This is a genomic window from Commensalibacter communis (genome assembly GCF_947179105.1).
In the GTDB taxonomy this organism is placed as follows: Bacteria; Pseudomonadota; Alphaproteobacteria; order Acetobacterales; family Acetobacteraceae; genus Commensalibacter; species Commensalibacter communis.
In genome coordinates, this window is sequence record NZ_CAMXCK010000002.1 from 288357 (window position 1) to 403699 (window position 115343).

109 protein-coding genes and 1 pseudogene (2 of these 110 cut by a window edge) are annotated in these 115343 nt (G+C 37.8%); 56 read left to right on the forward strand and 54 right to left on the reverse strand.

All coding sequences use genetic code 11. The features are described from left to right. From PQG52_RS05975 to PQG52_RS05990, 4 genes are all read left to right on the forward strand, one after another. On the forward strand, positions 1-64 hold the end of the coding sequence (locus PQG52_RS05975) for a TonB-dependent receptor plug domain-containing protein (RefSeq protein ID WP_271828470.1). It extends 2060 nt beyond the left edge of the window; the window shows 64 of its 2124 coding nt (coding positions 2061-2124); its start codon lies beyond the left edge, outside the window; its stop codon occupies positions 62-64. A 312-nt stretch (positions 65-376) separates the two neighbouring features. Continuing rightward, entirely contained in the window at positions 377-1327 is a 951-nt protein-coding gene (rapZ, locus tag PQG52_RS05980; RefSeq protein ID WP_271828622.1) for an RNase adapter RapZ, read from the forward strand. A 38-nt stretch (positions 1328-1365) separates the two neighbouring features. Further along, entirely contained in the window at positions 1366-2940 is a 1575-nt protein-coding gene (gene purH, locus PQG52_RS05985; RefSeq protein WP_271828471.1) for a bifunctional phosphoribosylaminoimidazolecarboxamide formyltransferase/IMP cyclohydrolase, read from the forward strand. 18 nt (positions 2941-2958) lie between these two features. Then, a complete protein-coding gene (locus tag PQG52_RS05990) occupies positions 2959-3504 on the forward strand; it encodes a hypothetical protein (protein ID WP_271828473.1) in 546 nt (181 codons plus the stop codon). 52 nt (positions 3505-3556) lie between these two features. Here the strand turns inward: PQG52_RS05990 and PQG52_RS05995 are convergent, their stop codons facing one another. Together PQG52_RS05995 and PQG52_RS06000 are read right to left on the reverse strand one after the other, a co-directional pair. Beyond that, positions 3557-4114 (reverse strand): DUF4385 domain-containing protein, encoded by a 558-nt coding sequence (locus PQG52_RS05995; protein WP_271828475.1) that lies wholly within the window; start codon positions 4112-4114, stop codon positions 3557-3559. A 110-nt stretch (positions 4115-4224) separates the two neighbouring features. Beyond that, on the reverse strand, positions 4225-4860 hold the full coding sequence (locus tag PQG52_RS06000) for an FMN-dependent NADH-azoreductase (protein WP_271828476.1): 636 nt from the start codon (positions 4858-4860) through the stop codon (positions 4225-4227). A gap of 89 nt (positions 4861-4949) precedes the next feature. On the opposite strand from PQG52_RS06000, the gene PQG52_RS06005 reads away from it, so the two are divergent. Together PQG52_RS06005 and PQG52_RS06010 are read left to right on the forward strand one after the other, a co-directional pair. Beyond that, entirely contained in the window at positions 4950-5294 is a 345-nt protein-coding gene (locus tag PQG52_RS06005; RefSeq protein WP_271828477.1) for an SMI1/KNR4 family protein, read from the forward strand. 12 nt (positions 5295-5306) lie between these two features. Beyond that, the gene (locus tag PQG52_RS06010) at positions 5307-5603 is read left to right on the forward strand and encodes a hypothetical protein (RefSeq protein WP_271828479.1); all 297 of its coding nucleotides are present in this window, start codon (positions 5307-5309) and stop codon (positions 5601-5603) included. A 7-nt stretch (positions 5604-5610) separates the two neighbouring features. Here PQG52_RS06010 and PQG52_RS06015 read toward each other — a convergent pair whose 3' ends face one another. The 7 genes from PQG52_RS06015 to PQG52_RS06045 form a co-directional block, all read right to left on the reverse strand. Beyond that, the gene (locus PQG52_RS06015) at positions 5611-5928 is read right to left on the reverse strand and encodes a hypothetical protein (protein WP_271828481.1); all 318 of its coding nucleotides are present in this window, start codon (positions 5926-5928) and stop codon (positions 5611-5613) included. A 22-nt stretch (positions 5929-5950) separates the two neighbouring features. Beyond that, positions 5951-7456, reverse strand: coding sequence for a replicative DNA helicase (locus PQG52_RS06020; protein WP_271828483.1), 1506 nt, complete (start codon positions 7454-7456; stop codon positions 5951-5953). A gap of 69 nt (positions 7457-7525) precedes the next feature. Next, on the reverse strand, positions 7526-8671 hold the full coding sequence (locus tag PQG52_RS06025; RefSeq protein ID WP_271828484.1) for an AGE family epimerase/isomerase: 1146 nt from the start codon (positions 8669-8671) through the stop codon (positions 7526-7528). Between the two features lie 30 nt (positions 8672-8701). After that, a complete protein-coding gene (gene rfaE1, locus PQG52_RS06030) occupies positions 8702-10147 on the reverse strand; it encodes a D-glycero-beta-D-manno-heptose-7-phosphate kinase (protein WP_271828486.1) in 1446 nt (481 codons plus the stop codon). Between the two features lie 18 nt (positions 10148-10165). Further along, positions 10166-10816: a guanylate kinase gene (gmk, locus tag PQG52_RS06035; protein ID WP_271789820.1), complete on the reverse strand. Its 651-nt coding sequence runs from the start codon at positions 10814-10816 to the stop codon at positions 10166-10168. Positions 10817-11004: 188 nt separating this feature from the next. Then, positions 11005-12114 carry an S-(hydroxymethyl)glutathione dehydrogenase/class III alcohol dehydrogenase gene (locus PQG52_RS06040; RefSeq protein WP_271828623.1) on the reverse strand — a complete coding sequence of 370 codons (1110 nt, stop codon included), beginning with the start codon at positions 12112-12114 and terminating at the stop codon, positions 11005-11007. A 33-nt stretch (positions 12115-12147) separates the two neighbouring features. Next, complete coding sequence (locus PQG52_RS06045) at positions 12148-13353, reverse strand: MFS transporter (RefSeq protein ID WP_271828487.1); 1206 nt, start codon at positions 13351-13353, stop codon at positions 12148-12150. A 291-nt stretch (positions 13354-13644) separates the two neighbouring features. Here PQG52_RS06045 and PQG52_RS06050 point away from each other — a divergent pair, with 291 nt between their 5' ends. After that, positions 13645-14448 (forward strand): SDR family NAD(P)-dependent oxidoreductase, encoded by an 804-nt coding sequence (locus tag PQG52_RS06050; protein WP_271828488.1) that lies wholly within the window; start codon positions 13645-13647, stop codon positions 14446-14448. 545 nt (positions 14449-14993) lie between these two features. Continuing rightward, entirely contained in the window at positions 14994-16349 is a 1356-nt protein-coding gene (locus PQG52_RS06055; RefSeq protein WP_271828489.1) for an MATE family efflux transporter, read from the forward strand. A gap of 27 nt (positions 16350-16376) precedes the next feature. On the opposite strand, the gene PQG52_RS06060 is transcribed toward PQG52_RS06055, so the two are convergent. Then, positions 16377-17861 carry a peptide MFS transporter gene (locus tag PQG52_RS06060; protein WP_271828490.1) on the reverse strand — a complete coding sequence of 495 codons (1485 nt, stop codon included), beginning with the start codon at positions 17859-17861 and terminating at the stop codon, positions 16377-16379. 226 nt (positions 17862-18087) lie between these two features. On the opposite strand from PQG52_RS06060, the gene PQG52_RS06065 reads away from it, so the two are divergent. Beyond that, complete coding sequence (locus PQG52_RS06065; protein ID WP_271828491.1) at positions 18088-18858, forward strand: hypothetical protein; 771 nt, start codon at positions 18088-18090, stop codon at positions 18856-18858. A gap of 104 nt (positions 18859-18962) precedes the next feature. Here the strand turns inward: PQG52_RS06065 and PQG52_RS06070 are convergent, their stop codons facing one another. Further along, positions 18963-19112, reverse strand: coding sequence for a hypothetical protein (locus PQG52_RS06070; protein ID WP_271789826.1), 150 nt, complete (start codon positions 19110-19112; stop codon positions 18963-18965). A gap of 148 nt (positions 19113-19260) precedes the next feature. On the opposite strand from PQG52_RS06070, the gene PQG52_RS06075 reads away from it, so the two are divergent. From PQG52_RS06075 to PQG52_RS06105, 7 genes are read left to right on the forward strand one after another with little or no spacing between them, the layout of a single operon-like run. After that, a complete protein-coding gene (locus PQG52_RS06075; protein WP_271789827.1) occupies positions 19261-19608 on the forward strand; it encodes an AtpZ/AtpI family protein in 348 nt (115 codons plus the stop codon). A gap of 43 nt (positions 19609-19651) precedes the next feature. Then, the gene (locus tag PQG52_RS06080) at positions 19652-20401 is read left to right on the forward strand and encodes a F0F1 ATP synthase subunit A (protein WP_271789927.1); all 750 of its coding nucleotides are present in this window, start codon (positions 19652-19654) and stop codon (positions 20399-20401) included. Positions 20402-20455: 54 nt separating this feature from the next. After that, positions 20456-20689, forward strand: coding sequence for an ATP synthase subunit C family protein (locus PQG52_RS06085; RefSeq protein WP_034339894.1), 234 nt, complete (start codon positions 20456-20458; stop codon positions 20687-20689). Between the two features lie 13 nt (positions 20690-20702). Then, positions 20703-21311: a F0F1 ATP synthase subunit B family protein gene (locus PQG52_RS06090; RefSeq protein WP_271789828.1), complete on the forward strand. Its 609-nt coding sequence runs from the start codon at positions 20703-20705 to the stop codon at positions 21309-21311. A gap of 14 nt (positions 21312-21325) precedes the next feature. Next, positions 21326-21832, forward strand: coding sequence for a F0F1 ATP synthase subunit B (atpF, locus tag PQG52_RS06095; RefSeq protein ID WP_271828492.1), 507 nt, complete (start codon positions 21326-21328; stop codon positions 21830-21832). 24 nt (positions 21833-21856) lie between these two features. Continuing rightward, positions 21857-22582: a glycosyltransferase family 2 protein gene (locus PQG52_RS06100; protein ID WP_271801496.1), complete on the forward strand. Its 726-nt coding sequence runs from the start codon at positions 21857-21859 to the stop codon at positions 22580-22582. Positions 22583-22600: 18 nt separating this feature from the next. Further along, entirely contained in the window at positions 22601-24292 is a 1692-nt protein-coding gene (locus PQG52_RS06105) for an ArnT family glycosyltransferase (RefSeq protein ID WP_271828493.1), read from the forward strand. 48 nt (positions 24293-24340) lie between these two features. On the opposite strand, the gene PQG52_RS06110 is transcribed toward PQG52_RS06105, so the two are convergent. Then, entirely contained in the window at positions 24341-24628 is a 288-nt protein-coding gene (locus PQG52_RS06110) for a YggT family protein (protein ID WP_271828495.1), read from the reverse strand. A gap of 434 nt (positions 24629-25062) precedes the next feature. Here PQG52_RS06110 and PQG52_RS06115 point away from each other — a divergent pair, with 434 nt between their 5' ends. The 4 genes from PQG52_RS06115 (at position 25063) to PQG52_RS06130 (ending at position 32769) form a co-directional block, all read left to right on the forward strand. Beyond that, positions 25063-26232, forward strand: coding sequence for an efflux RND transporter periplasmic adaptor subunit (locus PQG52_RS06115; protein ID WP_271828497.1), 1170 nt, complete (start codon positions 25063-25065; stop codon positions 26230-26232). A gap of 23 nt (positions 26233-26255) precedes the next feature. Continuing rightward, positions 26256-29432 (forward strand): efflux RND transporter permease subunit, encoded by a 3177-nt coding sequence (locus PQG52_RS06120; RefSeq protein ID WP_271828498.1) that lies wholly within the window; start codon positions 26256-26258, stop codon positions 29430-29432. Positions 29433-29436: 4 nt separating this feature from the next. Further along, positions 29437-30969, forward strand: a complete 1533-nt coding sequence (locus PQG52_RS06125) for an efflux transporter outer membrane subunit (RefSeq protein ID WP_271828499.1) — start codon at positions 29437-29439, stop codon at positions 30967-30969. Positions 30970-31290: 321 nt separating this feature from the next. Continuing rightward, a complete protein-coding gene (locus PQG52_RS06130; RefSeq protein WP_271828500.1) occupies positions 31291-32769 on the forward strand; it encodes a SulP family inorganic anion transporter in 1479 nt (492 codons plus the stop codon). 252 nt (positions 32770-33021) lie between these two features. Here PQG52_RS06130 and PQG52_RS06135 read toward each other — a convergent pair whose 3' ends face one another. Continuing rightward, complete coding sequence (locus PQG52_RS06135) at positions 33022-33603, reverse strand: hypothetical protein (RefSeq protein ID WP_271828501.1); 582 nt, start codon at positions 33601-33603, stop codon at positions 33022-33024. Between the two features lie 160 nt (positions 33604-33763). Between PQG52_RS06135 and metX the strand changes: the two genes are divergently transcribed. Beyond that, positions 33764-34951 carry a homoserine O-acetyltransferase MetX gene (gene metX / locus PQG52_RS06140; protein ID WP_271828502.1) on the forward strand — a complete coding sequence of 396 codons (1188 nt, stop codon included), beginning with the start codon at positions 33764-33766 and terminating at the stop codon, positions 34949-34951. Further along, complete coding sequence (gene metW, locus PQG52_RS06145; RefSeq protein ID WP_271789840.1) at positions 34941-35537, forward strand: methionine biosynthesis protein MetW; 597 nt, start codon at positions 34941-34943, stop codon at positions 35535-35537. Before metX ends, metW begins: the two co-directional genes overlap by 11 nt. Here the strand turns inward: metW and PQG52_RS06150 are convergent. Further along, on the reverse strand, positions 35526-35981 hold the full coding sequence (locus tag PQG52_RS06150) for a hypothetical protein (protein ID WP_271828503.1): 456 nt from the start codon (positions 35979-35981) through the stop codon (positions 35526-35528). The two genes, metW and PQG52_RS06150, sit on opposite strands and share 12 nt — an antisense overlap. Continuing rightward, the gene (locus PQG52_RS06155) at positions 35962-37092 is read right to left on the reverse strand and encodes a type III PLP-dependent enzyme (protein ID WP_271828504.1); all 1131 of its coding nucleotides are present in this window, start codon (positions 37090-37092) and stop codon (positions 35962-35964) included. Before PQG52_RS06155 ends, PQG52_RS06150 begins: the two co-directional genes overlap by 20 nt. A 362-nt stretch (positions 37093-37454) precedes the next feature. Between PQG52_RS06155 and PQG52_RS06160 the strand changes: the two genes are divergently transcribed. Further along, positions 37455-38417, forward strand: coding sequence for a YihY/virulence factor BrkB family protein (locus tag PQG52_RS06160; protein WP_271828505.1), 963 nt, complete (start codon positions 37455-37457; stop codon positions 38415-38417). A gap of 37 nt (positions 38418-38454) precedes the next feature. Here PQG52_RS06160 and PQG52_RS06165 read toward each other — a convergent pair whose 3' ends face one another. Beyond that, complete coding sequence (locus PQG52_RS06165) at positions 38455-39009, reverse strand: septal ring lytic transglycosylase RlpA family protein (RefSeq protein ID WP_271828506.1); 555 nt, start codon at positions 39007-39009, stop codon at positions 38455-38457. Positions 39010-39338: 329 nt separating this feature from the next. Between PQG52_RS06165 and aroQ the strand changes: the two genes are divergently transcribed. The 3 genes from aroQ to accC are packed head-to-tail and all read left to right on the forward strand — an operon-like array spanning position 39339 to position 41594. Then, on the forward strand, positions 39339-39791 hold the full coding sequence (aroQ, locus tag PQG52_RS06170) for a type II 3-dehydroquinate dehydratase (RefSeq protein ID WP_271789845.1): 453 nt from the start codon (positions 39339-39341) through the stop codon (positions 39789-39791). After that, positions 39791-40240 carry an acetyl-CoA carboxylase biotin carboxyl carrier protein gene (locus PQG52_RS06175; RefSeq protein WP_271789846.1) on the forward strand — a complete coding sequence of 150 codons (450 nt, stop codon included), beginning with the start codon at positions 39791-39793 and terminating at the stop codon, positions 40238-40240. Before aroQ ends, PQG52_RS06175 begins: the two co-directional genes overlap by 1 nt. 4 nt (positions 40241-40244) lie before the next feature. Further along, on the forward strand, positions 40245-41594 hold the full coding sequence (gene accC / locus PQG52_RS06180) for an acetyl-CoA carboxylase biotin carboxylase subunit (RefSeq protein WP_271828507.1): 1350 nt from the start codon (positions 40245-40247) through the stop codon (positions 41592-41594). 23 nt (positions 41595-41617) lie between these two features. Here the strand turns inward: accC and PQG52_RS06185 are convergent, their stop codons facing one another. Both PQG52_RS06185 and PQG52_RS06190 read right to left on the reverse strand, forming a co-directional pair. After that, a complete protein-coding gene (locus tag PQG52_RS06185; protein WP_271828508.1) occupies positions 41618-42169 on the reverse strand; it encodes an adenine phosphoribosyltransferase in 552 nt (183 codons plus the stop codon). A gap of 97 nt (positions 42170-42266) precedes the next feature. After that, positions 42267-43103, reverse strand: coding sequence for an SDR family NAD(P)-dependent oxidoreductase (locus PQG52_RS06190; protein WP_271828509.1), 837 nt, complete (start codon positions 43101-43103; stop codon positions 42267-42269). A gap of 133 nt (positions 43104-43236) precedes the next feature. Here PQG52_RS06190 and PQG52_RS06195 point away from each other — a divergent pair, with 133 nt between their 5' ends. From PQG52_RS06195 to PQG52_RS06205, 3 genes are all read left to right on the forward strand, one after another. Beyond that, the gene (locus PQG52_RS06195; protein ID WP_271828510.1) at positions 43237-43950 is read left to right on the forward strand and encodes an NAD-dependent deacylase; all 714 of its coding nucleotides are present in this window, start codon (positions 43237-43239) and stop codon (positions 43948-43950) included. A gap of 113 nt (positions 43951-44063) precedes the next feature. Continuing rightward, complete coding sequence (locus tag PQG52_RS06200) at positions 44064-44681, forward strand: hypothetical protein (RefSeq protein ID WP_271828512.1); 618 nt, start codon at positions 44064-44066, stop codon at positions 44679-44681. Positions 44682-44880: 199 nt separating this feature from the next. Then, the gene (locus PQG52_RS06205) at positions 44881-45456 is read left to right on the forward strand and encodes a uracil-DNA glycosylase family protein (protein WP_271801487.1); all 576 of its coding nucleotides are present in this window, start codon (positions 44881-44883) and stop codon (positions 45454-45456) included. A gap of 60 nt (positions 45457-45516) precedes the next feature. Here the strand turns inward: PQG52_RS06205 and PQG52_RS06210 are convergent, their stop codons facing one another. Then, positions 45517-46233: a MarC family protein gene (locus PQG52_RS06210; protein WP_271789853.1), complete on the reverse strand. Its 717-nt coding sequence runs from the start codon at positions 46231-46233 to the stop codon at positions 45517-45519. 82 nt (positions 46234-46315) lie between these two features. Further along, positions 46316-48790: a mechanosensitive ion channel domain-containing protein gene (locus PQG52_RS06215; protein ID WP_271828513.1), complete on the reverse strand. Its 2475-nt coding sequence runs from the start codon at positions 48788-48790 to the stop codon at positions 46316-46318. A 946-nt stretch (positions 48791-49736) separates the two neighbouring features. Here PQG52_RS06215 and PQG52_RS06220 point away from each other — a divergent pair. After that, complete coding sequence (locus PQG52_RS06220) at positions 49737-50336, forward strand: IMPACT family protein (protein ID WP_271789855.1); 600 nt, start codon at positions 49737-49739, stop codon at positions 50334-50336. An 18-nt stretch (positions 50337-50354) separates the two neighbouring features. Here the strand turns inward: PQG52_RS06220 and PQG52_RS06225 are convergent, their stop codons facing one another. The 3 genes from PQG52_RS06225 to PQG52_RS06235 are packed head-to-tail and all read right to left on the reverse strand — an operon-like array spanning position 50355 to position 52847. Then, positions 50355-51473 carry a glycosyltransferase family 61 protein gene (locus tag PQG52_RS06225; protein WP_271828514.1) on the reverse strand — a complete coding sequence of 373 codons (1119 nt, stop codon included), beginning with the start codon at positions 51471-51473 and terminating at the stop codon, positions 50355-50357. Between the two features lie 21 nt (positions 51474-51494). Then, the gene (locus PQG52_RS06230; RefSeq protein WP_271828516.1) at positions 51495-52106 is read right to left on the reverse strand and encodes a glutathione S-transferase family protein; all 612 of its coding nucleotides are present in this window, start codon (positions 52104-52106) and stop codon (positions 51495-51497) included. A 48-nt stretch (positions 52107-52154) separates the two neighbouring features. After that, positions 52155-52847: a TVP38/TMEM64 family protein gene (locus tag PQG52_RS06235; protein WP_271828517.1), complete on the reverse strand. Its 693-nt coding sequence runs from the start codon at positions 52845-52847 to the stop codon at positions 52155-52157. Positions 52848-52977: 130 nt separating this feature from the next. On the opposite strand from PQG52_RS06235, the gene PQG52_RS06240 reads away from it, so the two are divergent. Further along, positions 52978-54021, forward strand: a complete 1044-nt coding sequence (locus PQG52_RS06240) for a COX15/CtaA family protein (protein WP_271828518.1) — start codon at positions 52978-52980, stop codon at positions 54019-54021. Between the two features lie 39 nt (positions 54022-54060). Next, positions 54061-55512 (forward strand): metalloprotease TldD, encoded by a 1452-nt coding sequence (gene tldD / locus PQG52_RS06245; RefSeq protein ID WP_271828519.1) that lies wholly within the window; start codon positions 54061-54063, stop codon positions 55510-55512. A gap of 187 nt (positions 55513-55699) precedes the next feature. On the opposite strand, the gene PQG52_RS06250 is transcribed toward tldD, so the two are convergent. The 3 genes from PQG52_RS06250 to thiM are packed head-to-tail and all read right to left on the reverse strand — an operon-like array spanning position 55700 to position 58948. Next, positions 55700-56740 carry a hypothetical protein gene (locus PQG52_RS06250; RefSeq protein WP_271828520.1) on the reverse strand — a complete coding sequence of 347 codons (1041 nt, stop codon included), beginning with the start codon at positions 56738-56740 and terminating at the stop codon, positions 55700-55702. After that, entirely contained in the window at positions 56715-58094 is a 1380-nt protein-coding gene (locus PQG52_RS06255) for an MBOAT family O-acyltransferase (RefSeq protein WP_271828521.1), read from the reverse strand. The genes PQG52_RS06250 and PQG52_RS06255 overlap by 26 nt, the downstream gene beginning before the upstream one ends. 35 nt (positions 58095-58129) lie before the next feature. After that, entirely contained in the window at positions 58130-58948 is an 819-nt protein-coding gene (gene thiM / locus PQG52_RS06260) for a hydroxyethylthiazole kinase (protein ID WP_271828522.1), read from the reverse strand. A 107-nt stretch (positions 58949-59055) separates the two neighbouring features. On the opposite strand from thiM, the gene PQG52_RS06265 reads away from it, so the two are divergent. The 3 genes from PQG52_RS06265 (at position 59056) to PQG52_RS06275 (ending at position 60888) form a co-directional block, all read left to right on the forward strand. Continuing rightward, complete coding sequence (locus tag PQG52_RS06265; RefSeq protein WP_271828523.1) at positions 59056-59805, forward strand: SDR family NAD(P)-dependent oxidoreductase; 750 nt, start codon at positions 59056-59058, stop codon at positions 59803-59805. 150 nt (positions 59806-59955) lie between these two features. Continuing rightward, positions 59956-60504 carry a hypothetical protein gene (locus tag PQG52_RS06270; RefSeq protein WP_271828525.1) on the forward strand — a complete coding sequence of 183 codons (549 nt, stop codon included), beginning with the start codon at positions 59956-59958 and terminating at the stop codon, positions 60502-60504. A gap of 69 nt (positions 60505-60573) precedes the next feature. Continuing rightward, entirely contained in the window at positions 60574-60888 is a 315-nt protein-coding gene (locus tag PQG52_RS06275) for a hypothetical protein (protein ID WP_271828526.1), read from the forward strand. 17 nt (positions 60889-60905) lie between these two features. On the opposite strand, the gene PQG52_RS06280 is transcribed toward PQG52_RS06275, so the two are convergent. The 3 genes from PQG52_RS06280 to PQG52_RS06290 form a co-directional block, all read right to left on the reverse strand. After that, the gene (locus PQG52_RS06280; protein ID WP_271828527.1) at positions 60906-61700 is read right to left on the reverse strand and encodes a universal stress protein; all 795 of its coding nucleotides are present in this window, start codon (positions 61698-61700) and stop codon (positions 60906-60908) included. Positions 61701-61871: 171 nt separating this feature from the next. Continuing rightward, on the reverse strand, positions 61872-63158 hold the full coding sequence (locus PQG52_RS06285; RefSeq protein ID WP_271789867.1) for an MFS transporter: 1287 nt from the start codon (positions 63156-63158) through the stop codon (positions 61872-61874). A gap of 98 nt (positions 63159-63256) precedes the next feature. Next, the gene (locus tag PQG52_RS06290) at positions 63257-64300 is read right to left on the reverse strand and encodes an NAD(P)-dependent alcohol dehydrogenase (RefSeq protein WP_271828528.1); all 1044 of its coding nucleotides are present in this window, start codon (positions 64298-64300) and stop codon (positions 63257-63259) included. A gap of 496 nt (positions 64301-64796) precedes the next feature. Here PQG52_RS06290 and PQG52_RS06295 point away from each other — a divergent pair, with 496 nt between their 5' ends. Then, the gene (locus tag PQG52_RS06295) at positions 64797-65105 is read left to right on the forward strand and encodes a DUF1971 domain-containing protein (protein ID WP_271828530.1); all 309 of its coding nucleotides are present in this window, start codon (positions 64797-64799) and stop codon (positions 65103-65105) included. 60 nt (positions 65106-65165) lie between these two features. Here the strand turns inward: PQG52_RS06295 and rpiB are convergent, their stop codons facing one another. Continuing rightward, on the reverse strand, positions 65166-65624 hold the full coding sequence (gene rpiB, locus PQG52_RS06300) for a ribose 5-phosphate isomerase B (protein WP_271801479.1): 459 nt from the start codon (positions 65622-65624) through the stop codon (positions 65166-65168). A 257-nt stretch (positions 65625-65881) separates the two neighbouring features. On the opposite strand from rpiB, the gene PQG52_RS06305 reads away from it, so the two are divergent. The 6 genes from PQG52_RS06305 to PQG52_RS06330 all read left to right on the forward strand — a co-directional run bounded on the left by PQG52_RS06305 (position 65882) and on the right by PQG52_RS06330 (position 71318). Beyond that, the gene (locus PQG52_RS06305) at positions 65882-66997 is read left to right on the forward strand and encodes an MDR/zinc-dependent alcohol dehydrogenase-like family protein (RefSeq protein ID WP_271828532.1); all 1116 of its coding nucleotides are present in this window, start codon (positions 65882-65884) and stop codon (positions 66995-66997) included. 65 nt (positions 66998-67062) lie between these two features. Then, positions 67063-68337, forward strand: coding sequence for an MFS transporter (locus PQG52_RS06310; protein ID WP_271828533.1), 1275 nt, complete (start codon positions 67063-67065; stop codon positions 68335-68337). Between the two features lie 33 nt (positions 68338-68370). Beyond that, entirely contained in the window at positions 68371-69126 is a 756-nt protein-coding gene (locus PQG52_RS06315; protein WP_271828534.1) for an SDR family oxidoreductase, read from the forward strand. Between the two features lie 38 nt (positions 69127-69164). Then, the gene (locus PQG52_RS06320) at positions 69165-70169 is read left to right on the forward strand and encodes a dihydroxyacetone kinase subunit DhaK (protein WP_271828535.1); all 1005 of its coding nucleotides are present in this window, start codon (positions 69165-69167) and stop codon (positions 70167-70169) included. Between the two features lie 4 nt (positions 70170-70173). Then, on the forward strand, positions 70174-70818 hold the full coding sequence (gene dhaL / locus PQG52_RS06325) for a dihydroxyacetone kinase subunit DhaL (RefSeq protein ID WP_271828536.1): 645 nt from the start codon (positions 70174-70176) through the stop codon (positions 70816-70818). A gap of 92 nt (positions 70819-70910) precedes the next feature. Beyond that, the gene (locus PQG52_RS06330; RefSeq protein WP_271828538.1) at positions 70911-71318 is read left to right on the forward strand and encodes a hypothetical protein; all 408 of its coding nucleotides are present in this window, start codon (positions 70911-70913) and stop codon (positions 71316-71318) included. A gap of 100 nt (positions 71319-71418) precedes the next feature. Here the strand turns inward: PQG52_RS06330 and PQG52_RS06335 are convergent, their stop codons facing one another. From PQG52_RS06335 to PQG52_RS06345, 3 genes are all read right to left on the reverse strand, one after another. Beyond that, positions 71419-72969 (reverse strand): carbohydrate porin, encoded by a 1551-nt coding sequence (locus tag PQG52_RS06335; protein WP_271828539.1) that lies wholly within the window; start codon positions 72967-72969, stop codon positions 71419-71421. A gap of 335 nt (positions 72970-73304) precedes the next feature. After that, positions 73305-74378 carry a histidinol-phosphate transaminase gene (hisC, locus tag PQG52_RS06340; RefSeq protein WP_271828624.1) on the reverse strand — a complete coding sequence of 358 codons (1074 nt, stop codon included), beginning with the start codon at positions 74376-74378 and terminating at the stop codon, positions 73305-73307. A 23-nt stretch (positions 74379-74401) separates the two neighbouring features. Continuing rightward, positions 74402-74929 carry an ankyrin repeat domain-containing protein gene (locus PQG52_RS06345; protein WP_340222230.1) on the reverse strand — a complete coding sequence of 176 codons (528 nt, stop codon included), beginning with the start codon at positions 74927-74929 and terminating at the stop codon, positions 74402-74404. Positions 74930-75958: 1029 nt separating this feature from the next. Here PQG52_RS06345 and PQG52_RS06350 point away from each other — a divergent pair. The 10 genes and pseudogenes from PQG52_RS06350 (at position 75959) to PQG52_RS06395 (ending at position 91394) form a co-directional block, all read left to right on the forward strand. Further along, the gene (locus tag PQG52_RS06350; RefSeq protein WP_271828540.1) at positions 75959-76129 is read left to right on the forward strand and encodes a hypothetical protein; all 171 of its coding nucleotides are present in this window, start codon (positions 75959-75961) and stop codon (positions 76127-76129) included. Between the two features lie 294 nt (positions 76130-76423). Then, positions 76424-78496, forward strand: a complete 2073-nt coding sequence (gene tkt / locus PQG52_RS06355) for a transketolase (RefSeq protein ID WP_271828541.1) — start codon at positions 76424-76426, stop codon at positions 78494-78496. Positions 78497-78618: 122 nt separating this feature from the next. Beyond that, positions 78619-81481 (forward strand): annotated as a pseudogene (locus PQG52_RS06360) (bifunctional transaldolase/phosoglucose isomerase). 76 nt (positions 81482-81557) lie between these two features. Further along, a complete protein-coding gene (gnd, locus tag PQG52_RS06365; RefSeq protein WP_271789880.1) occupies positions 81558-82541 on the forward strand; it encodes a phosphogluconate dehydrogenase (NAD(+)-dependent, decarboxylating) in 984 nt (327 codons plus the stop codon). Between the two features lie 358 nt (positions 82542-82899). Next, on the forward strand, positions 82900-84564 hold the full coding sequence (locus tag PQG52_RS06370; protein ID WP_271828543.1) for an NAD(P)-binding protein: 1665 nt from the start codon (positions 82900-82902) through the stop codon (positions 84562-84564). A gap of 17 nt (positions 84565-84581) precedes the next feature. Then, positions 84582-88160, forward strand: coding sequence for a pyruvate:ferredoxin (flavodoxin) oxidoreductase (nifJ, locus tag PQG52_RS06375; protein WP_271828545.1), 3579 nt, complete (start codon positions 84582-84584; stop codon positions 88158-88160). A 176-nt stretch (positions 88161-88336) separates the two neighbouring features. Then, positions 88337-89191: an HAD family hydrolase gene (locus PQG52_RS06380; RefSeq protein ID WP_271828547.1), complete on the forward strand. Its 855-nt coding sequence runs from the start codon at positions 88337-88339 to the stop codon at positions 89189-89191. Between the two features lie 80 nt (positions 89192-89271). Further along, positions 89272-90042, forward strand: a complete 771-nt coding sequence (gene pgl, locus PQG52_RS06385) for a 6-phosphogluconolactonase (RefSeq protein WP_271789884.1) — start codon at positions 89272-89274, stop codon at positions 90040-90042. An 82-nt stretch (positions 90043-90124) separates the two neighbouring features. Next, positions 90125-90820, forward strand: a complete 696-nt coding sequence (rpiA, locus tag PQG52_RS06390) for a ribose-5-phosphate isomerase RpiA (protein WP_271789885.1) — start codon at positions 90125-90127, stop codon at positions 90818-90820. Between the two features lie 16 nt (positions 90821-90836). Further along, positions 90837-91394, forward strand: coding sequence for a gluconokinase (locus PQG52_RS06395; RefSeq protein WP_271828548.1), 558 nt, complete (start codon positions 90837-90839; stop codon positions 91392-91394). Here PQG52_RS06395 and PQG52_RS06400 read toward each other — a convergent pair. Continuing rightward, positions 91384-93588, reverse strand: a complete 2205-nt coding sequence (locus PQG52_RS06400) for a TonB-dependent receptor (protein ID WP_271828550.1) — start codon at positions 93586-93588, stop codon at positions 91384-91386. The genes PQG52_RS06395 and PQG52_RS06400 overlap by 11 nt on opposite strands. Positions 93589-93641: 53 nt before the next feature. Continuing rightward, the gene (locus tag PQG52_RS06405) at positions 93642-94118 is read right to left on the reverse strand and encodes a DUF2946 family protein (RefSeq protein ID WP_271828551.1); all 477 of its coding nucleotides are present in this window, start codon (positions 94116-94118) and stop codon (positions 93642-93644) included. 159 nt (positions 94119-94277) lie between these two features. Between PQG52_RS06405 and PQG52_RS06410 the strand changes: the two genes are divergently transcribed. Beyond that, positions 94278-95081 carry an energy transducer TonB gene (locus PQG52_RS06410; protein ID WP_271828552.1) on the forward strand — a complete coding sequence of 268 codons (804 nt, stop codon included), beginning with the start codon at positions 94278-94280 and terminating at the stop codon, positions 95079-95081. A gap of 156 nt (positions 95082-95237) precedes the next feature. Continuing rightward, complete coding sequence (locus PQG52_RS06415) at positions 95238-95813, forward strand: acyltransferase family protein (protein WP_271828554.1); 576 nt, start codon at positions 95238-95240, stop codon at positions 95811-95813. Between the two features lie 373 nt (positions 95814-96186). Here the strand turns inward: PQG52_RS06415 and PQG52_RS06420 are convergent, their stop codons facing one another. The 11 genes from PQG52_RS06420 to PQG52_RS06470 all read right to left on the reverse strand — a co-directional run bounded on the left by PQG52_RS06420 (position 96187) and on the right by PQG52_RS06470 (position 105731). Next, positions 96187-96795 carry an SCO family protein gene (locus PQG52_RS06420; RefSeq protein ID WP_271828555.1) on the reverse strand — a complete coding sequence of 203 codons (609 nt, stop codon included), beginning with the start codon at positions 96793-96795 and terminating at the stop codon, positions 96187-96189. 206 nt (positions 96796-97001) lie between these two features. Further along, entirely contained in the window at positions 97002-97466 is a 465-nt protein-coding gene (locus PQG52_RS06425) for a hypothetical protein (RefSeq protein ID WP_271828556.1), read from the reverse strand. 246 nt (positions 97467-97712) lie between these two features. Then, complete coding sequence (locus tag PQG52_RS06430; RefSeq protein ID WP_271828558.1) at positions 97713-97958, reverse strand: DUF7660 family protein; 246 nt, start codon at positions 97956-97958, stop codon at positions 97713-97715. 89 nt (positions 97959-98047) lie between these two features. Continuing rightward, a complete protein-coding gene (locus tag PQG52_RS06435) occupies positions 98048-99016 on the reverse strand; it encodes a HesA/MoeB/ThiF family protein (protein WP_271828561.1) in 969 nt (322 codons plus the stop codon). Then, positions 99013-99615, reverse strand: a complete 603-nt coding sequence (locus tag PQG52_RS06440) for a thiamine phosphate synthase (protein ID WP_271828562.1) — start codon at positions 99613-99615, stop codon at positions 99013-99015. Before PQG52_RS06440 ends, PQG52_RS06435 begins: the two co-directional genes overlap by 4 nt. Continuing rightward, positions 99616-100377, reverse strand: coding sequence for a thiazole synthase (locus tag PQG52_RS06445; protein WP_271828563.1), 762 nt, complete (start codon positions 100375-100377; stop codon positions 99616-99618). Next, positions 100377-100574, reverse strand: a complete 198-nt coding sequence (gene thiS, locus PQG52_RS06450) for a sulfur carrier protein ThiS (RefSeq protein WP_271828565.1) — start codon at positions 100572-100574, stop codon at positions 100377-100379. The genes PQG52_RS06445 and thiS overlap by 1 nt, the downstream gene beginning before the upstream one ends. A gap of 13 nt (positions 100575-100587) precedes the next feature. Beyond that, the gene (locus PQG52_RS06455; RefSeq protein ID WP_271828566.1) at positions 100588-101502 is read right to left on the reverse strand and encodes an FAD-dependent oxidoreductase; all 915 of its coding nucleotides are present in this window, start codon (positions 101500-101502) and stop codon (positions 100588-100590) included. Positions 101503-101819: 317 nt separating this feature from the next. Further along, positions 101820-102290 (reverse strand): glycine zipper family protein, encoded by a 471-nt coding sequence (locus tag PQG52_RS06460; protein ID WP_271789899.1) that lies wholly within the window; start codon positions 102288-102290, stop codon positions 101820-101822. Between the two features lie 425 nt (positions 102291-102715). After that, entirely contained in the window at positions 102716-105502 is a 2787-nt protein-coding gene (gene polA / locus PQG52_RS06465) for a DNA polymerase I (RefSeq protein WP_271828568.1), read from the reverse strand. Positions 105503-105542: 40 nt separating this feature from the next. Beyond that, on the reverse strand, positions 105543-105731 hold the full coding sequence (locus PQG52_RS06470; protein ID WP_271828570.1) for a zinc-finger domain-containing protein: 189 nt from the start codon (positions 105729-105731) through the stop codon (positions 105543-105545). A gap of 74 nt (positions 105732-105805) precedes the next feature. Between PQG52_RS06470 and PQG52_RS06475 the strand changes: the two genes are divergently transcribed. After that, positions 105806-106927 (forward strand): alpha/beta fold hydrolase, encoded by a 1122-nt coding sequence (locus PQG52_RS06475; protein WP_271828571.1) that lies wholly within the window; start codon positions 105806-105808, stop codon positions 106925-106927. A 41-nt stretch (positions 106928-106968) separates the two neighbouring features. Here the strand turns inward: PQG52_RS06475 and PQG52_RS06480 are convergent, their stop codons facing one another. Continuing rightward, positions 106969-107847 (reverse strand): ion channel, encoded by an 879-nt coding sequence (locus tag PQG52_RS06480; protein WP_271828572.1) that lies wholly within the window; start codon positions 107845-107847, stop codon positions 106969-106971. A gap of 155 nt (positions 107848-108002) precedes the next feature. Between PQG52_RS06480 and PQG52_RS06485 the strand changes: the two genes are divergently transcribed. After that, a complete protein-coding gene (locus PQG52_RS06485; protein ID WP_271828573.1) occupies positions 108003-108965 on the forward strand; it encodes an AbiTii domain-containing protein in 963 nt (320 codons plus the stop codon). 20 nt (positions 108966-108985) lie between these two features. Here PQG52_RS06485 and PQG52_RS06490 read toward each other — a convergent pair whose 3' ends face one another. From PQG52_RS06490 to cysT, 7 genes are all read right to left on the reverse strand, one after another. Continuing rightward, positions 108986-109438, reverse strand: a complete 453-nt coding sequence (locus PQG52_RS06490; protein WP_271828575.1) for a GNAT family N-acetyltransferase — start codon at positions 109436-109438, stop codon at positions 108986-108988. 24 nt (positions 109439-109462) lie between these two features. Further along, on the reverse strand, positions 109463-110779 hold the full coding sequence (locus PQG52_RS06495) for a sulfate adenylyltransferase subunit 1 (RefSeq protein ID WP_271828577.1): 1317 nt from the start codon (positions 110777-110779) through the stop codon (positions 109463-109465). A 42-nt stretch (positions 110780-110821) separates the two neighbouring features. Continuing rightward, complete coding sequence (gene cysD / locus PQG52_RS06500; RefSeq protein ID WP_271789907.1) at positions 110822-111736, reverse strand: sulfate adenylyltransferase subunit CysD; 915 nt, start codon at positions 111734-111736, stop codon at positions 110822-110824. 30 nt (positions 111737-111766) lie between these two features. Further along, positions 111767-112528 carry a phosphoadenylyl-sulfate reductase gene (locus PQG52_RS06505; RefSeq protein WP_271828580.1) on the reverse strand — a complete coding sequence of 254 codons (762 nt, stop codon included), beginning with the start codon at positions 112526-112528 and terminating at the stop codon, positions 111767-111769. Positions 112529-112787: 259 nt separating this feature from the next. Further along, on the reverse strand, positions 112788-113768 hold the full coding sequence (locus PQG52_RS06510; RefSeq protein WP_271828582.1) for a sulfate/molybdate ABC transporter ATP-binding protein: 981 nt from the start codon (positions 113766-113768) through the stop codon (positions 112788-112790). Position 113769: 1 nt separating this feature from the next. Continuing rightward, entirely contained in the window at positions 113770-114609 is an 840-nt protein-coding gene (cysW, locus tag PQG52_RS06515; protein ID WP_271828583.1) for a sulfate ABC transporter permease subunit CysW, read from the reverse strand. After that, on the reverse strand, positions 114606-115343 hold the 3' portion of the coding sequence (gene cysT / locus PQG52_RS06520) for a sulfate ABC transporter permease subunit CysT (protein WP_271828584.1). It continues 132 nt past the right edge of the window; the window shows 738 of its 870 coding nt (coding positions 133-870); the start codon falls outside the window, past its right edge; the stop codon is at positions 114606-114608. Before cysT ends, cysW begins: the two co-directional genes overlap by 4 nt.

Genomic DNA, 115343 nt, shown 5'->3' on the forward strand with positions numbered 1-115343 from the left:
ATTGGCTATTGGTTACCCAAAAATGGGAAGGAATTTCTTTGTCAAAGTAAGATTTGTCTATTGATAATTTAATATCATATTTATCTTATGAGTTGATGACTGAATCAGAAGTAATTTAAATGAATGAATTAGCGTTTCATTATCGTATCAATTATAACTATATAAGCGTTTCTCTTTTAATATGGTGCAAAGCTTATTATATTACGTTAAGTTTTTCTTCCTTCTTCGAAGATAGAGTTATTTGTAGATATAATTAATAACCTAATATTTTCTTGATAATTATAATGAATTTAATCATTATCCCTATTGTATCAAGGCGTGATGTTGCTTAATATTAAGGCTCGTTAGGTATATTACAAAGATTGATCTTTCTGTGATGCAAGATGATTTGTTAAATAAAGAGACTATAAAACAACCTGTTGTTTTTGTGACGGGTTTATCTGGTGCTGGAAAATCGACCATCCTGCGTGCGCTGGAGGATCTAGGGTATGAGCTAGTTGATAATGCCCCTGTGCAGGTCATTAGTGATATTGTGGGTAAGGTAGAAGGACCTATTGTTATAGGTCTTGACTCCAGAACCAATGGGTTTGAGGCTTCTACCGTTATAGAGTTATTGACCAGATTGCGATTAAACCCCTCTTTGCATATTCAATTAATTTATGCCACTTCTGAAACAGATGTTTTATTACGCCGTTATACCGCCACGCGCAGACGACATCCCATGGCAGCGGGTGGAACGGTCAAAGAGGGAATTGAAGCCGAAATTATATTGATGGAGCCTTTAAGGCAAGTTGCTGATTTAGTAATCGATACATCAGATTTGCCGCCATTTGAGTTAAGGTTATTGGTTGAAACTCGTTATAGTTTAGGAAAAGATAAAAATCAGGGACTTTTAACATTAACCTTGATGTCTTTTGCATTCCCTAGTGGTGTGCCTCGTGAAGCAGATATGGTGTTTGATGCTCGGTTTTTGCATAATCCATATTATATTCCAGAATTATCTAAAAAAACTGGTTTAGATAAAGATGTGCAGGAATATGTAGAAAAAGACCCCGATTATCAAAAATATGTAAATCAGATTGATGAAATGTTAAATTTAATTTTCCCTCGTTTTGTTTTAGAAGGAAAAAAATATGCCACGATTGCTGTGGGTTGTTCGGGTGGGCGGCATCGTTCTGTAACGATTGTCGAGGATTTGGCAGAACGCCTTGCTTATCCTAAAAAGAATCAAGAGGGCTTACCTGTTTTAGTGATGCATCGTGAGTTAGCACGTCAAGGAATTCAAACTTGGCGGTGGGTTGCTCGTCCACAAGAGCAAGCAATATAAGTTTTTTACAATTAATAAAATATTCTAGGAATTGAGTAATGGATCAAAAAGTTATTCCTGTTCGTCGTGCGTTAATTTCTGTTTCTGACAAAACAGGTTTACTTGAGTTGGCTAAGGCACTGGCCGAGCAAAAAGTAGAAATCCTATCAACAGGTGGCACAGCCAAGGCCATTCGTGATGCTGGTATTAGAGTGATAGAAGTTTCTGACTTTACAGGTTTTCCTGAAATTCTGGATGGACGTGTCAAAACATTAGTGCCTCAAATTCACGGTGGTTTATTGGGACGCAGGGATTTACAAGATCATCAAGACCAAATGAAAGCACACGGAATTCTTCCAATTGATCTATTATGCGTTAATTTATATCCGTTTGAAGCAACGGTTGCCTCGGGTGCGGGTGAAGAAGATGTGATTGAAAATATTGATATTGGTGGCCCAGCCCTTATCCGTGCAGCTTCCAAAAATCATAGTCATGTGGCAGTTTTAACCGATGCTGCTCAATATGGATCTTTTATTGAGACTTTGCGTCAAACAGGCGGATCAACATTTGCACAACGCAGAGCATGGGCGCAAGCTGCTTATGCCAGAACAGGTGCTTATGATGCAGCGATTTCTGCTTGGTTTGCTAAAGAAGCCAACGATCAATTTCCAGAACGAGTTGTCTTTAGCGGTCAACGTAAAGAAATCTTACGCTATGGTGAAAATCCTCATCAACAAGCTGCTTTTTATACCAATGATGAAAATCGCCCAGGTGTTGCAACAGCCAAGCAATTACAAGGTAAAGAGCTTTCTTATAATAATTTAAACGACACAGATGCTGCATTTGAAGCGGTGGCAGAATTTGATGAACCTTCTATTGTTATTGTCAAACATGCAAACCCTTGTGGGGTTGCGAGTGCTAAAACACTGTCCGAAGCATGGGACTTAGCGTTACGTTGCGACCCAGTTTCTGCGTTTGGTGGAATCATTGCGATGAATCGACCTTTGGATGCAGAGCTAGCAGCAAAAATTGTGACAATTTTTAGTGAAGTGGTGATTGCACCTAAGGTCAATGCAGACGCATTAGAGATTTTATCTAAAAAGAAAAATGTTCGTGTTTTGGAAACAGGATCAATGCCTGATTCAATGGCACAAGGTGTGATGGTGAAAACATTAGCAGGCGGTTTTTTACTGCAAAATCGTGATAATGGACGTCCTGCTGATTTTAAAGTGGTTACAAAAAGACAACCAACAGCACAAGAAATGGAAGATATGGTTTTTGCTTTCCGTGTAGGCAAACATGTTAAATCGAATGCGATTGTGTATGTCAAAGACAAAGCAACCGTTGGTGTAGGTGCTGGACAAATGAGCCGTGTTGATTCTGCACGTATTGCTGCCCATAAAAGTTCTGAAGCAGCCGAAGCAGCGGGATTATCTGAGCCTTTAAGCAGAGGCAGTGTGGTTGCTTCTGATGCATTCTTTCCATTTGCAGATGGATTACAAGCTGCAATTGCAGCAGGCGCTACGGCAGTGATACAACCTGGTGGATCTATGCGTGATGATGAAGTCATTGCCGCAGCAGATGAAGCTGGGATTGCGATGGTTTTCACTTCTATGCGTCATTTCCGTCATTAAAAGTTGGATTAAACGATTATGAAACGCACTTTTTTCATTGCTTTGTTAGCTTCTGTATGTATTGGCCATTCAGCTTTTGCTAAAGAGTATCAATTTAAAAGCCAGTTCGAGCCTTCAACGGTTCAATGGGCTAAAAATGTTGGTACTGCCAAGGTTGCTGGTATGGGAATATATCGTGAAGCAGATGGGACAATGAAAACTTGTGCGGGACAACAAATCACCTACTATCCTTATGACCCCTATATTGTAGAAGCGTTGCAAGTGAAAATGCGGGATATCAAAAAGGTTAAAAATTTTGATCCTCGCATGAATGAATACGCTTTTACGGTGTCTTGTGATGAAAGTGGGGATTTTAAACTGACAAATTTACCAGAGGGAAAATGGATTTTTGTCATGAATATCCCTGTGGTAAAGAATAAAGAAGATTATTCTTCTTATGACCAGTCTTCTGATTTAACGAATATCGCTGGTCAGGGTAATGGAATATTCTATCGCATTGTTAATATAACTGCTGGAAAAGTGAATTCAGTTCAGTTAGTGCAGGGTGATGTAGAAGAGCATTAATTTTCTAAATAATTATTATAATATTTTGGTTATTTTTTTGATACTGCAAATATTATTCATTATTACGTTCAGTAAAACGGTTTAAAAAAATCTCTTTTAAAGCGAGATAGTCTGAATTTGCCCGCGCATCATCCCATTTTTGTTTGAAAATACGTGCAGCCTCTGCTTTAACTTCGTCTTCGGTCGCTCTTGGAAGTTCTTGACGACCATGAGAACCACTTAGACCTTTTTTATCAATTGGTACAGGACCATCATATTTTTTTCCTCCTTTATGGTTTGCATAACGTCGGGCGCGTGTATAACCCATTTGCAGGAATTTTCTGGCCATATCAGCGCCAATAAAATCTTGATTATTAATGTATTCTACAAACAAATCGTAAATTTTATTGCTGCTTTCCGTTGCTTTTTCAACAGTAGCAAAGCGCCAATAGGGCAGGATTTCTGATTTATAGGGTTCGACAGATAAAACACCCTGTTCCCCTTTACCTATTCGATAGAGTTCAGGGCGTTCTCTAAAATTAATTTTTTTAAAATCCAACGAGTAATCAAAACTCTTACTTTTTACGCGACTTTTTTTTCGAGGAGGCTCAGAACAATTCTCTATGACCATAATCATTCCTTCTTATCTGCTATAAAATTGAGTTTTGATATCTTTATAGTATAGAATTTAATTTCAGAACTGTAAAATAAGATATATTCGCTTTTTTAATAATCTTTGATTCACAATTCTGATGCCCACTGTTTAGCAACGCTTGTCAACTCTTCTTCTGCTCTTGCTAATGCTTGCAAACGAGATTCCTGATCAGAAAATTGCAAGGGCTGAGCATCTACAAATTGTGGGTGGTCGACACCTAAAAATCCAAAAGAGGCTTTTAATACAGGGGTCATCGCATCCATATGTTGAAAGGCACCCGCACGTAAATCAGCCCCACGGGTGGTAATAAATAAGACTTTTTTGTCAATTAATTTTCCCTTTGTCGTGCCATCGGGAAAGAGATCATAAGTAACGCCTGTTCTGATAATTGTATCAATAAATGTTTTAAAAGTAGCAGGAATAGTCCAATTATACATAGGCATGGCACAGACCAAAGCATCAGCATCGAGAACACGTTGACACATTGCATCAGATTCAGCCAGAACTTGTTTCATCTCTGGCGTGCGTTCATTTTCGGGTTTATAAGTTGCCACAACAAATTCTGATGTTAGATGGGGTTGCACGTCTTTAGTAAGGTCTAAATAGTCTATATCAAGATCAACATTTTGTATTTTTAGTTGTTCGATAAAGAATTGACCTAACATGCGGGAATTAGATTTTTCAGCAATTTTTGCGCTTGTATCGATATGCATAATTTTCATGAGTTAATCTCTCTCTAAATGTATAAATTGGTTGATTAGTAGTGTATATTTTTGTCAAAATAACGGCTAGATCATAAAAGAGTTAAAAGATGTTTCAGTCCAAATATAAAGTCTCTCGTATCGTTGATAAGAAAGTTCAAAAATTAGAAAAAGATTTTGGGATGATTCTTGAAAACCCCTACAAAAATTTTCTTAAGAAATATAATGTCGTCGAATGTAATCAAGAATTTGCATTTCCTGTAAAAGAAAATCTGATTGCTGGTGAGGATGACATATCGATTGATATCATTTTAGGGTTCTGTAAGGACGAGCAAGAAGATATATATTCTGTCAATTATGACTATCAAGATCGAATTCCAGAAGATGTTATGGCGATTGCGTTAGTGAATGAGAGTGATTGGCTATGCCTGCATACTAATGGTAAGATTTACTAATGGGATCATGAAGTGCATGATTTGTATTTGGATATGAAGCAACCAAATACTTACTTATCTCAGAATGTTGATTTACCATTTATTGCGAATTCATTTCATGAATTGTTAGTAGGGATCGTTCACAAAGAAAGAGAAAGTGATGAGGGTGACTGCAAAAACGTATCCACACCTATCTCTGAAGCGTTATTAGAGGCTTATTTAATAAATCCAAAAATATTTTCGTATAATTCCTGTACTTTGAAAAAATTGGAACTATCAGAAAAAGGCAAAGAAGTATTGGCATTATTAAAAAAAGAGAAATTAATATAATTTTAATTTATTGAAAGTGAATAAGAGCAGCTGTAACGCTAGGATTATTATATTGTAGCTGCTCTAATTCTTGTTGATCTGTGATAAATTGAATTAAAATATGATTATCTTTATCTATTTCAAAAGTGACGATTTCTTTTTCTTTAGTAAGAAGGATTCCATATTGTTTTCCCTCTTCATCTTCGTCAAATGAAATAAGAGATGTCGTGGATAAATTGATCTTATTTTCTTCTAATAATTTTTTTATATCTAACCATTCATTTTTTAATAAGTGGTTTAGCTCTTGAAATTGTAAGATATACAAATCGAGTTCTTCTTTATTCATAGTTTATTTTCTTGTATTCCTTCTAAAAATCATGCACGTCGTCAAGATCGCTAAAGCGTGTGAATTCCCCTTCGAAGAACAGATCAACTTTACCTGTGGGACCGTGACGTTGTTTTTCCAAGATTAATTCTGCTTTGTTATGGACTTTATTCATATCGGCCTGCCATTTTTCCAAAGCGATTTGGTATTTGTCTTCGCTTTCAAAGGCAATCGGCTTAGGCATACGCTGCTGTAAATAATATTCATCACGATACACAAACATCACGGCATCCGCATCTTGCTCAATAGATCCAGATTCACGAAGATCAGACAGTTGAGGGCGTTTATCCTCTCTATTTTCCACTTGTCGAGAAAGCTGGGATAAAGCAATAACAGGGATTTCAAATTCTTTGGCCAAGGCTTTCAATCCTTGTGTAATTTGAGAGATTTCTAACACACGGCTTTCAGGGCGACTGCCAACGGATGGGCGCATGAGTTGCAAATAATCCACAACAATCAAATTTAATCCTCTGGTTCTGGATAATCTACGGCAACGTGTTCGCATGACAGACAGGCTGATTGCAGGGGTGTCATCAATATATAAAGGCAACTGTGAGAGTTCTCGGCTGACTTGAACGAATTTATCAAACTCTTTTTGTCCAATTTCACCGCGGCGAATACGTTCGCTTGATACTCTGGATTCTTCGGATAAAAGACGAGTGGCTAATTGTTCAGATGACATTTCCAAAGAGAAAATAGCCACTGTGCCAATAGGTTTGTTTAAATTAGTTTGAGTTTCAGCATTTCGTAATAGACTTTTAGCTGCATTAAAGGCAATTTTAGTGGCTAATGCAGTTTTTCCCATAGCAGGACGACCTGCAAGGATAATCAGGTCGGCAGGATGCAAACCACCCGTTCTTTTATCTAAATCTTTCAGACCTGTTGATAGCCCAGCAACCCCACTTGAATTCGAAAAAGCATGATTGGCAATGTTAATCGCTTCAGTCAGGGCATTCTCAAAGGAAACAAATCCACCTTCTTGCCCTTTATGGGTAGCTAATTTAAAAAGCTTTTCTTCTCCAATCGAGATTTGATCTGATCCAGTGATCTGAGTATTGGATTCAAATGCACCATTGACGATATCTTCGCCAATATCAATCAGCTGCCTTCTTATCCATGCATCATGGATGGTTTTACCATAGTCTCTGGCATTAATAATTCCAACCATTGATTGTAAGAGCTGTCCAAGATACGCAATCCCACCAACTTCATCCAAGATCCCAGCATGTTCGAATTCTGCTTTGAGGGTAACAGCATCAGCAATTTGCCCTGCTTCTATACGACGGACAATGGCATCATAGATTTTTCCATTAATTGGATCGACGAAATGCTCACTGATTAAAAATTCAGCAACTTTTTCATAGGCTTTATTATTGGTTAACAAAGCCCCAAGCAAGGATTGTTCCGCCTGAATATTGGCTGGAGGCAAACGTTGAGAAATGCCTAATAATGGCGAGGATGTATCTTTTTTCGATTCTAAACTAGTCACGTTTTATAATATCACTTTAAAGAATTTTTGTCTGGTGTGAATTGTGGGGAAATCTGTGGATAATGTGGATTATTGTAAAGTGTGATGCAGTTGCATATACCCGCTGACGATATGGTAAAAGGAGCTGGTCGGAATTTTGGTATTATTGTAATGATAACAATGTGTTAGTTGATCTTGCCAAGTGCCATTTGGACAGTTCTTAAAATAACGTCGTAATAAATTATCAACGATTTTACTAAGATGTTGATAACTTTTTTCATCTTGCATCAAACTGGTTGCACGAATTGCTTCTGTTTGCACCCATAGACGAGCAGACTTATTCACTAAGGTACCATCTTTTTGCACTTTATCAGCCACCAGACCTGTGAGTTGATCGACGGCATGACGTTCATTAAAATCATACATGCGTTGCATTTCAGTTTTATGGCTTATGCCCGTTAACCGTTCATATTCAGATAATAACCAAATCCATTCATATTGATGACCTGGTTCTACCTCGGTGATAGGCGGAAAAGGGACAGGCATCCAACTTTCAACAAAATATTCCTCTAAAACACCTGCTTGATGGTTAAATAGGTTGGTCTTAAAAAGACGAATCAGCTTGTGCGCCATAACAAGGTCTTGCTCTTCGCCTGTTGTCTCATACAAAGCCAAGATTGCCTCTAACAAATGCATGTGAGGATTTTGTTGTCTATATCCTGGGATGAAAGGTACAATATTTTTATATCCTCTTTGAGGATACGCCATAAAGCGTTCAATCCATTGGACTGTTTGTCGAGCTTGTTGAATCGGTCTCTGATCTTTGCTGAGGCGAGCATACCATGCCAGAGAAAAAATGAGAAAAGCAAGATCATATAAATCAGAAGATGAGTCTAATATATCGCCTTCACGTGTCAAGGTCTTTGCCCAATGCCCTTCACCTAATTCGGCATTTTGCATAAAGTTATAAATTTGCTCGGTGATTGAATTGGCTTGTGTCCAGCCCAACAAAGCTCCTTGGGTGAAACTGTATAATTGGCGCGCTTGGACACGTAGGCGTTTATATCCTGGTAAATCAGGAGAGCCGTCCATTTTCAATTGTTCATGCGCACCCCATTGAAATGGTTTTTGTTCAGAGCCATCCCCACCAATAGTTCCCCAATAAGGAAAGGCAGAATCAAATAACCAACGGGTAAATCGGTCATATTGACTGTGAATATGATGGGGAATGTTCATTTTATTTCCATAATGTATAACGTCAAAACCTCAAGAGCGCGCAATTTTATCAATAATATTGGTTGTCGAGAAGCCTTCTTGTAACTCTGCCAGAATAACTTTTCCACCATTTTGTTCAACAATATCCCGACCAACCACCTCTTTATTCTGATAGTCAGCGCCCTTAACCAATATCTCTGGTTTAAAAAGATGTATCAGATTAAAAGGTGTATCTTCGTCAAAAGCAACCACGGCATCAACATATCGTATTGCAGCCATGACTTGGGATCTGCTGGTCAAATCGTTAATGGGTCTTTGTTCGCCTTTCAGAGCTTTGATGCTGCGATCTGTGTTAAGGGCAACAATGAGCCGATCACATTGCGCCCGTGCATTTTTAAGCAAGGCAATGTGCCCTGGGTGAATAATATCAAAACATCCATTGGTAAATCCAACAACAAGTTTTTGTTTTTTCCATAATTTAACTTGTTCTAATAATTGATCTGGATGAAGTAGAGAAGGGGAAATCGTTTCAGAAAAACTGCGCGGATCTTGCGCTTTAAGTTCGTTTAATACTTCGGCAATTGTTGTGGTCGAGGTTCCCGCCTTGGCAACAACAACCCCAGCGGCAGCATTGGCAATATGCATCGCTTCAGTTAAATCATATCCAGCAGCATACGCCAAGGTCAGGGTTGCAATCACTGTATCCCCAGCACCAGAAACATCGAAGACCTCTCTGGCACGAGAAGGAATGGTTGTGGCTGGTTTGCCACGTTCTATCAAGGTCATGCCTTTTTCTGAACGTGTAATCAAAATAGCTTGTCCTTGCGTTGCATTGAGTAATGCTTCGCCTGCTTGTTCAAAATCCTGATCGTTATTTAAAGGATGTTGAACGGCAGTGCTGGCTTCTTTCGTATTTGGCGTTACACAGGTTGCGTATTGATAGAGTGAAAAATCAGATGATTTCGGATCAACAAAAACAGGAATATGATGTAGCTTGGCTTGTTGCATTGTATGTTTCATCACAATAGGATGACATACGCCTTTGCCATAATCAGAAATGATAATGGCGCTTACTTTGGAGATTGCTTCGTCAATTGATCGCAGTAACTGCGATACTTCTTCGTGATGCAGTGGGATTAAACTTTCTTCATCAGCACGAATAACTTGTTGGTTGGCTGCTATAAATCGAGATTTGCAAATTGTCGGGCGATATTGCGATTTGACCAAATAATGATCCGTAATATTTTGTGCTTGGGTAAGGTTTTTAATATTCACAGCATATTCATCTTGTCCAATAAGCCCGATTAAGATGGCTTTGCCTCCCAAAGATAAAATATTGTTGGTTACGTTTCCCGCACCACCGAGCATTTCTTTTTTATCGTTTAATTGTAAAACTGGTACAGGTGCTTCAGGGGAGATACGTTGCACGCTTCCGTAAATAAAACGATCCAACATAACATCACCAATACATAAAATCGTTACCTTGGAAAAGTCCATGATGATTACTTTCGAACCTTAGAGAGTGAAAGAGTGAGTAAAGCTATGTAAAAAATTCTGACGTTTGGTTTTTAAGCGCTCAGCTGTTAAAATTGCTTCAATTTGCATAATCGCATCATCTAATTTATTGTTGATAACGACGTAATCAAATTCTTCCCAATGTTCAATTTCATTCAAAGCAGCGCGCATACGTTTTTGAATTTCATCGGCGTGATCGGATGCTCTGTTGGTTAAGCGTTTTTCTAATTCTTCTAAAGAGGGGGGGAGGATGAAGATGCTAACCACATCATCGGGTAATGCTGCTTTGATTTGACGTTGACCTTGCCAATCGATATCAAAAATCAGGTCTTTTCCCTCAGCTAATTGTTGCTCAACGGGGGCTTTAGGCGTGCCATAGCCTTTATCAAAAACTGTTGCCCATTCCAAAAGTTCACCACTATCAGCCTGATGATTAAATTGTTCTTTGGTGATAAAATGATAATGAACGCCGTCAATTTCCCCTGGACGAGGCAGGCGTGTGGTTACAGAAATTGAAGGGAATAGATTTTTCTGAGAAGCTCTAAGTGCATTAGCAATGGTTGATTTTCCAGCACCAGAAGGCGCAGAAAGTACAAAACAAATTCCTCTTCTTTGGGTGGGTTCAGCAGGGTTAGAATATAGCTCAGACATAAAATTCCTCCACGACGCATCAGTTTGATGGTTATCTATATCAGAAATTATGTATTTCATAAATAAGTAAGGTGACGATAAATAGACATAATCAACACAAGATGTAAGCAAAAGAATTTTTATTACATATAAATAAAATTATGATTGCTCCCTTGGTTATTCGACCAAGGGATATAAATAATTCTTAGTTAATAACGAATAACCGTTCGAATAGATTTTCCAGCATGCATTAAGTCAAATGCTTGATTAATTTGATCCAAAGGCAACTCGTGCGTAATAAAGTCATCTAGCTGGAATTTACCTTGTAAATAATCGTTAACAATATTGGGAAGCTGCGAGCGTCCTTTGACACCACCAAAAGCAGAACCGCGCCATACCCGACCTGTCACCAGTTGGAAAGGACGGGTCGAGATTTCTTCGCCAGCACCAGCAACACCGATAATAATCGATTCGCCCCATCCTTTGTGACAACATTCCAAAGCAGAGCGCATGACGTTAACATTGCCAATACATTCAAATGAAAAATCGACACCGCCATCGGTTAATTTGACAATAACGTCTTGGATAGACTCTTGATAATCTCTTGGGTTAATACAATCAGTAGCCCCTAGCTTTGTAGCCAGATCAAATTTATCCGTATTAATATCAATTGCAATAATACGACCTGCCTGCGCAGCTTTTGCCCCCATAATGACGGATAGACCAATACCACCCAGACCAAAAACAGCAACCGTGTCGCCTGGTTGGACTTTGGCTGTATTGGTAACTGCACCCATGCCAGTGGTAATGCCACATCCTAATAAACATACTTTTTCCAAAGGAGCATCTTTGCTGATTTTGGCAATAGAAATTTCTGGAACAACTGTATATTCAGAGAAAGTCGATGTACCCATATAATGAAATATAGGCTTACCATCTTTAAAAAATCGTGTCGTTCCGTCAGGCATTAATCCTTTGCCTTGGGTAACACGAATGGCTTGGCATAGATTGGTTTTACCAGACAAGCAATATTCGCATTGTCCACATTCAGGCGTATAAAGTGGAATGACATGATCCCCTACGGTAACACTGGTAACGCCTTCACCAACAGCTTGAACAATGCCTGCCCCCTCATGCCCTAAGATAGCTGGAAAAATCCCTTCTGGATCAGCACCTGATAAGGTATAAGCATCTGTATGACATACCCCTGTTGCAACAACACGGATCAAGACTTCTCCTTTTTGAGGAGGCATTAAATCAACTTCTTCGATTGAAAGTGGCTGCTGGGCTTGCCATGCAACAGCAGCGCGAGTTTTAATAAATTCCAATTTTAATCCTTTAAGTCTATATTTTTATTCTTGAGGCACCAGTTGAGGATGTGTCATTCGGTATCTCATTAAGATCATAATACAAATTGCGGCAAAACCTGCAACGATAGCAAGAGCAATTCCATAATTATTGTTAAAATATTCGGCAATATAAATTTGTATAATTAAATTCGCTGATGCGAACAAGTTCCCCATTTGATAAAAGAATCCAGGTAGGACGGTACGTGTGCTGGCAGGTAATAATTCATTTAAATATACAGGAATAACGCCCCAAGCTCCTTGCACCATAAATTGCATGATAAAGGCACCTACTCCCAGTAAAATCATGTCATTTGAAAACGCCCATAAAGGAATCGCAAATAAAGATAAGCCTGCTGCCAGCGCAATTGTCTTAGAGCGTCCAATCTTTTGAGATAAGCTGCCAAAAAAGATTCCTCCCATAATAGAGGCGATATTATAGGCGATTGCAATTCCACCAACAATATGAGGTGTAAAATGATGCTGTTCTTTGAGGAATAAAGGATAAGAATCCTGAGTACCATGGCTAAATAAATTAAAGCATGTCATCAAAATGATTGCAAATAAACATATTTGCCAATTATTCATAGCAATCGGTAAAATACGGGTTCGTTCTGCTTTTGCTTGGTTTTTGGATGCCAACCATACCGCAGATTCTTGCACAAAAAATTGGATATAAACAACAAGAAAGATTGGAAAAGCACCAATAATAAATAGATTTCTCCACCCAAGAGCATCAAAAAATAATGCATACACAACGGATGCTGTTAAATATCCCAAAGGGTACCCAGCTTGGAATAATCCAGAAATAAATCCTTTTGCTTCTTTAGGAATGGTTTCAAAGGCTAAGGAAGAAGCAACACCCCAAATTCCTCCCATCGCGACACCATAAACGCACCTGATTAATAGAAAGATAATTAAGTTGGGTGCAAAAGCAGATAAAGCACTTAATATCGAAAACAGAGCCACATTTGCCATTAAAACAGGTTTGCGGCCATATTGTTCTGCCAGCCTTCCAATGAAAAAAGCACCGACGGGGCGAAGGGCTAATGTTAAGAAAATAGCAATAGATACGGATTTTTTAGTAACAGAAAAACTGGTCGCAATATCATCAATGACGAAAACAAGTAAAAAGAAATCGAAGGCGTCTAAGCCCCAACTGCTGAGGGCAGCAAAAACAGTGTTGATTTGGTTTGCAGACCATTTTTTCATAGATTTATCCTTTGATTTGATAGGGCTAATTCGAAACGAAATTTCACGTTAGATAGTTTTAAATTTTCCAGCAAATCACAACTATGCTAGTTTGTTATTTCAGTGTTGCGGCATTTCTATTGTAATTATTTTAAACAGATCAATATATATGTAATATTATTGCTTTGTTTGTATGTTACTCATGCCAGAAATTTTTGATAGATAAGCTTATTATCGTCTTATTTTCTATGCTAAAAACTAGAGAATATATTGTATATTCGCATTATATTTAATGTTTTTAAAATGGTCATTATGCGCAATATACAATTGAATTCAATATTGATTACAGGGGCTTCTTCTGGGATAGGTCGTGCGGTGGCAGTAACTCTTGCTGCCCCAAATGTATGTTTATTTTTAGGAGGAAGAAATCATACAGCATTAACAAAAATTGCCGATGAATGTAGATCCTTAGGGGCTGTTGTAGAGATGAAAATCCTGGATGTTTGCGATCAGCAAGGAATGGAAGAATGGATTTATTCTGTCGGTCATTTGGATTTTGTGTTTGCTTGTGCAGGGGTTTCGATTGGAACAGCGGATACAACTTCTCAACATACATTGCCTGAAAGCTCTGATAAAGTTCGTCAAATTATGCGAACGAATATTGATGGCGTTTTAAATACAGTCTTGCCAGCCATTGAAGTCATGCGCCAACAAAACCGTAATTCAGAAAATATTCGTGGCAGGATTGCTGCGGTTGCATCGGTGGCAGGGTTTGTGAATTCCGCTTGGGCGCCTTCTTATTGTGCATCAAAATCGGCAGTAGATCGATTTATGGTTTCAAGCGGTGGGTCTTTGGAAAATTTAGGAATTTATTTATCGAGCGTTTGTTGTGGGTTTATTCGCACCCCAATGACGGTTAATCATAAATTTACCATGCCAGGATTAATGAGTGCAGATCAAGCAGCAAAATTAATTGTGCAAGGCGTGTTGAATAAGAAAAGGCGCATTATATTTCCGATGTGGATGTTCATATTGGCCAGAATGATTGATTTATTACCTGTAACTTGGTTAGAAAAAATTTACTTACCTTACTTAGAGAAAAAACATAAACGCTAATCAAGATAAAAATATAAAGAGGATTGGCTTGATTTCTTTTCTTTTGATGAATTCGTTTTTAATGACTAAATGACTAAATGACTAAATGACTAAATGACTAAATGACTAAATGACTAAATGACTAAATGACTAAATGACTAAATGACTAAATGACTAGGGAATAGAACGGCGTTTTCAAGGTTGCGTGTGTGTTGTTCAAAAGAAGTGCTAACATAAATATTGGTATTACTTGCATCAAAACATATGTTGGGTATTGAGCGGGATAAAGAGACAAGTGTTGCTTATGCCAGATTAAAGCAAAATAGAGATATAACCTCTATACAAAAGGTGCTGTTAATCTATTTATACAAGGATATATATGGAAACAAGATATAACTTTTAAAAGCTATTTGATCCCTAATGAAGATAGCTTGCTATCAATTTTATGATTATCAATGGTTATTATTAAATTACATTTTTAAAAAAAAGATCATCATTGTTCTTAAAAGCTGATACAGTCGTCGCGATTTATTATATATTTTCTTAAATAAGGTTGTTTGATAACGATGAAGATGTCTGCTGGTACAAAAGCGTTTCACAAGCCGCGTTTTTGTGAGGGCTCCATCATGCGACATGTGGTTGTCATGGCTGGAACGGGTACGGTTGGACTAATGGCTGTATTCCTTGTTGATTTTTTAAATCTTTTTTATATTTCTAGGTTAGGTAATTCTCATTATACAGCGGCGATAGGCTTTGCAAATGCGATTGGATTTTTACAAATGGGCATTTGTATTGGTATGTCTATTGGTGCCGTCGTCATTACGGCACGATTAATTGGGTCTGGTCAACTAGAACGTGCCAAGAAAATGGTGACATCTTTTATAATATTCACAACCTTTCTAATGATTATTATTGGGTTATTAGTAGCAATTTTTAATCGTGAAATTTTACATCTTTTAGGTGCTAGAGGTGCCGTTTTAAATCAAGCTAGTCATTTTGTGATGATTGTTTCGCCATTTTTATTTTTAATTGCGCTGGGCATGGTGTTATCAGGTCTCTTAAGGGCTGTGGGGGATGCTAAACGTTCGATGAATGTGACAATCATTGGTGCCTTCATAGCAGGAATTTTAGATCCTATATTCATTCTCGTTTTTAATTTAGGTTTGGAAGGGGCAGCAATCAGCACAATCTGCTCTCGATTAGGTGTGGCTTTGTTGGGGTTTTACAGTTTAAAACGTTATGAATTAATAGAAAAACCACATTGGGATGATATATTTTCTGATTCATTAAAAGTTTTAAAAATCTCTTTCCCTGCAATTTTAACGAATTTAGCAACCCCTGTGGGTGGATTATTTGTCATTCACACGATGTCAAATTTTAATAGTGATGCCATTTCTGGTCAAACAGCTATTGATCGTATGATCCCCGTAGCATTTGCTTTTGTGTTTGCGCTAACGGGATCGGTTGGGCCTATCATTTCACAGAATTTTGGTGCTGGGCTTAGGGAGCGCATGCAGGAAACGCTGGTTGTCTCTTTAAAACTCGTTTGTTTATGTGTTTTTTGCGCTTGGGGGATTTTTTATATCGGTCAAGATCTGTTTGTAAAAATGTTTGCCTTAAAAGCAGAGGGTGAGGCATTAATGCGTTTATTTTGCAATTGGGTTATTATTAATAATTTGTTTCTAGGAATGTTATTTGTTTCGAATACGGCGTTTAATAATCTTGGATATCCTTTGTTTGCTACCTTTTTTAATTGGGGTCGGGCAACTTTGGGAACGATACCTTTCGTGATTTATGGTGCGTCTTATGATCCTCAAGGAGTATTAATTGGACAATCCTTGGGGGTTGTCCCTTTCGGGATTATGGCGGTTTGTTGCACATTCTATCTGATGAAAACGATCCGAATGGATAAACCGATATAATTTAATACATATTTGGTAAAAGTTTTTTTACTGTTTGAACATATCCTGTTTATATTGTTTGTTCCATTTTCGTAATATAGGCAAGAATAACAATAGAATTACCAAAGCAATCCCGGCCAAACACAATAAATTTAAAAATAATCCTTGGTAAATAATTAATGTTTTTTCAGAACTAAGATTATTCATGTCAGGTGGCGCGGCAATATTGGCAATAATTCCACCAATATACATTGCAACCCCTGATGCCATCAGATAAGAGCCCGTCATAAATCCATTAATAGATGCAGGAACATAACGTGCCACAACAGCAAGACCCAAGCCACTAGTTAATAACTCCCCCAAAGATAAAAAGAAATAACCACTTACCATTATCCAAGAGGATACATGTGAGGTTTGATTATAAACACATGCTATCCACCAAATGAAAAAACCAATAGCAACAAAGAAAAAGCCAGCGATAAATTTGGTGGCAATCGAAAAATCTTTTTGTTTACGCCCAAGGGTGGCATAAAGTTTGGCCAAAAGCGGGCTAAGGAGCATGATCCAGATCGGATTTAAGGCCTGAAACTGTCCTGGTGACCAGTCGAATAAATGGTAAGATCCAATCGAAAACGACAAATCTACATTACGTAGTGCAAAAAAGGTCAAAGACGTTGACATTTGTTGATAAAATACATAATAGAGCATGCCTTCAAAGGTCAATAAATAGACAATCCTAAGACCTGAACGATAGGTGGAATCAATTTTAAAGTACATCTGCACCCAAAATGCTAAGATTAAGATTGCAGCGCCAATCACGCACCATTGAGCCACCTCTGGAAACGTGATAATCACGGTGATGAAAGCGATAGAAGCAATGATTCCTAAAAAGATATAGGTTAAGATGGAGGCAGAGATCGGTTGTTGATCTTTCGAAGATACATAAGAAGCAAGTCTTTTTTTGGTCAATGAGTAATTAATAATCCCCAATAATAATCCAACAAAACAGGCGATAAATGCGGCATCCCATCCATAGTGATCTTTTAAATATGGGCATAATAACATCGAAATTGTTGAGCCAACATTCACAGCCATATAATAAAGGGTAAAAGCAACATCCAGTTGACTGTCGTCATCCTCATAAATCCGGCGAACCAGCGTGGCAGCATTGGGTTTAAATAAACCATTCCCGGTGCTGATAATCGCCATGGTAATATAAATGCCGCCTGTATAATGCATGGCAGAAGCCAAAAGCAAATACCCCAAGGCAAGGATAATACTGCCATATAACATGGCTCTTTGGTTGCCTAAGATCTTATCCCCAATCCACCCCCCAAGGGCAGGGGCAGCATAAGTCATCGTACCAAAAGCTGCGATTAAGAGATTGGCATCATAATCACTGAATTTCATATGTTGGCTGAGGAACAATGCCAATATACTTTGCATACCGTAATAGCCAAAGCGTTCCCAAAGCTCGATAAATAAGACAACTGAAAAGGCATTGTTTTTCTGTTTTAATAAAGTCGATGCCATTACTATTGACGCCTAAGATTAAGTGGTAAAGGAATTAATTGAAGTAAGCTGTTGAATAATCGGTTTATTTCAATATTTACTGATTTTTTTGTAAAGTCTATGAATATGTATGTATATAATCTTATAAATAAATATATTTTATAAACAAATTACGAATATATTGTATAAACAGATTGATATATGGCTATTATACTCTTTTGAAGTGTTTGAATTTGAGAAGATAAAGATGTTTTCTAATATAGAAAAAAATAAATGGTTACAAGCTGTGTCCTATCTTTTGATGGGAACAATGTTAATGGTGACACATATTGATAATGCCAAGGCAAAAATACACAAAAAAGAGCCAGTTTCTAATATATCATCTGGCAATACCCAAAATTCCTCGGTCGATATAATGGATTTATCGGTGTTGCCAGCGATTAAAGGAAACGTCAAACAATATTTACCAACACCTTATGGGAATTTAGGAGGGTTGTTATTGAATGATGGTACTCAAATTATGTTTTCCACAATGTTTGGTGAAGCTGTTAAAACATTTGTTCGTCCAGGACAAGAAGTTACTATTCGCGGATTAAAAGCACGACATTTGCCTTTGTTACAAGCCTTTTTGATTGAAAATCAAAAAGGTTTAACAGTCCAAGAAGATAGTCCAGAGGCAGGGTTCTCGCCAGTACCAATTACAGGGCCTGATTTATTTGTACAAGGACAAATCTCGCAATTACTGCATAATTTGCAAGGACAAGTAATGGGTGTTGTGTTGAAGGATGGCACCGTCGTTTATATTCGTCCCTCAGATATTGGAAAGCTAGGGTTTGATTTGCAACCAGGTGTTTCTTTGTTTGTTCGAGGAATGGGTAGCTTCACGTCTATGGGTAAAGCATTGCAAGCTCGCCTCATTGGTCAAACAAAAGATCGTATGGTTGAATTATTACAAATTAACGCACCCCCTTTTGGTGCTCCTGCTGGTAGCCCAGCTTATGATTATATCCCGCAATAGGTTTTTTATTTAATCCGAATCTTTAAATGGTTAAAATTCGGATTAATTTGTGAATAAAAGGCAATATAGAAACGATTATTTGATGCAAGGCAGGAATTAAATTATCAGCATAGGATGATAATGGATAATTCTTCCATCGTAACGATACTTTCATCGTACCAGTAATCAGCAATTTCTTTATTCATCAATGAATGTAAATAAAGGTCTAATAGTTTAAAATTCGTCATTTGGAATTGTACAGGTTTTTCATCCATAAAGAGTAGATTGCTGTGTTAATATTCTTTAAATAATATTCCAAGTAGTTGCCGATTTGCAAATGTGATGAATTAGCTGTGAGAAATATAAAAAAAATATTGCCTTTCTTGCGTAAATAGTCTTTTTTACGAACTGAGTTAACTTGTCATGGATTTGAAGAAAGAGGAGGGGGTATCTTTGGAAGAGGATGCAAAAAAGAAACAGCTCGATTCTTTTGATAAGAAATTACAAGATTTTGAATCACGATTGAATCCTTCGAAAAAGCAGGATCACTCTCAATCTTATGAGGGCGATAATGATTTATGGAAGTTCGTTTTAAGGTCAGGAGTAGAGCTTTTCTCTGCTTTCTTAGTTGGGGTTATGATTGGATATGGATTGGACTATTGGTTATCAACTCGTCCATTATTTATTATCATATTTTCAGTTTTAGGAATGGGTGCGGGGGTGCTTAATGTCTGGCGTATTGTTAAACCTGGTGATATAAAGTCAAAATGATTTTGTTGCTTTGTAAGAGATTCGATTTGGTGTTGGGAGAAAAATAGTGGCCGGTCACAAGATAGACGCACTCGGTCAATTTGAATTGCATGAAGTCTTTGGTGGATTGGGTGTTTATTTTACTCAGTCCGAATTAATGATGGTCATTGCAGCAATTATTGTTCCTGTAGCGATTTATTTCGGAATGCGTCAAAAGGCGGTTGTGCCTGGTCGTTATCAGAGCGCGACCGAGATGTGCTATGAATTTATTCATGGTATGGCTATTGGAACGATGGGCGCCAAAGGGAAAGGATTCTTCCCCTTTATATTTGCACTGTTCTTTTTTATATTAACAGGTAACTATTTGGGACTTTTGCCATTCTCTTTTGCTTTTACTAGTCACATTGTTGTGACTGTAACGTTGGCTTTGATGGTGTTTGTTTTATCAATTCTTGTTTCGTTAAAAAACCAAGGATTGAAGTTTTTTGCTCACTTTATGCCTGCAGGGGCGCCGATTGCAATGGCACCTTTGCTTGTTCCTATTGAAATTTTATCTTATTTGTCTAGACCAATCAGCTTATCAATTCGTTTGTTTGCGAACATGGTTGCTGGACACGTAATGTTAGAAATGTTTGCTGGTTTTACAATTTTGTTAGCCACAGGATTGGGATTGGCATTGGGTGGCCCGTTGGGGATTCTCCCTATTTTGTTGAATGTGGCGTTGATTGCACTTGAATTATTGGTGGGTGCATTACAAGCCTATGTTTTTGCAATTTTGACTTGTATGTATTTACAAGAAGCAATAGAGCATTAACTTCAGTTTCGTATTAACTTTATTTATTTTTTTAGTATCAAGGAAAGAAATCAAATGGATCTTACCCTTATTACAGCCGCAAAACAAATTGGTGCTGGTTTAGCTGTTATCGCATTGTCTGGTGTTGGTATCGGTATTGGTAATATTTTTGCAACCCTCGTCAGCAGTATTGCTCGCAATCCAGCTTCTCGCCCTCACGTATTTGGTTTGGGTATGTTGGGATTTGCTCTCACGGAAGCTGTTGCGCTTTATGCACTACTGATCGCTTTCCTTATTCTCTTTATGTAAGGGGGGTCTTTACGTGAGACGCTTTTCAGCCCGCTTTTCCCGTCTGGTGGCGTCTCTCGTGGCTGGGGGGGCGCTTAGCATATTGTTGGCGCCTGCTTTGTCCACGAATGCCATGGCTGCTGGCATGCCCCAGATGGATTTTAAGAACCCGTTGGTTATGGCTCAGGTTATCTGGGTTTTAATCATCTTTTTTTGTTTATTTCTTGCTGTAAAATACTTTTCTATTCCACAGATTGAACAAGTTATTCATAATCGCCGTTCAAAAATTGATGGGGATATGGATTCTGCTAGGCAAGCAAAAGCTCAGGCAGATAAAGCTGTAGAAGCGTTAAATAAAACACGCAGTGAAGCAGCAGCAGAAGCACAAGCAAAAATCGATTCAATTATCCAAGAAACAAGGGTTTCATCTGCGAAACAAATGCAAGAATTGCAAGCTCGTCTTGACAATGAAACACGTGAAGCAGAAACTCGTATTGTTGAAGCACGTAATGGTGCTTTGAAACAAGTTGATCAAATGGCGAAAGATGTCGCACAAAGTTTGTTGAAACAATTATTAAAAGAGGACGTCCAAGGCGATCTCATTAATAAGACCGTGCAACAAGTTTTGACAGCAAAGTCTTAGTAGGCAGAGAGAAAATGGATTTATTAAACGACCCTCGATTTTGGTCTGCGCTTGCTTTTGTTTTGTTTTTTGTCTTTTTTGGTAAAAAAATATGGCGTCCTTTGGCTGCGGCTATGGATAACAGAACAAACCAAGTCAGACAAGAACTTGAAGAAGCTAGCCGTTTACGTCGTGAGGCTGAAGAGATTTATACAGCTGCTCAGAAAGAGCATGAAGCTGCAAAGCTTGAAGCTGAAAAAATGCTGGCTGCTTCCAAAGAGGCTGCAGAGCGTATTGCTGAGAATGCTAAAAAAGAAGCTGACGCCGCTGCTCACCGCCACGAAGAGCTGGTTCGCCTTCGCTTAGCAGCATCTGAGCAAGAAGCGATTAATACGGTTCGTCGTGAGGCAGCTGATATTGCGGTCAAGGCTGCTTATGAAGTGATTTCTTCTGTATTAACAGAAGAAAAAGATAGTTCTTTGATTGACAATGCAATTGCTGACTTACCAAAAGCTCTTGCTGAAGATCGTCACGTTGCTTAATTTTTTTCGTCTCGTTAGGGTCCAATGGCCAGTGTAATTTCAATAGTCGTTACGGTTTTAAACGAGGCGGAAAATATTTTTCCTGTATGTCGGGAAATAGCGGATGTGCTTCCAAAGCTTCCTGAATGTGAAGTGATTTTTGTTGATGATGGAAGTACAGATCAAACCTTAAATCAACTGACAGAAGTTAAAAATAGTTTTTTACCTTCTTTGGTAATTTTATCTCATAGTCAACGTTGTGGAAAATCTGGTGCTTTACTAACTGCTATTGCTGCGGCACAAGGTCAGTGGATTGCAACAATGGATGGGGATGGGCAAGATGATCCCAAAGAAATAATTTCCATGTGGGAAAAGTCCCAGCAACATAAAGGGCGAGAGCCTTTGGTGGTTGGGGTTCGGTTAAAGAGAAATGATAATATTTCTCGTCGTTTTGCAACGACTTTTGCCAATGGCTTGCGACGTAATTTACTCAAAGATGGTTGTGTAGATACTGGCGCGCCAATGAAGTTATTTCTTAGAAATGATTTTATGAAATTACCACATTTTGAAGGACTACACCGTTTTTTGCCTGCTTTATTGGGACATTACGGGGTACCTTTGGTTTGTCACGAGGTTCATCATCGACAACGATTAAATGGGGTGTCTAAATATACGAATTTTAACAGAGCACTGGTTGGTATTCGTGATCTGCTGGGAGTAATTTGGTTATTGAATCGAATTCGTCTGCCCAAGAAAATTACAAAACATTAATTATATTAAAGGGATAAAATGACCTTTTCTTCTCCTGTAGAAAAGTCTTTTCGTTTGAAGGCAAGTCATTATGTATGGCTTGCCTTGTTTGTTTTTGTGCTGTTTTTGCCTGGACGTGCAACACTGCCTCCGCTTGATCGCGATGAAGCACGCTATATGCAGGCAACCTCGCAGATGATTGAAAGCCATAATTATATTGATGTGCGTTTTCAGGATAAACCACGATATTTGCAACCTGCAGGTATTTATTGGCTAGAGGCAATAGCCGTTAAGGCAGCCAAAGCAACGGGGATGGTAAAAGGTAAAGCAGCTTGGGCGTATCGAATCCCTTCTTTACTAGCTGCCGTTGGCTCCGTTCTACTAACTGTGTGGATCGGTAGTATTTTATTTGATTCGTATATTGGTCTTTTGGCAGGATTATTCTTAGCTGTTTCGGTCTTGCTGACGGGTGAGGGGCGTATGGCAACGATTGATACAGCGTTGTTATTTGTTGTATTACTGGCTCAAAGCAGTTTGGCGCGTGCTTGGATGGCAAGGCTGACAACAGAGAAGCTCTCTGTTTCCGTAGCGATTATTTATTGGGGAGCGATCGGGTGTGGTTTGATGTTAAAAGGCCCAGTTATGCTTATCCCGACATTATTGCCCCCGATTATATTGGCATGGGTTAAAAAAGATAGGTCGTGGTGGAAGCATTTACATCCTAAATGGGGATGGATTTTGATGCTTTTGATCGTTATTCCTTGGTGTGCAGCGATCTGGGTCATTAGTGATGGTAAGTTTTTTACCGACGCTGTAGGAACGAATTTGCTTAGTAAAGTGGCATCAGGCAAGGAGTCTCATGGTGCTCCGCCAGGGTTATATCTAGGGATTTTCTTGATTACCTTTTGGCCTGGATCTATGTTCACTGCATGGGCGTTACCCTATATTTGGCGAGAACGAAAATCAGAATCCGTTTGTTTTTTACTATGCTGGATTATTCCTCATTGGCTCGTATTCGAGTTAGTGAAAACAAAGTTGCCCCATTATGTATTACCCACTTACCCTGCGATTGCGATTTTAACCTCAATGGCACTCTGGAATATTTCCAAAACATGGGATGGTCCAACTTCCAGATGGGGTCGTTGGTTGCTTCATATTTATATGGTGTTATGGGTTGCTGTTGGGCTGTTGCTTGCTGTTGGTGGCATTATTTATGCATACTATATGACGGGAACATGGTTTTGGGCAGCAATGCTTGGTGCAGTTGCAGCATTAATCTTAATAGGGTATGCCGTGGTATGTATTTTAAAATATAATATGCAGCGTGCTTCATTGGTATCGATAGGTGCAGCAATTGTTATTTATCTAGAACTTTTTGTCATTTTAATTCCTGGCCTAAGTTCGGAATGGCTAAGTGGAAAAATTGCTGAAACGGTTAATCTTTTAAAACCTTGTAAAAATAGTATTGTTGCTTCGGCTTCTTATTCCGAGCCAAGCTTAGTATTTTTGGTTGGTAAGGAAACGAAGTTAATTAACGCTGAAAAAACCGCACAATTTTTGAAAGATAACCAATCTTGTGGATTAGGCTTAGTCGATCAACGCGATGAGAAGCCATTCATGAACGCTGCAGAAAAAGAGGGTTTAACTGTTAAAGAAATAGGTCGCATACATGGTTTGAACTATTCGAATGGTAAGCAACTTAGCCTTGGATTATTTGAGGTAATTCAATAAATTAAAAGGCGCAAAAGCGCCTTTTTTAATGCTTATATGATTATTTAATTAATATCCAAGAAGCGTATAGCGTAATAGGGGGCGTATAATAAAATCAATGACAAGGAAAACAACTACTGGACTGATATCAATCGCCCCCAAAGAAGGTAACATCTGTCTGATTGTGTTTAATATAGGGTCACACATCTGGCTCAGGAACATATATATTCCTCTGATAATATTGCTGCTGGGGTTAACGACACCGAAGCTGAACAAAAAGCTGAAAATACAATATGCAAGTAAAATGAGCATATAGCCATTTAATAATATATTTAAGAGGTTATATAACTCAAACATAATGTTTCCTTAGTATTAATCTGTATGGGCATTATTTATATAAGAAAAATATCCTTTTGGACAATTGTTTATTTATACTGATTGCAAATGACATCAATGATCAAGTTAAAATTATAAAAAGACGATTCATTATACGGAATATATATGAATAAAATTCATATCCATATTGAGAGTAAATTATTAATTTTCTACTAAATAATAATATGTTGAGTATTTACTGAGATATTTTCTTGGAAGACGCTAAGGAAATATTGAACGGATTTCAAGAAAAAAAAATTTTCTGTTGCGTATCTGATGTGTATGTATTTATATGATACGTTAATGAAGAGTCTTAATTGTCTCTTTTACAAGATTAAAATTCGTAATTTATTATAGCATTTTTTGTTCTATTAAGCAAAGTTTGTCTATATATTGAAGGAAAATAGGGAAGAGAAGTGACAATAACAGATTCTTTCTTTACTAAATGGCACAAAAAATGTGCCGTGTTGTGTGTTTTATTATTGCCACTTGCTGCATGTAAAGAACAAAAACCAGCTCCAAGACCGTCAGCTAAGGCTAACTTTGTAATAGCTAATCCTCAGGATGTGGAGTTGTTGATTGATTTGACAGGACGTATTACTCCGATGCGTGTGTCAGAAGTACGCCCTCAGGTGAACGGTTATCTTTACAAACGTTTGTTTGAAGAAGGAACGGATGTAACCAAAGATCAACAATTATACCAAGTTGATCCACGTCCTTATCAAGCCTCATTGGATAATGCACAAGGCAAGTTAAACAGTGATCTTGCAACGTTAAGAGCCCAAACATTAAAGCTGAAACGTTATGGACCTTTGAAAAATATGGATGCGGTCAGCCGTCAGGATTATGATGATACTTTGGCAGCACAAGAAGCAACAAAAGCAACCATTGAGAGTGATCGTGCAAGCGTTCGCCAAGCACAATTAGACTTGGAATATACTGGAATTAATGCAACAATTTCAGGTCGCATTAGTCGTTCTATTCAAACGCAAGGTGCCTTAATGGCCACGAATCAAGCGAATCCAGTTGCAATTATTACGCAGCTAGATCCAATGTTTGTTGATATTATACAACCTACAGCTGAACAGTTGCGCTTACGTAGTCGTTTGGCCAATGGCAAGTTAGAAACATTACGTGGTGCTGCTCATGTGCCTGTTGATTTGATTTTGGAAGATAATACACGTTATCCACTGCAGGCTAATCTCTTATTTACAGAAGTGGTCACTAATCAGGAAACAGGCTCGGTTATCCAGCGTGCTATTGTGCGTAATCCTGATAAATTATTACTTTCTGGTATGTATGTTAGAACCGTCATGCACGAAGGTATGGAAAAAGCATTTTTAATTCCTCAAGAAGCCGTCATGCGTGGTTTGGATGAAAAACCCTATTTGTACATTATCAATAAAAATGATGTCGTAGAACGCCGTGATATTGAAACACAACGGATGCAAGAAACCTTTTGGGTTACCACTAAAGGGGTCAATGCAGGTGATAAAATTTTAGTAAGTAATCCAACATCTTATCGACCTGGGCAAAAAGTTCAACCAGAAGAGGGGCGTACTCCTGTTGGTGTTGTGCCTCAATAAGCGAAAGAGTTTGGAATATTAATATGTCTTTATCACGTTTTTTTATTGATAGGCCAATTTTTGCTTGGGTAATAGCAATTCTTATCTCGTTAATGGGAATGATTGCGGTTGTTACGTTACCTATTGCACAATGGCCTAATATTGCCCCGCCACCTATTACATTAAGTTTTACCTATCCTGGGGCGACGGCTGATACTGTACAACGTACTGTTGTTGATCCTGTCAGCCAGAATTTGTATGGTGTTGACCATCTGGAATATATGTCAACGGTTGCCAATGCTGACGGTACGGCGACAATTACTTTGACTTTTGAGCAAGGAACAAACCCAGACGTTGCACAGGTTCAAGTGTTGAACCGTGTAGATGTTGCACGCTCGTTATTACCTTCCTCGGTTGCTTTGCAAGGGATTCGTATTTCAAAATCTAATAAAAGTTATATGATGTTTTTTGCAATCCAAAGTATGGATCATTCATTGAATGAAGGTGCTTTGGGTGATTTGTTAGCTAGTGATATACAAAACCCAATTACACGTCTAAATGGGCTTGGTGATTATACGGCTTTCTCTTCTGAATATGCAATGCGCGTATGGCTTGATCCTGACAAACTACATAACTATCAGTTAAATCCAACTGATGTAATGAATGAAATTTCATCACAGAATTCTGAACAGCCTTTGGGTGAATTTGGTAAGTTGCCAGCACTTCCGGATCAACGATTTGATATTTATACGGGGGGGATTAGGCGTCTTGTGACACCAGAAGAATTTGGTAATATTGTCATAAAAACGCAAACAGACGGCGCACGTATTCGTTTAAAAGATGTAGCAACAGTTGCTCTTGGTCCGATGAGTTATCAACCTGTTGGGACACTCGATAGTCAGCCTGTCGCTGCTTTTGGGGTAAAGTTATCTCCAGGTTTTAATCAATTAGCTTTGTCCAATGCAATTCACAATAAGATTGAGGAACTTTCAAAGTATTTCCCACCAAATACGAGATATTTATACCCGTTAGATACATCAAAATATGTTGTCGAATCAATGGAGGAAGTTGTTCATACTTTGATAGAAGCGATTATCCTAGTGATCGTTGTGATGTATGTATTTCTTCAGAATTTTAGAGCAACTTTTGTTCCGACGATTGCTGTGCCAGTTGTGCTGCTGGGAACTTTCTTTATTTTGGAATTAGCAGGATTCTCGATTAATACCTTAACTATGTTAGCGTTGGTGTTAGCAATTGGATTATTGGTTGACGATGCTATTGTTGTTGTAGAAAATGTAGAACGTGTGATGGAGGAGGAACATTGTGATCCCAAAACAGCGACGCAAAAATCAATGGATCAGATTAGTGGTGCATTGGTGGGTATCGCACTCGTTTTATCTGTTGTGTTCATTCCGATGGCATTTTTCAGCGGCTCTGCTGGTGTGGTTTACAGACAGTTCTCTCTTACCATTGTTTCTGCGATGACATTATCTGTGATTGTTGCGCTGATTTTCACACCTGCCTTATGCGCGACAATCTTAAAACCACATGATAAAAACGCAAAAAAGGGACGTTTTTTTACTTGGTTTAATAGAGCCTTTGAAAGAATGGTTAAAGGATATATCTCTGGCGTTAAAGGTATGATTAATCATACACGCACCACTATGGTTGTGTATTTTGGCTTGACTGTTGGGGCTCTTGCAAGCTTTCATATGTTACCAGAAGGTTTTTTGCCCGATGAAGATCAAGGGGTTGTGTTTTTACAATCTTCTCTTAGTCCTGGATCATCTGCGGCAATGACTGCAGCGGTTAATAAGAGAATAACAGATTATTTTTTAAAGAATGAAAAGAAATATCTTCAATTTGTATACACGGCTATTGGATTTAACTTTGGTGGGCAAGCACAGAGTGCGTCCTTTGGTGTTGCACGTTTAAAAGACTTTGATCAGCGTAGTGGTGGGTATGAATCTTCTGCTCAGGCTGTTGCTGCACGTGCTATGAAAGCATTGGCTGCAATTCCAGGTGCAAACGTGTTTGCTGTTCTTCCGCCACCTGTGATGGACTTAGGAAGTGCAACAGGGTTCGACTTTGAACTTTTAAATCGTGGACATTTAGATGATGCTACTTTCGCAAAAGCCAGAGAAGCGTTATTAAGTAAAGCACGTGCAGATAATCGTTTAGTTGCTGTGCGTCTTAATGGTTTGCCAGAAGCTCCACAATATTACTTTAATATTGATCGGGATAAAGCGCATACTCAAGGGGTCAGTATTGATTCAATCAATCAGACATTATCTATTGCGCTTGGTTCTGGGGATGCTGGTTTATTTAATTTAAGAGGACGTGTAAAACACGTCTTTGTTCAAGGAAACGTTGAATCTCGTACGTCACCAGATGATTTGCGCCGTTGGTTTGTTCGTAACAATAATGGCAATATGGTGCCCTTAACTGCATTTATTAATGGAGAATGGAAAAGGACACCTCAAAAGGTTGAAACTTATAATGGTTATCCTTCTTTTGAAATTATGGGACAAGGGGCTCGTGGGATCAGTAATGGTACCGCTATGCAAATTATGGAGCAATATACCAACGAGGTTGCTAAGGAAATTCCTGGGATTAGTTTCGAATGGACAGGAATGTCTTATGAGCAAGTTCAATCTTCAGGGCAAGCCGGAAAATTATATGCATTATCTATTTTAGCTGTGTTTTTATCTTTGGCTGCTCTTTATGAAAGCTGGGCTATCCCATTCTCAGTATTGTTAGTTGTACCTTTGGGAGTCATCGGAGCGGCACTTGCAACTTACTTCCGTGGATTGGATAATGACATTTATTTCCAAGTTGGATTGCTAACCACCGTTGGCTTGGCAGCAAAGAATGCTATTTTGATTGTTGAATTTGCTAAAGAACATTTTGACGATGGTAAATCCTTGACAGAATCCGCCATATTGGCTGCTCACGAACGTATTCGCCCTATTCTAATGACGTCGTTGGCGTTTGTTTTAGGGGTAATTCCATTGGCAATTGCGACTGGTGCTGGTGCAGCCAGCCACGTTGCGATTGGTGTGGCGGTTGTTGGCGGTGTGATCACTGCAACTGTGCTCGCTTTATACTTTGTGCCTATTTTCTTTATTGTGGTGCTAAAACTATTTAAAGTGAAGCCACATCCAATTAATAAAAATGTGGCAGCGCCTCAGACTGTTAGTCTGAATAAAACAGAGGAATAAAACAATGATCGTACAAAATACAAAAACTTGGAAGCGATCTTTGCAAGGAGCAGTTGCTTCGTTATTTGTGGTATCACTTGCTGCATGTACTTTGAGTCCTGATTATGAACGTCCTGCTCCCTCTGTTGCTCAAGAGTGGCCCATTGGGCCTGCTTATGGCGCGCCCTTGACAGAAGGGGCAAAGTTACCGCAAGCTTATAATGTTGGATGGAAAGTCTTTTTCAGAGATCCTGTGTTAAGTCAGTTAATATCTATGGCTTTGACAAATAACCGTGACTTGCGTGAGGCAATTGAAAATATTACCGCAACGCATGCCAGTTATATCCAACAAAGGGGCGAGCTGTTTCCACAAGTGAATGCAAATGCAGGTGCGTCTTATCAAACCAGCCCTGGTAAAACCTTTGGTGTTGGTGGGGCGACTTCTATTCATGCGAACTCATTATCAACAGGTTTAGGGATTTCAAATTACGAAATTGATTTGTTTGACCGTATTCGCAGTTTAACTCGTGCTGCCAGAGAACAATATTTGGCACAACAAGAAAGTACAATCTCTGTTCAAATTTCTTTGATTGGTGAAGTTGCGAATAATTATATGGCATGGCTTGCAGATATGAATAGTTTGCAAACTGTCCAAGAAAGTGTGCGTAACCGCGAAAAGAATCTTGCATTGGTTCAAGGGATGAATCGTTATGGGCAACAAAATGCCCAAGCGGTTGCTCAAGCTGTGGAATTATTGCAAGAAGCAAAAAGCCAAGAGCAAACTTATTTAAAGTTGGCTGCGAACGATTTGAACAGTCTGACACAACTTGTCGGCCAGCCAATTCCACAATCATTGTTGCAACAAGCAGGTCCGAATCCTTCTTTGGATCATTTTGTTTCAATGCCTGAAGTGGGTTCTGGGATGCCATCTGATTTGTTGGAACGTCGCCCTGATATTCGTTTGGCAGAGCATCAGCTTAAGGAAGCGAATGCGAATGTTGGTTTTGCAAGATCTGCGTTTTTTCCATCTATTCAGTTGACGACTTCAGGAGGCACTGCAGGCTCTACATTTGCTCAAATGTTTGGTCCTTATTCAGCCGCCTGGAGTGTAATGCCAACCATGACGGTGCCTTTGCTTGATTGGGGTAAGAATATTGCTCAACTAAGAGCTGCAAAAGCCAAAGTTCGTGCAGCAGCAGCGCATTATCAATCTGTCGTTCAAGTAGCGTTTAAAGAGGTTGCAGATTCTCTTGCAGCCAGAACTACATTAAAGCAAAAATGGCAAGCTGAATTAGAAGCGGTCAGAGCCAGCCAAAAAGATTATAATATTTCATTGGCACGATATAAAAATGGTATTGATAGCTTTTTACCAACTTTGGTCGCTCAAAGAACATTGTTGACAGCAAAAGTAACCGCAATTCAATCACGCCTGCAATATATGCAAAGTCTTTCCACATTATATAGAACGTTGGGTGGTGGATGGAGTGCTGAAAATGCATTCGAAACACCTACTCAAACTACACAGAATATAACGCAATCTCCTGTTATGAAAAAATAGTATTTTTAAAACAGAGAGATCAGAAAAGGCATCTTATGTAACATAAGGTGCCTTTTTTATTGATAAAAATAAGGATAGATGTTGATTTTTGTTAATGATGGATTTATAAACATGTTAAAGTCATTGTAGATTTACCAGAGGTAACTTAGATTTATATGTGCATTACACCCCCCTGAATATCATAGATTGATATAAAGTTTTGGATGTTTCCAAAGCAAAAACCCTTTTGGATTATCATAAGGGATGGTCGTGTTATGTTTAATTCCCCCCAGAATTGGATAGCCTGTAAAAGGCAAAATTAAAATTATATAGGATTATTGTATGCTATTGTCCTCAACGCGGCAGGACTGGCTAGGTAACATTCGTGCGGATGTTCTGGCTGGGATTGTCGTCGCCCTTGCGCTGATTCCTGAATCAATTGCGTTTTCTATTTTTGCTGGGGTAGATCCCAGTGTCGGATTATATTCGGCCTTTTGCATTCCTGTTGTGCTTGCTCTTTGTGGTGGCAGACCAGCAATGATTTCGTCTTCTACAGGATCAATGGCGTTATTGATGGGTGGGCTAGTTCACAGTCATGGATTAAATTACTTGTTAGTGGCAGGAATGCTGGCAGGTATTTTTCAAATTATTGCTGGCTATTTAAAGCTTGGTAATTTGATGCGCTTTGTATCTCATTCCGTCGTCACTGGCTTTGTGAACGCATTGGCCATTTTGATCTTTATGGCACAAATGAGGGAAATCACTGGTGGAGGATGGCAAGTCTATGTGTTAACTCTTGGTGGATTGGCTATTGTTTATTTATTTCCTTATGTAACAAAAGCGATACCTTCGCCTTTGATTTGTATTTTAATTATTACGGCGATTGCAATTGGGTTGGGGTGGCATGTCCCAACAGTGGGCAGCAAAGGGCATTTGCCTGATGGATTACCAGCTTTATTGATACCCAACGTGCCTCTTAACTTAGAAACATTATGGATTATTTTACCCTATTCTTTTGGATTGGCAGCCGTTGGATTATTGGAAACAATGATGACGGCCACGATTGTAGATGAATTTACCGAGACGGGCAGTGATAAGAACCGTGAATGTAAAGGTCAAGGAATTGCAAATATCGTGACCAGCTTTTTTGGTGGAATGGCTGGATGCGCCATGATTGGTCAATCTGTCATTAATATTAAATCAGGCGGTCGTGGTCGGTTATCAACGATGGTTGCTGGAGTGTTTCTGCTTATTCTTGTGGTGTTTTTAAAAGATTGGGTAGCACGCATTCCTATGGCTGCATTGGTTGCGATCATGATTATGGTTTCTATTAGTACATTTTCTTGGAAATCGATTTTGGAATTACGTACATATCCATTATCAACCAGTTTTATTATGATTTTAACGGTTGTGATTGTCGTGGCTACGGGCAACTTAGCCTATGGTGTTTTTGCGGGTGTGTTGGTTGCTTCTTTAACCTTTGCGAATAAGGTTTCTCATTTCATGATGGTGAAATCTGAGTTATCGGGAACAACGAGAACCTATTTTATCAATGGGCAATTATTTTTTGCTTGTGCCAAACGGTTTACAGATAGTTTTGATTATCAAGAACACATTGAAAAAGTCGTGATTGATGTAAGTCATGCGCATTTATGGGATATTAGTTCGGTTGATGCGTTGGATAAGGTCGTTATTCAATATAGAAAAGTTGGCATTGCTGTTGAGGTCAAAGGCATGAATGAAGCCAGTGCAACGATTGTTGATCGTTTTGGTATTCATGACAAGCCCGAAGAAATTGAAAAAATCATTGGTAAGATTTAAAAATATATAGATATTTAATATTATGGGATTTAATCGTATAAACGATTAGATTTCATAATTATTACCGTAAAATATTAATGTTATTATTAACTTAAATTGTTTTTAACGAAACTAACTGTAGAGCTTAACAATAATCATTTCTGGGTTACTGTTAAAGAATTTAGAAGATTTTGAGATCTAACAGTTCCGTTTCGACATTTATATGTATTTTTATTGACTAAAATAAAAATACACAATGGTTATAGAAGCTTATTACTTATTTATTTTTTGATGTTTTTCAATGGATTGTTTTAATCCTTTCAAAGCGGGCCCTCTTTGAGTTTCCACGTAGGTTTTGCCATTCCATCTCCAAACATCTGCAGCACTGACAGACAAATCATGCATTCCTTTATGGGTTGCTTTTTCAACGGTAATATCACCTGTAACAGCATCTAACACTTTAACCCATTGATTATTTCGTTTGATATATCCTGTCGTGGAGCATCCCCCAGAGCCGCAAAGGCTAGCAGTTTGTATTTGGGTAAATAAGACATTTTTTGGTCTTTTCGTACTAGATAAGTTAAGGCTGCCTATAAGCAATAATGGTTGTTCATTGCGTTGAATGGCAAAATTCATATCGGACTGATTCAGCAAACGTGCTGTATTTTCCAATGCGGTTCCAGGTTGAGAGGTTAAGGTGACTTTGCCGAGAGGCGTTTTTTGCGCATGGCTTTGAGTCCGTTTGTGACGATGTGAAACTGCTTCAGCGGAAGACGAAAAAAGAAATGCGGTGATTAAGAAAAGTGAAAAATACTGGTGTAATTTAGAGTAAGGCGCATATCGATGGTGACTCATGGTATGTTTCTTTCTAAAATATCTGAGGAACAAGGTTTAGACCTTAGTTTATTTTGATAAATTACTTTAATATATATTTTATAAAAAAAGAAAGATATATAGTATGTGTTTAATAAGTCATATATCTTGATTGTTATGAGGGGGATAATCGTTAATATTTATGGTTATATCAGAAAAACAAGATGAAATTTGTGAACCGAATCAAGATCAAATGATTCAAAAACTGGTATTTCCAGAAGGTATACTACTAGAAAGTGGAAAAAAAATAGCCCCTTTGGAAATAGCATATCAAACATATGGCCAGTTATCTGAGGTTAAAGATAATGCTATTTTAATTTGTCATGCGTTGACAGGCGATCAATATGTGGCAGATGTTCATCCAGTTACGAAAAAACCAGGCTGGTGGAGTAAAATGGTAGGTCCTGGTTTACCGATTGATACCAATAAATATTTTGTTATTTGTACGAATGTATTGGGCAGCTGTATGGGAACAACGGGGCCTCGCTCTATTAGAGAAGATATTCCTCAGCCACGATGTTGGGGTTCAGATTTCCCCGCTATTACAATAAAAGATATGGTGAATACGCAAAAGATCCTCGTCGATTTTTTTAAGATTAAGCGTTTATTTGCTGTGATTGGCGGATCTATGGGCGGGATGCAGGCATTGCAATGGGCTGTCAGTTATCCAGAGCAGGTTTATTCCGTGATACCAATTGCAACCTCATCTTTTCACTCCGCACAGAATATTGCGTTTAACGAGGTTGGAAGACAGGCGATTTTTTCAGACCCTGATTGGCGAGACGGTGAATATTGGCGGTATGGGGTGACCCCTTATCGTGGTCTAGCGGTGGCTAGGATGATGGCGCATATTACTTATTTATCCGAAGATGCGTTAAATCGTAAATTTGGACGGAAGTTACAAGAAAGCATAAAAGCCTCTTCTTTACCAATTTTTGGTGAAATGTTTCAGGTTGAAAGTTATCTGCATTATCAAGGCTCTAACTTTGTCAGACGTTTTGATGCAAATTCGTATGTAACGATTACCAGAGCGATGGATTGGTTTGATTTATCACAGACCCATGATGGTGATCTTGTGAACGCATTTGCCCATGTTCAATCGAGATTTTGTGTGATTTCTTTATCATCTGATTGGTTATTCCCAACCTCTAGGTCAAGGGTGATCGTGCAAGCATTAAACCGTGTTGGTGCCAGAGTGTCATTTGTGGAAATTACCACCGATAAAGGGCATGATGCATTTTTATTAGAAGAACCTGATTTGGATTTAACAATTCAAGGGTTTTTAGCAGGAATTGAAGAGCAAAGGCGGTTAGAAAATCATGCGTCTTGATCAACGTTGTATAGTGGATATGATTAAACCACACTCGAAAGTATTGGATATTGGTTGTGGTGATGGTTCTTTGATTGATTATTTGTGTCGAGACCATCAATGCGATGCTAGAGGGATCGAATTGGATATGTCTTATGTGACACAATCTGTCGGTAAGGGATTGCCAGTGATTCAAGGGAATGCGGATTATGATCTACAGCATTATCCAACGAATGGGTTTGATTATGTTGTGTTATCTCGGACATTACAAGCGGTTAATCATCCCAAAGAAGTGCTACAACAAATGTTACGTATTGGCCGCCATGCGATTGTCTCTTTTCCTAATTTTGGACATTGGACATTAAGGGCGCAATTATTATTAAAAGGGCGCATGCCTATGACGACCGTTTGGGGAAAATATTGGTATGAAACACCAAATATTCACCCTTGTACGATGACAGATTTTGTCCATTTATGTGAAGTAGAAGGCCATCGTATTGAACGATGGATGGCGATTGACGAACAAGGCGAGCGTGCGCCTTGGCGTCGCTATGTAAGGCTTGCGAATTTTTTTGGAGAGCAGGCTTTATTTTTATTAACGCGGTAAATTATTCTTCGTTGAGGAAAATTGTAAAGAGGTAAAAGGGCAGCTGATGCCGTGCCATTCGTTGCAATTTTCTTCTTTAACAATCGATATAGTTTGATTGGTTTGAATAAACGTTACCTGACATTGGTGCAGATCATCTTTTCTGGGGTCAGGAATATCCGTCTTAATAACAAATTGATTGCCTTGTCGTTTCGTATATCCTGATACATAAGCACCGCAATGAATATTTTTTATTTCAAGCGTAGAATATAATTGATTCAGTGGTTTTTTTTGTATTCGTAAATATCCTATCGAACCCATGTTACTGGTTCCAATAAATGGGCTGGATTGTGCGCGGATATCTAATGGATATAGGACACATGCTATAATTCCCGCTATCAAAAGATAAGTATTCAATTGATAACGGAAAACAGAACCAATAAATTTAAATATAATGTTCTTCAAGAGGTGTAAAACCGTTAAAGCAAGTTGAGCAATATGTAGAAACATACGCTCCAGTATTTAATAATGCAATACGATCACCAGCGGTTAATTGTAGAGGTAAATGATAGCTTGTTTTTTGATACAACACATCTACTCCGTCACAAGATGGGCCAGCTAAGATAACAGGGCCTGTCGTTGAACCATCATACATTGTAGTAATGGGATAACGAATCGCTTCTCCTTCCGTCTCCGCCAAACCACCAAATCGTCCAATATCGAGATAAACCCAACGAGGCCCGTTCATTTTACCACGCTGGCTGGATTGTATAATTTCAGTTGACACAACACCTGCATTTCCAACAAGGTAACGACCAGGTTCCAATATAATTCTGGGCATGTCATCACCAAAACATTGTATTAAGCTATTTTGTATTGTGGTTGCAAATTGATTAATTTCGGGAACGTCTTTGTGATAATGTATTGGAAAACCACCTCCTAAATTAATCATTTCTAAAAGAATACCGTGATCAGCCAAAGCATTAAATACCAAAGCAGATTTTTCGATTGCATTTACATAAGCATGTGGATCTGTTTGTTGGCTGCCGACATGGAATGATACACCATATGGGCAAAGACCAATTTTTTTTGCCTCTAAAAGCAATTCAATGGCATGTTCAACAGTGGTGCCAAATTTTCCAGATAATGGCCAATCAGCGCCTATATTATCAACAGCAAGACGACAATAGACTTTTGTCGCAGGTGCATGTTTTGCCAGTTTATGCAATTCTTCGGTCGTATCAAATGCATAAAGTTCGATATTGGCTTGATAGGCTGCTTGAATGGCAGAGGTTTTTTTAATGGTATTTCCAAAAGAAATCTGAGATGGCTTTGCCCCTGCATTCAAACAAGATTGGATCTCTTCCCAAGAAGCAGCATCAAAAAATGAATTTAAAGAGATGAGTTTATTAAGAATAGATAATGCAGGATTTGCTTTAACAGCGTAATAGATATCTGCGTTGGGAATGGCGTGATGTAATTGTTGATAATTTTTTTCTATTTGGTCGATATCAACAATCAGGCAAGGGGTTGTCAGTTGGTTAGCATTTAAAAATTGTGAGATTTTAGGATTCATCAATTTTTATCCCTTATATAGTTCACTCTATTGGTATGAATCAGAGCGATGTTGCGGAACGGTCAACGGACCGGCGAAAAAAGAATGGTTCTGTAGTTATTCATCACCATTTGCCAGGCGCTTGACGTCGTTGCGTAATTGCTTTTAACAAGCTGGGCACGTGCGTTGCTGCGTTTTTGTCGATATGACCCTTTTTTGTTGCAAAATCAACCATAAAAATAATTTTTTAACGATAGGCTTAATATTCATTTTCGTAAGTTATTGTTTTTTGAGTAATCTTGATATAGAAATTTGGTGCTTTTTCATGTAAATAAAATATCTATTCGTTAAAATTATCGTAAAAGGTGTGGAAAATAAAAGTAATGAGTGACGTTAATCAATCACATTCTGCGGAAGTTCTTTATGAAAAGAAATATTCTCCTTTAAAAATTTCTTTTCGCGGATGGAAGTCGATTGTCATTGATACAGTTAAAGCATTAATCCAAGGACCATCGATGTTGGTTTCGGCTGGATGTGCTTTTTTTACAACGCTTTCATTATTTCCGACAATCAGCAGTTTGATATCTATGTATGGACTGGTTTTTGATCCACAAACGGTTGAGCCTCAGCTCAAATTTTTACAACATTTTTTGCCACCGTCTGTTTATACGTTTTTGCAACAAATGATCCATACGATCATCGATCAAACAGAATCAACATTGACGATACAGTTAGCCATTTCAATTGTTTTAGCTTTGTGGGCTTCTGCTGTAGGTACTAAAGGACTAATTACAGGACTTAATGTAGCGTATAATAAGAAAGAAGAACGTAATTTTTTTAAATTTCAATTACTAGCGTTGGCGTTAACATTTTGTGCTATTTTAGGAACTTCACTGACTTTGGCCATTATTGTGGCAATACCTGCAATCATAAAATTACTGCCTCTTAATGTTTTTTACGACATTATGAATTATTTCCCCAACCTTGATGACTATTTTCCTGCGTTTAATATTGCAAGAACAGTCAGTAATGTTGTGGTTCTATTTTTTGTTATTTGGACATTTTCATTATTTTATCGCTTTGGCCCATCTCGTAGTCTAGTTCTCTGGCGTTGGATTTTACCAGGCGCTGTTCTATCGACGCTTTTATGGTTGCTTTCTGCGTTTGGTTTTTCTTTTTATGTTGCTCACTTAGCCAATTTTACCAGTACTTATGGTCCATTGGGAACCGTTGCAGCCGTTATGATGTGGTTTTGGGTTTCATGTTACGTTGTATTGCTGGGTGCTCAGTTCAACTCTAAAATAGAAGAATATGTTATAGAAAAAGCCCAACCTAATGAACGATAGGTGGGCTTTGCAATATAAATAATTTTGAAAATATAGATTATTCTGGAGCCATGGCAACTTCTGTATTGTCAATTGGCGTTACCGTTACATGGGCTGTTCCTTGGTGCAGCATACCAATTTTGCCCGCTGCGGCTTTAGATAGATCAATAATCCGATTGCCTTTATATGGCCCTCTGTCATTGATAGTGACGACGACGGAATTACCACTATCATCAGAGCGAACCAGCACTTTGGTTCCTAATGGTAATGTTGGATGAGCAGCTGTCAGCTGTTTGCTATCAAATTTTTTACCAGAAGCCGTTCTTATTCTGTTATGTCTGCCACCATACCAGCTGGCAGTACCGCTTTCAGCTTGGGTATCGTCCAGATGATACGAATTGCTTTGAGGTTCAGGATCTGCATTGGCATTATCGTTTTGGTATAAAGATTGTCGGTAACGATTACGGTGAGGTTTAACTTTTGTCTTGGTATGTTTAATCACTTTACGATAGGTATTCTTGTGTGCAGTATGAGCTTGCGCTGTTTGTGCAGTTTGAAATCCGATTCCAGTAATTAAACAAAGACCCAATAATTTTGTACAACTTCGTCGCATTTTTCTTTCTGTTTACCCTATATAATCCTTAATCAGGACTATCAGTAACACTTTCCAAATTGTTAATATTTTTTCATTTCAGATGCTATTTTATCATAAAACACTATAAAAATGGCAAAAAAAAGATTAATTTCAAGTTGTTGCTGTCAAGTGTGGTACATAAGTTTTTCTAATTGAAAAATAAAATATTTTACTCTTGTAATAAAAAAAATATTTAATATATAATACATGGTTCAATCCAATTTTAATTTGATGTAATCTTAACAGTTGCCTATTAAAAAAAGTAGTTATATTGAGTTAAGATATATTTATCTGAGAGTGTAACAGGTATGGAATTACCATTGGTATATGTTTTGAATGGACCGAATTTGAATATGCTTGGGATGCGCCAACCTCAAATTTATGGGAGTGCGACCCTCGATGACGTAGAGCAAATTTGCATTCAAAATGCAGAAAACCTTGAGATAGCAATTGATTTTCGTCAAACAAATGACGAAGGTGAATTGGTTTCTTGGATACAAGAATGCAAAGGTAAAGCAAAAGGGATTGTTATAAATGCAGGTGCATATAGTCATACCTCGATTGCGACTTTAGATGCATTGTTGTCCGTAGAATTACCTGTTATAGAAGTTCATATTTCTAATATTTATCGTCGAGAATCTTTTCGACATCATTCTTATGTTTCGCATGCAGCAACAGGGGTTATTTGTGGACTAGGTCTGCAAGGATACGCTCTGGCTTTGGCTGCAATCGCTGATCTTATTCTAGAAGAGGATAATTAATGAGCAAGCTGCTCGTCGATGCCGAAGTGATTCGTGCTTTAGCAGATATTTTAACCGAAACCGGTTTAAGTGAAATTGAAATTGCAGAAAAGGATCAACGGATTCGTGTTGCTAGAAATCTTGGTGGCAGCACCGTTGTTGCCCCCGTAGCAGCACCAGTGGCTGTTGCTGGCGTATCCGAACAAGTTGTATCAAATCAGGATTTATCCAAAGATCCAGGTGCGGTTTTAAGCCCAATGATTGGGGTTGCTTATTTAACTCCAGAACCTTCTGCGCCTCCGTTTGTAACGGTTGGACAAACGGTGCAATCAGGTCAGGTGATTTTGTTGATTGAAGCAATGAAAACATTCAATCAAATCCGTGCCCACAAATCAGGAAAAATTAAAAACATCCTTGTTTCTTCAGGCGATCCTGTTGAATATGGTGAAGTGTTGGTAGTAATAGAATAAAAGAATGTTCTCAAAAATTTTAATTGCCAATCGTGGTGAAATTGCTCTTCGTGTTTTAAGAGCTTGTCGTGAGATGGGTATTAAAACCGTGGCTGTGCATTCAACAGCAGATGCTGATGCGATGCATGTGCGTCTTGCTGACGAAAGCGTTTGTATCGGCCCGCCGTCTCTTGCAGAAAGTTATTTGAACAAAGCAGCCATTTTGTCTGCGGCAGTGGTGACGGGTGCAGAGGCTATTCATCCAGGATATGGTTTCCTTTCTGAAAACGCTGATTTTGCAGAGCTTGTTGAAGAGCATGGATTGGTTTTTATTGGGCCTTCTCCTCAGCATATTCGGACAATGGGCGACAAGATCCAAGCTAAAACAACGATGGAAAGATTTAATGTTCCATTGGTGCCTGGATCTGATGGTGCATTAAAAGATATTGCTGATGCTAAAAAAGTTGCTGAAGAAATTAGCTATCCAGTATTGATTAAAGCAACAGCTGGTGGTGGTGGACGTGGGATGAAAGTTGCTCACACAGCTGAAGAGTTAGAAGAAGCCTGGCAAGTTGCTAGAACAGAAGCTAAAATGGCTTTTGGCAATGATGAAGTTTATATGGAGAAATATCTCGATAAACCTCGTCATATCGAAATCCAAATAATGGCAGATCAACATGGAAATGTTGTGTATCTGGGTGAAAGAGATTGTTCTTTACAGCGCAGACACCAAAAGGTGCTTGAAGAAGCAACTTCACCTGTATTAACCGAGGAACAACGCCAATCAATTGGTGAAATTGCCTCTAATGCAATGCGTGAACTTGGATACAGAAACGCTGGAACTTTAGAATTCTTATACCAAGATGGTCATTTTTGTTTTATCGAAATGAATACTCGATTGCAGGTTGAGCATCCTGTGACAGAGTTTATCTCAGGCGTAGATCTTGTAAGAGAACAAATTTGTGTTGCTGCTGGTGAAAAGCTGAGTGTGAGACAAGAAGATATCAAATTGCAAGGGCATTCCATAGAATGCCGTATTAATGCGGAAGATCCAGAAACATTTGTTCCTAATCCTGGAAAAATCCAAGTGTTTCACGCCCCAGGAGGTCTGGGTGTCCGTTTGGATAGCGCATTATATGTGGGTTACTCTATTCCACCTTATTATGACAGTATGATTGCAAAGGTTATTGTTCATGCTCCTGATCGTGCTTCGGCCATTGCACGCATGCAGCGTGCCTTGGGAGAAATGGCGATCGACGGTGTGAAAACAACCATTCCTTTACAGCAACAAATTCTAGCGGATAAAGAATTTCAAAAAGGTGAATACACCATCCATTGGTTAGAAAACTTTATTGAAAAAAATAAGAAAGTATAAAAATACTTTTTTATACTCTTTAGTTATTCATAAGTAATAACAGAATGCAAAGGGACGTCGATTTTTTCACGTCCCTTTAACTCTTTTAATTCAATCAAAGCTGCAGCACCAACGACTTCTGCACCAACTTTTCGTAATAATTCAATAGAGGCCTGCAACGTACCACCCGTAGCAAGTAAATCGTCAACCACGACAACACGTTGACCAGGTTGAACAGCGTCTTCTTGAATGTGAAGGCAATTTTGTCCATATTCGAGGTCATAATTCAAAGAAATTGTTTTTCCAGGCAGTTTCCCAGGCTTACGAATCATAATCATACCGCATCCCAGTGAAGACGCCAAAGGCGAAGCACTGACGAAGCCTCTGGATTCAATTCCAGCAACTAAATCTGGGTTCCATTTAGCAACACCATTAGCCATGCGAGCCGCAGCAATTTGCCATGCATCAGCATTTCTTAATAAGGTTGAAATATCATAAAACAATATTCCTTTTTTCGGATAATCAGGAATAGAGCGTATATATTGTTTTAAATCAATTTTAGGAGGGTTAAATGAGTCTTGTTGAGTTGCGTTCATTTTCTATAGATCGTTCATTTAATTAACAAAAAATTAAGAGTGAACCCTTACATGTAAAAGGTTCGCTCTAATAGCGCAATCGATTTTTATCTATTTATTATTTTGATGTAGAGGATATTTGCTGATTTTTCCAAATTTTTTGGCCTTTCCGACCCTTTTTTTCCAATATAGGCATTATCAACCTGATTAAACCAGGGAGCATCATCAAAGGTTTTATTTGTAGTCCGCTCCATTTAGGAAGAAAATATTCCAATTTACGTTGTCGAATAGCCTTAATCACTGTATCGCAAACGATTTCAGTCGAAAGTGGAGGAGAACAGAAATTAAGGATCGATCCACCACATTTCATTTCTCTGTGCAACATTTGGGTTTCAATAGCCCCTGGGAAAATCGAGGAAACGTAAATGCGTTTGGGACGTAGCTCTAAGGATAAAGCCAATGCGAACCCTCGTAATCCAAATTTACTGGCTGAATATAAAGCACTATGCTTAAGCGGTAATAACCCACCCAAAGAGTTAATGAAAATAATTGAGCTGTTGCGTCTCATTAAAGGTAACAGGCCTTTGGTAATTAAAATAGCACCTGTTAAATTGACTTGAATTTGTTCTGCGATCATTTGATCTGTTTGGTTATCTAAAGCCCCAGGACTAATGGTGCCGGCACTGTGAATCAGAACATGGATATGTCCAAAACGGGAACGTACATCATGGCATAGATAAGCAATTTCGTTATTATGAGAAATATCGCATAGACATCCAGTAACATCTTTCCCATAATGTAGAGAAATTTGTTCAAGCTGTTGAAGATTTCTAGCAACCATGATGACGCGATATTGTTCATCAAGCAAGCGTTTAACTAGGTCTTTGCCTAACCCACCCGTTGCCCCTGTAATGACGGCGACTTTTTTTGAACGTTTAAAAAATTTAAAGCGCATTTGACAAATCTCTGTCCTAGTAAAAATAAAATAACATTCATTTACAATATTTATAAAAAACTACTTTAATGTGTTTTTTAAGTATCTGTAAATGATTATAATAAAATAATTGAATATTTTCGTGGGGTATAGAATGAAAAAAATTGTGGTTTTAACTGGTGCGGGGGTCAGCAAGGAATCAGGTTTAGATACTTTCCGAGATGCAAATGGAATCTGGGCAAAATATAGTATGGAAGATGTTTGCTCACCAGAAGGGTTTCAAAAGAATCCTCAGAAACTCCACGAATTTTATAATAGATTACGAAGGGATTTACCAAATGTTCAGCCCAATGAGGGCCATATTGCCTTGGCTGAGCTAGAAAAAGCAATTTATGAAAAGAAAATTAATGCAGAATTACTCATAATAACTCAAAATATTGATGATCTACATGAAAGAGCAGGTAGTAAGCATTTATATCATATGCATGGGGAGTTGTATAAATTATGGTGCACTGCGTGTAATGCAAAAATCGAATGGTGCCAAGATTGTTTGGTCAATACGCCATGCCCTCATTGTGGGCAGCATAAATTACGACCTGATATCGTATGGTTTGGGGAAATGCCTTATGATATGGAGGAGATTCAATCAGCGTTGTTGTCATGCGATCTTTTTGTTTCTATTGGAACTTCGGGGGTTGTGTATCCTGCGGCTGGATTCGTTCAAATGGCTTCCTCTGCTCATGCGAAAACGATGGAACTTAATTTAGAGCCATCTGCGGGGACATCTTTGTTTGATGAAAGCCGACTTGGGCCTGCTACGCAATTAGTTCCGCAATTTGTGCAGCAAATTCTCGCAAAAGAAATATAAAGGATATTGTTTATATCTATAATTAAACGTTTATATATGTGTGTATAATAGACCTCCTTCCATCCACGAAGGAATGAGCAATATTCATTGTTTAATTTTTAAATGAGGATGAAATGTCAACCGATTATTACTTACATATAAGAACATCAAATCCTTCATTTGAAGATGATTACATTTATACATTGAGTATATTTCACAAATATAAAGTGCGTGAGATACAAGGTATGTTTGGACGATATGCTCAAAAAAGAAGAACTAAAGGGATAGAAATCATTAAATATCCCAATAACTCATATGAATTTAATAAAGATAATTTTATTGAAGACATTACAAATTGTGAGCTTTCTTCTACCATTGAATTCTATTTATACGATTTATATTTAGGTTTACATGCATATTCTGGCATAAGCCAAAAAGATACTGATAATGATTTTGATTATACGATAATAGTTGGAAATGTTCGTACTGTAGATGTTTTTAGTTTTCTCGATGCCACAAGCTCAATTTTCTTAGATGAAAAATTCATTTGGGGTTGTCTTTCTTATGACCATATTCCAAGGTTAGAAGATTACTATATTGTTTTTCTTAAAAAAAATATGAAGATTGATTTACCGTTGGGGTTGGCCAAAAATATAGTTGATGAAGATAAATATGTGAATTTAGGTGACTTCTTTGGCAATGGCATCAACATGTATGTTGATAAAAATTATCGTAAATTTCTAGATGGGTAACATTTTTCAAATTAAAGCAATACATATTCGGTAGTCGAAATAGTGTTGTTTAATTAACTTTGTATTTTGATCACGACATGATAATTTTAGATCATGAGAGAATAAATCCATTCTAAATCAGCGAAAATAGATATGTTCAAATTGACAATGGCACTTTGACGAAGTCTTTGTTGAGATTAATAGAGAAGGCTATGGAATTATGAATTCATTAGATCGATTGTTGAAAGAAGTGAGAGCTTGTCATTTTTGTGAAGGGTTGCCCCTTGGTCCTAAGCCTATTTTGCAAGTTGGTTCTTCTAAGGCACGTTTGTTAATTACAGGCCAAGCTCCAGGAACTCTGGCGCATGAAACAGGGATAACCTTTAATGATCCTTCCGGAGATCGGTTGAGGGAGTGGTTACAAATTGATAGAGAAACATTTTATAACTCATCTTTAATTGCGATTGTTCCGATGGGCTTTTGTTATCCTGGAAAGTTAAAAAATGGGGGTGATTTACCGCCACGAAAAGAGTGCGCCCCTCGATGGCGGGATAAGATCCTTCAACAGTTGCCAGAATTACAAATGACGTTATTGGTTGGATCATACGCTCAAAATTATGTATTAGGTAAAGGCACGGTAACAGATCGTGTGAAAAATTATAAAGATTATTTGCCTAACTTTTTTCCTTTGCCTCATCCTTCATGGAGGACATTAGCTTGGGCAAAAAAGAATCCATATTTTGAAGACGAAATATTGCTTGAACTGAGGCAAAAAGTAAAAGAAATATTGAGGTAATTACATTATCTTACAAAATAGTTGAATAAATAACGTTTTGTAAGACAATTACCTTAGAATTTAAGTCTGGTGGAAAATGGGCATCAAAAACCCTTGTATACCAGTGCCAACAATTTGTACACCAATACATAATAAAACGAGTGCAGCCAATCTGGATAAGATGCGTGCTCTTGATTTTCCAAGAACTTTCATGATTTTATCGCAGAATGTATATGCCAACAGGATGATAAGGCATACGCTGATAATTGCGAAAAGCAATCCTCCGTAAAAGTTAAATATTTTGGTAATATTCTCAGCAGGCCTGTAAGAGCTTAATGAAATAGCAACAGCGATACAACCTGGTCCTATTGTAAAAGGCATGGTCAAAGGAAAGAATGCTGCATCGAGTCCATTAGGCAACGCCATTGTTCGTCCACCTTGCTCTGCTTCTTTTTGTTTACGATCGGCATTTTGTTCTGGAGCGTTGAGTAAAGACCATGCTCTAACGGCAATGACTAATCCCCCAGCGATTCGGACCGCATGAAGACTGATTCCAAAAAAACGAAGTGCGAATTCACCAATAAAAACAGAAAATGCAAGTATGATAAAGGCATAAATTGCAATCTTGCGCGCCAAAATCCTACGCTCTGCATCTTCTCGTTCTTCGGTAACTTGATAAAAGATCAAACACGAACCAAGTGGATCTGCAATAGGAATTAGTGCCAGAAATGCAAATAAGAAGCTGCCTGAAATGCTTGTAAATGTATGGAGTAAAGGAAGAGATTCAGTAAGATGCATAATGTTACTTTGATATCATAAATGGAAAGATATGACGAAATCACATCTTTCCATGTTGTTCTTTAATATTTTCTCTTATAGATCACTCTTGCCCAGATGCAAGGGATTCTTCTGGTTCAGATTTCTCCATTGGTATGGTTGTGGCAATTTTGCTTATTTCATTGAGATATTGTGTTAAAATATCGCTTTTAACGCCGTCTGTACTACTGGTTGGGTTTACATAACAAGTAATAGACATAACCAGAGCGATTTCTGTTACACTATCTACTAAAACACTTGGTTTTGGTGTTTCAACCACTTCAGGATGATTATTCATAATATCCAAAATAAGCGTCTTGGCTCTTTCGAGTTGTCTGGGCGCAATTACAGGCAGTTTGATTGAAATTAACCCCATATGACGACTACGCGTAGAGTTTTGAACAGATGAGGTAATAAGCTGAGAGTTCGGAACAATGAGGGTTGAAAAATCACTTAATTGTATTTCTGTTGCTCTTACTTTAATGCTTTTTACTGTACCTTTAACCCCGCCAACGGTAACGCTATCACCCAGACGAACGGGACGTTCAGCCAATAAAATCAAGCCAGAAACAAAATTTTGAACAATCGCTTGTAAACCAAAACCGATACCAACAGACAATGCGCTGACAATCCAAGTAATATTTTGTGCCGTTACCCCAAGTGTGGATAAGATGATGACCGCAACGATAATCCAACAACAATAGTTAAAGATGGTATCAATGGAGTTGCGTGTTGCATGATCTAGCGTCGTTTTTGGAAATAGTTTCTCGTTCAGCCAATTTCGAATAATACGAATGACGTAAATACCAATAATAAATATCACAAATGCCTGCGCAATAGAGGCAAAGGAAATAGAAATATTTCCTATTTTTTGGGTTTGAAGGATTAAAGATAAATGTTGAGCAAAGATGACCAGATCAAAATTACCTGGTGATAAGAAAGACGCAATAATTAATAGCACGGTCAGAACGGTGATTGCCCCATTAATAACAGTGGCAAGTTGTTCCATACTTTGAGGTTTGATCCCTAGCAAACGAATTTTTTGCCCAACCCATCGATCAGGGTCAAAAAAGAGATTGGTTATATCAATCAAAAGAATTTTTAATAGATTCAAAGTACTAAAAACAAGAATCACCCAATTTAACCAAACCGACATTGAGTAGCCAAGATGAATATAACCTGCTAGTACGGTAATAATAGATACGATACAGAAAATCGGTAAACCAATAGCGATAAAGAAAAACCCAAGTCCTGGAGCATTATTTGTTCCTGAGCTTAATCGTTCGGTACCGATTTGTCGCAATTTAATCGGAATAGATAAAAAGAGAAAAGCAGCAAGAATGGTAAAGAATCCATTACATAATTGTTGTGCAAAGATGCTGACACCGCTTGTGGAATTAATATATTTTACAACTCCCAGTAAAAAAACCATTAATGCATAGATGATTGGTAATATATTGACGGCTTGTGCGGTCTTATCACCAATGGGTAATAGGCGCCATTGCGGACTCTTTACTGCTAAAAATCCACGATATAATCCTAAAATAAATCCACAAAAATAAAGCTGATGGATAATATGTTGTGAAAATTCAAATGCGGAGTGATTAATATTATCTTGATATCCAAGTGACGCAAAAATAACAGTTGCTGAAACACCAGCAGTAATAGAAGATAAAATCGCAGCACAAAGTGTCATTAAACTACGTCTAAGACGAGTTGGTGGTACTGTCCTTTCGACAATTTTCGTAATAATTTTTTCGATAAAAGGACGTGCAAAAAATATAATTAGTAATGCAACAAGAATTCCTCCCAGCATTTGTGCACGACTGGATAACCCATCATTCCAAGTTTGTGAAAATAAACTGCTGAAATCAGTATATATTTTAGTTAATCGTGCTTGATCTGTTTTATGATATAAGCTTATTTGTGCCCAAAAATCCCCACTCAAAGGAGAGGGAAGGTGGGTAAACATTTGGACTTGTTGGATATTATCTAGGATTTGTTGAATTTGTGCAATTTGACTATTGGCTTCAAGCTGAATAATGGTTGCTTGTTGAATTTTCAATTGTAAATCGCGGCGATTTTTTGACAAAGATTGTTGATAATCATCAACGGTTGCGTTGCTGGAATCCGCGGTAGTTTTGTTATCATCACTTTTAGCAGTTGTTGTATCTTTGGTTGATTCCAATATTTTCAGAGCGTTTGTGTATCCTGCCAGACGAGGCTGTAATACTTTAATTAGGTCTGTTGCAGTTATCGAAATATCTTGAACCTGACCCAATAAATTTTTAAACGCATTTCGATCTTCTGACTTTCCCATCGACTGCAAAGATTTGCTGATTGATTTCAATTGTTTTGTCATTGAATCAAGTTGGGGTTGTGTTGTCGTATCAGGAAGATTCACAAAAACAGATGGTGCAGAAGAATTATTTGTTGCTGTGTTTGTGGTATTTTGTTGAGCAAAGGCAAAGTTTGTACTGGTGATACATACCCCCAGCATCAATAATAAAATAAAAAAAGAGCGTATAATTAGTCTCATGAATATGCTTTCTGATAGGAAAAGAAAAAAGAGATATTTATTTTAAGTATTATAAGGAAATATGGCTTTGAATAGAGAATTGTAAAATCTCTCTTATAAAAACCATAGTTTATCTAAATATAAAATCAAGATTGCTTGTAATATTTTTCTCAAGAGTTATTCATTATATTTCAAATTACTGAGTTTATTTGAATTTCGCAATGATAGAAAAATTACTTATAAAATAGTAATTGAAATGATTATAGTCGGGGGGCTGCCAATCCTATGAACCTCAAAGATACAGACACTGTCTGTAGCGCTATTAATTTGCTGTAAAATTAAAATAAAAAATTGTATTAACTAACAAATTTATTGTAGGGGTCACAACGACATACAAAAGAATAATAACAAGGTACGGTTAACGTTATAAAAGATATGAAGTAACCCGATTGATTACTTGTCATAAAAGCCTGCTTATGGATTATCAGTATTGTTTATGATTAGTGATAAAGAATTGGTTACGTTGTTCTTTGGATATTTTTTTTTGGACGCTTAACCGTATTTTACTGGAATGAATAAGATTGATGTTGTTTATCATGTAACGTTTTATTATTCACTAGACCAAGATAGTTTGTGCAAATTACTCAATGTCACTGGACAACGGGAAACGTGATTTTGAATATAAAGACAATTTCAATAACTAAATAATATTAGTGAGCGAGGTTTTAAATCAAAGCTGCTATTTATTATAAGATAAATAATTGGCAAGCTAAGATATCAATATTATAATGATAGAAGCGCTACTTAGCTTTATAATAGGACTTTTATTATATGGTTAAAAAAGATTATTCTTATAGTGAGTTGATGAATATTAACAGATGATTGTATGACAATCTAAGATGACGCTATTGTAAAAAAGAAGATTAGATAGTGAGATTATGATATGAAATATGATAATGGATAATATATGAATACTGCTGTTACTATTTATCGATTGGTCGAACCATATCAATATGAGAAAGAAATCAAGAAAAGCGTTTTTATTGCACATGCAGTTCCTGTACTATCTGAAGAGCAAGCGCATGAATGGCTAAAGAAACTCAGCATACCAGAAGCAACACACAATTGTTGGGCATATCGAATTGGACAAAAATATCGTAGTGATGATGATGGTGAACCCTCTGGAACAGCAGGTCGTCCGATTTTGCAGGTTATTGAAAAGCAAAATTTTGATCAACTCTTGATCTTGGTTATTCGGTGGTTCGGTGGGATTAAACTTGGGGCAGGGGGGTTAATCCGAGCTTATAGTGGCACAGCAGCGGAATGTTTGCGTCAGGCACCTCGGACAGAATATATTCCGCAAAAAACAGCAAGTATCTTATGTTCTTTTTCAGATTATGCACTGCTGAAAGCTCGAATGGCTGAATATGATGCCCAAATTATTAATGAAGAGTTTGGCGCAGAAGTGGAGATAGAAATTACTGTTCCCGAAGACGCTTATACAGCTTTATATGATCGCGTTTTGGATCTCACACGAGGACAAGCTGTGATTGTCGAGTGCCAATAACATAGAGAATTCTTGTAATTAATGATTTAAAACGTCTAATATATCTGGAATAGAGATATGATGGGACGCCCACGCAGGTGGTATTCCTTCATTTTCAGAGTGACTTTGTGTAATGATACACTGATAAGGTAAATCTGCTACCATTGCAATTTGACGGTAACACCACCGTGCTAATGTATGAGGCATCAGCTCTATAATTTTTGTGCCTTGTTTACAAAACACCATATTAGCTAGCCCTGCTCCGTGCGCTCCAATAATATAGTCAGCATTAGCGAATAAATGTGCCTGCTCATCAAAAGTCAAATGTTCCAATTGAATAATAGCAAATCCATGTTGTTCTAACACTTCTATTAATTCATCCTCATTATGCAACATACGATTGGAGGCTGCTCGACGATCAATATAAAAACGTGTCGGTAAAGGCACTCCTAGAGGATTTAATTCAAGGGTTAATTGTCGAAAAAAAGAAATAACACCTGAATGTGTATATCCAAAAAACACTGCCACAGCATTCCATGGAAAAAATATTTTCTCTACTGCAAAAGATTGTCCCCATTGAACCCTTTTGATCTGTACTGCACGTTCTCCGAAAACGTAATTTAATCCAATTTCAAGAGCTCTGTATTCAACATCAGTTAAATGATACGGGATTAATACGCCATCGATCATCTCAGCTTCATGAGCATCAATCTGAAACAATTTTCCTATATTCATCACCAAACAATGGTAATAATTATCTTGATTTGACGACAATAAAGATAACCAACACCCCACAAGCTGCTCTTGTGGTTGGGGAATAGCAACATAATGTGGATCAGAATATTTGAATAAATCCAAAGTCGATTGTGCATGGTCAAATGTATCTGCGACCATACGACCATCGTTCGTCCGAATAAGACCGCTCTCAGAGCTAATAACAACATGTTCGAACAATAAATTATAGGCAACATGTCGATAAGGGGGTTTGGTATCCCATTCGTCCTCTAATGAGAACCGCTGAAGGCGATGATATGAAGAGGAAAAGTCAGGCTTATCCCAATCTTTATTATCTCGTATCTCTCTGATTACTTTGACCTCTGGATCAAAATCAGGAGGTGCCAATCGAAATATAAAAGAAGCAGGCAGATACTCAGTCATATCATCATCCAAATTATAAAATTAAATCAATCCTTCAGCTTTAAATGCTGCTTGCACACCTTGATCTTTTTGCATTTTATCAAAATAATTTTGTAAATTCCCATAATTGGACAAATCTATATTTAAATGTTTTGCCCACGTTAACGTCATAAAGAGATAAGGGTCTGCAACACTACGGAAACCAGAAATCCATTCTTTACCATTTAACTGATCGTTTGCTTTCCCAAATAGTTTATGTAAAATGTTACGAGCCCCTTTTGACAAGGCTTCAATGATTGTAGGATCGGAACTATATTTTGCGCCAGCAAAGATCAATGCAAATTTTGGATGAACATCAGCATTTACAAAAGATAACCAACGTAAAGCTTCTGCTTTTTGTTGCAAACTGCCATCGCCTAATAATTTAGCATTTGGAAAAGACTCTGCAATATACGTCAAAATGGCAACATTTTGAGTTAACACAAAATCCCCATCGACTAGAACAGGGATTTGCCCCATTGGATTGAGTTCTAGAAATTTAGGATCTTTTAATAATTCAGGGGTTACGTTCTGGAATTCGAACTTGGCGTCACACCAACATAACGCAATATGGTCTGCGGTAGAACAAGCACCTGGTTTTGTAAATAATTTCATTTGTAAAATTCCTTTTTGTGAAACAGTTTAACCATTATAAAAAGGAAATTAAGGCAATAACAAGTCATTTTTCTTAGAAAAAGAACGTTTCATTAAAAATATCCCCAATCCTGCAGAGAGTGTAAATAAAACTGCACTGAGAATAATTTGTCCCGTATGACCAATCCGAACGCCACCCCCTAATAAAACGAAGACGATCGTTTGAGGCATACTGCCTAAAACTGTCGCTCCCAGAAAAGGCAGCCAACCAACCCCTATAACACCAGCTGTTGTATTTAAAACCACTGAAGAGCCAACAGGCATCAAACGACACATTAGAACAGCACTAAAAGGGTTATCACGAATAAACCGACTGATTTTTTTGAACTTTGAATGAGACAAATATTTTGCCCCCCAATCCTTACCCAGCCATAGCGCCCAACTATAGGTAATGACTGCACCCACAATCGTTGCAATCGTTGCATACAAAAAACCTAGCCAAAATCCATACACGACACCTGCGGTCAAACAAACCACTTGCCTTGGAAAGCCAATGGCACACATCGAAATCGCAATAAATAAAAATATAATTTGCCCTTGCGTACCACTTTTTAATAAATTCTGATCACGTAAAAATAGATCAAGCCCATGAAAATAACGTGCAAAAAAAGCAACAAGAACAATTCCCGTAACCATCAAAATTGGCTTGTAAAATTGTTTTAAAATAGACGTTAAATTTGACGACTTTATATTTTCATTCATAATCTATCTTTTAATCACTATTTAAAAGTGCGACTTGCTAAAAGCTGTTTATAAGACTAAAAATCAAACTAGAACATGTTTTTCTTATAAAACCTTATCTTATAACCCTTATGAAAATAATTCTCTAGCCATGCAATATAATAAATCTATCTCAAACTGGTTATTTTTTATTTGTTTCATGCTGCTTTGCATGATTGCCCTTGGTGGATATACACGCTTAACGGGCTCGGGTCTATCTATTATGGATTGGAGGCCTGTTACAGGCATGTTGCCTCCACTAAGCCATGCCGAGTGGGTTAGGCAATTTGAACTCTATAAAACCATTCCGCAATATCAGATTTTAAATAATGGTTTTGGACTAGATGGGTTTAAACAAATCTTTTGGGCTGAATGGAGTCATCGTTTCTTAGGAAGGCTGATTGGGTTTGTTGTTCTGCTGCCCTTAATATATTTCGTTATTAAACGTGCGATTACCAGAAAATTAGCAATCATACTCTTTATTATATTTATTCTAGGGGGACTACAAGGTGGAATTGGCTGGTTCATGGTTGCATCAGGTTTCCGTCCAAATAGTACTGCTGTTGAACCTGTTAAATTAGTGTTACATTTATCTTGTGCAATTGCTCTATATATTGCAATTTTATGGACGGCACTTTCAGTCAGAACCCCACAACCTGACGTTTCTTTGGATAAAAATAAGATCAAACCAATACGAACATTATTATGGATCGATGTTGTTTTAGTTTGTATCACAATCATTGCGGGTGGCTTTACTGCTGGAACCCATGCAGGACATTCTTTCAACACGTTCCCTTTGATGAATGGTCATTTAATCCCGACTGATTATGCTTCTCTTTCTCCGTTTCTAGCAAATTTCATCGATAACGTGGCTACCATTCAATTTAACCATCGCCTCTTGGCAACCATCACAGCAATTATGGTTTTGATCACTCTTTTCCTTGGATTAAAAACTTCGGCAACTAAATCTGTAAAAGACTCATTCATGCTTATGGGATGGGCAGTACTTATTCAATATGCACTAGGGGTCACGACCTTATTATTAGTTGTTCCCGTATGGGCTGGAACTATTCATCAAGCTTTTGCTATTATTTTACTGACAACGTTAATCATTGCTTTGCATCGCTCTCGTATTAAAAACACAATTTCTTTATAATATCTAACGCTAATTTCACATCAGGAAAGCCTATACTCCATGACAGATTCCATTAATGCCCTTACAATGACAGATGATCTATTCTTCAATTCTGCCTCCAGCCAACTGGATCGTAATCAAACTGAAAAATCGGTTCATAATACATTAAACGGCATGGATGATGGCGAGCTTTTTCTGGAATATTGTGAAAGTGAGATGATCTCTATTGACGATGGGACTATTCGCACAGCCACAACCGATATCACTTCTGGTTTTGGATTACGCTCTGTTTTAGATACAGAAACAGGCTTTGCACACTCTAATGAGTTAAATGATCAAGCACTTACTCGTGCGGGTGAGACCGTCAGCCAACTCAAAATGGGACGCAGTGGCACTATGTCCGATAATCCCATTGCAACCAATCAGCGTTTATATCATCCTGAAAACCCTCTACAACAAGGCAGCTTTTCTGCCAGAGCGCATTTACTCCATGAAATTGATGCTTATGCTCGTGGCAAAGATAAGCGTGTTGTGCAGGTCAGTGCTTCGATTTCAGGCGAATGGCAAGCCATTCAAATTATTCGCGCCAATCATTTCAGAACAGCCGATATTCGTCCTTTAGTACGTCTTAATGTGTCGGTTATTACCGAAGAAGATGGACGCAGAGAGATTGGCTCTTATGGTTGTGGTGGTCGTTATGGATATGATGAGATCACTCAAGAATCGCTTTGGAAATCTGCTGTGGATGAGGCTTTACGTCAATCTTTAGTCAATCAACAAAGCAAACCCGCCCCTGCTGGAGAAATGGACGTTGTTTTAGGTGCTGGGTGGCCGGGTATTTTATTACATGAAGCCATTGGACATGGGCTAGAAGGCGATTTCAATCGTAAAGGCACTTCTGCTTTTGCTGGATTAATGGGACAACGGATTGCAGCCCCTGGTGTGACCGTCATTGATGATGGCACCATTGCTAATCGTCGAGGTAGCCTTAGCATCGATGATGAAGGAACCCCAACACAACGCACAATTTTGATTGAAGATGGTATCTTAACTGGTTTTATCTATGATCGGTTAAATGCGCGTTTAATGGGTAAACAATCAACAGGAAACGGACGTAGACAATCCTTTGCATATACGCCAATCCCTCGTATGACTAATACGTTTATGTTAGAAGGCAAAGACTCTCTCGAAGACATGATTGCCAATACTAAACGTGGGATCTATGCGGTTAATTTTGGTGGCGGACAAGTCGATATTACCTCTGGTAAATTTGTATTCTCCACTTCTGAAGCTTACCTCATTGAAAATGGTAAAATAACTTATCCTGTTAAGGGTGCAACCTTAATTGGAAATGGTTCTGACGCATTAACTAAAATCACCATGATTGGCGATAAGATGGAGCTTGATAGAGGAGTCGGCACTTGTGGAAAAGCAGGGCAAGGTGTGCCTGTGGGTGTGGGGCAACCTGCACTAAAAATGTCTGGATTAACCGTTGGTGGCACTGACCTTTGACATTGCCATAGTCATAATAATATTTTTGGTATTACGTGGAAACGGTAATATTTAAGTAAAAACAGAGTGATGAAAAACAATAAATTTCTTAACTTTTCATCGCTCTTAAAATATTGAGTTTTATTTCGTATATATTTCATCTTTCACTATTTGATATCCCTAAAATAATACCGTCAATCTCTACATATTATTGTACATTTTGTTCCAATATTTTACTTTCGTTATTTGGTAATTCTTGATGATCCAAAACGGCTTTTATAATTCCATCCATAACCATTTTCGCGGTAAAAGGACGATAATGAATGGGATCCCAAAAGCTTGTTCTTTGTTGCGTGAAATGGTTTGGAATTGCAAAATCGATAGCTATGCTGTTAGGTGCAGTTCGTATAACAGACTCAATATTTGCTTTGCATGATTTCCAACTGGTATCTGTCCATCCTCCTGCTTTACCATAAAATTCAGCAGAAAAAGGTGGAATGATAATCACTTTAACCGTTTCTTTAGGGAGTTTGTTAATCATACGCTGTAATCTAGGCAGTGCAGGTTGTATGGGGATCCGTCCATTCGGTGCGGAATTATCTTCTTGTGCCCATTCTGTAAAGGTTTTGTTGACTTTATTTGGGTCATACACAAAGGATGCTGGTAGCAAAGGCGTATAGCCATCAGAGCCATAACGTTGTTTTTTAAATCCTATTAACCATGCAAATTGGTTGGCTGCTTCTTGAAGCGCATATTGGTTCGCCATTTTTAAATATCCAATCCATGGTGAACCTTCGTACATCCATAAGGGTATTGGTCTTGCTGAATGATGCGGATCATCGAAACACCAAATATTATCCGTATTAAAAATGATCATTTTTGGGTTGGGATGATGTTTCAAGAAAAGATTAAATATTTTTTCTTGTTCCCATGGTGTGGAGGCATTCATTGATAAATTAACAAATTTTGCATCAAAAGGTTTGTTGAGAATTGCAGGTTGCAAAGGTCGGCTGGTTGAAGTGCCAAAAATAGCTGAGTCAAATTGCTTATCAACTGCTAATGCAGGGAAACTATAACGTGCATTGGTGGAGATTGGAATCCTATGGAATGGCGGTGATAAAGGTAACATTCCCCAAGGGTCCACAACAACAATAAATAACCAAATGAAGAAGATTGCTCCGCCCGTAATTCCAAGGAAAATAAAAGCGAATTTACGCCAAGCGTTAGAAGCGGAAGTAGATGAAGGCATCAGGAATGCGTCCCCCAATCAAAAGAATGAAAAAAGCAGCAGCAATGCCTCCGACAATGGCAATCCATTTAGATGGGCGTAAATAGTTATTCACCAAATTTTGGCTGGATGGGCAAAATAATACTAATAAGATGGCAAGATAGAAAACAATGTTGTGGCGGATTTTATAAGTTCCAAAACCATTTAATCCAATCATCGATTGCCAAATATGGGTTGCGGTTGAGAAACTTTCGGCACGAAAAAGCACCCAGCTAAAGAGTAGAAATAAGAGTGTGATCATCCATGCAATGGGTTTTGGAAAATTGAAAGGTGCAATCTTGTTCCATCCATGATTAATCGTTAAGCCAATGCCATGCATGCCGCCCCATGCGACAAAGCTCCATCCTGCACCATGCCACAAACCAGCCAATAACATTGTTGTAATCAAGTTGACGCTTTGTCGAATTGGACCACATCGGTTTCCGCCCAATGGGATATAAAGATAATCTCTGAGGAAACGAGATAACGTCATATGCCAACGTCGCCAGAATTCTTGTAGATTATGAGATTGATAAGGGGCATTGAAATTATAGGGCAATTGCAACCCAAATAGAAGTGCCGCGCCAATCGCCATATCTGAATAACCAGAAAAATCAAAGAAGATTTGTAAACTATAAGCAACAGCAGCAACCCAGCTTTCTGTCATGTTCAAAAGTTGTCCCTGTGCGGCTTTGCCAAACAAAGGGTTGCACGTCATTGCAATACTCTCGGCAATCCCCGCCTTTTTAACCAAGCCAATCAGGATTAAGCATAAGCCCTTGCTGATATTTTCCCATAATTGTGGATTAACAGGGTTCTTTTCAAATTGATGAATAATTTCATTATGTCGAACAATAGGTCCAGAAATCAACTGCGGGAAAAAGGTAACAAATTCGAAGAAGTCGACAAGGCTATAGATATGTTTATCGCCACGTCTTAAATCGATTAAATAAGAGATTTTTTGAAAGACAAAGAATGAAATCCCCAAAGGCATGATGATATTCCATGTGGTATGATGAATACCAAACAAATCATCTATGTTTTCAGCAAAGAAGTTGGCATATTTAAAGAATCCCAGCATGGAAAGGTTCAGAATAACCCCACTGGTTAGCCAAATTTTATTTAGACTCTTGCTATATTGGCAAGCAATTGCCCAGTTGATAAAGGTAAGCAAAACTAAAAAAGGCACAAAATGCCAGTTCCACACGCCGTAAAAAAACAAAGAGGCTGCGATAATAACTAGCTGTCTTGCAATTCTGACTTGAACAACGCTGTAAAAAGCAATGAGGACAAGAGGAAGGAAAAGAATTAAAAATTCTTGCGTGCTGAATAACATTGACTCATTTCATAGGAATAAGAAACTATATATTTTTATTGCAGTTTAATGTTGGTTTGGCTGATTAGTTGATCTTCATTTAAAAGATAAAGCGCATCAAGTAAAGCAATTTGCAAACTTCCCGGACCCTTGGTGTTTTGCATGGCAATATCTCCAGCGGTGCCGATCAAAGCCATGGCATGTGCTGATGCAGCCAACGCATCGGTTTCAACGGCCAGACAAGCTGCAGTGATGGCAGTGGCGCTGCACCCTGATCCAGTTACTTTGGTCATCATGATATGGCCGTTATGGATTTCTACGACTTGATGACCATCGGTGATGTAATCCGTTTTTCCACTGATTGAAACGATGGCGTGACAAGATAGAGCTAATTTTTTTGCAGCCTCTAATGCTTGTTCAGGTTGGTCTTTACTATCAACGCCATGACCGCTATGATAAGACGCTTGTTGTGTATATAATGCATACAAAGCAAGGATTTCTGATGCATTGCCTCGAATAGTTGTTGGATGATTGGCTAATAATTCAACAGCAACTCTTGAACGATAGGTGCATGCGCCGACACCGACGGGATCTAAAACCCATGGGATATGATGGTCGTGTGCGGTTCGAGAGGCCAGTTGCATGGCTTTGGCTTGCGGAGCATTGATAGTTCCAAGGTTAATGACCAAAGCTTTGGCTATTTGTACGAATTCTTCGACCTCTTCTTCGGCATTGACCATTGCAGGGGAAGCACCCAAGGCTAATAATATATTGGCTGTAAATTGGGTAACAACCATATTGGTAATATTATGGATCAATGGGTTTTGTCGGCGGATTTTACGTAAAGTTTGTGAAACTTCGAGGGCTGTGAACATGGATAAAATCTTTTTTAATATTGGAAATTATAGTTTTTCCGATGATTGTCATTTTGTAAAGAAAAGTCTTTGATATAACTAAATTTAAGTAAACGTAGGAGTTTATAATGGAACTTGGTTTAAAGAATAAAAAAGTTGTAATTAGCGGTGGCTCCAAAGGAATTGGTTTTGCCATTGCACAACAATTTATTGCTGAGGGTGCCGAAGTATATATTTGTGCGCGCCAAGAAAAAGGTGTAAATGAAGCGGTCGCTACTTTGGGTAACAGAGCAAGAGGTGCTGTTGTTGACATGTCAGAGCCAAAGCAAATTGAAAGTTGGATCCATCAAGCTCATAAAGAAATGGGCGGAATAGACATCGTCGTTTCAAATGTCAGTGCGCTTGCTTCTGGCACCGATTTGGAAACATGGAAAAAAGCAGCAGATATCGATCTATTTGGAAATATTGCGCTGATGAATGCGGTGGTACCCTATTTAACCGAACAAAAAAATGGAAATATTGTTATTATTTCAACGGTTTCAGCGGTTGAAATTGATGGTTTTTCAGAACCATATGGTTCTTTAAAAGCCGCGTTAAATCATTATGGGAAATCTTTGGCACTAAGAGTGGCAAGTGATAATGTGCGTGTGAATATAGTTTCCCCTGGCAATGTTTATTTCAAAGGTGGGATTTGGAATAAAATAGAAACTGAAACACCAGATTTCTTTCAAGAATGCCTGAAGAAAAATCCGATGGGTAAAATGGTGACTGCAGAAGCGGTTGCTGAATCTGTTCTTTTCTTAGCAAGTGAACGCGCAGAATTTATTACAGGAACAAACTTAGTAATTGACGGTGGGCTAACGAACAAGGTTTTTTAATCGTGTAGGAATCGTTAACATATTCACTTAGTCCAAAATATGGTGATATTAGTGTATGGAGTGCATTAATATCATCATATGTTGAGAATGGAGAAATAGCGTGTATATTATTATTTTATCAGAGTTATTCTTATAGGATATGGTTTTTATATGCAAACTGCTTCCCAAGTCAGTAAGATTATTTCCTTTTTAAAAACAAATCCAGATCAGCGTTTTACGGCTAGGGAAATAGCAGAAGCTTTAATTAAGGAATATCCTGAGTTCTATGCCCAAAAGCGCCTCAATAGCACTCAAGAGTTTGCCACTAATGCTGCTTTTGTCAATCAAATCGTAGCCGAAATCGGATCTCGTGCGACGACGACGATTAAAAGCTATTCTGCAATAGAAATTCAAGATCAACCTAGACCAAGGAAATTTTGGTTTTCCTCTGTGAAAACAGATCTTACTTTGACGTCTGAGGGGCAAGACGTTGCAGATCAAGAAATATCCGAAACTATTGAAACGCAATCAAAGGCCGAAATTATTTCTGAAAAAGAAATGTATCCTCTACTACAACATTATTTGAGTGATATTGGATTGATTTCAAAAAGGCTAGTTGAAACAAGATCAAAGAAAAAAGTGAAAAATGCAAATAAGTGGTTACATCCAGATATTGTTGCGATGCAAGCCATCCCTGAGCGTTGGCATCACGTTGTTTAAACCTGTGTTCAAGCAGGAGGTGGCGATATGATTCATCTTTGGGCATTTAAAGTGAAAAAAAGAATAACGATGTCAACCATTAGAGAAGATTTTTTCCAAACAGTCAGCAACTCTAGTTGGGCAAATTATGGGTATTTAGTTTGTGCAACAATTGAAGGTGAAGAGACGGAGGAGGAGTTAAGGATGCTATGTGCATTGCATGGAATAGGTGTTATAAATTTAGTTACAGAAAATCCCTCTGAAAGTAATATTATTATCCCTGCAAAATTTAGGGAAACACCAGATTGGCGTTCAATCAACCGCCTGGTTAAAGAAAATCCAGATATGGAAGAGTTCATTAAACGCGTGGCAAATTATTACAAAAGTGGTTTGTTAATTAAATAGTATTTTATACGTTTTTTCTAATGTAAGTGTAGGATAGGGATATTCAAATATCTCAATAGATCAACGGTTTTGCTGCCAAATATCATATTATACAAAGAGTTATTTTCGAACGCGCCCATAAATAAAATATCAATACACTGTTCTTGAACTGTTCGGATGACAGTATCTTCGATATTGCCTCCTCCTAAAATAAAAGAAGAAATGACTTTATATCCAGCGTGTTCCAAGGTTTTGTGCGCCCAATCTAATTCTTCTTGACGTTCATCTGTTCTGTCACCTGACATGATTAGGTATAATGGAATAGACAAACAGTATTTCTCTTGTGCCAAATGCTTTACAAGGCGCTTTGAAATTTCGCTGCCACTGAAGGCTAACATACTATTCTTAGGGGTTTTGAACTCTTCGGCAATGGTTAAAATAGGCGTATGAAGCGTGCGCATAACTTGTTGAATGCTCTTGCCAATCACTTCTTGGTGTTTTTCAGTTTGTTCACCACGTCTACCCATAACGAGTAAGTCAATCTTAGACTCATATTGAATGATTTTTTCGATAAAATAACCGTACTCTTCGTGAATTCCTAGTAAAGATGGCTCGACACCTTTTTCCAAAGCACGATCATAATACATGTTCAAAAGTTGTCTGCGAGGTGTTTTTTGCGTTATATCATTTTTCAAATTTGGAGATGGACAGTCGCCAATATGAAGCAATTCTAATGGTTTGTTCAGGATGTTTGCGAACCAAGCTGCATAATCTGTGACGTAAGCAGAATAGGTGGATTGATCAATACAAGCAACGATTTTAGTGTTTTCCATAAAGATATCCCTACCTTGTGATTATAGAATTTATTGTTACCTATAATGTATAGAATAATCAAATATATTCATTGTGTATTTTGTAAAATTACTTGGATGTTGCTAAATTGGCTATGGTTACTGATTTATTCAAAAAAAAAGCTATTCGGTTATTGAATAGCTCTTGTTAAATTAAGTCATTTTGTAATCAACACCGGGTTGTTTTAAGCGAATAAAGTAAGTCAATATGGCAGCAAAGTAATATAAAAGTCCATAAATGATAAAGACTCCATAGTTTCCGAAACCGATAAAGTAGATAACAGAAACTAAAGCATTTCCAAGAAATTGGCTGAGCCCACCACCTAGATTTTGAATAGAGACGGCAGCCCCTTTTCTTTCGGGGGCTAACATTGGAAAAATAGCACCCATTGGTACAAAAGAAGTAATTGTTAAGGCAAAGAAGAGCATTACTGCAATGCTGGCGTAAACATTACCTGGGAATAGGGTTGGCACATAATATAATAAGATAGTCGCTGTTCCGCAGCCAATAAAGCCAACCCAACGCATTTGTTTTAACCATCCAATACGATCCCCAATAATTCCCCATAAGACATTGGTAAAAGGTTGAATAGGATAAATAAATATACTGATTAATTGCCATTGATGTAATGTAAATTGTCCCCCATCATTGGCAGTCATGAAATTCGGGAGAACAACGGTGAGCACCCCGAAAAGAGAGAAATTACAAATGGCTCTAATAACCAATGCAATGGCTAAATCACGGCTACGAAATACGAGTGTTAAATCACTGCAAATTTCGCTGACTCTGGCACCAAAAGATAATTGTGATTTATGTTCTTTCTCGCTTTTGCTTTCAGGTGGGGTTTTTAAAAGAAAGATTGTAATTGCAGCACCAGCAGTCGCCCAAATGAGTGCTTGCCACAGGGTAAATTCTGCCCCCATTTTTTCTACAAAGAAATAAGGCACACAATATCCGATAATCCCATACCCGATGGTAAACATAGACCAAATCCAGCCTACTGCTGAGGCCAGTTGATTATCAGGCGTTTCTTTGACGACCCAATAAAAGAATCCATAAAAGAATAAAGGATAGGCAAATCCTCTTAATCCATAAAAAGCGAAAATAGCGTAGTAATTATGTGGAACAATTCCAAATTGCATAAAAGCAGCATGCAAAACAATCCACATGATGACACCAATAATCATAATCCTCTTGGCACCAAAGGTTTCAGCGAAAACCCCTGATAACCAACTGGAAAGTGCAGCAGTTAACCCATAAATGGAAAAAATTAAGCTACCTTTATCTTCGGCGATGCCTAAATCATGATGAATATAATGGGCCAAGAAACTTTGTTCAAAGCCGTCTCCAGCCATAAATAGGGCAACTGCAATATATCCCCAAAACAGGGAAACAGGCATACCAATCACCATACGGGATTTTGTTTGGGAATTGCTCATTTGTAATGTCCACAAAAAGAGAAATAATCAGTAAAGGGGAAAAAGCCCGTCATAATCATTGTCATGACGGGCTTAGATATTCACAGAAGTAAAATAATTTACTCAACCAATTGAATTTGTAATTTTACATCATCAGGTTTCGCAGATGCTGCACGTTCAAATGCTTCAATTGCTTTTTCAAATGGATAAATACCTGAAATCAATGGTTTTAAGTTGACTTTTCCTGATGCGATTAAGCTGACTGCACGATCATATACATTGGCATAACGGAATACAGTTTCCATACGCACTTCTTTACTTTGTGCTGTTACCAAGTCAAATGGAACTTTATCAACAGGCATTCCAACAAATACAATGGTTCCACCAGGTCTGACACATGCAAGTAATGGATCATAAGAAGAAGGATGTCCAGAAGCTTCTAGTGCCACATCGACGCCCCAGTCTTTGCCACATTCAGCTCTGACTTTGTCAACCAAGGATTCCTTGGTAATATTAACAGGGATCAACCCTTCATATTGGCCTGCGATTGCTAGTTTTGGAGCCGCAACATCAGAAATAAAGACTTTACTTGCACCAGAAGCCAATGCAGCCAATGCGGTTAAAATACCAATTGGACCACACCCAGCAACTAAACACACGTCTCCTGGTTTTATTTGTGCTTTGACACAAGCATGTACACCAGTTGCAAAAGGTTCGACAAAAGCACCTTCGGCAAAAGAAACATTATCAGGTAATTTAAATGTATAGGCAGCAGGATGAACAACCGTTTCGGTCAGGCATCCATGAATAGGAGGGGTCGCCCAAAAGCGCACATCAGGATCAACGTTATAAATCCCCAACTGTGTAGCTTTAGAATGCAGGTTTGGAATACCAGGTTCCATACAAACGCGATCGCCAACTTTAAGATTAGTAACGTCTTTGCCGACTTCGATTACAGTACCAGAGGCTTCGTGTCCCAGAACCATTGGTTCATTTACAACAAAAGGCCCAATTTTTCCATGTGTATAATAATGGACATCACTGCCACAAACACCAACGTTATGGATTTTGATTTTAACATCATTTGCGCCGACATGACTGGGTAAATCGATGTCACGAATGCTCAGCTTACCTTTGCTTTCTAAAACAAGAGCTTTTGCCATAAAAACCTCCTAAAAGACGAGAAAAAACAGTAATATGGGAAATAGCATCAACCTTATTTATTGAACAATCACAAAGATGTGATTTTGATCAATATGCAACCAGATAACTGAGTAAATTTTATTGTGACTCTGTTTTATGTGGTGCTTTGTCCATCGTATATATACGTTTTACTATTCCCAAGTCATGAGTAGGTTAATTAGGAATTCTGTATCGTCTAGCATAGGTTTTATTAGAATAATGGTTGTACTTATGGCAAAAATTTTGAACCAGTTTGTAAGCTTTAAAATACGCATTTTTGCCCCCTTATGAGTTAATAAAGTTCAACACCCTAATAAATAAATTATTTTTTGTTTTAGATATGTATATTACGTCATCTTTCTGAAAAACTTTAATATTTGTTCATATTAATGATAGCATACTGGAAAATAAGAGCAATTTATTGTTTTACATTTTTTGGTCAAAATTATGTGATAAAATTTGATGAAGAGGTTAGTAATGAGTAATAAAAATGAAGATTTAGTATGTTATAAAACTCTTTCTGTTTGGACGTCACAAACGATACCAGAAGGATTTAAAAGTCGTCATAATACTAGGTCTGGAACATGGGCAAAGTTAGTAATTTTGTCTGGCTCTTTAATAATGGAGTTTATGTCAGATGAGGGTGAAGTCATCGATCGACTTGAATATTCCAAAGAGAATCAACCTCCCTTAATACAACCCAAACAATATCATCGAATTGTATCTTGTAGTGAGGATGTTCGTTGCCAACTATCTTTTTATGCCAAAGAATCTGTTGAGAATTAAAAAAAGCCACTCTTTAATAAGTTTTAAGAGTGGCTTTGAATAGCGTTATGAATTTGACCTTTAAGAAGAAATGGCTTTCTTTTCATAATAAGAGATGCGTTCTACCTTAGGGGTTGAACCACCACCAGAAAATTCGGAATCTAGCCAAGCTTTAACGACGGTTTTTGCTAATTCTGGACCAATAACTCTTTCGCCCAAAGTGATAATTTGCGCATCGTTGCTTTTTCTGGCACGTTCAGCAGAGAATGTATCATGACATTGTGCTGCACGAATTCCAGGAATTTTATTAGCAGTAATAGCCATACCAATACCAGTCCCGCAAACTAAAATTCCGCGTTCGTGTTTTCCTTCTTTGATTGCTTGGCCAACAGACCACGCAATATCAGGATAAAAATTAGACTCACGATTGGCGTCTGTGCTGTAATCAACGACCTTGATGCCGATGGATTCTAACCATTCCACAAGTGTATTTTTTAAATTAACCGCTGCATCGTCACAGCCAATAGCAATAGGTAACATTACTTTTTCCTAGGGTTAAAGTTTTCGTTAATATTTGCTTTCTGTAAATATCACAAAGAGTTCAATGATAACATACAGAAAATATATTATTTTCAATAGTAAACACTCTAATATCAAAGAGAATTTGTCTGATTAACCTTTGTTGTTCTAACGATCTTAAAAGTCAAATCACAAGTATTTTATTTGTATTAATTTTTAAATTAATAAATGATGTCAGACTAGAATTAAACCTAAAAAGTTCAAGAAAGAGTCACACGATGACAGAGATTAAAACTGGCCCAGTTGCTAAATTAGATAATATTCCTAAGACGATGCGTGCTATTGTGGCATATGCTCCTGGTGATTATCGTTTTGAAGAAGTGCCTGTTCCTGAAATTGGTCCAAACGAAATTTTAGTCAAGGTCGAGGCATGCGGTATTTGTGCTGGAGATATTAAATCTTTCGAAGGTGCCCCAAGCTTTTGGGGGGATGAAAAACAACCTGCTTATATCAAGGCCCCAATGATTCCAGGGCACGAGTTTATTGGTCACGTCGTTGCTTATGGCGAGGGGATTAACGATTTTAAATTAAATGATCGTATTACCTCTGAACAAATCGTTCCTTGTTGGGATTGCCGCTTTTGTAATCGTGGTGAATATTGGATGTGTGAAAAACACGATCTATATGGTTTCCAAAAGAACGTTAATGGTGCAATGGCGGAATATATCAAACTTCCAAAAGAAGGAATCAACCATCACGTTCCTGATGATTTGCCAATGGAAAAAGCTGTATTGATCGAACCATATGCATGTTCAATGCATGCTGTGCAACGTGCGAGCGTTAAATTGGGTGACGTTGTTGTGCTTTCTGGTGCAGGTACTCTTGGCCTAGGGATGATTGGTGCGATTAAAAAGTCTGGTCCAGATAAATTAGTTGTTCTTGATTTAAACGAAGACCGTCTTGCTATGGCAAAGAAATTCGGTGCCGATATTGTGATGAACCCTGCCAAAGAAGACGTCGTTCAAAAAATCAAAGATATGACCGAAGGTTATGGTTGTGATATTTATATTGAAGCAACAGGTGCGGGTAAATCTGTTGAACAAGGATTAGCGATGATCCGCAAATTGGGTCGTTTTGTTGAATTTTCGGTATTCAAAGATCCTGTGGCAGTTGATTGGAGCATTATCAGCGATCGTAAAGAGTTGGATGTATTAGGGTCTCATCTTGGTCCATATTGTTATCCAATGACCATTAAGGGTATTCAAAATGGAGATTTCCCAACAGAGGGCGTTGTAACACACGTATTTGCATTAGAAGAATATCAAGAAGCCTTTGGACTAATGAAAAAAGGCGTTGGTTCTTTGAAAATCGTTTTGGATCCAAATAGAAGATAGCCATTTCGGTTGATGCAAAGCCTAGCTGACTAATGGCTAGGCTTTTGTTTATAAGGGAAGAGTGTATGGGCAATATAATTAATAGAATTTTCGTTTCACCAAAATTAATGTTGGGTTATTTTGGGGTAATGATATTTATGGCCGGTGAAGGGTTGGAACTCAACTGGTTACCTGACTATTTACAGCATAACGGTATGACCGAGGCTCAAACGGGTCTTATTTATACCATATATGGACTGATGGTAGCTATTTCATCATGGTTTTCTGGCGTTTTGGCTGAAATCTTTGGTGTCAGGCGTGTGATGTTCATCGGGCTCGTTTTATTTTATATTGGTTCATTCTTCTTTCTGACCTTTGGTATCCCTACGAATAGCTTATATTGGATTATTCCGACTTATGCTATTCGTGGATTGGCATATCCATTATTTGCTTATGGCTTTTTAGTTTGGGTTGCGTATGAAGCACCTGCAGAACGTTTGGGATCTGCTGTTGGTATTTTTTGGTTTATGTATTCAGGTGGGGTTGCTGTCATAGGCACCAAATATTCTGATATTATGCTGAATTATTTCCACATGCAGCATTTGCATTTATTATGGACGGCGTTAATTTTTGTAACATTGGGCGCGATTATTGCTTTGGCTTTGAGTGGTGGTGATACTGCTAGTAACAATAATCAAAAATCAGAAAAAGCATCTTTTGCTTATTTGCTTAACGGGTTAACAATTCTCACCAAAAAGCCAAAGGTTGCAATGGGCGGTATCGTTCGTATGATTAATACCAGTGCTGCTTATGGGTTCCCTGTTTTTATTCCTGCGCTCTTAATTGCTCAAAGTTATGACAAAAGTGTTTGGTTGTCTGTCGTTTTCTGGTTATGGATGACCAATGTTGCATTTAATTTATTATGGGGCATTATTGCGGATAAATTAGGTTGGCGTAATGTGGTGATGTGGTTTGGCTGTGTTGGCTGTGCAATTACAACATTCTTGTTCTATTATGCTATTGTGTCTCATGCTTCTGTTTTAACGATTACAATAATTGCCAGTGTTTATGGCTGTTTCCTTGCTGCGTTTGTGCCATTATCTGCAATTATGCCAATGTTGGCTCCAAATGAAAAAGGTGCAGCGATGTCCATCCTTAATTTTGGTGCAGGGATGAGCTATTTCTTTGGATATTTTATTGTAACATTATTTATTGCTTCTATTGGCAGTGCGGGCGTTATTTATATTTATACAATTTTATATGTAGTAGCCGCTATATTGATGATTTTTGTGAATGTAAAACAGCCCTCTGGTGATAGTATTGAGCATGAGTTAAGCGTTGCAGTTAAAGAAGCCCTTTAAACAATTAACAATCAGATCATAAAGGATATCATCATGTCTCAAAAAGAAATGTTCGATTTATCTGGAAAAGTTGCTGTCATTACAGGTGGTGGTGCAGGGATTGGTAATGAAATTGCCAAGGCTTATCTAGAAAAAAATGTTAAAGTTGCACTACTAGATCGTGCAGAAAATATTGCAGAAATCGCCAAAGAATTGAATGCAGAAAATGTAATTGGATTACAACTTGATGTAACCAAGAAAGATCAAATTGATCAAACCATCAAAGCAGTCGTCGATCATTATGGTCGTATTGATATTTTAGTGAATTGTGCTGGGGTGGCAATATTAGATGCTGCTGAGGATGTCAGTGAAGAAGGTTGGGATGCAACGATTGCGATTAATCTCAAAGGAACATTCTTTGTTTCTCAAGCTGTCGGTAAAGTGATGCTAAAACAAAAGCAAGGTTCTATCATTAACTTTGCTTCTCAAGCAGGTGTTGTCGCACTTCCAAACCATCTTTCATATTGTGCCAGCAAAGCGGGTGTTATTGGTTTAACCAAAGTATTGGCTTTGGAATGGGGACCATCCAATATCAATGTGAATTCGATTTCTCCGACTGTTGTCTTAACGGCAATGGGTAAAACGGTGTGGGCTGGTGCTGTGGGGGATGAGTTCAAAGCAAAAATTCCATCACGCCGTTTTGCTGAACCAGATCAAATTGCTGCTGCTGCTGTGTATTTGGCAAGCAGTGAAGCGTCTATTATTAATGGTGCAAATTTAGTTATTGATGGTGGTTTTACAATTCAGTAAGATCACATACATGTTACTTAAATAGAAGTGAATAAATTATGAAATTGAACAGAATAATTAACGACCCTAATCTTGTTGTAGAAGATGCGATTGAAGGATATGTTGCTGCTCATCCAGAGTTTTTTTCCAAAACAAATCACGAAAGAGTATTGAAATATCCTTCTATTCCACAACAAGGAAAAGTTGGGATTGTCACTGGTGGTGGTTCTGGTCATGAGCCTGCTTTCTTGGGCTATGTTGGTAAAAACATGGTGGATGCTGTTGCTATTGGTGAAATCTTTTCTTCACCAACCGCAGGTGCTTTTCTTGACGCGATGAAAGCTGCTGATGGTGGCGCTGGCGTTGCGTGCTTATACGGAAATTATGCTGGCGACAATATGAATGTCAAAATGGCAGTGAAAAAAGCTGCTGCTGCTGGTATTACTGTAAAAACAGTGGTTGCTAATGATGATGTTGCTTCTGCACCAATCACAGAAAAAGAAAAACGTCGTGGCGTTGCTGGCGAAATTTTGATGTGGAAAGTAGGTGGTGCAGCTGCAGCGGCCGGTTACGACCTTGATGGCGTGATTGCAGCTGCTCAAAAAGCAATTGATAATTGTCGTTCTATTGGGGTTGGATTAAGCTCTTGTATTATTCCAGCTGTTGGTCATCCTAATTTCAACATTGATAATGGAATGATGGAAGTTGGTATCGGTCATCATGGTGAGCCTGGTATCAATGTTGTTCCACTACAACCTGCTAAAGAAATGGCAGCAACTATGTTAGAACCAATTTTAAAAGAGGGTATTTTTGAAGCCGGTTCTGAAGTTGTTGTCTTGGTTTCTGGTTTGGGTGCGACCCCTACGATGGAGCTGTATATTTATTATGCTGAAGTTGATCGTATTTTAAAAGAAAAAGGCGTTAAGGTTCATCGTAGCTACGTGGGCAACTATTTCACTTCGCTTGAAATGATGGGTGTTACCCTTTCTATGATGAAATTAGATGACGAGTTGAAGAAACTTGTTGATGCTCCTGTTCATTCTCTAGGTATGGTTCAAGGTTAATAAAATGTCTGAAGTTGTTGTTATTAAAAATGGTGTTGATATCGTTAATGATCTGATCAATGTGATCGTTAGCAATCGGGATTACTTAAGTGAAATCGATGGTGCGATCGGGGATGGGGATCATGGTATTAACATGGCTAAAGGGTTCAATATTTGTAAAACCCGTATTGATGGTAAGGAATTAACTTTATCAGAAGCCTTGGCTGAACTTAGTGATTCTTTGATGGAAGGCATTGGTGGTTCTATGGGGCCATTATATGGCTGTATCTTCACCGGTTGGTCAGACAGTATTCAAGGTAAAACTGAACTCACCAAAGAAGATGTTCAAGCCATGTTGGTGAATGGGATGAGTGAACTTCAAGATATCAGCCCAGCTCAAAAGGGTGATAAATGTTTAGTCGATACATTATTTCCTGCGGTCGAAACTTTTCAACAAGCAGTGAAAGACGGTAAAACTTTTAAAGAAGCATTGAATATTATGAAAGATGCTGCTGCCAAAGGTCGTGATTCAACCAAAGATTTAGTGGCTAAAATTGGCCGTGCAAGCCGTTTGGGTGAACGTTCAAAAGGCGTTTTGGATGCTGGTGCGACATCATGTTGTTTATTGGTAACTCAACTCGCTGACAGTCTAGAAGCAAGAATTAAATAATTCTCCTTGATTATTCTTGTTAAATGTTAAAAGAACTGTGTCTTCTTTTAAGAGGTCACGGTTTTTTTATATGTTTATAAGAGATGATTATCATGCAATGTATTGATGTAGTGATTGATCGTGATAGTGTTTGTATGGCAGATGATATTGTAGATCATCGAAGAAACTATTCATGTAGCGTTAAAATGACTATGCATGAACTGTTAACGATATTATCACAACAATATGATCTTCCAAGGATTAGTGATGGTAAAGCATGCTGGGTTGTTGCTACAAATCGTCCTTTAATTTGTGCTGTTGTAGCGCAAGAGGAAAATTATAGACCTCGTTATATAATTTCATCTATAACGCCAATCTTACATATGTTTTTAGAAGGTCAAGATTCTATTTTGCATTTCAATTATCTTACACAGGATAAACCTTCAGCAATTTTTAAGAAAATTCAACAAGGCTATTATAAAGAGATGCGATGGAATAATTTGCATTGGGATAGCCGATAATATTCGTCAGCAAAAGCATTCACTATAAATATCTCTTAAGCTTTTGGCATATTGATCTCTCTATTTATTCATTGAAAAGATATAGAGAGATCAAAAAGATTTAAAAATTAATTGTCGATCTTAATCCAAATATAGCTTCATTTTGAATGCGTTTATGGTAACCTTCTTCTAAATTTAATCCCCCACCAGGATTAAATATATATTGAAAATCTGGTTTGACTTCCCACCATGGGGTTGCTTGGATTTGCCATGCTAATTCTATGTGGTGTTCTGTTCTTCTGATGCGCCATGAGGGATCATTATTGAAATAGCGATAATCACGATCATATTGTCTGGCTCGATCTCCAAAGCGACCAAATCCCCAAGCAAAACCAATAGAGTCATCTTCCCTATTAAACATACCTTTATAGACAATCCCAGCATCGCCACCAAGATTAACAGGGCTACGGTCTCCTGGTGAAGTTTGAATACGACCAAATAGACCTATAGAATGGTTTCTATTTTTATTACGCCACACCATTTGGTCGATGATTCCATAGAGAGACCAATTATGACGATGTTTCCACATAGTTTGGGCATTGTCAGGATCAGCAAGCGGTAGTTTTTGCGCATTATATCGTTGATCGGGAAAACCGGCGCTGTCAAAATAAGCGCCAATCCTGTAAGTTCCTGGATATCCTGTCGATGCTAATTTGTCCTTATCATCAGGAGCAGGGTTTAAATGATATTGCAGCTCATTGATAATAAACACACCCGTTGTAAAATTAAAATGCGTTCCAGAAAGATGTTTTGCTTGTGGATCACATGTAAATGCCCCTGATGGATTACAAAAAGGAACATTATTTGGATTGTCATTGGTAATTGCAAATAAATTTGTCCAATTTTCATTGGGCTGAAAAGCAAATCGAATACCAGGAGCAGCCAGAGGATAGTCTACTCCACCGCTATAGGTATCAACAGAGCTGACCATCGACCAACCAAAGGAAGCATTCATAAACATAGTGGCATAATCGCTGATATTAAATTCTTGATCTAAGCTCAATTTACCGATACGTACTGTAAATTTGTCATCCCAAAATCCTTGTTGGTACCATAGTTCCCATAGCCTTGTGGAACGATTGGCTTCGATACCACTGATATTATTAAGGTTGCTAAGATTCTCTGCTGTGAATTGCCGACCTCTGATTTGCATACCACTGATATTAAACAGTCCATGTTTTATTCCCAAAATTTTCTCAGGATCCCAGTTCAAAGTCAACGTGGTCATGCCTTCATATGCAGCACCTTGCTTGTTGCCACCATAAGGGTTTCCCCATACTTCGTTAATGTCAACTGCGGTAAAGGTAATGCCATAATTTGCTAACCAAGGGCGAACGCCCCACATATCTTTTAATAACATATCCTTGTCTTCAGGATGTTGCCCTGTGTCTTGATCCAGAACTTTCGCAGGAGGAGGTGTCTTTTTTGTGGGGTTTGCGCTGCTGCTATTAGGTGATGGTGACGCATCGTGAGTTGTTAATGCAGAGGGCTGAGCAGCATGAGATTGATTGCTGCAAAATATAATGATTAGAGGAAGATAATAAAAATATGATGCTAATTTCTTACCACATACAATAAAAGTACATAAAGAAGGATTTAAGATTTTAGTCATGGGATTGAATCTTATATTAATTGAGATTAGCTTATTTCAACTATTATAATCCTTTTTTGTCAATTTATATGTAAAGATAATAACCAGTAAATAAATACTGTGATATTTATGTACAATACTTTCTAATATATATTATAATATTATGTAATTTATATATATCTATTGCAAATATCAATAAAATTAGAAGGCATACCTGATTTTATATTGCTACTTAATAACAAATTTTAAAGCTTTTTATTTCATATATAAAATAGTAAACAAAGTAATACATCAATAATTACTTAATAGATGTATTACTTAAACTATTAATTCAATAACATTATTATATCTTGCTGCTAAAGTGCATTATCACAAATAGTATTCATTTCCCAAATAAGCATCTTGCATTCTTCTTCATTTCCCACGGTAACCCTTAGCCAATCTTTTATTCTAGGGGTATTGAAATATCGGATTAATATATTCTTTTCTCTTAGTTTAGCTGCGAGTTTATCTCCAGCAATGTTGGAATGGGAAATAAAGAGAAAGTTCGATTTTGAATCTAATACTCTAAATCCTAATTTTTGTAGAGATTTGGTTAAATAGGCTCTGTTTTCAATGATACGATTAGCATTATCAATAGACCATTGAATATCTTGTACGGCGGTTGTTGCTGCAATTTGAGCAAGTCTATCCAAAGGATAAGAGTTAAAGCTATCTTTAACCCGCCCTATCCCTTCGATTAGTTCGGAATTGCCTACAGCATAGCCAACTCTCAGTCCAGCTAGCCCATAGAATTTTGAAAAGGTTCTTACAACTAATAAATTTGGAAATTGATTAATTAATGAAACAACTGATTCCCCTCCAAAATCAATATAGGCTTCATCAACAATAACGACTTGCTGTGGGTGTTCGATAAGATATTTTTTTATTAATTGTGGGTTCAGCAATAATCCTGTTGGTGCATTGGGATTGGTAATGACAATTCCAGCACAATCTTCTTTTTCATACTCTTGAAGATTAATTTCAAAATTATCCGTTAGAGGAATTGTTTTATAGTGGATGCTGAATAAATTGCAATAAACGGGGTAAAAGCTATAGGTGATATCGGGAAATAAAATAGGCTTTTCGTGTTTTAATAACGCAAAAAATGCAAACCCTAGCACTTCATCGGAGCCATTACCCACAAAAATATTATTAATATTAACAGAGTGTAATTTGGCGAGCTCAGTGCAAAGCTGTTGTGATGTTGGATCTGGGTATAATTTTAGATGGTCATCAACAGCATTCTTTAAGGCATCTAATACCTTAGGTGAAACACCATAAGCATTTTCGTTTGTGTTGAGTTTGATAAGATTGGTTACTTTTGGTTGTTCCCCAGGCGTATAGGGAACAATATCATTCACAAAGGGGCTCCAATATGGATTATTCATCATCAATTCCTGAAATAATAGTTTTAGATAATATTAATTTTGGTTTTTAATAAGGTAACTAATTCCTCATCCCCTTGGCGTTCAGCCAGTTGAATAGGGGTGACCCCTTCACCGTCAGTATGATGTGGATTAGCCCCTGATTCTATTAAAAATTTAGCCATGTCATTTCGACCAAATAAAATTGCAAACATTAATGCTGTACGTCTAAGGTTATTTTCAGCATCAACATTGGCACCTGCTTTAATTAATAATTGTGCGATAGGAATATATCCCTTAAAAGCAACTCCAGTCAAAGCGGTGGCACCTTTGTTATCAACTATATTAGGATCAGCACCTTTATCTAATAATAATTCAACCGCTTCAAGTTGGTTATGATAACAAGCCAAAATTAGTGCAGTGTGCCCTTCGTGATTTTGATGGTTAATATCCATGCCAGCCCTGATAAATTCAGCAAGTAATTCCGTTTCCCCTTGACGTGCTGTGTCAAAATATAATGCTTCGATTTTTTCGGGAGTAAAAATAGGTTTTTGAGGGGAATTGGACATCATCATTTGCCTTGTTTGTTCATGCTAAAATATAGGTGTTGTTTTTATTTTATCGTTATTGGATAAAAAGGAAAGTAATCCTTTTTAATTTTTGTTAAAAACAGCATGAAAGCCTAAAAAATGTCTATATTGATGAACTAGATCAATTTGTCAGATAAATTAAAATATTATCATTCTTTATCCCGTTAGAAAGAAATCCTAATAACATGTTAATATCTACATATCTGCCTTATAAATTCACTAAAAAAGTAGTTTTATTTTCCCTTTGTACGACTGGGATATCGATAGGTGCATTTTATTTATATATGTGCCTGTTTCCATCGTTAGATGATCAACTATTTAAGGCTGTTAAAAAGAAATGTGAATATTACTCCTGTAAAGTTCATTTGATCTTCAAAAATACAAAACTGTTGATGATCAAGAATATAAAACATTAGCCATGTTTATTTATCATGGTAAGCTTATAAAATATAATTTTTTTTGCTGCACCGTATGTCACAGATAATGACCATTTAGAAGATACTAAAGACCGATATTTTACTATATTGTTTTCTATCAAGACTAATTTGTACCCATTTCGAGACGGAGATGGCTTTGAAAATTTTCTTAAATTTAAGAAAAATTTTCAAATAGATTATTATGAAGTAACTCCTGAAAATGATTTGTTGTATATCAATTTTTTCAACCGTAGAGATTATTATAATGGTTCTATAAGATCGGCATTGGTAATTTACTCAAATTTAAACCAAGTTTACTTACATAATCCTTAAAATAATAAGTATTGTTTTAAAATTTTACTTCATAATTTGATGGGGACATCGTTCATATTTGTTAATATAACAGCTCATCGAAATGACACAGAGAGTAGGCTGTTAGAGATTAATATTTCACTTTTCTAATATATATTAATTGGTTAAAGTGATCTTTATAAGGTTGCTGAAGACCAAGTAAACTTGCCTCATCCCAAAATATAGCATTTGTTTTTTCAATACGTAAATTTTGACATTGTTTGATTATCTCAAGCTCACAAGGAGATTGTGGTCTAATAATTTTTTAATCAGCTTTTTTTATTGTGCGTTTGCACGGTGGACGCAAGGCGATCTGCTTATTGATCGTAGCTATTACATGGGTACCATGCTTGAGGAAAATATTGTTATTGGAGGGATAATACTAGTCGCGGTTTTTATTGGGGTAATTGGAAAATAGTTGGATAGTTATTCATAGTTTCATTCTACCACTATACTGTAAAATAACGATTCATACTTATATTGAAAAAGAATGTTTTTTGTAGTTTTTAACATCTTTTTGTGCTAATAATGACACGTAAAAAAGATTAATAGGCTTCAACGCAATGAATACTTGCATTTTTTGATATGTTAAAAATGAATAATTTTATTTTATAAAGTTTTTTTGTTTTCTTTTTTAAAATGAGTATTAAGATCATAGATTAAGTATCCTAGGATTCAAGTTAGGATAAAAGACTTTTTAGGAGATATTTGAATGAATATTGATGAACTTTGTATTAATACTATTCGTGGTTTAGCGATTGACCAAGTACAGGCTGCCAATTCTGGGCATCCTGGAACACCAATGGGTTTGGCACCAGCTGCATATGCGCTGTGGAATAACGTGTTAAATTATGATCCAGCAAATCCATTATGGCCAGCACGCGATCGTTTTGTGCTTTCTGGTGGTCACGCTTCTGCATTATTATACTCAATGATTCATTTAGCTGGAATTCACAATGTTACCCATGATGGTAAAGTTGAACAAAAACCAGCATTGACTCTACAAGATTTAGAACAGTTTAGACAGTTTAATTCAAAAACTCCTGGTCATCCAGAATATCGTCACACAGCTGGTGTTGAAACAACTACAGGACCTTTGGGACAAGGGTTGGCAACTTCTGTAGGGATGGCCATTGCACAAAAATGGTTGGCCTCAAGATATAATCAACAAGGTTTTCCTTTGTTTGATTATCACATCTATACCTTCTGTGGTGATGGTGATTTGATGGAAGGGATTTCTTATGAAGCAGCTTCTGTTGCAGGTCACTTGAAATTAGGGAATTTAGTTTGGGTATATGATCGTAACCGCATTTCTATTGAAGGTAATATTAATATTGCCTTTACAGATGATGTTGCAAAACGCTTCAAAGCTCAAGGTTGGCATATTCATGAAGTTAAAGATGCAAATAACATTGCAGATTTTCAAGCTAAATTAAACGAAGCACGTCAAGCATCTGATGCACCAAGTTTGGTTATCTTAGATAGTATCATTGGGTATGGTTCTCCTAACAAAGCTGGTACACATGGTGTTCATGGTGAACCTCTTGGACCAGATGAAGTTAAGGCAACTAAAAAAGTATATGGTATGCCTGAAGATAAAACATTCTATGTTGCAGATGGCGTCAAAGAACATTTTGCTGCTGGGATTGGTAAGCGTGGTGCAGAAGCAAGCAAAAAATGGGATGCATTATTTGCTGAATATAAAACAAAGCATCCAGAACTTGCTCAAGAAATTGAAGATATTATTCATCATCGTTTACCAAAAGGGTGGGATAAAGATATTCCAGTTTTTGAGGCTGATCCAAAAGGGGTTGCTTCTCGTGCAAGTTCTGGAAAAGTATTGAACGCAATTGCTAAAAACATTCCTTGGATGGTTGGTGGATCTGCTGACCTTGCACCTTCAAATAAAAGCTGGTTAGAATTTGCTGACGCAGGTGTATTCCAAAGTCCTGATTATCCAGAAGGTAATGGTACTTTTTGTGGTCGTAATATTCATTACGGTGTTCGTGAACATGCAATGGGTGCAATCGCCAATGGTATCGCATTAAGTGGTCTCAGAACTTATGCTGCTGGGTTCTTTATTTTCTCTGATTACATGAAAAACCCAATTCGTTTAGCTTCTATTATGGGCTTGCCGATTGTTTATGTATTTACACATGACAGTATTGGTGTCGGTGAAGATGGTCCGACCCATCAACCTATTGAACAATTAGCACATTTCCGTGCAACCCCAGGGATTCGTACAATTCGACCAGCGGATGCAAATGAAGTTGTGGAAGCATGGAAATTGGCAATGGGACAAGATTATAACCATGCTCATCCTGTTATTTTGGCATTGAGCCGTCAAAATTTACCGACTATTGATCGTTCTAAATACGCCTCTGCTGCAGGGTTACACAAAGGGGGTTATGTTGTTGCTTGTTGTGGTGAATTGCCTGAAGTGATCTTAATTGCATCTGGCAGTGAAGTTGGGTTGGCGATGGAAGCATATGAGGTATTGATTAAAGAAGGTCAAAAAGCTCGTGTTGTTTCTATGCCTTCATGGGAAATTTTTGAAGAGCAACCAAAATCTTATCGTGACGAAGTATTACCTCCACATATCACAGGTCGTGTTGCGATCGAACAAGCATCTCCAATCGGTTGGGATCGTTATGCAGGCCCAACAGGAACCATTATTGCAATGCGTAGTTTTGGGGCTTCTGCACCTTATGATAAATTACGCGAACATTTTGGTTTTACCCTAGAAAATGTGTTAGCTGCAGCAAAAGAGCAGCTTAAAAAATAAAGCCTAAACTCATTAAAGCCTTCTTTACAATCGTGTAAAAGAGGGCTTTAATATTTCTAATATCAAATCAATAGTACATAATTTGTTTTTATATAAATTAATTTTAGAAGGAAAAACATCAAATGGCTGAAAATCCTCTGGTTCAACTTGAAAAATATGGTCAATCTCCTTGGTTGGACTTTATTCAGCGTTCTTTTACTGCAAATGGTAGTCTGAAAAAATTAGTTGATGAAGATAATCTTAAAGGTGTCACTTCCAATCCTGCAATTTTTGAAAAAGCAATGGGTCATGGCACAGAATATGATCCACAATTCAAAGAATTAATTGCTTCAGGTGTAACTGACGTTCCGACATTATATGAAACTGCAGCGATTGAAGATATTCGGAATACTTGTAAAGTAATGTTCCCTGTATGGGAAAAAACAAAAGGTGTGGATGGATATGTAAGTCTTGAAGTATCACCTTATATTGCGATGGATGGTCAAAAAACCATTGAAGAAGCACGTCGTTTATGGAAGCAAGTTTCTGAAAAGAATTTGATGATTAAAATTCCAGCAACCCCTCCTTGCATTCCTGCGATTGAAACCGCAATTTCTGAAGGCATTAATGTAAACGTAACATTATTATTCTCTTTGGATGCTTATAAAAATGTTTTAGAAGCGTATATTTCTGGTTTAGAAAAGCATTTAGCAAAAGGTCATCAAATTGGTCATATTGCTAGTGTTGCTTCTTTCTTTGTTAGCCGTATTGATGTTGCTATTGATAAAGAAATTGATTCTCGTGTTGCAGCTGGTGACAAAGACAGTGATGCTTTAAAAGCACTTCGTGGCAAAGTGGCTCTTGCAAATGCAAAAATGGCTTATCAGCATTATTTGGAAGTTTTGAAAACAGATCGTTGGAAAAAACTTGCTGCTGCAGGCGCACAACCACAACGTTTGTTATGGGCAAGTACTGGATGTAAAGACAAGACTTTCCCAGACACAATTTATGTTGATGGGTTAATTGGTCAAGATACTGTAAATACCATTCCTCCTGCGACGATGGATGCGTTCCGTGATCATGGAACAGCCTCTCAAACATTAGATAAAGATGTTGAGGGTGCTAAGAAAATATTGTCAGAAGCACAACGCCTCAATTTAGATTTGGCTGGTGTTACAGAAAAATTATTGACTGATGGTGTTGCTCAATTCGCAACTGCGTTTGATCAATTATTAGGATCCGTTAAAGAAAAATTAGAAACTTTACAAAGTGGGAAATAGTTCAATGCAGGATGGACAATTAATTCAAATGCAATCTGCACTGCCCGCAGATCATGAAAAAGCTGTTCAAGAAGGGTTAAACGCTTGGGATAAAGACGGTAAAGTCAAAAAAATCTGGGCGCGTGATGCTTCTGTTTGGACGGGAAATGATGAAAGTAAGTGGCTTGGTTGGCTCGATATTGTCGATGAACAAATTGGTGATCTTGCTGCACTTGAAGCATTTCAAAATGAAGTAAAAGCCAGAGGTTTTACTGATATTCTATTATTAGGAATGGGTGGCTCTAGCCTTGGACCAGAAGTTCTTGGCGAAGTATTTGGTCATCAAGCTGGTTTCCCAACTTTGCATGTGTTGGATAGCACGGACCCACAACAGGTTTTTACTTTCCAACAAAAAGTTAATCTAGGAAAAACTTTATTTATTGTTTCTTCAAAATCAGGTGGAACCTTAGAGCCTAATATCTTAAAAGCTTATTTTTATAATGAAGCGAAAAAAGTCGTTGGCGATCAGGTCGGCAGCCATTTTGTAACGGTTACCGATCCTGGTTCTCATATGGAAGATGTTGCCAAGCAAGATGATTTTTGGAAAATCTTTTATGGCAAAAAAGATATTGGTGGACGTTATTCTGTTTTATCTAACTTTGGTATTATTCCAGCAGCAGCAGCAGGTTTACCGCTGAAGGCATTGTTGGAATCTGCACACAAGATGGAAAAAGCATGTGCCGCAGAGAGTTCTTTGACTGAGAATATTGGTCTTCAGTTAGGGGCTATTTGGGGAACAGCTGTAGCACAATTTAAAAGAGATAAATTCACGATTGTTGCTTCTCCTGCTATTAACTCTTTGGGTGCGTGGTTAGAGCAACTCTTGGCTGAATCAACAGGTAAAATTGGTACAGGTATTGTTCCAATTGATGAAGAAACATTGACATCTACAGACCATTACGGAAATGATCGTTTATTCATTTATTTGCGTTTAAATGGTAATGTTAATGCTGCTCAAGAAAAAGCATTGGAAGCATTAAAAGCTGCAGGTCATCCTGTTGTTACGTTGAACTTGCATGATAAGAACCAAATTACGCAAGTTTTCTTTCAAACTGAATTCGCAACAGCTGTAGCAGGGTCTTTTATTGGAATTGATCCGTTCGATCAACCTGATGTTGAAGCAAGTAAAATCGAAACAAAAAAAATTACCAATGCTTACAACGATCATGGTAAATTACCAGAAATTACTCCTGTGGTTCGTGATGGTAATTTTGAAGTTTACGCAGGTAAGGTTGAAGTTGAAAAATTAAAGAATGCTTCATCTTTGACGGATGCTTTGAAGACTTTATTCTCACAAGTGCAAGCTGGTGATTATGTTGGTGTATTAGCTTATATTGAACGTGATCTTGCAACGCGTGATTGGATTCAAAAGATCCGCCTGGCTATTCGTGACAAGAAAAAAGTCGCAACCGCTGCGGAATTCGGTCCTCGTTTCTTGCACTCAACGGGGCAAGCTTATAAAGGTGGACCTAAAACAGGTGTATTTTTACAAATTACAGTCGACGATGTAAGTGACTTGCCAGTTCCAGCAGAAAAATATACTTTTGGAATTGTAAAAGAAGCCCAAGCACGTGGCGATTTTGATGTTTTATCAGAACGTGATAGAAGAGTTATTCGTATTCACGTCAAAGGGGATATGAAGTCAGGTTTGGAAGCTTTGAGCAAGACTATTTTGAACGCTTTGTAGTTTAAACAGATCGTGCCTTGTGAAGATAATATACAGGGCACTTTCATTTTATGACATTAATTTAAAGGAAATTATTATGAAATTAGGTATGTATGGCTTAGGTAGAATGGGTGGCAATATGGCTATCCGTTTGGCTCGTCATGGTCATGAAGTTGTATTGTTAAATCGTACACGTGCAGTTAGTGAAAAAGTTCATGCTGAAGCTCCTAAAAGTGCAATTGCAGATAATTTAGAAGAATTAGTTGCATCACTTCCTTCTCCTAAAATTATTTGGGTCATGTTACCATCTGGTGATGTAACGGAAAAAGCGATTGAAACACTTGGCAATATGCTGAGCAAAGGCGATATCGTTATTGATGGTGGTAACACTTGTTATAAAGATGATGTACGTCGTGCAAAAATCTTGCATGCCAAAGGTATTCATTATGTCGACGTTGGTACATCAGGTGGCGTTTGGGGATTAGAACGCGGTTATTGCATGATGTATGGTGGTAATCAAGAAGCGGTTGATCATATTGATCCAATTCTAGATTCTTTGGCACCTGGAATGGGCGATATTCCTCGTACAAAAAATCGTGGTTCAAACTTGAACCCACGTGCAGAAAAAGGATATTTACATTGTGGTCCAGCAGGTTCTGGTCATTTTGTAAAAATGGTTCATAACGGTATCGAATACGGAATGATGCAAGCCTATGCAGAAGGGTTCGATATTATGCGTATGAAAGGATCAGATCGTTTACCAGAAGAACAACGTTTTGATTTAAATATGGCTGATATTGCTGAAGTATGGCGTCGTGGCAGCGTTATTCCATCATGGTTATTAGATCTTTGTGCAGATGCTTTGGCTGTTGATGGCGATTTATCTAAATTCCAAGGGGATGTTGCTGATACAGGTGAAGGTCGTTGGACAATCGAAGCTGCAATTGAAGAGGCAGTTCCTGCTCCAGTTATTACAGCTGCGTTATTTACACGTTTCCGTTCTCGTTCAGGAAATACATATGCTGAGAAAATGTTATCAGCAATGCGTTTTGGATTTGGTGGGCACGTAGAAAAAAAATAAAATAAATACAAATTTTATTGAAATAAAAGCTTTAATCATAAAGATTAAGGCTTTTTTTTATGCCATTTATTTCGTTATTTGCAGTAAAAAAATAATTTTATAATTTTATATGAGTTTTTATTTTCTTTTATAAAAAAGTAAACTATTTGTTATATATTCTTTACAATATTTTATTATAGAATGCTGGTGAAGAGCTGTTGTGCAGTTATTATTAGGGATTAAAAGGTGAAGAATTTATGAAGCAATAGTCATATTTTCTCAGTTTAAGTATAAAGCATAATTATACTATTCATTCGATATATATCGAAATCAAAAATAATTTTATTATTCAAGAAACAAAATAACAAGGAATGACATTGTGAATGCCTATTCCTTACAAGGAGGTCATGGTATGACAATCAAACAACATGATATGAGTCCTCAGATCAATATGGAGAAAAAGGACTTTGCTGGGCCAGTTCGAACGGTAGTCCCCGTTTATAATCATCATTTACCTCCTTGTAATCATGCCTGCCCAGCTGGTGAGGATATTCAAGGATGGCTATCTCTGGCTCAAGCTGGTCAATTCCAAGCTGCTTGGGAACATATTTTGATGAATAATCCAATGCCAGCAGTCCACGGACGTGCTTGCTATCACCCTTGCGAAGATTCCTGTAATCGTGGTGATTTGGATGGTTCTATTACTATTCATGCCGTTGAACGATTTTTAGGGGATATGGCAAATGCCAGTGGATGGCAAGTTCCTATTGCAGAAAATAAAAATAGTAAGCGTATTTTAATCGTGGGTGCGGGTCCTGGTGGATTATCAGCAGCCTATCATTTGCGTCGCATGGGTCATGAAGTCGAAATAAGAGAGGCTTTTTCGATACCAGGTGGTATGATGCAATATGGTATTCCAGCTTATCGCTTACCTCGTGATATTTTAAAACAAGACATTGATCGTATCGTCGGAATGGGCGTTAAGATCGTTTGTAATCACCGTGTTGCTGATCTGGAACAAGAAAGAAAAGATGGTAAGTTTGATGCTGTGTTCCTTGGGATTGGTGCGGGAAAACCTTCTTTAATTGATATCCCTACACAAGAAGGGTCTCATGTTTTATCTGCGGCTGAATTTTTACATGATGTCAGCGCAGGAAATGAGCCTAAGGTCGGTGAAAATGTATTGGTTTACGGTGCAGGGAATACTGCGATGGATGCTGCACGTTCAGCATTTCGTATGGGTGCAAAAACCGTTAAGATCATTTTCTTTTGGGATCGTCCTCATATGGAGGCACATGATTTTGAAATCGTGGATGCTGATGCCGAAGGCACTGAATTTAAATGCATGAGCACGATTGCTTCGATCGAAAAAAATAAAGTTGTGTTAAGAAAAATGGTTGTTGGCGATACCGGTCGTCCAGAGCCTACAGAAGAATTTGAAGATATGCCAATGGATACAGTGATTATGGCATTGGGGCAAAGACCTGAAAGCAGCTTCTTAAGCAATGTGGCTGGCATTGAGTTAAACCCAGATGGTACGATTGTTGTTGGTTCTGATATGATGACAGGTGCAGCCGGCGTTTTTGCTGGTGGTGATGCAATTCGTGGACCACGCAGTGTGACAACCGCAGTCGGTTTGGGCAAAAAAGCAGCCAGATTTATTAATGGTTGGTTAAGTGCCAATGCCTATCAAATTCCACCTAAAAATCCAATTTCTTACTATAAAGATTTACATTTACCTTTATTAGCAGAAACCCCACAAACTATTCAAAAAGAATTGCCTGTTGAAGAACGTATTGGTTTCAAAGAAACATTAATTGGTTTTTCAGAAGATGAAGCTGTGTATGAAGCACAACGTTGTCTGTCATGCGGAAATTGTTATGAGTGTGATAACTGTTTGGCTGCATGTCCAGAGCAGGCCTTGACAAAATTAGGCCCAGGAAATGGGTATGCAGTGGATATGGATCGCTGTACGGGATGTTCTGCTTGTTTTGAAACATGTCCATGTCAAGCAATTGATATGGTTACAGAGCAACGTGTATAAGATAGGGAATAAAATAGATGTCTAAGATAATTATGGATGCGAATACAGCAGTTGCACATATTGCGTATCGTGTGAATGAAGTTTGTGCTATTTTCCCAATTACCCCTTCGTCCCCTATGGCAGAAGACATTGATGATTGGGCATCCAAAGGGAAAAAGAATATATGGGGTAATGTTCCCTTTGTTCAACAAATGCAAAGTGAAGGTGGTGCTGCTGGGACTGTTCATGGTGCATTACAATCTGGTGCATTAACAACGACTTTTACGGCCTCTCAAGGGTTGTTGTTAATGTTGCCAAATATGTATAAAATCGCTGGAGAGTTGACTTCTACAGTTTTCCATGTTGCTGCACGTTCAATTGCGACTTCTGCATTATCGATTTTTGGTGATCACTCTGACGTAATGGCTGCCAGAATGACGGGTTTCGCTATTCTTGGCGCAGCATCTGTTCAAGAAGCGCATGATTTATCCTTAATTACTCATGCAGCCACTTTGGCTGCACGGGTACCTTTTATTCATTTCTTTGATGGTTTCCGTACATCTCATGAATTAAACACGTTGGATATGATTCCTGATGATGTTATTGAAAAAATGATTGATGATGATCTGGTTGCAGCGCATCGCGAACGTGGATTAAGCCCTGAAAATCCATTTATTCGTGGGACCGCACATAATCCAGATACGTTCTTCCAAGCTAGAGAAGCGGTCAACCAATATTACAACAAAACGGCTGAAATTGTTGAACAATATATGGACCGTTTTGGCAAATTAACAGGTCGTCATTATGGGTTGGTTGAGTATAATGGTGATCCAAACGCAGAGCATGTGATTGTATTAATTGGTTCTGCTGCGGAAACTGCTGAAGAAACAGTTAAAATTTTAAGGCAACAAGGTGAGGCTGTTGGTATTTTAAAGGTTCGTTTATACCGCCCATTTCCAGCACAACAAGTATTAGATGCTTTACCCAAAACGGTTAAGCGTATTGCAGTAATGGATCGTACCAAAGAATCTGGTGCGTTGGGTGAGCCTTTATATCTAGATGTTATGGCAACTTTGGCTGAAGCGGTCGCCAGAGGAAATCGTGAGCATTTGCCATTAATTATTGGTGGGCGCTATGGGTTATCTTCTAAAGATTTTACCCCAGCAATGGTTAAAGCTGTATTTGATGAATTAAAAGTTGAAAAACCACGCCATGGATTTACCGTTGGTATTAAAGATGATTTAACACATACCAGTTTGGATTATGATCCTGCGTTTAATATTGAGCATGCAGATACAAAACGCGCGATGTTCTTTGGATTGGGTTCAGACGGTACGGTTGGTGCAAATAAGAATAGTGTAAAAATTATTTCCGAAGATGTAGGACAATATGCCCAAGGGTATTTTGTGTATGATTCTCGTAAAGCAGGCGCACAAACAGTTTCTCACTTGCGTTTTGGTCACGAACCTATCAAAGCAGCGTATTTAGTACAACAAGCTGATTTTGTTGGGTGTCATCAATTCCATTTCTTGTATCGTCAAGATATTTTGGAAAATGCTGCGGACAATGGTACGTTTTTATTGAATTCCCATTACAGTGCTGAGGAAGTATGGCAACATTTGCCACGCTTAACACAACAACGCATTATTGAGAAAAAATTAAAATTCTTTGTTGTGGACGCGTCCAAGGTCGCTCAAGAAGTTGGTTTGGGTATGCGTACCAATACCATTCTACAAACTTGTTTTTTTGCAATTTCTGGGGTGTTGCCTCGTGATGAAGCGATTGATTATATTAAAAAATCAATCCATAAAACTTATTCATCTAAAGGTGATGCAGTCGTTCAAAAGAATTATAAAGCGGTTGATGCTGCTTGCGATCATTTATTTGAAGTTAAGGTGCCAGAATATGCTTCCAGCAATTTAGCTCAAGAAAATCCAGTGCCAGCTGATGCACCTAAATTTATTCATGATGTGATTGTGCCTATGTTCTCTGGTCGTGGTGAAAGTCTGCCAGTCAGTCTTTTACCTGCTGATGGAACGTTCCCTTCTGGGACTGCGGCATATGAAAAGCGCAATATTTCTGATTTCGTGCCTGAATGGCGTGAAGATCTATGTATTCAATGCGGTCAATGTGGTTATGTTTGCCCACATAGTGTGATTCGTGCCAAAACGTATGATAAAAAAGAATTGGCAAATGCCCCAGAGGACTTCAAAACAGCTCCAGTCAATGCGCGTGGTTACCCAAATACAAACTTTACCTTACAATTCTATGTGGAAGATTGCACAGGATGCACTTTATGTGTGAGCGTTTGCCCAGCAAGTAGCCCAACAGAACCTGATGTTCGTGCGATTAACATGACTGCAAAAGAAACGTTGTTGGATCGTGAAAAACGTAACTTGGAGTTCTTTAAAGAACTACCTGTTAATGATCGTAGCAAGATTAATTTCTCTAATGTTCGTGGTGTGCAGTTCCTTGAGCCTTTATTTGAGTTCTCTGGTGCTTGTGCGGGATGTGGTGAGACCCCTTATTTAAAAGTATTAACGCAACTATTTGGTGATCGTTTACAAGTTGCAAACGCAACGGGCTGTTCCTCAATTTATGGTGGGAATATGCCAGTAACCCCTTGGGCAATGAACAAAGAAGGTAAGGGACCTGCTTGGTCCAACTCGCTTTATGAAGATAACGCTGAATTTGGATTGGGTTTCAGAGTAGCAGCAGATAAACAATTAGAAGTTGCCACTCATTTACTTTTAAAACTGAAAGATCAAGTGGGAGAAGAATTGGTTAATGCAATTCTTACTTCTAAGCAAGTTCATGAATCAGAAATCAGAGCGCAGCGTTTGCGTGTGGGTGAATTAAAAACTAAATTATCTCAAATCAATGACGTTACAGCAAAGCGGCTAGGCACAGTTGTAGATCATTTCATTCGCCGCAGTATTTGGATTGTCGGTGGTGATGGTTGGGCGTATGATATTGGTTATGGTGGTCTGGATCACGTTCTTGCCTCTGGTCAAAATGTGAATATCTTGGTGATGGATACAGAAATGTATTCTAACACTGGGGGGCAAGCATCAAAGGCTTCTCCATTCGGATCTGTTGCGAAATTTGCCTCTTCAGGTAAAGAAACCGTTCGTAAAGATTTGGCTTTGATGGCAATGACTTATGATAATGTGTATGTAGCTCAAGTGGCAATGGGTGCAAGCCCACAACATACATTGGATGTGTTCCGTCAAGCAGAAGCATATGATGGCCCCTCTTTGATTGTTGCGTATAGTCATTGTATTGGTCAAGGATTGGATATGCGTCAAGGGTTGGTTCAACAAGGGTTGGCTACAGATTCTGGTTATTGGCCTTTGTTTAGATTTGATCCAATGATGCGTAAAATTGGTAAGAACCCATTCCAATTAGATTCTCCTAAACCTTCTATTCCATTGAAGAAATATGCGGGTAATGAAATTCGTTATCGTAATTTGGCTCGTATTCGTCCAAATGATGCAGAGCAAATCATGGAAGCAGCTCAAAAAGCGGTTACTCGTAAATATGAGCAATATGAAGCATTGGCATCAATGGAAGGCAGCGAAATGAACCCCGTTGTTTTCGGTCTTAAAACACATTAAAACGAATGTAGTTTAGGTAGAAAAACCCTGTCATGAAAGTGGCAGGGTTTTTTATTTGGCTGAGAGGATACTGAATTTACAGATATTCTATTAGATAAAGATGTTTTACTTAGAGACAGTTTTTATTTTCGTGATAGGATCAATAAAATAAATAACCATATTTGATGAAGGAGGTTATGTTGAATCTTTCAACTTTTAATCGAGCAAAGAATAAAAAAGAGGCATCAGGGAAAATAAAATTACTGGTTTCTGATATTGATGGAACGTTGGTAACAAATGATAAAAAAATAACACCAGAAGCTCTTGTGGCTACGCAAAAGTTACAAGAGGCTGGTATACATTTATGTTTGGTCAGTAGCAGGCCCCCTCAAGGGATTCAAATGTTTTTTAAAGAGTTGAATATATTAACTCCTTTTGCTGCATTGAATGGTGGGGAAATTATTGGCAATGATGGAACAGTTGTATCCAGTATGATGATGGATACGAAAGATGCGCATGAGATATATGATTTATTACATAGTCATGATGTAAAAGCATGGGTTTTTGGAGGATTTGATTGGGTTGTGTTTGATATGAATGACCCATATATTCCACATGAAAAAGCAGTTGTGGGGTCTAATCCAGAGCTTTTGAATCATATTAATGAATATAAAAAGAGAATTGTAAAAATTGAAGGTGTGTCTTCTAATACTGCTGTGTTAGACAAGCTGGCAGCACATATTAATCAAAAATATCCCAATACAGTCAAAGCATTACGTTCCTCCGATCATTATTTAGATATTACCCATCCAAAAGCGAACAAAGGCTCTGCGGCGATTGAGCTGGGTAAACAATATGGAATTGATATTTCAGAGATTGCCTGTATTGGGGATATGGATAATGATATTCCAATGCTGGAAATCGCAGGTTTATCGATTGCAATGGGACAATCCACGGAAAATGTATATCGACATGCTCATTTCCAAACCAAAAGCAACGAAGATAATGGTTGGGCTTATGCCGTAGAGCAGTATATTTTGCCTCGAGCTTAATAAGTTTTATTTGATAGAAAAATAATAAATTTTCGTTATTATTTATTTTAATTAGAATAGCATTTTATAAAGAGGATTTAATGATGAGTGATAAAATAGAAGATACAGGGGAAAAAGGTCATACAGCGACAACAGGGTATGTGCTTGTACTATCAGATGTAATTGCGCAAGCTGAGTATTTAGCCAGCTCTATTTTACATCACGCAGAAGAAAAAGAACAAGGCGAAACCCTTCGAATTGCTTTATCAGGAGGATCTACTCCAAAAAGATTATATGAATTACTTGGCAGTTCCGAATATGCGGATCGTATGCCATGGCACAAAATTCATTTATTCTTTGGGGATGAAAGAATGGTTCCTCATACCGATTCAGATAGTAATTTTCATATGGTCAAAGAATCTTTATTGGCGCATATTGATATTCCTTTTCGTAATGTTCATCCAATGCCTGTGCTGGATGACCCCGTAAAGGCTGCAGAAATCTATCAAGCAGAATTGCAAGCAATTTATGGTTCTGATACGTTACAAGCTGGAAAGCCTTTGTTTGATATTGTGTTATTGGGTCTTGGTGGGGATGGTCATACAGCCTCTTTATTTCCTGGTACGCCTGTTTTAGAAGAAAAAGACAAATGGGTTTCTTGGAGCCAACCTTCCGATGCTCCGCATAAAAGAATGACATTAACTTACCCTGCGATTGCTTCTAGTCGTTTTGTGATGTTTGTGGTCAGTGGTGAAAACAAAGCGCAAATTATTCGTGAAGTGCGTGATGAAAATAAACCTTATCCTTCTGCAGCGATTAAAACCGAGGGAGAATTACACTGGATTCTTGATCGTGCAGCTGGTGGTGAGTAAGTTATAGCAAATAGCTCTACAATTATTATGGATTTAGTTGTAGAGATTTTATTTTGCCATATCAAGGAAACGGTCGAAGGTCATGGATGCAAGTCAAATAGAAATTTATAAACAACAAGTGGGAAAAGTTGCAGCTTCTTTGGTTACTTCAGGAATGAAGGTTGGCCTAGGAAGTGGTAGTACTGCTGCCTGTGTTGTGCGTGCTTTGGGAAAGCGGTGGCAAGAAGAAGGGCTACGTTTTATTGGCGTGCCAACTTCTGTTGATACAGCCCACTTGGCGCAGTCTTTTGGGATTGAATTGACCACGTTAGGCAAATGTCCCGAATTAGATTTGGATATCGATGGTGCTGATGAGGTAACCCACCAACATTATCATTTAATCAAAGGATTAGGTGGTGCGTTATTAAGAGAGAAGATTGTTCGTTACGCTGCAAAGAAATTTGTGGTGGTGGTTGACGAACGTAAAATGGTAGATCAATTAGGCGATCATACGCCTGTCCCTGTAGAAGTAACGCCATTTGGATGGGAAGCAACAGCAAAACATCTTGAAAAGATTGGTGCAACCATTAGCATTCGCCTTAAGAAAGAAAGCCAAGAGTTTTTCTTAACAGATGGTGCGAATATGATTTTGGATTGTCATTTTGGATTAATTACGGATCCAGCCAAATTAGAAAAAGAAATTAATGAAATCGTTGGGGTGATGGAGAATGGTCTATTCATCCATTGTACAGACGAAGTCTTAATCGCTGGTCATGATGGAATACAACATTTAAAATAGGCGGAGTATCTTTGTAATGAATCATCCCATCGCTGACGTTTCTTTAATCAAACCTTGTTTGCTGGTTATAATGGGGGTTTCTGGCTGTGGGAAAAGCAAGCTTGCCAAGGGATTGCAGCAACAATTAAATTGGCCTTTTCAGGAAGGGGATAGCTTGCATTCAGCGCAAAATATTCAAAAAATGTCAGAGGGCACTCCTTTGACAGATGAAGATCGTTTACCTTGGCTAGAAAAATGTCATGATTGGTTAAAAGAACGTGAAGTCTCTGGCGTTGGATGTGGAATTTTAACCTGCTCAGCGTTGAAAAAGAGTTATCGCGATATTCTAAGAAAAGATATTCGCGGGTCTTTTTATTTCATCTATATTGATGTGCCTCAAGATATTTTATTGCAGCGTCTGCAAAAACGAAAAGGGCATTTTATGCCTGCAAGTCTGCTTTCAAGCCAGCTTGAAACATTGGATACGCCTGATGCTGATGAGAATTTTATCAAAATTACTGTCAGAAATGATCCGTTTGAAGAAGTGCTGCAAAAGGTATTGCTCCAATTGCAGCATATTTCACTTAAAAGCTAGCGGTCAAAGAGACGTTAAAAGAACGCCCAATGCCGGGTAAGGCTCTGACTTGGTTATTGGCAATTAAATCCCCAATGGATAATCCACCCATGGGCATATAATATTTTTTATTCATGACATTTTCGATGCTGCCGTCAAGGCGGAACATATTCCACGTATAGCTGGTGCCGAGGTTCAATAAGATGTAACCAGGTGTTTTAGGTTCACGACGCAATGGATCGGTTAAGCCTTTAGCATTGACGAATTCTGCTTCAATACGGCCACTCCAGGCACCGATATATTGATTAAGGCTTAATGTGCCATTGGTTGGCATCATATGATACAGATTCGTATGATTGGTTAAGTCTGTGCCTCTGACCCAGTTTAAATTACCCCGTAAAATGCCTTTACCAAATTTCTTATTATTCCATACATTATAGGTGCCAACAGAGTTAACACCGTATAATTGTGCATTATGATTGGCAAATTGCAAGTTTGAAATAGTGGTTCCGGCACGCCCCGAGGCACTGCTCAAATAATTGACGTTAATATAATGATGGATATAGGTATAATAAGGTTGTATTTTTAATTCCCAGACTTCTTGTTTGACATCATGGAAATTAAAGCTGGTGCTGATGGTATTGGCAATTTCAGGTTTAAGATTAATATCACCCCTATACCCGTTTCCATCACCAAACCAGCCAACCATCCGCATGGCCATGCCTGAGGTTCCCCAAGAGTAGCGTTCGTATAAATTAGGAGAGCGAGTCTTTCTGGCGTAACCTGTTTCCCAAGTTAAATGAGGATCCACTTTGTAACGGACAAGAGCTGTTACATCAAAATTGACATCTGTTTTTCCTCGATCGGCTTGATTAAAGCGATTAATTGCAGCACGTTCGGTGGCGTTCATGCCCGCCAGCCCTTGATAGCCAGAAACCTGCCCTGTATTTGTCATGACAACGTCATTTCTGACACCCAGCAACGTGGTTACTTTATGGTTCCATTGTGTTTCAAGCTCGGCATAGGTTCCTAAGCGATTACGATGGCCGTTATTAATATTATGATAGGTATTAGGTCCCATCATCATGCTGCCTTCTAAGGCAGGCCACCAGTCATTTAGTGTGTAATATGCGAATTCATTTCCGATACGCAGGGTATTTTTATCATCAAGATAAATGCTTCCTTTGATATCATATCCTGCTAAACGTCCAAGATTATTCATGGGCATCCCTGTGGTGGGTGAATGCCCCCCCTTGTCGCCAAGCATATTCATGGCATGGGTTACGCGTTGCCAATAGCCACGTGCTTCCACAGTTCCCCAATCAAAATCACCTTTATATTTACCATTAATAAAGACTGATTGATTTTTTGTCATGTCCATATACGCATTGGGAAAGCCTTCATAAGGCGTATCCGTTTGTCCTATGTTTAAGGATAATACATGATTATCTTTTTTATAGGCTAATGTTACGTCATGATTGAACATTTTATATTGTGTGGATTTAACCTGACCACCGCCAGCCCCAGCATGATAATTTCTTGATTGAGACCATCCACCATTATATCGAATGCTAAGATGATCGTTAGCGACGGTAACATCTCCCGAGGCGCCTAATCCCTTCCCATTACTATGGAAAAAGCCAGAGACTTGTCCTTTTGCAATGATTTTATCTTTTTTCTTTGAGAAAACAGGAGATTTACGTTGGATATCAATGGTTCCACCTGTGCTGTCTCCACCCAAACTGACAGGGGAGATCCCAGCCATGATATTAATTACCGATACATCATGGGGGTTTAGGTATGAAAGTGCAGGATTCATATGATTGGGGCAGTCACCAGTGATGCGCATCCCATCAATGGTCGTGGCAACTCGGTCATCTGCCATGCCATTTAAAACGGGCAAAGAGGCAATACGTCCTGACTTGTAAAGGCTAACCCCCATTTGGTTTTCGAGTAATGCACCAGTATCAGGACTGTTATTCACAATATTTTTGAGCTGATCTGCTTTTAAAATGGTACTGCCAGGTGTGATTTCTGTTGGGTTGTCAGAGACATCATCCGCATTAATATTAATCGTTGGAATAGGGGGAGTATTTGTGGATACGGATTGTGCAGAAGAAGAAGGTGTTTCTGCTGCGAAAGTAGATGATGTATGTATAAAAAAAACAGAAAGCATCAACGAGAGTTTATAGCTTAGGCGCGTAGAAGGGAACATGGTTCGACTCTGATATAAAATAGATACAAATAGAGTGAGCTTTTCTTTGGAGATTAAAGAGAAGCGGAATCAGAATCAAAAGATGGGGGCGCTCGGGGAGGGTTATTTTTGGTTGAAACCGTCGGTGGTGCTTGTGAGAAACATGATTTTATTTCAAAAGCGGTAAGAACTATACTTAATGCAGGAAGTCTAGGATTGTCCGATAATAGAGGTGTAGGTATGGCAAAGCTGGTGCATAGAGGACATAAAACCATGCCATGCTGGGATTTCTGATGATGATCTTGATTAGTTTGGTCGGAGGGTTGCATATGTTCCATATGCATACAGTCTTCCATATCCATTGATGCCACAGAAGCTGGAGCTTCATCCATCATCATTGGGCAATGCCACCAACTACTGAATGTTAAAGGTGAAATCAATAATTGGAGGATAAAGAGCGCCAAAACGACGTAGATCGTGTACAAAAAACCAGAATGCTGGGTTTTATTTCTATTTTGTATCCAATTAATATGTAAATTAAAAGGCTGCATTGACGATCTTATATTTTATACTGTGTTTCTTTTCTGGTTAAAAAGAACAGGATTGTCAAATATCATTTTGTAAGAATAGAGAATTGCTTTCTTGGTGTGGCAGGTATATCAACAAAAGAAAGGGTAAGTCTGCATCAATAATTATGGTTACAAAATGAAATGATGAAACAGGAGCCGATTCCACCATCTATAGATGTTTCCAAGATGGCTGTTCCACCAAAACGCATGATACCTGTTTTGACGAAGATAGGTGCAGGCCGTTTGGTAGGAGCTGGGTTCGTTGCTGTCTTGTTGCATGGTTTATGTATGTTGATTGCGTTTTGGTGTATGGACATTCCAAAGCATGACAATCCTTTGCATTCAACAATAGAAGTGGCTTTTGAAGCACCCGAAACACTTCGAACTCCTGAACAAGTCCAAGAGTTACCTGATGTCATTAATGATGAACCCGAAAGCAGATCAATAGAAACGCCTTCACCTTCAGAGGCATTGCCCGAAAGTGAGGCCTTTGCTGCTTTGCCAGTGGTTAAATCTCAGCCCGTGATAAAAGAAAAAATTTCCTCTCGTCCACAACCATCCGTAAGACCAAAGAAGAGCGAAGAAGCTCGTTCTGTATCGTCTCAAGTTGGACGGCAAACAACGCAGCCATCAGAGAACGTGGTTCGCCCTACTAAACCACCTGTGTCGAAAAATTTTACCGCTGCACAACGATGCAGTGCCTTATCCAAAGAATACCCGATGGCTGCGCGCAGGCGACATGAGGAAGGAACCGTTCGAGTGGGATATCAGCTCTTACCCGATGGGCAGATCCAACATGTCGAAATATTAGAATCCAGTGGTTTCTCAAGTTTGGATCGTGCAGCTATGAGTGCAGTTCAGGCAATTAAATGCCAGCCCGCCTCAGAACAACCGATTATTATAACAAGTGTCCCTGTCAATTTTTCATTAAATAAAAATAATTAATTTTTGACCATGTATTTATAAGGGAAATAGGTGAGGAAAAATATTAATATTGAAGTACTAAGATGTCTTGCAATTATTGCGGTGATTTTAATACATAATTCTGCGCCTTATTTTGTCGATAATAGTTTGATTCACAAAGATATTCTTGGATAGGGTATGATTTATTTTTATTATACCATGTCCAGATTTTGTGTTCCTGTTTTTTTTATCATTAGTGCTTATCTTTATTTTACAAGTAATAAACCATTTCAGTATATGAAGCGTGCTAGAGGATTATTGCTTCCATTCTTTGCATGGTCGGTAATTTATTGGTATTTTTTAAATCCCCATATATGGGATACATTTTGGGGAATATTAAGTACCCCAAGGGTTTATCATCTTTGGTTTTTATATATCTTTATTGGATACTCGTTTCTTTTACCGTTATTATTATCTTTTGCCAGAAGTGCTGATAAAAATGAATATAAGCCTACCATTATTCTTATTTTTATCTTTGCAATAATCCTACCGTCTTTGTATCAATTTTTACTTCTTTTCGGGATAAAAATAGCCCCTATTTCTGGGTTTTATTTTGATCTTCCAGCATATTTAGTGTTTGCTTTGGCTGTGTCATTTATTTTGAAGAAAATTAAAATGATTTATAGCATCGTTTTATATAGCGTATTAATTATCATCAATATGATATTGGCAATGATTTCGACCTATCAAAAGGGAAGTTTTTCTGACTATTAGTTCACAGAAACGACTTTTTTTGTCTTTACGTCTTCTTTAGTTCTTTTTAACTTATTTATTAATGCTGATTTAAGCTTTATCAAAGGTAAGCTTGCTTGGTTATTCTATAAAATTGGAGAATGTTCTTTTGGCATATATCTATGCCATGTTCTTGTCACTGAAGCTTTATTTCGCATGAATATTTGTTATTTTGGCTCTGCGATTGTGGGGCCAATTATCAATACATTGATTGTATTTATTACCTCTTTTATATTTTGCTTAGACTGTAGTTATCTTAAATATATTAGAGTAGTTTTGTTATGATTGGTTATATTAAATTAAGATAGATTATTTGAAGTGCCTTAATAATCTATCTTGAAAAATTATCAATATATTATTGAATAATTGTATTTAATGTTTCAGCCAATTGCTCTGCTGATTCATTGGTGCTAATCGAACGGTCATATTGTCCTGTTGGGTTCATTAAGATAAATTGGTCGAAAGGATCAATTAATTTAGTTTTTTCAGTGGCTTGAACCGTTTTAAAAGGAACATGGTATAAAATAGAAATATCTCGAACGGCCAGCTCTCCACCGGATAAAGCGATAATTTTACTGTTAAAAGGCTTCATATAAAACATTAACCGTTCTGGAGTATCATATTCGCTGTCAAAAGAAATAAAGATAGGTGCTATTTTGGATGATTTCTTTCCCAATAGCTCCATTACTTTACCTATTTTGTTTAGGTTTTGACTGCAAACATCATGTAAACAACGAGAAGCCCCAAAATACATTAACATCCATCGCCCTCTGAAAGTGCCATTACTGACAACATTTCCAGAAGGGCTGATTAATTGAAACCCTCCGCCAATCGTTTCGGTTTGTTGCGGTGGAGTTTGAATTGTTTTTTTTGTATAAAAGATTCCAAAGGCTCCGCCACCTAAAGCGATAAAAATGGCAACAGTAATGATTAGCCAAAAAGGGATTTTCTTTTGTTGTGTCATTGAACTTACTTGATTTGTCTATTGGTGAATAAGAGGACTCTGAACAGGTGTTAATTGTGCTTTATCTGTCGTTTTTTGTAAAGGAATGATATAAAGCAAACTTTTTATTCCATCAATTTGTGGATATTTTCTGATGAAAAAATATTTAACTTTTCGTAAAGATTGAGTATCTAGCTTATAATATTGAATATCATAATGATTTTCTATTATCTTGTTACGGTCCTCTTGGGGGAAGCTAAACGCGAAAACCAAGTGTGAATTATACGGGTTAGTGCCTGATTAATCTGTTGCTCATTTAAGGTTGTTAAGTCAACTTGTGTTATACTATGTTTTGAATCAAAATCATAAGAGCAGCTGGAAATATGGCTATTAAATAAAATATCAGCATCGGTTGTTATGTTCTCATCAGCAGGTTGCAACGTGATTGGAAAATGCTTTCTGTGAATAAGCCCAATATGTTGGGCTATGTTGTTATTATTAATTTTAATTTCGAAAATAGGCGTACCAATGGGTGATTTGCTTATCTGATCAGCTGATAATACTGTCAAGCCAACAGGGTCAATAAAAGGAATAACGCGATAAGTTCCAATCATATCTTTACAGTTTTCTGCATATGAAGAAGGCAAAAATAATAAATATAGAAAAAAAGTAAAAATTGCTTTTGTTTTCATAAATTACCTCCCTAGGAAAGGCGTATTGTTGATGCTATTTAGTTATTTTTGAGACTTGGAAATATTACTGAACACATCCCATAAGAATATGAATTGATATATTCCATTTACTGGATTTCCTTACTCGTTGAAAGAGGTGTAAATTTGGTTTGGTCGGTTGTTTTTTGTAAAGCAAAGATAAAGATATGACTAAGGTAGTTAAATTTTCATGTAATGCTTCTCTTAACTAAGGTTAAATCATATCAGTTACTCATATATTTTGGCAGCCTGTAGAAAATCTGTAAAGATATCCCATGAAATATGAGTGGGAATATCTTGGTTCATATTTTTATAATATCCCTCCATATCTTCGACCCATGCTTGCATTGCTTTAAGAAAAGAAGATAAATCTCTATTTTCCCATTCTTCGGGATGGTCATGTAAATTTTGACGAAAATTTTCTAAAAAAGTTAGGAATTCTTTTTTCGTGACGATAGAGTTTTGTTTTACCATTTAGTTCCTATTACAATAGATCTGAAATCTTAAAGTATCAGTTACATTAAGATTACTTTACTGACTGATAAATATCGCTTTTTTAATATTTATTTCTCATCAACTAAAATAACGATTTCTGATGTGGTCTTTTCTTGTAGTGCATAGGCTGCTCTTGCTGCTCTGACACCAGTTTTGCAAACGCAAACAATACGTTGTGATAAAGGCGGTTGCCATGAAACAATTTCACTGGGCAAAAGACGGATCACATCCGTTCTGACACTGTGCGGGGCTTCTTTGATGTCTCGTAACTCGATTACGCAATCTTCAGGTAAAAGACCGTTATAATCTATAAAAGTAACATTATTATCTTTTGGTTCTTGAGCTTTATCAAAACGAAATTCGCTAAAACGCCACGTGCGACAATCAACATTTATCAACTGACCAAGTGGCGTAGGAGTAAAATCAAGTAAGATACTCAATGCCATTTGGGCTTGTATTGCCCCTAGGATAGATACGATCGGTCCCATCACGCCTATTGTGTTACAATTCCCACCTCCTAATATCATTTTAGGAAATAGAGCTCTGTAACTGGGTGCGCTATTACAAAAACCACCGACATATCCATGTCTTTCTATGACAGAGGCGCTAATCAATGGTAGTGACTGTTTTAGGCAAACATCTGACAATGTGTAGGTAACCATAAAACTGTCTGAGGCATCAATAACCAGATCTATATTTTGTAAGGCTTGGTGCACATTACCAGGTGTTAATTTTTCTTGGTGCACCTCTATTTCACAATGTGGATTAGACTGTTTTAATATTGACTTTGCACAAATTGCTTTGCCTTTCCCTATATCTTCCATTCGATATAAGATTTGCCGATGTAAATTATGTTCTTCAACAATATCATGGTCGTACAGGCGAATGTAACCGACACCAGCACCGCATAAGAGTGGTAAAACCGTGCATCCTAATCCGCCACAACCGACAACTAAAACGCGAGCTGCCTGTAACTTATATTGCCCATCCTTACCGATTTCAGGTAGCTTCATTTGTCTCTCATAACGTTGCATCATGAATAACTTTTTTGAATATGAGAGAACCATTCATTACATCGTTGGATCGGATCAGCTGCATATTGGATATCCGTAACTACTGCAACACTATCAGCACCTGCACGTAAAACATTCTCAATTCGTTCAGGAACAATACCGCCGATTGCGACAAGAGGAATATCTTTAATTTTTTGTTTCCATAAGGTGATACGTGCTAGCCCCTGAGGGGGGCAGTTCATTTTTTTCAATTTAGTTGGATAGATAGGTCCCAATGCAATATAATGCGGGTTGTAAGAAAGTGCTAAATCCAACTCGGCCTCATCATGTGTTGATAAACCGAAATGAATATTGGCTTGATTTAAAGCTTTAAAATCTGCATTCACCAGATCCTCTTGACCCAAATGAACGAAATTAACCCCTAATTCCAAAGCCAATTGCCAATAATCATTTAAAACAAGTTGTGCGTTATATTTTTCGCAGTAGAGTTTTGCTTCGTAAATACGCTGCCTCAATTGATCAGGGGGGGTGTCCTTAATTCGTAATTGGACTAATTTAACCCCAATAGGTAATAGTTTTTTTATGAGATCAACAGAGTCAGTTACAAGGTAGAATTTTTCCATTTAATTAAAATCCGCCAAACCATAAATAGGGGTAGACGCATAAGCCATATCACGTTTTTCCATAAGACCTGCATGATAAGCATGATGTCCGGCAATAATTGCATCACGAAATGCGGTGGCCATCATGATGGGGTCTTTTGCTTTAGCGACTGCCGTATTTAACAAGACGGCATCAAATCCTATTTCCATCGCATGTGCGGCTTGGCTGGGTGATCCTATACCCGCATCTACAATCAAAGGAACATTTTTAAAATAGGCACGCATAGCCCGTAAAGCTTCAATATTCCTTAATCCTTGCCCAGAACCAATAGGAGCCCCCCATGGCATCAATACTTCACAACCCGCCTCTAGTAATTTTTCTCCAACAATTAAATCCTCTGTTGTATATGGAAAAACTTTAAAACCATCTTGGGTTAGAATGCGTGCTGCTTCTACCAAAGCAAATGGGTCGGGTTGCAAGGTGTCTGCATTCCCAATGACTTCTAATTTAATCCAGTCAGTATTAAAGAGTTCTCTTGCCATTTGGGCTGTGGTAACTGCTTCTTTAACGGTATGGCACCCTGCGGTGTTAGGTAGAAACTTCTTGTTGACTTGGTTTAACAGCGTGCGAAAAGAGGCGCCTGCTTTTCCTTCACGTCTCAAACTAACAGTAATAATTTCTGTTTGTGATTCTATGATCGCATCAGAAAGAATCTCTGGTGAGGGATAGCCTGCGGTTCCTAGTAAAAGTCTAGAATTTATCTTATGATCGTAAAACATCATTAACCTCCTTGCATAGGAGATAAGATTTCAATTTTAGACCCTTCTGTGACTGCTGTTGTTTCATAAACATGGCGAGGAACAAAATCACCATTCATTGCAGTTGCAACGACAGTACTATCTATATTTTGTTCTTTTAATAATTCAGAAAGTGTTTTTGCAGAAGTCTCTAACAGATTTCCATTTAAATAAATATTCATCGAACTGTTTTCCCTAGAGTTTTTTTACGAATTGTTGTGCCATATAGGGGGCTAGTAAAAAGCCATGACGATACATGCCGTTGATAAAGAAACACCCATCTTGATAGGTAATTTCAGGAACATTATTGGGAAAGGAAGGTCTTAACCCCGTTCCTGTTTCAACAAGCCTTGCCTCAGCAAAGGCTGGATGAATCGCATAGGCAGATCCTAGCATTTCAATTAATGCTTTGGCGCTAATAGAGCTGTCATCATGGCTTTCTACCATCGTTGCTCCTAACATAAATTGTCCGTTATGACGTGGCACCAAATAGCATGGGAAGCGAGGGTGTAATAGACGAATAGAACGTGAAAAAGAAACATCATGAGATTCGAAAATTAACATTTCTCCTCTAACGGCTCTTAGATTGGGCAGCGTTTTTTCTGCGCTGATACCAGTACAGTCAACAATTTTGCCTGATGGTTTGTTGGTATGAAAAACGACACCCTTTTCGATTAATGTTGAGCGTAATTCTTTCAAAGATAATCTTGGGTCTAAATGGGCCTCCTCTGGGAAAAAGAGTCCTTGTGAAAATCGGTTGGATAAATCACTTTCTAAGGATTCAGGTGCAACCCATGTATGCGATTGTGTTTTGCTGGCAAAGTTTTTAAGTTCAACTGTATCACGTGCTGGGGCAAGCACTAATGTTCCTGTTTTTTTTACACTACTAACATGATTTGACCACCACTCAATGGCTGTCATTCCATATTCAACGACAATATCAGGCGCACTTTCCCCTTCGCAAAAAGGGGCTAACATGCCACCAGCTAACAAAGAAGCAGTTTTTACATCAGAGGATTCAATAACTTCGACTGTTTCATTATATTCACATAGCATTGTGGCAACACACAATCCTGTGACGCCACTACCTATAACAGACCAATTACTCATAATATTATTTTCACTTTGTAAGAGAACATCACAATAAATATACTCTTTTTCAGCACAAATATCGAATCATAGTTTATATTATATTAAGCCCCAAAAAAAGAAGTCAATATAATATTATATGTCTCTGGGAAAACGAGATTACAGAACGATAGGAAAGATCTATTTTTTATTGTTTGTTTTAAAGATGAATTATTAGTTCAGGATTATATATGATTATTTATTTTGGATGAAGTTCAGATGGAATGGTTAGTAAAATATGAAAAATTTAAAACTATCTTTTCAAAATCACCTTATCCATCTGATATAATTTATGTATTTTATTGTGCGTAAACTGAGTTATCACCATTAGGTTGCGTAATGACAGCATCAGGTTTCATTTTATTACCACGCGACACCATACAAGCTGTATAGGTTTGGTCATATTGTGTTTGGATATTGCCCTGCTTTCCATTGGAGTAACTGGTTGCGCCTAATCCACCACCTAACGCACCACCTGCGGCACCAATAGCAGCACCACTGCCGCCACCTAATGCAGCACCCAGTCCAGCCCCAGCACCGGTTGCCAGTAATCCACCAATAATTGCTCTTTTATTTTGGTGTGAGGCTTGCCCGTGGACATCATTAGCAGCATATTTTTGACAATCTTGCTTTTCAGCTAAGAACTGTTCAAATGTTTTTCCAGGAGGTGGAGTCATTTGTACCTGTGGTCCTAGTGGTGTTTCAGCACAGGAAGTTAGCGCAAGAATTGCCCCCATCAATGCAATAGTACGGAGTTTATAAATTTTCATTATACTGAACCTTTTTATGTACAAATAAAGAAATTAGAGTAAAATCTCATAATATTTGAATGTGTTAAGAGTGTGGTCTTTGATTTTCTAGAATAAAAAATACTTTAAAAGGGAGGAGAGGTCATTGCTTTTATAAGTGACACAAAATACTATTTCGATCATTGTTTAATAGTAAGCAAATAAAATTACAAGGTTTGGTGCTTATTTTAATGATTCTCTTTCATTTATTATGTGTTGGTGTTGCTAAAATAATAGTTTGATTAGCCTAAGTGTTCAGAAATAAACTTTAAGCCATCAGAAAAATAGAATATTCACGATAACTTAAAGTTTTTTGTGTGATGTAGTAGATCTGTATTCTACTTTGAAGTTGTTTAGTTAAATCTATAAAGGTAAAGGTTGGAATATAAATGATCTTGTCTGAGCCATTAATGTGCTTCTGACCAGTTTTTACCGATTCCTGCCTCTACAACAAGTGGAATAGATAATGTTACAGTTTTTTCCATTACTTCTTTGGCAAGAATGACTAGTTTTTCAGCATCCTCTTCTTTGACTTCGAATAATAGTTCATCATGCACTTGTAATAACATTTTTGCTTGGAGTTGATGTTCTTTAATCGCTTTGTCCATGTCCAACATTGCACTTTTGATAATATCTGCAGCTCCACCTTGTAAAGGCGCGTTAATGGCTTGACGCTCTGCATAGGCGCGCATTGACCCCTTAGCGGTTTGAATGCCTGATATCCAACATTTACGACCAAAAGGTGTTAACACGTACCCGTTTTCTTTTGCTTCCTCTTGTGTGGTTTGCATATAAGTTTTGATTTCGGGGTAACGTTCGAAATAAGTATCAATATATTGTTTCGCCACACTTGATGAAACACCTAATTGTTTTGCCAAACCAAACGCACTGATTCCGTAAATAATTCCAAAGTTAATTGCTTTGGCTTGACGACGAACCAAGGAGCTCATGCCTTCTATGGGTGTATTAAACACTTCAGAAGCAGTTCGGGCGTGAATATCTTCATTATGAATAAAAGAATCTTTTAATTGAGGAATATTCGCGACATGTGCTAGTAAACGCAGCTCAATTTGGGAGTAATCCGCAGAAACCAATACATGACCAGGGGCTGAAATAAACGCAGCTCTGATTTTACCACCTTCTTCGCTCCGAATGGGAATATTTTGCAAATTAGGATCAGTAGAAGATAACCTTCCAGTGACGGTGCCGACCATATTAAAGCTGGTATGAACACGCCCTGTTTGTGGATTGATCTGATCAATTAAGGCATCGGTATAGGTTGATTTTAATTTTGCCAATTGTCGCCATGTCAGGATTTGATCGGCAATGGTATGACCTTTATCACTAAGCTCTTGCAAGACTTTTGAATCTGTTCCCCAAGCGCCTGTCTTCATTCTTTTCCCGCCAGGCATATCCATTTCATCGAATAGGACTTCGCCAAGTTGTTTAGGAGAAGCAACATTGAATTCTTTTCCTGCAAGCTGATGAATTTCTTTTTCTTGAATAGCCATTTTTTGGCTGAATTCATCCGATAAAGAGCGCAATAAATCAGGATTGATTAAGATTCCATCTTGCTCCATTTGCGTCAGAACATTAATTAAAGGACGTTCCATTTCTTCATATAAGCTTAATACTTGTAAAGAACGCATTTCTGGGCGTAGCAATAGCCATAGACGCAATGTAACATCAGCATCTTCTGCTGCGTAATCTGTGGCTTTGTCAATGGCTACTTGTGCAAAAATAATGCGTTTACGTCCAGTTCCTGTTACGTCATCATAAGATATATTTTTATGGTTCAGATGTAGCTCTGCCAATTCATCCATATTATGGCGATGTTTTCCAGCTGCTTGGACATAGGAAATCATCATTGTATCGTCATAAGGGGTCGGAATAGGAAATCCATTATGTTTAAAAACCAGAAAATCATATTTGGCATTATGAAAGATTTTCAAAACAGATGGATCAGTAAATAATGGGCTAAAAGCTGTAATCAATTCAGCAACAGGAATTTGTTGCGCACTTTGTTCTTCGAATAGATTATCTTGTTGATGCGCAATGGGGATATAGCATGCTTTTCCTGGCGCAATCGCCATGGATATTCCAACAATATTTGCTTGTAGAGCATTTAGACTATCTGTTTCTGTATCCAACGCACAGTAATGGGTATCTTGAGCCAGTTTAATCCATTGTTGTAGTTGCTCAATGGACGTAATGGTTTCATAATTTTCATAAGCAGGGGATAAAATATGAGAGTGATCTTTGGTTTCTTCTTGTATGGGATTAGATGCTGTTTTAGATAAAGATGATGGCTGAGACGAAGCCGATTGCCCTTTGGTATATCTTGCTAGGATCGAACGGAATCCTCTTTCTTGCAACCATTCAATCAAGGGTTCTTCTTGAGTTTGACAACATCCTAGTTCATCAATCGGTGTAGGAAGATCAAGATCATCTTTTAATTGCACCAGCTGATATGAAATGCGTGCGTTTGCTTGATGTTCTTCTAAATTATCTCGTCTTTTAGAAGCTTTCATGGTTGGGATGGCAGCTAATACTTCTTCCAGACTACCATATTCATTAATCAACGCAGCTGCGGTTTTAGGGCCAATGCCAGGAACGCCAGGCACATTATCAACAGAATCCCCCATCAATGCTTGCAAAGAAATCATTTGTGCAGGTTGAACGCCGAATTTAGCAACAACTTCGGGTTCGCGAATGATCTTTTCTTTGATTGGATCTTGCATACAGACATGGTCATTTACCAATTGCATTAAGTCTTTATCTGATGAAATGATCGTGCATTGTCCCCCAGCTTTTACCATTGCTTTGGCATAGCTGGCGATTAAATCATCTGCTTCCCATCCCGCCATTTCAATGGTTGGCAGTCCCAGTAAACGAGAGGCCTCTTTCACCAAAGCAAACTGCGGGATTAACTCTTCTGGTGGTGGGGGTCTTTGGGCTTTATAAGCAGGATAAATATCATTGCGAAAAGTTTTTCGTCCTGCATCAAAAATTACCGCCATGTGGCTGGCAGTGCGTTCACGAATGATTTTCATCATCATATTGGTAAATCCATAAACCGCATTCACTGGGGTTCCAGAAGGATCCAACATAAGAGGAATTCCGTGAAAAGCACGAAAGATAAAGCCTGATCCATCGACCAAGATAAGATGTTTTTCTGCAGAAGAAGAGGACATGAAGATAAGATCTATATATTATGAATGGGATTTTATTATATTATTCTTGGAAAAGAAAAGTTTTAGAGCAATAAGGACAAACTGCTTTGTTATCTTTTAGTTTTAAAAAAACACGAGGATGTCCCAAGGCGGGGTTATTACCTTCGCAAGAAACAGTTTTTTTGTCTACATAGACGGTTTCGAATTGTCCGCGTTGTAGATTTTGATTAAGAGCTTGTTCGGTTTTCATTAAAATATCCTTGTTTATTATTAAAAGAAACGTCAATACTAAAAGCTATACAAGTATTATGTATTGAGTGTCCCATGAGAATTTTAAATCGATCCTTTTTAACACATTTCTGTCGTATGTGCTTCTCTTTTATAATGGGATGCAGTTTTTTAGGTGGGAATAGTCATAATGCTCAGGCTAAAAGCAATCAAAAGACGGTTGAAATGGCTCAACAAACAAACGCAACTGATCCCTATGCAAACTATAAAACCTTTGTTCCAGCCAGTGAATGGTTAATTTTGTCTGATAGTGCAAAAATCCCATTGCACGTATGGCAAGCGCCTTCACAACGTGCGATTATTTTCGCGTTACACGGGTTTAATGATAGTCGTGATGCTTGGGAATATTCGGCAGAATATTTTGTTGATGAAGGGATTAGTATTTACTCACCCGATCAAAGAGGATTTGGTCAAGCCCCTTTGCGTGGGAAATGGTCAAGCACAGATCGAATGGTGCAAGATGTGGCTGAAGAGGTGACCATTATCAAGAATCGCTTTCCCAATACTCCAATATATCTAATGGGTGAAAGCATGGGTGGTGCGGTGTTAATGTGCCTTGCTGCTCGTGATGATGCCCCTCAAGTCAATGGATATATTTTACTAGCGCCTGCGGTTTGGGGATCCAAGCAAATCGGAGTGATAGGGGATGTTTCTTTGCGCCTTTTGAACCTTATTGCACCAAACTGGCAATTAAATCCAAGTAAAGCACCCGTTAAAAGAGTCACTGCCAGTGATAATAATGATTCCTTAATACGATTATATTTTAATCCATTAACACTACATAACACCAGAGTTAAGGCACTGCATGGATTGGTGAAATTAATGGATGATGCGATTAGGGCTGCGCCGAGGGTTAGATACCATAGTCTAGTTCTATACGGTGATAATGATCAGTTGGTTCCATCAGCATCAATGTATTCCGTGTGGGAAAAATTTCCTAAGTGGGTGAGGAAAGATTATGTTCCTAATGGATATCATTTATTGCTACGGGATCAAAATCGGAAAATCGTTGTTAAGGATATTATAAGTTGGATGAATGATCCTGATCGATGGTTACCTTCTGGTGGAGATGCCGCAGCTGCTGCTTGGATGTCTGTTAAAGGGAAGGGGCAGGTGCCTTTTTTTATGCCCAGTCAAGTTGATAATATTGTTCAATAAGTTATTGGTTTTTAGATGGATGTAACCCAAGATAATATTCTTTAAGAAATTTTTTCAATTATGTTGAAATTTTTCATATCGATGAAAAGGGTATTATTATTCTTTCGATAGTGTAATTCTTGGAATTGATAATTTTCAGGGATCTGTTTAAAATTATAGACATGATAACAATAAATCATTTGACCCGTTCCTTCGTCCAAACCTGTAATTTTGATGGCTATTTCAGAATGTTTTTCAAGTAATTCTTGCATATTATAATGATATAAAGGGCTATGTTCATCAATAATGTGATTCACTTCAAAAGTAATTTGGAAAATTGGAATATTGCTTTGGATTAAGGGTAATCGGTCTATTTTGCGATAAATGCGATCTTGTGCATCTTTTTGTAAAGAGCATAAAAAGACTTCGATATTGACATCTAATAACACTGTTTTACGTCCATTTGCCATGCGAATATCTAAAGATTGTGCATTATTGTTACAAGAAATAACCGCATGATGTGCAAAAATAATTTTAGACATTGGCTTGGCAAAACGTGCAAAAATTAGTCCTGTAGATAACGCATTGACGATAATACCAAAGGTAATTTCAATCGAAGAAATAATATTGGAAAAATCGCCATTGGGTGAAATAGAGCCATATCCAACGGTAGACATGGTTTGAACACTGAGGAAAAAAGCATCAATAAAGCGTCCACCACTATTGTTGATTTCATGCGGTAGGATAGAATAAAAAATTGCAAAAATAAGATTAATAAAAAGAAAAATAAAAACATAAAAGAAAATAAATTTCCGCCAGCTGACCGTCAAAGCAGCATGATAAAAATCATGGATAACTCTGTAAGTAAATCCTGAAACAACGACTTGCTCATGGATACTGCTGTCTATTAATAAATGAGGTCTTAATTTTGGTTTATACATTTTGATTTGTCGGGAGGTTATAAGAATTGCTTTGATCTTATCCTGAAAGTCAACAGAAATATACTCGGAACTGTGAAAGGGTTTAAGAAATGTGGATTCTATTTTTGTTATTATGATAAAATAATTAATCAATTTTGAAGGAAAAAATCTTTATTATGAAAGCAATTATCGAGCTACAAAAACGCGCTATGGATTCATCAACGGATATTGTTGAGTTGGTCAGATATGCTTATGCGATTGCTCAAAAGCTTGATCTTCAAGATTTTGCAGATTGGTGTAATGCTGAACGTAAAGGATATGAATATTATCCTAATATTATTTTGCCAGATTACAGATTAGTTCATGGAACAATTATGTTGTCTTGTTCAGATGGTAAGAGAATACCGATGAATTGGACTGATATACAGAAAGCCGAAGAACTGCAACAGAAGTGGATTGGTGCTGTACTTCCTAGTTTGATAGGTTTATTGCATAAAAATGATGATTTTATATCTATGGCATTATCATCAACTTTGGAACAGTATATTAAAAATTATTATGATAAGATTTTTAATGATTGGGCTAATAATGTTATTCCATATTTGTATGCAGAAAATGATTTTATCAAGTATGCAATGATTCAAAATAAAAAAATAGAGATTAATCCTTATTTATCAGTTCATGTTTCTGAGATCGTAAAAATTGTAGAAGCTGTTCGAGATAAAATTATGGATTGGTCTTTAGAGTGTGAAGGTCAAGGTATTTTAGGTGATGAATGGATATTTACAGATAAGGACAAACAAATGGCACAAAATATCACTTATAATATTAGCTCAGTTCAAAATATGGCTAATCAAAATACAGATACAACAATTAACCAAACGGCTCAGAATATGTCGGTAACTAAAGGAGATTTTCAGTCTTTAGCAAATTTTCTAAATGATAGAGGAATAAGCAAGCCTAATATTCAAGAATTAAAAGAAATTATTGATATCGAGCCTAATCTTGCAACAGAGGGCATGGAAAATGGTAAGCTTCAAAGCTGGATCGGAAAAATTGCGATTGGGGGCAGTTTAGTTGCTAAAGGGGTTGCAGTTGAAACGATTGTAGAAGGAATAAAATATTATTTAGGTTTTTAATCATTAAACAAGAAAGTTTTTTATAACGCGCATTTACCAATTTTAACTGTATGATCGATTTTGCATCCCATGAGATATTCAGGGTGATGCGTTTCTTCATTGATCCGATCTTCCAATCGAATAAATCCATGTTCTTCATAAAACTGAACCGCAGCCTCATTCTCAGTATAAACATTTAAAAATAATTTAGAACGAACTTGTTTGGCTTTTTCGATCAGGCTAGAACCCAATCCTTGGCGTTGATATTCTGAATCAATAAACAACCCAGAAATATAAAGATCTGTTAGTCCAATGAACCCTTTGACACCGCAAATATCTTGCACATAGATTTCAGATGACGGCAGGATCATTCTGACCAAGTCAGTATTTTTCTGGAAAAAAGAAGGATCAATGAAAGAGTGAGCCAGCAGATTTTGCTCTAACCAAATTTTCATCACTTGGTCTAAATCAGCAGTTTGAAATTCTCTAATCATTGACCCTCTTATCATATGTTTAAATTATTTGAATAAAACAGCTCCAGCCGTGCGGTTGGTTGCGGTATCTACAAGGATCGCAGCCCCAACATCTTTGGCATCATTATAAGGTAAAACAGGAATAGGTTGTTGTAATACTAAAGACACTTCCCCAATACTATTTTTATCCAAATTTTCAGCAGGTTCCGTTTCCAACGTATGAATATTCAAATGATGTTCAATTGCAGAGACTTTTGTTTTAATCCAACGATGACCATGCTTTAACCAATAGGCGCGCCCGACAACCAAGGGCTCATCATCTAACCATGCCAATGTAGCTTTGGCTTCTTTTTGTCCAGCAACAGAAGCTGTGGATGCAATTAACCAATCTCCACGGGAAACGTCAATTTCTTGATCCAAGATCAGTCCAACAGACTGTCCTGTAGTTGCCCCTTGAAGTTCTTCTTGCAAAGCATTGGTGAATATCTTGCTAACTTTTGCCTTGGCACCTGAGGGCTGAACTGTTAAATGATCCCCAATCTTTACGTTGCCAGCAGCAATTCTTCCCCAAAAAATACGGCGACCATGTTGTGTCGATGAACCATCATGGGCTTCTTCTAGTTTTTGCACAAACTGTACAGGAAAGTGGAATTCTTGTGTATTAGAAGTAACATGAGACGGAAGAGCAGTTAACGCTTCTAATAGGCTTGGTCCTTGATAGACCTTTTCACACAAAATATTGCCATGCTTGTCAGCATTACGCGTTGTAATATTCAATCCTTTTAATGCTGAAATAGGAATAATATTCGTAATCGTTACATTGGCTTGGCTGATGAACTTTTCTAATGCATTTTTAACATTGATAAATGCGGTATCAGGATCTTTAATTGCATCTAGTTTATTAATAGCAAATAAAATAGAGGGTACTTTTAATAGATGGGCTAACAATGTATGACGACGGGTTTGAGGCAATAAATCAACCACTTCGTCTTCCCAGTTTAATTTGGTTACATCAACCAAAATAACAGCGGCATCACTGCTGCTGGCAGCAGTCACCATGTTACGTGTATATTGTTCATGACCAGGTGCATCAGCAATGATGAATTTACGTTCTGGTGTCGTGAAATAACGATAGGCAACATCAATGGTAATGCCTTGTTCACGTTCGGCTTGTAACCCATCAGTTAATTTGGCTAAATCATAAGATTCATCATCAGCAAGTTTATGTTGAATACCAGAAAGTTGGTCGGCAAGGATGGCTTTACTATCCAGTAATAAACGTCCAATCAGGGTGCTTTTCCCATCGTCGACGCTGCCAGCCGTTAAGAATTTAAGGGTATGTTTGTTTTGTAAAGATGACATAGAGTTGTTTCCTTGAGACTTATAAATGATGACAGCGTGAACTTAGAAGTAACCTTCAAGCTTACGTTTCTCCATAGATGCTTCAGAGGTTTGATCATCCATACGGGTTGCACCACGTTCGCTGATGGTCACAGCGGCAGTTTCTTTGACAATATCGCTGGCATTGGCGGCATCACTTTCAATGGGGCAAGTACAGGTCATATCCCCAACCGTACGGAAACGCACGGTTCTGGTTTCAATGTTTTCGCCTTCTTGCACAGGGGTTACATCGGTGACTGGCACCAATAATCCTTTGCGAGGGATCACTTGGCGTTGATGAGCATAATATAAATTTGGAAGTGGTATTTCTTCTTGTTCGATATATTTCCATACATCAAATTCTGTCCAATTAGAAATTGGGAATACACGGAAATTTTCATCAGGTAAAATGCGTGTATTAAATATATTCCATAATTCTGGACGCTGAGCTTTGGGTTGCCATTGGCCAAATGAATCACGATGAGAGAAAATACGTTCTTTGGCACGTGCTTTTTCTTCGTCACGTCTTGCACCACCAAGCAACGCATCAAAACGGAATTCCTCAATAGATTCCAATAGCGTCACTGATTGATGAGGATTACGACTTTCCAAAGGATGACTTAATCTGACTGTTCCACGCTTCATTGAGTCTTCAACGCTACGGACAATCAGTTTTGCCTTAACTTCCTTAGCCCTACGATCACGGAATTCAATAACTTCAGGAAAATTATGTCCAGTATCAATCATTAATAACGGAAAAGGAAATTGTCCTTGCCCGAACGCTTTTTCAGCGAGGCGTAACATAACACAAGAATCTTTACCGCCAGAGAAAAGCAAAGCAGGACGTTCGAAAGATCCTGCAACTTCTCTCATAATAAAAATGGATTCTTCTTCTAAATCAGAAAGAGGGGTGTATAAATTGGGTGAGTGAGAAGTCATAAAATTTCCCTTAAGTCTTAAATCAAATCGTTATTGTTTTGAAGGTCTGTTCGATAAAGAAGAGGTTTCGTGAACATGTAATCCACATTCTTTTGCTCCATCTTGTTCCCACCACCAACGGCCAGCACGGAAATCTTCACCTAAAGCAATTGCACGAGTACAAGGCTCACATCCAATACTAACAAAGAATTGGTCATGTAGGGGATTATAGGGGACATTATATTCTTTTACATAATGCCAAATATCCCCAATTGTCCAATCCAATAAAGGATTAATTTTTACTTTGGGCTGTGTTGCGTCGCTTGGATTTTCTTGTTCAATAACTTCTAAGTTGGCTCTGAAATTGGATTGCTCTTTTCTTAACCCAGTAATCCAAGCTTCATGACCTTTCAGCAACGCTTTTAGCGGGACGAGCTTGCGGATGTGACAACATTCTTTGCGGAGCTCAACCGATTCAAAAATCCCATTCTCACCGTTTTTTTGGACATATTCATCAACTTGTTCTTGGTTGGGATAATATGCTTTGATTGTTAAACCATAGTGCGCTTCTGCTTGGTCTTTAAGATCTAATGTTTGTTGATGTAATTTTTTCGTATCCAACATTGCGATAGAAATAGGTAGTCCTAGGCGATGGATAAAGTCTGTGATGACCATATCCTCAACCCCAAGGCTGGTGGCTTGAACGATTTTCCCATATTCTGCCACGGCGTTTTGCAGGATTTCCTGCGTTTCGAGCAGTTTACGTTCATAAAATTCACTAGGTTTCTTAGAGTATAGTTCTATCGGAGTCATTATATGTGAGCTTTGCTGAAGAAAGAGAATAAGAAGCGATGTAAAACAAAAATCCTTTGGTGTGTCAGAACCTATCTTTTTATCAAAAAAATAGAAAAAAGGTAGATGGTTAATGAAAGGTTATTTTAATAATACTTTATTTATATGTAATTTAATGGTTTCTGAAAAATAAATCAACGAATATATCGTTATTTATAGGATATCAATATAAATAACATAATATTTAAGTGATTTGTTATATCAGACATTATCGGCGATTTTAAATCTCAAAGTCCATAATCGGTCTAAAATAGACTTTATCCCCTTTGTTTAAACTACTTAAATTCCGAGTGGTGTTCGGCACTTGGGCCTCGATGGGATAATCATTGTCTTTAGGTTTCAATACAATCTTTGTAACAGCACCAAGGGGGCGAATATCAATCGCTGTTGCTTCGAAATATCCTACTTTCTGCGTGTGAATACTTAAAATTATCTCATGGGGTCTAAAGGTAAAATTCTGTTCACCCACTGAAAAATGATTGGTTTCGCCAAGGAAGTGATATACAAAATCATTCTTTGGTGTGTCCAATATTTCTTTGGGAGAGCCAATTTGCTCAATAACCCCTTTGTTCATAATAACGACGCGATCAGCAATTTCCATTGCTTCTTCTTGATCATGGGTAACAAAAACGCTGGTTAGTTGTATTTCATGATGTAAATTGGATAACCATTGTCTTAACTCTCTTCTGACTTTGGTATCCAGAGCAGAAAAAGGTTCGTCCAATAACAAAACGCTGGGATCGATTGCCATGGCACGTGCCAATGCAACACGTTGTTTTTGCCCACCTGATAACTCATCGGGATATCGATCCGCTAAATTGCTGAGTTGCACCATGTCTAACAGATGTTTTGATTTTGCCAAAATATCTGATGCAGAGGGTCTTTCCTTTCTCGGTTTGATACGCAGTCCGAAAGAAATATTTTCTAAAACAGTCATATGTCGAAACAGCGCAAAATGTTGAAACATATACCCAATGCGACGTTCACGAATATCTTTGTTGGAAATATCTTGATCGTTAAAGAATATCTGTCCAGAGCTGGGCTGTTCTAATCCTGCAATAATACGTAAGAGGCTTGTTTTTCCACAGCCTGAAGGTCCAAGCAGGGCAATTAGTTCACCTTTGCGAATATCAAGATTAATATTTTGTAAGACATGAAATTGATTGAAATATTTATTTAGCTCTTTTATATGGATATTCATTTTATTGCCCTGCGTCCGGAGTTGCGTGGGTGATTTTACGCTCACACCATTGTCTTACAAATAAGATAATCATTGCCATTATCAACAAGATAATAGAGATACTGAAGGCAGCCGTTGCATTATATTCATTATATAAAATCTCAATTTGTAAAGGCAGCGTATTCGTTAGCCCCTCAATATGACCAGAGATAATGGAGACAGCCCCAAATTCTCCCATCGCTCTGGCAGTACACATCGTCACACCGTGCAGTAAAGCCCAACGAATATTGGGAAAAGTAACAAGCCAAAAAATTTGCCATCCATTTGCACCTAATAAGCGTGCAGCTTCTTCTTCAGTATTCCCTTGTTCTTGCATCAATGAAATCAAAGAACGTGCAACAAAAGGAAAGGTGACGAAAATGGTGGCCAGCACTATCCCTGGCACGGCATAAATAACTTGTAGATTATACTCCATTAAAAATGGGTATAAAATGCTTTGTGAGCCATAGAGGAGTGTGTAAATTAATCCAACAATAATCGGTGAAATAGAAAATGGCAAATCAATTAAGGTGGTCAGCAAGCTTTTACCAACAAACTCATATTTTGTGATGCACCATGCAGCCATCACGCCGAAGATCACATTCAAAATGACCGAAACTATTGTTGCAAATAGAGTCAATTTTAATGCTGATAATGCAACAGGGTTAGCAAAAGTATGCCAAAAGAAACCAAGCCCTTTGGAAAGCCCTTCGATTAAAATAATCGATAAGGGTGCCAGAAAAATAACACCAAACACAAGCCATGTGAGTGTCAAAAGAAGCGATCTTTTGAGTGTGATTTGTTTATGTATTATGGGTGTCATGATGATTTCTTTTTAGAAAAAAATGGCAACGATAAATGAGTCATAAACCAAATCAAACGATGAGGTTTGATCCAACGTTGAATGATGGTAATAAAAAATAACAATCCAAAAGAAATAAGCAGCATTAATAAACTGATAACCGTAGCCCCAGTATAATCGAATTGGTCTAGCTTAGAGACAATTAAAATCGGTAAGATTTCAGTTTTATAAGGGATATTTGCAGCAATAAAGACGACAGAACCATATTCGCCTAAACTGCGTGCCATTGCCAAAGAAAACCCTGTCAACCAAGCTGGAAACAACATTGGAAAAATAACATATAAAAAAGTTTGTAAAGGCGTTGCCCCTAGTGTTTTAGCTGCTTCTTCAACAGAATATGGAATGTCTTTGATAATCGGTTCAAGCGTTCTGATAGTAAAAGGAATGGTCACAAAAACCATTGCAACAATAATTCCAAGAGGCGTATAGGCAACTTTAAACGGTAAAAGAGAGCCCAATAATCCATTAGGTGCATATAAGGTGGTTAACGCAATACCGGCAATTGCTGTGGGTAATGCCAAAGGAAGATCAATCATTGAATCAATGATTTTTTTTCCTGTAAATGAATATCGCGTTAGCATCCACGCTAAAAAAGCACCAAAGATCGAAGCCAATAAAGAGGCGCAAAAAGAGGTGTATAAAGATAATTTTAAAGCACTTTGTAATTGCCGATTGCTTAGGATGGTGATAAGTTG

Bases quoted from the DNA above. Each gene is read 5' to 3' on its own strand.
- PQG52_RS06050 (WP_271828488.1), top strand. From the start codon at position 13,645: ATGCGCAATATACAATTGAATTCAATATTGATTACAGGGGCTTCTTCT.
- PQG52_RS06455 (WP_271828566.1), bottom strand. From the start codon at position 101,502: ATGAGTAATTGGTCTGTTATAGGTAGTGGCGTCACAGGATTGTGTGTT.
- rpiA (WP_271789885.1), top strand. From the start codon at position 90,125: ATGGATGCAAGTCAAATAGAAATTTATAAACAACAAGTGGGAAAAGTT.
- PQG52_RS06415 (WP_271828554.1), top strand. From the start codon at position 95,238: ATGATTTATTTTTATTATACCATGTCCAGATTTTGTGTTCCTGTTTTT.
- PQG52_RS06000 (WP_271828476.1), bottom strand. From the start codon at position 4,860: ATGAAAATTATGCATATCGATACAAGCGCAAAAATTGCTGAAAAATCT.
- metW (WP_271789840.1), top strand. From the start codon at position 34,941: ATGCGTCTTGATCAACGTTGTATAGTGGATATGATTAAACCACACTCG.
- PQG52_RS06065 (WP_271828491.1), top strand. From the start codon at position 18,088: ATGTTTTCTAATATAGAAAAAAATAAATGGTTACAAGCTGTGTCCTAT.
- PQG52_RS06490 (WP_271828575.1), bottom strand. From the start codon at position 109,438: ATGATTAGAGAATTTCAAACTGCTGATTTAGACCAAGTGATGAAAATT.
- PQG52_RS06060 (WP_271828490.1), bottom strand. From the start codon at position 17,861: ATGGCATCGACTTTATTAAAACAGAAAAACAATGCCTTTTCAGTTGTC.
- PQG52_RS06255 (WP_271828521.1), bottom strand. From the start codon at position 58,094: ATGTTATTCAGCACGCAAGAATTTTTAATTCTTTTCCTTCCTCTTGTC.
- PQG52_RS06135 (WP_271828501.1), bottom strand. From the start codon at position 33,603: ATGAGTCACCATCGATATGCGCCTTACTCTAAATTACACCAGTATTTT.
- PQG52_RS06275 (WP_271828526.1), top strand. From the start codon at position 60,574: ATGTCAACCATTAGAGAAGATTTTTTCCAAACAGTCAGCAACTCTAGT.
- nifJ (WP_271828545.1), top strand. From the start codon at position 84,582: ATGTCTAAGATAATTATGGATGCGAATACAGCAGTTGCACATATTGCG.
- PQG52_RS06015 (WP_271828481.1), bottom strand. From the start codon at position 5,928: ATGAATAAAGAAGAACTCGATTTGTATATCTTACAATTTCAAGAGCTA.
- metX (WP_271828502.1), top strand. From the start codon at position 33,764: ATGGTTATATCAGAAAAACAAGATGAAATTTGTGAACCGAATCAAGAT.
- PQG52_RS06185 (WP_271828508.1), bottom strand. From the start codon at position 42,169: ATGAACGCAACTCAACAAGACTCATTTAACCCTCCTAAAATTGATTTA.
- cysD (WP_271789907.1), bottom strand. From the start codon at position 111,736: ATGACTTCTCACTCACCCAATTTATACACCCCTCTTTCTGATTTAGAA.
- PQG52_RS06190 (WP_271828509.1), bottom strand. From the start codon at position 43,103: ATGCGCTTTAAATTTTTTAAACGTTCAAAAAAAGTCGCCGTCATTACA.
- PQG52_RS06410 (WP_271828552.1), top strand. From the start codon at position 94,278: ATGATGAAACAGGAGCCGATTCCACCATCTATAGATGTTTCCAAGATG.
- PQG52_RS06285 (WP_271789867.1), bottom strand. From the start codon at position 63,158: ATGAGCAATTCCCAAACAAAATCCCGTATGGTGATTGGTATGCCTGTT.
- PQG52_RS06290 (WP_271828528.1), bottom strand. From the start codon at position 64,300: ATGGCAAAAGCTCTTGTTTTAGAAAGCAAAGGTAAGCTGAGCATTCGT.
- PQG52_RS06155 (WP_271828504.1), bottom strand. From the start codon at position 37,092: ATGAATCCTAAAATCTCACAATTTTTAAATGCTAACCAACTGACAACC.
- PQG52_RS06215 (WP_271828513.1), bottom strand. From the start codon at position 48,790: ATGAGACTAATTATACGCTCTTTTTTTATTTTATTATTGATGCTGGGG.
- PQG52_RS06380 (WP_271828547.1), top strand. From the start codon at position 88,337: ATGTTGAATCTTTCAACTTTTAATCGAGCAAAGAATAAAAAAGAGGCA.
- PQG52_RS06460 (WP_271789899.1), bottom strand. From the start codon at position 102,290: ATGAAAATTTATAAACTCCGTACTATTGCATTGATGGGGGCAATTCTT.
- PQG52_RS06475 (WP_271828571.1), top strand. From the start codon at position 105,806: ATGAGAATTTTAAATCGATCCTTTTTAACACATTTCTGTCGTATGTGC.
- PQG52_RS06210 (WP_271789853.1), bottom strand. From the start codon at position 46,233: ATGCATCTTACTGAATCTCTTCCTTTACTCCATACATTTACAAGCATT.
- atpF (WP_271828492.1), top strand. From the start codon at position 21,326: ATGGATTTATTAAACGACCCTCGATTTTGGTCTGCGCTTGCTTTTGTT.
- PQG52_RS06110 (WP_271828495.1), bottom strand. From the start codon at position 24,628: ATGTTTGAGTTATATAACCTCTTAAATATATTATTAAATGGCTATATG.
- PQG52_RS06345 (WP_340222230.1), bottom strand. From the start codon at position 74,929: ATGATGATGTCCAATTCCCCTCAAAAACCTATTTTTACTCCCGAAAAA.
- PQG52_RS06240 (WP_271828518.1), top strand. From the start codon at position 52,978: ATGCAATATAATAAATCTATCTCAAACTGGTTATTTTTTATTTGTTTC.
- PQG52_RS06165 (WP_271828506.1), bottom strand. From the start codon at position 39,009: ATGCGACGAAGTTGTACAAAATTATTGGGTCTTTGTTTAATTACTGGA.
- PQG52_RS06395 (WP_271828548.1), top strand. From the start codon at position 90,837: ATGAATCATCCCATCGCTGACGTTTCTTTAATCAAACCTTGTTTGCTG.
- PQG52_RS06055 (WP_271828489.1), top strand. From the start codon at position 14,994: ATGAAGATGTCTGCTGGTACAAAAGCGTTTCACAAGCCGCGTTTTTGT.
- PQG52_RS06125 (WP_271828499.1), top strand. From the start codon at position 29,437: ATGATCGTACAAAATACAAAAACTTGGAAGCGATCTTTGCAAGGAGCA.
- PQG52_RS06445 (WP_271828563.1), bottom strand. From the start codon at position 100,377: ATGATGTTTTACGATCATAAGATAAATTCTAGACTTTTACTAGGAACC.
- PQG52_RS06230 (WP_271828516.1), bottom strand. From the start codon at position 52,106: ATGAAATTATTTACAAAACCAGGTGCTTGTTCTACCGCAGACCATATT.
- PQG52_RS06400 (WP_271828550.1), bottom strand. From the start codon at position 93,588: ATGTTCCCTTCTACGCGCCTAAGCTATAAACTCTCGTTGATGCTTTCT.
- PQG52_RS06250 (WP_271828520.1), bottom strand. From the start codon at position 56,740: ATGCCTTCATCTACTTCCGCTTCTAACGCTTGGCGTAAATTCGCTTTT.
- PQG52_RS06270 (WP_271828525.1), top strand. From the start codon at position 59,956: ATGCAAACTGCTTCCCAAGTCAGTAAGATTATTTCCTTTTTAAAAACA.
- PQG52_RS06205 (WP_271801487.1), top strand. From the start codon at position 44,881: ATGAATTCATTAGATCGATTGTTGAAAGAAGTGAGAGCTTGTCATTTT.
- PQG52_RS06405 (WP_271828551.1), bottom strand. From the start codon at position 94,118: ATGCAGCCTTTTAATTTACATATTAATTGGATACAAAATAGAAATAAA.
- PQG52_RS06100 (WP_271801496.1), top strand. From the start codon at position 21,857: ATGGCCAGTGTAATTTCAATAGTCGTTACGGTTTTAAACGAGGCGGAA.
- PQG52_RS06265 (WP_271828523.1), top strand. From the start codon at position 59,056: ATGGAACTTGGTTTAAAGAATAAAAAAGTTGTAATTAGCGGTGGCTCC.
- PQG52_RS06435 (WP_271828561.1), bottom strand. From the start codon at position 99,016: ATGATGCAACGTTATGAGAGACAAATGAAGCTACCTGAAATCGGTAAG.
- PQG52_RS06005 (WP_271828477.1), top strand. From the start codon at position 4,950: ATGTTTCAGTCCAAATATAAAGTCTCTCGTATCGTTGATAAGAAAGTT.
- PQG52_RS05990 (WP_271828473.1), top strand. From the start codon at position 2,959: ATGAAACGCACTTTTTTCATTGCTTTGTTAGCTTCTGTATGTATTGGC.
- gnd (WP_271789880.1), top strand. From the start codon at position 81,558: ATGAAATTAGGTATGTATGGCTTAGGTAGAATGGGTGGCAATATGGCT.
- PQG52_RS06160 (WP_271828505.1), top strand. From the start codon at position 37,455: ATGAGTGACGTTAATCAATCACATTCTGCGGAAGTTCTTTATGAAAAG.
- PQG52_RS06220 (WP_271789855.1), top strand. From the start codon at position 49,737: ATGAATACTGCTGTTACTATTTATCGATTGGTCGAACCATATCAATAT.
- accC (WP_271828507.1), top strand. From the start codon at position 40,245: ATGTTCTCAAAAATTTTAATTGCCAATCGTGGTGAAATTGCTCTTCGT.
- rfaE1 (WP_271828486.1), bottom strand. From the start codon at position 10,147: ATGGACTTTTCCAAGGTAACGATTTTATGTATTGGTGATGTTATGTTG.
- PQG52_RS06320 (WP_271828535.1), top strand. From the start codon at position 69,165: ATGAAATTGAACAGAATAATTAACGACCCTAATCTTGTTGTAGAAGAT.
- PQG52_RS06335 (WP_271828539.1), bottom strand. From the start codon at position 72,969: ATGACTAAAATCTTAAATCCTTCTTTATGTACTTTTATTGTATGTGGT.
- rapZ (WP_271828622.1), top strand. From the start codon at position 377: ATGCAAGATGATTTGTTAAATAAAGAGACTATAAAACAACCTGTTGTT.
- PQG52_RS06425 (WP_271828556.1), bottom strand. From the start codon at position 97,466: ATGAAAACAAAAGCAATTTTTACTTTTTTTCTATATTTATTATTTTTG.
- PQG52_RS06200 (WP_271828512.1), top strand. From the start codon at position 44,064: ATGTCAACCGATTATTACTTACATATAAGAACATCAAATCCTTCATTT.
- polA (WP_271828568.1), bottom strand. From the start codon at position 105,502: ATGTCCTCTTCTTCTGCAGAAAAACATCTTATCTTGGTCGATGGATCA.
- PQG52_RS06070 (WP_271789826.1), bottom strand. From the start codon at position 19,112: ATGGATGAAAAACCTGTACAATTCCAAATGACGAATTTTAAACTATTA.
- PQG52_RS06310 (WP_271828533.1), top strand. From the start codon at position 67,063: ATGGGCAATATAATTAATAGAATTTTCGTTTCACCAAAATTAATGTTG.
- PQG52_RS06315 (WP_271828534.1), top strand. From the start codon at position 68,371: ATGTCTCAAAAAGAAATGTTCGATTTATCTGGAAAAGTTGCTGTCATT.
- aroQ (WP_271789845.1), top strand. From the start codon at position 39,339: ATGGAATTACCATTGGTATATGTTTTGAATGGACCGAATTTGAATATG.
- dhaL (WP_271828536.1), top strand. From the start codon at position 70,174: ATGTCTGAAGTTGTTGTTATTAAAAATGGTGTTGATATCGTTAATGAT.
- gmk (WP_271789820.1), bottom strand. From the start codon at position 10,816: ATGTCTGAGCTATATTCTAACCCTGCTGAACCCACCCAAAGAAGAGGA.
- PQG52_RS06120 (WP_271828498.1), top strand. From the start codon at position 26,256: ATGTCTTTATCACGTTTTTTTATTGATAGGCCAATTTTTGCTTGGGTA.
- hisC (WP_271828624.1), bottom strand. From the start codon at position 74,378: ATGAATAATCCATATTGGAGCCCCTTTGTGAATGATATTGTTCCCTAT.
- PQG52_RS06510 (WP_271828582.1), bottom strand. From the start codon at position 113,768: ATGAATATCCATATAAAAGAGCTAAATAAATATTTCAATCAATTTCAT.
- PQG52_RS06105 (WP_271828493.1), top strand. From the start codon at position 22,601: ATGACCTTTTCTTCTCCTGTAGAAAAGTCTTTTCGTTTGAAGGCAAGT.
- PQG52_RS06195 (WP_271828510.1), top strand. From the start codon at position 43,237: ATGAAAAAAATTGTGGTTTTAACTGGTGCGGGGGTCAGCAAGGAATCA.
- PQG52_RS06330 (WP_271828538.1), top strand. From the start codon at position 70,911: ATGCAATGTATTGATGTAGTGATTGATCGTGATAGTGTTTGTATGGCA.
- PQG52_RS05995 (WP_271828475.1), bottom strand. From the start codon at position 4,114: ATGGTCATAGAGAATTGTTCTGAGCCTCCTCGAAAAAAAAGTCGCGTA.
- PQG52_RS06480 (WP_271828572.1), bottom strand. From the start codon at position 107,847: ATGTATAAACCAAAATTAAGACCTCATTTATTAATAGACAGCAGTATC.
- purH (WP_271828471.1), top strand. From the start codon at position 1,366: ATGGATCAAAAAGTTATTCCTGTTCGTCGTGCGTTAATTTCTGTTTCT.
- tldD (WP_271828519.1), top strand. From the start codon at position 54,061: ATGACAGATTCCATTAATGCCCTTACAATGACAGATGATCTATTCTTC.
- thiS (WP_271828565.1), bottom strand. From the start codon at position 100,574: ATGAATATTTATTTAAATGGAAATCTGTTAGAGACTTCTGCAAAAACA.
- pgl (WP_271789884.1), top strand. From the start codon at position 89,272: ATGATGAGTGATAAAATAGAAGATACAGGGGAAAAAGGTCATACAGCG.
- rpiB (WP_271801479.1), bottom strand. From the start codon at position 65,624: ATGTTACCTATTGCTATTGGCTGTGACGATGCAGCGGTTAATTTAAAA.
- PQG52_RS06420 (WP_271828555.1), bottom strand. From the start codon at position 96,795: ATGACACAACAAAAGAAAATCCCTTTTTGGCTAATCATTACTGTTGCC.
- PQG52_RS06045 (WP_271828487.1), bottom strand. From the start codon at position 13,353: ATGAAAAAATGGTCTGCAAACCAAATCAACACTGTTTTTGCTGCCCTC.
- PQG52_RS06280 (WP_271828527.1), bottom strand. From the start codon at position 61,700: ATGGAAAACACTAAAATCGTTGCTTGTATTGATCAATCCACCTATTCT.
- PQG52_RS06430 (WP_271828558.1), bottom strand. From the start codon at position 97,958: ATGGTAAAACAAAACTCTATCGTCACGAAAAAAGAATTCCTAACTTTT.
- PQG52_RS06075 (WP_271789827.1), top strand. From the start codon at position 19,261: ATGGATTTGAAGAAAGAGGAGGGGGTATCTTTGGAAGAGGATGCAAAA.
- PQG52_RS06305 (WP_271828532.1), top strand. From the start codon at position 65,882: ATGACAGAGATTAAAACTGGCCCAGTTGCTAAATTAGATAATATTCCT.
- PQG52_RS06225 (WP_271828514.1), bottom strand. From the start codon at position 51,473: ATGACTGAGTATCTGCCTGCTTCTTTTATATTTCGATTGGCACCTCCT.
- PQG52_RS06295 (WP_271828530.1), top strand. From the start codon at position 64,797: ATGAGTAATAAAAATGAAGATTTAGTATGTTATAAAACTCTTTCTGTT.
- PQG52_RS06485 (WP_271828573.1), top strand. From the start codon at position 108,003: ATGAAAGCAATTATCGAGCTACAAAAACGCGCTATGGATTCATCAACG.
- PQG52_RS06505 (WP_271828580.1), bottom strand. From the start codon at position 112,528: ATGACTCCGATAGAACTATACTCTAAGAAACCTAGTGAATTTTATGAA.
- PQG52_RS06495 (WP_271828577.1), bottom strand. From the start codon at position 110,779: ATGTCATCTTTACAAAACAAACATACCCTTAAATTCTTAACGGCTGGC.
- PQG52_RS06085 (WP_034339894.1), top strand. From the start codon at position 20,456: ATGGATCTTACCCTTATTACAGCCGCAAAACAAATTGGTGCTGGTTTA.
- PQG52_RS06130 (WP_271828500.1), top strand. From the start codon at position 31,291: ATGCTATTGTCCTCAACGCGGCAGGACTGGCTAGGTAACATTCGTGCG.
- PQG52_RS06470 (WP_271828570.1), bottom strand. From the start codon at position 105,731: ATGAAAACCGAACAAGCTCTTAATCAAAATCTACAACGCGGACAATTC.
- PQG52_RS06175 (WP_271789846.1), top strand. From the start codon at position 39,791: ATGAGCAAGCTGCTCGTCGATGCCGAAGTGATTCGTGCTTTAGCAGAT.
- PQG52_RS06025 (WP_271828484.1), bottom strand. From the start codon at position 8,671: ATGAACATTCCCCATCATATTCACAGTCAATATGACCGATTTACCCGT.
- PQG52_RS06235 (WP_271828517.1), bottom strand. From the start codon at position 52,847: ATGAATGAAAATATAAAGTCGTCAAATTTAACGTCTATTTTAAAACAA.
- thiM (WP_271828522.1), bottom strand. From the start codon at position 58,948: ATGTTCACAGCCCTCGAAGTTTCACAAACTTTACGTAAAATCCGCCGA.
- tkt (WP_271828541.1), top strand. From the start codon at position 76,424: ATGAATATTGATGAACTTTGTATTAATACTATTCGTGGTTTAGCGATT.
- PQG52_RS06440 (WP_271828562.1), bottom strand. From the start codon at position 99,615: ATGGAAAAATTCTACCTTGTAACTGACTCTGTTGATCTCATAAAAAAA.
- cysW (WP_271828583.1), bottom strand. From the start codon at position 114,609: ATGACACCCATAATACATAAACAAATCACACTCAAAAGATCGCTTCTT.